Source organism: Streptomyces sp. NPDC058650, from assembly GCF_042717315.1.
GTDB lineage: Bacteria > Actinomycetota > Actinomycetes > Streptomycetales > Streptomycetaceae > Streptomyces.
In genome coordinates this window covers 1-110414 of the sequence record NZ_JBHXRL010000010.1, presented here as the reverse complement: position 1 = coordinate 110414, position 110414 = coordinate 1, and the positions used below count along the sequence as shown (strand labels likewise).

The 110414-nt window shown below is 72.5% G+C and carries 108 protein-coding genes, 1 pseudogene and 1 riboswitch (1 of these 110 running past the window's edge); of the genes and pseudogenes, 42 read left to right on the top strand and 67 right to left on the bottom strand.

Translation table 11 applies throughout. The features are described 5' to 3' along the window. The 3 genes in view from ACFWWU_RS19825 to ACFWWU_RS19815 are tightly spaced (each overlapping or abutting the next) and all read right to left on the bottom strand, a layout consistent with a single transcriptional unit that may run on beyond the window. A protein-coding gene (locus tag ACFWWU_RS19825; protein ID WP_384147014.1) for a dipeptide/oligopeptide/nickel ABC transporter permease/ATP-binding protein crosses the window boundary here: on the bottom strand, positions 1-22 show its 5' end (the start). It extends 1877 nt beyond the left edge of the window; only the first 22 of its 1899 coding nucleotides appear in the window; its start codon is at positions 20-22; the stop codon falls past the left edge of the window. Next, a complete protein-coding gene (locus ACFWWU_RS19820) occupies positions 22-1017 on the bottom strand; it encodes an ABC transporter permease (protein WP_384147012.1) in 996 nt (331 codons plus the stop codon). The genes ACFWWU_RS19825 and ACFWWU_RS19820 overlap by 1 nt, the downstream gene beginning before the upstream one ends. Then, a complete protein-coding gene (locus ACFWWU_RS19815) occupies positions 1017-2585 on the bottom strand; it encodes an ABC transporter substrate-binding protein (RefSeq protein WP_384147010.1) in 1569 nt (522 codons plus the stop codon). The genes ACFWWU_RS19820 and ACFWWU_RS19815 overlap by 1 nt, the downstream gene beginning before the upstream one ends. Positions 2586-2715: 130 nt before the next feature. Here ACFWWU_RS19815 and ACFWWU_RS19810 point away from each other — a divergent pair, with 130 nt between their 5' ends. Beyond that, positions 2716-3780, top strand: a complete 1065-nt coding sequence (locus ACFWWU_RS19810) for an Lrp/AsnC family transcriptional regulator (protein ID WP_384147008.1) — start codon at positions 2716-2718, stop codon at positions 3778-3780. A gap of 153 nt (positions 3781-3933) precedes the next feature. Next, positions 3934-5385, top strand: a complete 1452-nt coding sequence (locus tag ACFWWU_RS19805) for an amidase (RefSeq protein ID WP_384147006.1) — start codon at positions 3934-3936, stop codon at positions 5383-5385. 84 nt (positions 5386-5469) lie between these two features. Here the strand turns inward: ACFWWU_RS19805 and ACFWWU_RS19800 are convergent, their stop codons facing one another. Further along, positions 5470-5907 (bottom strand): PPOX class F420-dependent oxidoreductase, encoded by a 438-nt coding sequence (locus ACFWWU_RS19800; RefSeq protein ID WP_384147004.1) that lies wholly within the window; start codon positions 5905-5907, stop codon positions 5470-5472. An 83-nt stretch (positions 5908-5990) separates the two neighbouring features. On the opposite strand from ACFWWU_RS19800, the gene ACFWWU_RS19795 reads away from it, so the two are divergent. Together ACFWWU_RS19795 and ACFWWU_RS19790 are read left to right on the top strand one after the other, a co-directional pair. After that, positions 5991-6482, top strand: coding sequence for a hypothetical protein (locus tag ACFWWU_RS19795; RefSeq protein WP_384147002.1), 492 nt, complete (start codon positions 5991-5993; stop codon positions 6480-6482). Between the two features lie 66 nt (positions 6483-6548). Continuing rightward, the gene (locus tag ACFWWU_RS19790) at positions 6549-7115 is read left to right on the top strand and encodes a TetR family transcriptional regulator (protein WP_384147000.1); all 567 of its coding nucleotides are present in this window, start codon (positions 6549-6551) and stop codon (positions 7113-7115) included. Between the two features lie 27 nt (positions 7116-7142). Here the strand turns inward: ACFWWU_RS19790 and ACFWWU_RS19785 are convergent, their stop codons facing one another. Both ACFWWU_RS19785 and ACFWWU_RS19780 read right to left on the bottom strand, forming a co-directional pair. After that, positions 7143-8066 (bottom strand): hypothetical protein, encoded by a 924-nt coding sequence (locus ACFWWU_RS19785; protein ID WP_384146998.1) that lies wholly within the window; start codon positions 8064-8066, stop codon positions 7143-7145. A 425-nt stretch (positions 8067-8491) separates the two neighbouring features. Next, positions 8492-9460 (bottom strand): LysR family transcriptional regulator, encoded by a 969-nt coding sequence (locus tag ACFWWU_RS19780; RefSeq protein ID WP_384147243.1) that lies wholly within the window; start codon positions 9458-9460, stop codon positions 8492-8494. A 39-nt stretch (positions 9461-9499) separates the two neighbouring features. On the opposite strand from ACFWWU_RS19780, the gene ACFWWU_RS19775 reads away from it, so the two are divergent. Together ACFWWU_RS19775 and ACFWWU_RS19770 are read left to right on the top strand one after the other, a co-directional pair. Further along, positions 9500-10393 (top strand): serine hydrolase, encoded by an 894-nt coding sequence (locus ACFWWU_RS19775; protein WP_384146996.1) that lies wholly within the window; start codon positions 9500-9502, stop codon positions 10391-10393. An 83-nt stretch (positions 10394-10476) separates the two neighbouring features. Beyond that, complete coding sequence (locus tag ACFWWU_RS19770; RefSeq protein ID WP_384146994.1) at positions 10477-11493, top strand: MBL fold metallo-hydrolase; 1017 nt, start codon at positions 10477-10479, stop codon at positions 11491-11493. Positions 11494-11550: 57 nt separating this feature from the next. Here ACFWWU_RS19770 and ACFWWU_RS19765 read toward each other — a convergent pair whose 3' ends face one another. After that, on the bottom strand, positions 11551-12756 hold the full coding sequence (locus tag ACFWWU_RS19765; protein WP_384146992.1) for an MBL fold metallo-hydrolase: 1206 nt from the start codon (positions 12754-12756) through the stop codon (positions 11551-11553). Between the two features lie 116 nt (positions 12757-12872). Here ACFWWU_RS19765 and ACFWWU_RS19760 point away from each other — a divergent pair, with 116 nt between their 5' ends. Then, on the top strand, positions 12873-14051 hold the full coding sequence (locus ACFWWU_RS19760; protein ID WP_384146990.1) for a Glu/Leu/Phe/Val dehydrogenase dimerization domain-containing protein: 1179 nt from the start codon (positions 12873-12875) through the stop codon (positions 14049-14051). A 104-nt stretch (positions 14052-14155) separates the two neighbouring features. Continuing rightward, positions 14156-14743 (top strand): annotated as a pseudogene (locus ACFWWU_RS19755) (TetR/AcrR family transcriptional regulator); the annotation flags it as partial. Positions 14744-15073: 330 nt separating this feature from the next. Here ACFWWU_RS19755 and ACFWWU_RS19750 read toward each other — a convergent pair. The 3 genes from ACFWWU_RS19750 to ACFWWU_RS19740 all read right to left on the bottom strand — a co-directional run bounded on the left by ACFWWU_RS19750 (position 15074) and on the right by ACFWWU_RS19740 (position 17466). Next, positions 15074-15907 (bottom strand): SIMPL domain-containing protein, encoded by an 834-nt coding sequence (locus ACFWWU_RS19750; protein ID WP_384146988.1) that lies wholly within the window; start codon positions 15905-15907, stop codon positions 15074-15076. 140 nt (positions 15908-16047) lie between these two features. Next, a complete protein-coding gene (locus tag ACFWWU_RS19745; protein ID WP_384146986.1) occupies positions 16048-17112 on the bottom strand; it encodes a DUF6745 domain-containing protein in 1065 nt (354 codons plus the stop codon). Positions 17113-17139: 27 nt separating this feature from the next. Further along, a complete protein-coding gene (locus tag ACFWWU_RS19740) occupies positions 17140-17466 on the bottom strand; it encodes a hypothetical protein (RefSeq protein WP_329620221.1) in 327 nt (108 codons plus the stop codon). A 188-nt stretch (positions 17467-17654) separates the two neighbouring features. Between ACFWWU_RS19740 and ACFWWU_RS19735 the strand changes: the two genes are divergently transcribed. From ACFWWU_RS19735 to ACFWWU_RS19715, 5 genes are read left to right on the top strand one after another with little or no spacing between them, the layout of a single operon-like run. Then, positions 17655-18623, top strand: a complete 969-nt coding sequence (locus tag ACFWWU_RS19735; protein WP_384146984.1) for an STM4015 family protein — start codon at positions 17655-17657, stop codon at positions 18621-18623. Continuing rightward, the gene (locus ACFWWU_RS19730) at positions 18620-19933 is read left to right on the top strand and encodes an STM4014 family protein (RefSeq protein WP_384146982.1); all 1314 of its coding nucleotides are present in this window, start codon (positions 18620-18622) and stop codon (positions 19931-19933) included. The genes ACFWWU_RS19735 and ACFWWU_RS19730 overlap by 4 nt, the downstream gene beginning before the upstream one ends. Positions 19934-19944: 11 nt before the next feature. After that, entirely contained in the window at positions 19945-20766 is an 822-nt protein-coding gene (locus ACFWWU_RS19725; protein ID WP_384147242.1) for an STM4013/SEN3800 family hydrolase, read from the top strand. Continuing rightward, a complete protein-coding gene (locus tag ACFWWU_RS19720) occupies positions 20763-22109 on the top strand; it encodes an STM4012 family radical SAM protein (RefSeq protein ID WP_384146980.1) in 1347 nt (448 codons plus the stop codon). The genes ACFWWU_RS19725 and ACFWWU_RS19720 overlap by 4 nt, the downstream gene beginning before the upstream one ends. Positions 22110-22117: 8 nt before the next feature. After that, on the top strand, positions 22118-22990 hold the full coding sequence (locus ACFWWU_RS19715) for an STM4011 family radical SAM protein (RefSeq protein WP_384146978.1): 873 nt from the start codon (positions 22118-22120) through the stop codon (positions 22988-22990). Here the strand turns inward: ACFWWU_RS19715 and ACFWWU_RS19710 are convergent. Both ACFWWU_RS19710 and ACFWWU_RS19705 read right to left on the bottom strand, forming a co-directional pair. Beyond that, positions 22977-23771, bottom strand: a complete 795-nt coding sequence (locus ACFWWU_RS19710; protein ID WP_384146976.1) for an SGNH/GDSL hydrolase family protein — start codon at positions 23769-23771, stop codon at positions 22977-22979. The genes ACFWWU_RS19715 and ACFWWU_RS19710 overlap by 14 nt on opposite strands. Before the next feature lie 149 nt (positions 23772-23920). Continuing rightward, entirely contained in the window at positions 23921-24961 is a 1041-nt protein-coding gene (locus tag ACFWWU_RS19705; protein WP_384146974.1) for a peptidoglycan DD-metalloendopeptidase family protein, read from the bottom strand. Between the two features lie 4 nt (positions 24962-24965). Next, a riboswitch (cyclic di-AMP (ydaO/yuaA leader) is annotated at positions 24966-25122 on the bottom strand. A gap of 393 nt (positions 25123-25515) precedes the next feature. Between ACFWWU_RS19705 and ACFWWU_RS19700 the strand changes: the two genes are divergently transcribed. Next, positions 25516-26337 (top strand): tyrosine-protein phosphatase, encoded by an 822-nt coding sequence (locus ACFWWU_RS19700; RefSeq protein WP_384146972.1) that lies wholly within the window; start codon positions 25516-25518, stop codon positions 26335-26337. A 19-nt stretch (positions 26338-26356) separates the two neighbouring features. Here ACFWWU_RS19700 and ACFWWU_RS19695 read toward each other — a convergent pair whose 3' ends face one another. The 18 genes from ACFWWU_RS19695 to ACFWWU_RS19610 form a co-directional block, all read right to left on the bottom strand. Continuing rightward, positions 26357-26512, bottom strand: coding sequence for a DUF6126 family protein (locus ACFWWU_RS19695; RefSeq protein ID WP_015037637.1), 156 nt, complete (start codon positions 26510-26512; stop codon positions 26357-26359). Between the two features lie 53 nt (positions 26513-26565). Continuing rightward, positions 26566-27195: a helix-turn-helix domain-containing protein gene (locus ACFWWU_RS19690; protein WP_384146969.1), complete on the bottom strand. Its 630-nt coding sequence runs from the start codon at positions 27193-27195 to the stop codon at positions 26566-26568. 75 nt (positions 27196-27270) lie between these two features. Further along, positions 27271-28656 carry an aspartate aminotransferase family protein gene (locus ACFWWU_RS19685; protein ID WP_384146967.1) on the bottom strand — a complete coding sequence of 462 codons (1386 nt, stop codon included), beginning with the start codon at positions 28654-28656 and terminating at the stop codon, positions 27271-27273. A 22-nt stretch (positions 28657-28678) separates the two neighbouring features. Next, a complete protein-coding gene (gene hpnH / locus ACFWWU_RS19680) occupies positions 28679-29701 on the bottom strand; it encodes an adenosyl-hopene transferase HpnH (RefSeq protein ID WP_384146964.1) in 1023 nt (340 codons plus the stop codon). Between the two features lie 7 nt (positions 29702-29708). Continuing rightward, positions 29709-30398, bottom strand: a complete 690-nt coding sequence (locus tag ACFWWU_RS19675) for a 1-hydroxy-2-methyl-2-butenyl 4-diphosphate reductase (protein WP_384146961.1) — start codon at positions 30396-30398, stop codon at positions 29709-29711. Further along, entirely contained in the window at positions 30398-32434 is a 2037-nt protein-coding gene (gene shc, locus ACFWWU_RS19670; protein WP_384146958.1) for a squalene--hopene cyclase, read from the bottom strand. Before shc ends, ACFWWU_RS19675 begins: the two co-directional genes overlap by 1 nt. A gap of 108 nt (positions 32435-32542) precedes the next feature. Beyond that, the gene (locus ACFWWU_RS19665) at positions 32543-33643 is read right to left on the bottom strand and encodes a polyprenyl synthetase family protein (protein ID WP_384146955.1); all 1101 of its coding nucleotides are present in this window, start codon (positions 33641-33643) and stop codon (positions 32543-32545) included. Further along, positions 33640-35040, bottom strand: coding sequence for a hydroxysqualene dehydroxylase HpnE (gene hpnE / locus ACFWWU_RS19660; protein ID WP_384146953.1), 1401 nt, complete (start codon positions 35038-35040; stop codon positions 33640-33642). The genes ACFWWU_RS19665 and hpnE overlap by 4 nt, the downstream gene beginning before the upstream one ends. Positions 35041-35170: 130 nt before the next feature. Then, positions 35171-36121, bottom strand: a complete 951-nt coding sequence (hpnD, locus tag ACFWWU_RS19655; RefSeq protein WP_384146950.1) for a presqualene diphosphate synthase HpnD — start codon at positions 36119-36121, stop codon at positions 35171-35173. Further along, positions 36118-37029: a squalene synthase HpnC gene (gene hpnC, locus ACFWWU_RS19650; protein WP_384146948.1), complete on the bottom strand. Its 912-nt coding sequence runs from the start codon at positions 37027-37029 to the stop codon at positions 36118-36120. The genes hpnD and hpnC overlap by 4 nt, the downstream gene beginning before the upstream one ends. Before the next feature lie 313 nt (positions 37030-37342). Further along, positions 37343-37990: a TetR/AcrR family transcriptional regulator gene (locus ACFWWU_RS19645; protein ID WP_384146945.1), complete on the bottom strand. Its 648-nt coding sequence runs from the start codon at positions 37988-37990 to the stop codon at positions 37343-37345. 177 nt (positions 37991-38167) lie between these two features. Then, positions 38168-38953 (bottom strand): ABC transporter ATP-binding protein, encoded by a 786-nt coding sequence (locus tag ACFWWU_RS19640; RefSeq protein ID WP_329620239.1) that lies wholly within the window; start codon positions 38951-38953, stop codon positions 38168-38170. After that, positions 38946-39875 (bottom strand): ABC transporter permease, encoded by a 930-nt coding sequence (locus tag ACFWWU_RS19635; RefSeq protein WP_317600873.1) that lies wholly within the window; start codon positions 39873-39875, stop codon positions 38946-38948. The genes ACFWWU_RS19640 and ACFWWU_RS19635 overlap by 8 nt, the downstream gene beginning before the upstream one ends. Before the next feature lie 48 nt (positions 39876-39923). Continuing rightward, positions 39924-40769 (bottom strand): glycosyltransferase family 2 protein, encoded by an 846-nt coding sequence (locus ACFWWU_RS19630; RefSeq protein WP_384147241.1) that lies wholly within the window; start codon positions 40767-40769, stop codon positions 39924-39926. 47 nt (positions 40770-40816) lie between these two features. Then, positions 40817-41596 (bottom strand): CDP-alcohol phosphatidyltransferase family protein, encoded by a 780-nt coding sequence (locus tag ACFWWU_RS19625; RefSeq protein WP_384146940.1) that lies wholly within the window; start codon positions 41594-41596, stop codon positions 40817-40819. Then, positions 41574-42635 (bottom strand): iron-containing alcohol dehydrogenase family protein, encoded by a 1062-nt coding sequence (locus tag ACFWWU_RS19620; RefSeq protein WP_384146937.1) that lies wholly within the window; start codon positions 42633-42635, stop codon positions 41574-41576. The genes ACFWWU_RS19625 and ACFWWU_RS19620 overlap by 23 nt, the downstream gene beginning before the upstream one ends. Continuing rightward, entirely contained in the window at positions 42623-43360 is a 738-nt protein-coding gene (locus ACFWWU_RS19615; RefSeq protein ID WP_056646974.1) for a sugar phosphate nucleotidyltransferase, read from the bottom strand. Before ACFWWU_RS19615 ends, ACFWWU_RS19620 begins: the two co-directional genes overlap by 13 nt. Then, on the bottom strand, positions 43357-45180 hold the full coding sequence (locus ACFWWU_RS19610) for a DUF5941 domain-containing protein (RefSeq protein WP_384147240.1): 1824 nt from the start codon (positions 45178-45180) through the stop codon (positions 43357-43359). The genes ACFWWU_RS19615 and ACFWWU_RS19610 overlap by 4 nt, the downstream gene beginning before the upstream one ends. A 411-nt stretch (positions 45181-45591) precedes the next feature. Here ACFWWU_RS19610 and ACFWWU_RS19605 point away from each other — a divergent pair, with 411 nt between their 5' ends. The 3 genes from ACFWWU_RS19605 (at position 45592) to idi (ending at position 48799) form a co-directional block, all read left to right on the top strand. Continuing rightward, positions 45592-46533, top strand: coding sequence for a cation diffusion facilitator family transporter (locus ACFWWU_RS19605; protein ID WP_329620243.1), 942 nt, complete (start codon positions 45592-45594; stop codon positions 46531-46533). Positions 46534-46731: 198 nt separating this feature from the next. Continuing rightward, entirely contained in the window at positions 46732-48027 is a 1296-nt protein-coding gene (locus ACFWWU_RS19600) for a bifunctional class I SAM-dependent methyltransferase/N-acetyltransferase (protein WP_384146932.1), read from the top strand. 151 nt (positions 48028-48178) lie between these two features. Continuing rightward, positions 48179-48799 carry an isopentenyl-diphosphate Delta-isomerase gene (gene idi / locus ACFWWU_RS19595; protein WP_384146929.1) on the top strand — a complete coding sequence of 207 codons (621 nt, stop codon included), beginning with the start codon at positions 48179-48181 and terminating at the stop codon, positions 48797-48799. Here idi and ACFWWU_RS19590 read toward each other — a convergent pair. Next, positions 48765-49286, bottom strand: a complete 522-nt coding sequence (locus ACFWWU_RS19590) for an ATP-binding protein (protein ID WP_384147239.1) — start codon at positions 49284-49286, stop codon at positions 48765-48767. The genes idi and ACFWWU_RS19590 overlap by 35 nt on opposite strands. Before the next feature lie 259 nt (positions 49287-49545). On the opposite strand from ACFWWU_RS19590, the gene ACFWWU_RS19585 reads away from it, so the two are divergent. Next, positions 49546-50289 carry an enoyl-CoA hydratase/isomerase family protein gene (locus ACFWWU_RS19585; RefSeq protein ID WP_384146926.1) on the top strand — a complete coding sequence of 248 codons (744 nt, stop codon included), beginning with the start codon at positions 49546-49548 and terminating at the stop codon, positions 50287-50289. A 37-nt stretch (positions 50290-50326) separates the two neighbouring features. Here ACFWWU_RS19585 and ACFWWU_RS19580 read toward each other — a convergent pair whose 3' ends face one another. Then, on the bottom strand, positions 50327-50965 hold the full coding sequence (locus ACFWWU_RS19580) for a DJ-1/PfpI family protein (RefSeq protein WP_384146923.1): 639 nt from the start codon (positions 50963-50965) through the stop codon (positions 50327-50329). Between the two features lie 23 nt (positions 50966-50988). Beyond that, on the bottom strand, positions 50989-51969 hold the full coding sequence (locus ACFWWU_RS19575; protein ID WP_384146920.1) for a GlxA family transcriptional regulator: 981 nt from the start codon (positions 51967-51969) through the stop codon (positions 50989-50991). 126 nt (positions 51970-52095) lie between these two features. Here ACFWWU_RS19575 and ACFWWU_RS19570 point away from each other — a divergent pair, with 126 nt between their 5' ends. Continuing rightward, positions 52096-52962 carry a hypothetical protein gene (locus ACFWWU_RS19570; RefSeq protein WP_384146917.1) on the top strand — a complete coding sequence of 289 codons (867 nt, stop codon included), beginning with the start codon at positions 52096-52098 and terminating at the stop codon, positions 52960-52962. 127 nt (positions 52963-53089) lie between these two features. Next, on the top strand, positions 53090-55522 hold the full coding sequence (locus ACFWWU_RS19565; RefSeq protein WP_384146915.1) for a Tex family protein: 2433 nt from the start codon (positions 53090-53092) through the stop codon (positions 55520-55522). A gap of 90 nt (positions 55523-55612) precedes the next feature. Here the strand turns inward: ACFWWU_RS19565 and ACFWWU_RS19560 are convergent, their stop codons facing one another. From ACFWWU_RS19560 to ACFWWU_RS19545, 4 genes are all read right to left on the bottom strand, one after another. Beyond that, a complete protein-coding gene (locus ACFWWU_RS19560; RefSeq protein WP_384146912.1) occupies positions 55613-56014 on the bottom strand; it encodes a hypothetical protein in 402 nt (133 codons plus the stop codon). Continuing rightward, positions 56011-56739 carry a 2-phosphosulfolactate phosphatase gene (locus tag ACFWWU_RS19555; RefSeq protein ID WP_384146909.1) on the bottom strand — a complete coding sequence of 243 codons (729 nt, stop codon included), beginning with the start codon at positions 56737-56739 and terminating at the stop codon, positions 56011-56013. The genes ACFWWU_RS19560 and ACFWWU_RS19555 overlap by 4 nt, the downstream gene beginning before the upstream one ends. A 100-nt stretch (positions 56740-56839) precedes the next feature. Then, the gene (locus ACFWWU_RS19550) at positions 56840-58477 is read right to left on the bottom strand and encodes an ABC-F family ATP-binding cassette domain-containing protein (RefSeq protein ID WP_384146906.1); all 1638 of its coding nucleotides are present in this window, start codon (positions 58475-58477) and stop codon (positions 56840-56842) included. Positions 58478-58626: 149 nt separating this feature from the next. Next, complete coding sequence (locus ACFWWU_RS19545) at positions 58627-59103, bottom strand: hypothetical protein (protein ID WP_384146903.1); 477 nt, start codon at positions 59101-59103, stop codon at positions 58627-58629. 82 nt (positions 59104-59185) lie between these two features. Between ACFWWU_RS19545 and ACFWWU_RS19540 the strand changes: the two genes are divergently transcribed. Then, positions 59186-60142 (top strand): NAD(P)/FAD-dependent oxidoreductase, encoded by a 957-nt coding sequence (locus ACFWWU_RS19540; protein WP_384146900.1) that lies wholly within the window; start codon positions 59186-59188, stop codon positions 60140-60142. 113 nt (positions 60143-60255) lie between these two features. On the opposite strand, the gene ACFWWU_RS19535 is transcribed toward ACFWWU_RS19540, so the two are convergent. The 3 genes from ACFWWU_RS19535 to ACFWWU_RS19525 all read right to left on the bottom strand — a co-directional run bounded on the left by ACFWWU_RS19535 (position 60256) and on the right by ACFWWU_RS19525 (position 64032). Beyond that, positions 60256-60558 carry a hypothetical protein gene (locus ACFWWU_RS19535; RefSeq protein WP_384146897.1) on the bottom strand — a complete coding sequence of 101 codons (303 nt, stop codon included), beginning with the start codon at positions 60556-60558 and terminating at the stop codon, positions 60256-60258. Positions 60559-60676: 118 nt separating this feature from the next. Continuing rightward, entirely contained in the window at positions 60677-61984 is a 1308-nt protein-coding gene (locus ACFWWU_RS19530; RefSeq protein WP_384146894.1) for a M14 family metallocarboxypeptidase, read from the bottom strand. Then, on the bottom strand, positions 61981-64032 hold the full coding sequence (locus tag ACFWWU_RS19525) for a Xaa-Pro dipeptidyl-peptidase (protein WP_384146891.1): 2052 nt from the start codon (positions 64030-64032) through the stop codon (positions 61981-61983). Before ACFWWU_RS19525 ends, ACFWWU_RS19530 begins: the two co-directional genes overlap by 4 nt. A gap of 224 nt (positions 64033-64256) precedes the next feature. Here ACFWWU_RS19525 and ACFWWU_RS19520 point away from each other — a divergent pair, with 224 nt between their 5' ends. Then, complete coding sequence (locus tag ACFWWU_RS19520) at positions 64257-65810, top strand: M1 family metallopeptidase (protein WP_384146888.1); 1554 nt, start codon at positions 64257-64259, stop codon at positions 65808-65810. A 34-nt stretch (positions 65811-65844) separates the two neighbouring features. Here ACFWWU_RS19520 and ACFWWU_RS19515 read toward each other — a convergent pair whose 3' ends face one another. Both ACFWWU_RS19515 and ACFWWU_RS19510 read right to left on the bottom strand, forming a co-directional pair. Next, positions 65845-66729 carry an oxygenase MpaB family protein gene (locus ACFWWU_RS19515; protein WP_384146885.1) on the bottom strand — a complete coding sequence of 295 codons (885 nt, stop codon included), beginning with the start codon at positions 66727-66729 and terminating at the stop codon, positions 65845-65847. A 174-nt stretch (positions 66730-66903) separates the two neighbouring features. Further along, on the bottom strand, positions 66904-67389 hold the full coding sequence (locus ACFWWU_RS19510) for a hypothetical protein (protein ID WP_384146882.1): 486 nt from the start codon (positions 67387-67389) through the stop codon (positions 66904-66906). 125 nt (positions 67390-67514) lie between these two features. Here ACFWWU_RS19510 and sph point away from each other — a divergent pair, with 125 nt between their 5' ends. Continuing rightward, positions 67515-68549: a sphingomyelin phosphodiesterase gene (gene sph, locus ACFWWU_RS19505; RefSeq protein WP_384146879.1), complete on the top strand. Its 1035-nt coding sequence runs from the start codon at positions 67515-67517 to the stop codon at positions 68547-68549. Positions 68550-68579: 30 nt separating this feature from the next. Here sph and ACFWWU_RS19500 read toward each other — a convergent pair whose 3' ends face one another. Next, on the bottom strand, positions 68580-69089 hold the full coding sequence (locus ACFWWU_RS19500; protein WP_384146876.1) for a hypothetical protein: 510 nt from the start codon (positions 69087-69089) through the stop codon (positions 68580-68582). 222 nt (positions 69090-69311) lie between these two features. Here ACFWWU_RS19500 and ACFWWU_RS19495 point away from each other — a divergent pair, with 222 nt between their 5' ends. After that, complete coding sequence (locus ACFWWU_RS19495; RefSeq protein WP_384146873.1) at positions 69312-70040, top strand: MerR family transcriptional regulator; 729 nt, start codon at positions 69312-69314, stop codon at positions 70038-70040. Here the strand turns inward: ACFWWU_RS19495 and ACFWWU_RS19490 are convergent. The 4 genes from ACFWWU_RS19490 to ACFWWU_RS19475 are packed head-to-tail and all read right to left on the bottom strand — an operon-like array spanning position 70027 to position 75809. After that, complete coding sequence (locus tag ACFWWU_RS19490; RefSeq protein ID WP_384146870.1) at positions 70027-72201, bottom strand: 3-hydroxyacyl-CoA dehydrogenase NAD-binding domain-containing protein; 2175 nt, start codon at positions 72199-72201, stop codon at positions 70027-70029. The genes ACFWWU_RS19495 and ACFWWU_RS19490 overlap by 14 nt on opposite strands. A 47-nt stretch (positions 72202-72248) precedes the next feature. Continuing rightward, entirely contained in the window at positions 72249-73463 is a 1215-nt protein-coding gene (locus ACFWWU_RS19485) for an acetyl-CoA C-acetyltransferase (RefSeq protein WP_384146867.1), read from the bottom strand. A gap of 46 nt (positions 73464-73509) precedes the next feature. Beyond that, the gene (locus ACFWWU_RS19480; protein ID WP_384146863.1) at positions 73510-74652 is read right to left on the bottom strand and encodes an acyl-CoA dehydrogenase family protein; all 1143 of its coding nucleotides are present in this window, start codon (positions 74650-74652) and stop codon (positions 73510-73512) included. After that, the gene (locus tag ACFWWU_RS19475) at positions 74649-75809 is read right to left on the bottom strand and encodes a CaiB/BaiF CoA transferase family protein (RefSeq protein WP_384146860.1); all 1161 of its coding nucleotides are present in this window, start codon (positions 75807-75809) and stop codon (positions 74649-74651) included. Before ACFWWU_RS19475 ends, ACFWWU_RS19480 begins: the two co-directional genes overlap by 4 nt. 183 nt (positions 75810-75992) lie before the next feature. Between ACFWWU_RS19475 and ACFWWU_RS19470 the strand changes: the two genes are divergently transcribed. Then, positions 75993-77300, top strand: a complete 1308-nt coding sequence (locus tag ACFWWU_RS19470; RefSeq protein ID WP_384146857.1) for a saccharopine dehydrogenase family protein — start codon at positions 75993-75995, stop codon at positions 77298-77300. A 58-nt stretch (positions 77301-77358) separates the two neighbouring features. Here the strand turns inward: ACFWWU_RS19470 and ACFWWU_RS19465 are convergent, their stop codons facing one another. After that, positions 77359-77730, bottom strand: coding sequence for a VOC family protein (locus ACFWWU_RS19465; RefSeq protein WP_384146854.1), 372 nt, complete (start codon positions 77728-77730; stop codon positions 77359-77361). Between the two features lie 126 nt (positions 77731-77856). Next, on the bottom strand, positions 77857-78552 hold the full coding sequence (locus ACFWWU_RS19460; RefSeq protein ID WP_384146851.1) for an endonuclease V: 696 nt from the start codon (positions 78550-78552) through the stop codon (positions 77857-77859). Positions 78553-78634: 82 nt separating this feature from the next. On the opposite strand from ACFWWU_RS19460, the gene ACFWWU_RS19455 reads away from it, so the two are divergent. Next, a complete protein-coding gene (locus ACFWWU_RS19455) occupies positions 78635-78934 on the top strand; it encodes a YciI family protein (RefSeq protein WP_317600813.1) in 300 nt (99 codons plus the stop codon). A gap of 13 nt (positions 78935-78947) precedes the next feature. Here ACFWWU_RS19455 and ACFWWU_RS19450 read toward each other — a convergent pair whose 3' ends face one another. Next, on the bottom strand, positions 78948-80030 hold the full coding sequence (locus ACFWWU_RS19450; RefSeq protein WP_384146847.1) for a WD40/YVTN/BNR-like repeat-containing protein: 1083 nt from the start codon (positions 80028-80030) through the stop codon (positions 78948-78950). Positions 80031-80117: 87 nt separating this feature from the next. Between ACFWWU_RS19450 and ACFWWU_RS19445 the strand changes: the two genes are divergently transcribed. From ACFWWU_RS19445 to ACFWWU_RS19435, 3 genes are all read left to right on the top strand, one after another. Next, the gene (locus ACFWWU_RS19445; RefSeq protein WP_384146844.1) at positions 80118-80594 is read left to right on the top strand and encodes a (4Fe-4S)-binding protein; all 477 of its coding nucleotides are present in this window, start codon (positions 80118-80120) and stop codon (positions 80592-80594) included. 141 nt (positions 80595-80735) lie between these two features. Continuing rightward, positions 80736-81152, top strand: a complete 417-nt coding sequence (locus ACFWWU_RS19440) for an SsgA family sporulation/cell division regulator (RefSeq protein ID WP_384146841.1) — start codon at positions 80736-80738, stop codon at positions 81150-81152. Between the two features lie 297 nt (positions 81153-81449). Then, a complete protein-coding gene (locus ACFWWU_RS19435) occupies positions 81450-83090 on the top strand; it encodes an ABC-F family ATP-binding cassette domain-containing protein (RefSeq protein WP_384146838.1) in 1641 nt (546 codons plus the stop codon). A 73-nt stretch (positions 83091-83163) separates the two neighbouring features. Here ACFWWU_RS19435 and ACFWWU_RS19430 read toward each other — a convergent pair whose 3' ends face one another. Further along, positions 83164-83625 (bottom strand): ATP-binding protein, encoded by a 462-nt coding sequence (locus ACFWWU_RS19430; RefSeq protein WP_384146835.1) that lies wholly within the window; start codon positions 83623-83625, stop codon positions 83164-83166. A gap of 194 nt (positions 83626-83819) precedes the next feature. On the opposite strand from ACFWWU_RS19430, the gene ACFWWU_RS19425 reads away from it, so the two are divergent. The 3 genes from ACFWWU_RS19425 to ACFWWU_RS19415 all read left to right on the top strand — a co-directional run bounded on the left by ACFWWU_RS19425 (position 83820) and on the right by ACFWWU_RS19415 (position 86189). Beyond that, positions 83820-84671 (top strand): helix-turn-helix domain-containing protein, encoded by an 852-nt coding sequence (locus ACFWWU_RS19425; RefSeq protein WP_384146832.1) that lies wholly within the window; start codon positions 83820-83822, stop codon positions 84669-84671. Between the two features lie 14 nt (positions 84672-84685). Then, entirely contained in the window at positions 84686-84952 is a 267-nt protein-coding gene (locus ACFWWU_RS19420) for a hypothetical protein (RefSeq protein ID WP_384146829.1), read from the top strand. A 262-nt stretch (positions 84953-85214) separates the two neighbouring features. Beyond that, a complete protein-coding gene (locus ACFWWU_RS19415) occupies positions 85215-86189 on the top strand; it encodes an acyl-ACP desaturase (RefSeq protein ID WP_384146826.1) in 975 nt (324 codons plus the stop codon). Between the two features lie 34 nt (positions 86190-86223). Here the strand turns inward: ACFWWU_RS19415 and ACFWWU_RS19410 are convergent, their stop codons facing one another. The 8 genes from ACFWWU_RS19410 to ACFWWU_RS19375 form a co-directional block, all read right to left on the bottom strand. Then, positions 86224-86487, bottom strand: a complete 264-nt coding sequence (locus ACFWWU_RS19410) for a WhiB family transcriptional regulator (RefSeq protein WP_384146823.1) — start codon at positions 86485-86487, stop codon at positions 86224-86226. A 46-nt stretch (positions 86488-86533) separates the two neighbouring features. After that, positions 86534-87661 (bottom strand): LLM class flavin-dependent oxidoreductase, encoded by a 1128-nt coding sequence (locus tag ACFWWU_RS19405; RefSeq protein ID WP_384146820.1) that lies wholly within the window; start codon positions 87659-87661, stop codon positions 86534-86536. A gap of 3 nt (positions 87662-87664) precedes the next feature. Further along, positions 87665-88528 (bottom strand): ABC transporter substrate-binding protein, encoded by an 864-nt coding sequence (locus ACFWWU_RS19400; protein WP_384146817.1) that lies wholly within the window; start codon positions 88526-88528, stop codon positions 87665-87667. Beyond that, entirely contained in the window at positions 88525-89370 is an 846-nt protein-coding gene (locus ACFWWU_RS19395) for an ABC transporter ATP-binding protein (RefSeq protein WP_384146814.1), read from the bottom strand. Before ACFWWU_RS19395 ends, ACFWWU_RS19400 begins: the two co-directional genes overlap by 4 nt. Further along, positions 89367-90290 carry an ABC transporter permease gene (locus tag ACFWWU_RS19390; protein ID WP_384146811.1) on the bottom strand — a complete coding sequence of 308 codons (924 nt, stop codon included), beginning with the start codon at positions 90288-90290 and terminating at the stop codon, positions 89367-89369. Before ACFWWU_RS19390 ends, ACFWWU_RS19395 begins: the two co-directional genes overlap by 4 nt. Further along, the gene (locus tag ACFWWU_RS19385) at positions 90287-91288 is read right to left on the bottom strand and encodes an ABC transporter substrate-binding protein (RefSeq protein WP_384146808.1); all 1002 of its coding nucleotides are present in this window, start codon (positions 91286-91288) and stop codon (positions 90287-90289) included. Before ACFWWU_RS19385 ends, ACFWWU_RS19390 begins: the two co-directional genes overlap by 4 nt. Before the next feature lie 66 nt (positions 91289-91354). Continuing rightward, entirely contained in the window at positions 91355-92377 is a 1023-nt protein-coding gene (locus tag ACFWWU_RS19380) for an ABC transporter substrate-binding protein (protein WP_384146805.1), read from the bottom strand. 227 nt (positions 92378-92604) lie between these two features. Further along, a complete protein-coding gene (locus ACFWWU_RS19375; RefSeq protein WP_384146802.1) occupies positions 92605-92718 on the bottom strand; it encodes a putative leader peptide in 114 nt (37 codons plus the stop codon). Between the two features lie 199 nt (positions 92719-92917). On the opposite strand from ACFWWU_RS19375, the gene ACFWWU_RS19370 reads away from it, so the two are divergent. Further along, positions 92918-93709 carry an IclR family transcriptional regulator gene (locus ACFWWU_RS19370; protein ID WP_384146799.1) on the top strand — a complete coding sequence of 264 codons (792 nt, stop codon included), beginning with the start codon at positions 92918-92920 and terminating at the stop codon, positions 93707-93709. A 267-nt stretch (positions 93710-93976) separates the two neighbouring features. Continuing rightward, positions 93977-94669: a TetR/AcrR family transcriptional regulator gene (locus ACFWWU_RS19365; RefSeq protein WP_384146796.1), complete on the top strand. Its 693-nt coding sequence runs from the start codon at positions 93977-93979 to the stop codon at positions 94667-94669. Between the two features lie 87 nt (positions 94670-94756). Here the strand turns inward: ACFWWU_RS19365 and ACFWWU_RS19360 are convergent, their stop codons facing one another. Both ACFWWU_RS19360 and ligD read right to left on the bottom strand, forming a co-directional pair. Continuing rightward, the gene (locus tag ACFWWU_RS19360) at positions 94757-95656 is read right to left on the bottom strand and encodes an alpha/beta hydrolase (RefSeq protein ID WP_384146793.1); all 900 of its coding nucleotides are present in this window, start codon (positions 95654-95656) and stop codon (positions 94757-94759) included. A 116-nt stretch (positions 95657-95772) separates the two neighbouring features. Continuing rightward, a complete protein-coding gene (gene ligD / locus ACFWWU_RS19355; protein WP_384146790.1) occupies positions 95773-96804 on the bottom strand; it encodes a non-homologous end-joining DNA ligase in 1032 nt (343 codons plus the stop codon). A 53-nt stretch (positions 96805-96857) separates the two neighbouring features. Between ligD and ACFWWU_RS19350 the strand changes: the two genes are divergently transcribed. The 3 genes from ACFWWU_RS19350 to ACFWWU_RS19340 all read left to right on the top strand — a co-directional run bounded on the left by ACFWWU_RS19350 (position 96858) and on the right by ACFWWU_RS19340 (position 100761). After that, positions 96858-97916 (top strand): ATP-dependent DNA ligase, encoded by a 1059-nt coding sequence (locus ACFWWU_RS19350; protein WP_384146787.1) that lies wholly within the window; start codon positions 96858-96860, stop codon positions 97914-97916. Between the two features lie 426 nt (positions 97917-98342). Further along, positions 98343-98594 carry a hypothetical protein gene (locus ACFWWU_RS19345; RefSeq protein ID WP_024761539.1) on the top strand — a complete coding sequence of 84 codons (252 nt, stop codon included), beginning with the start codon at positions 98343-98345 and terminating at the stop codon, positions 98592-98594. Between the two features lie 64 nt (positions 98595-98658). Next, positions 98659-100761 carry an MDR family MFS transporter gene (locus tag ACFWWU_RS19340; protein ID WP_384146784.1) on the top strand — a complete coding sequence of 701 codons (2103 nt, stop codon included), beginning with the start codon at positions 98659-98661 and terminating at the stop codon, positions 100759-100761. Positions 100762-100931: 170 nt separating this feature from the next. Here the strand turns inward: ACFWWU_RS19340 and ACFWWU_RS19335 are convergent, their stop codons facing one another. Next, positions 100932-101378: a YchJ family protein gene (locus tag ACFWWU_RS19335; protein WP_384146781.1), complete on the bottom strand. Its 447-nt coding sequence runs from the start codon at positions 101376-101378 to the stop codon at positions 100932-100934. Between the two features lie 113 nt (positions 101379-101491). On the opposite strand from ACFWWU_RS19335, the gene ACFWWU_RS19330 reads away from it, so the two are divergent. Further along, positions 101492-102835, top strand: a complete 1344-nt coding sequence (locus ACFWWU_RS19330) for a 6-phospho-beta-glucosidase (RefSeq protein WP_384146778.1) — start codon at positions 101492-101494, stop codon at positions 102833-102835. Positions 102836-103007: 172 nt separating this feature from the next. Continuing rightward, the gene (locus ACFWWU_RS19325) at positions 103008-104909 is read left to right on the top strand and encodes a M64 family metallopeptidase (RefSeq protein WP_384146775.1); all 1902 of its coding nucleotides are present in this window, start codon (positions 103008-103010) and stop codon (positions 104907-104909) included. 117 nt (positions 104910-105026) lie between these two features. Here the strand turns inward: ACFWWU_RS19325 and ACFWWU_RS19320 are convergent, their stop codons facing one another. From ACFWWU_RS19320 to ACFWWU_RS19310, 3 genes are all read right to left on the bottom strand, one after another. Further along, on the bottom strand, positions 105027-105833 hold the full coding sequence (locus ACFWWU_RS19320) for an SAM-dependent methyltransferase (protein ID WP_384146772.1): 807 nt from the start codon (positions 105831-105833) through the stop codon (positions 105027-105029). A gap of 73 nt (positions 105834-105906) precedes the next feature. After that, entirely contained in the window at positions 105907-106143 is a 237-nt protein-coding gene (locus ACFWWU_RS19315; protein ID WP_055640502.1) for a DUF397 domain-containing protein, read from the bottom strand. Further along, complete coding sequence (locus tag ACFWWU_RS19310; RefSeq protein ID WP_384146769.1) at positions 106144-107016, bottom strand: helix-turn-helix domain-containing protein; 873 nt, start codon at positions 107014-107016, stop codon at positions 106144-106146. A gap of 247 nt (positions 107017-107263) precedes the next feature. On the opposite strand from ACFWWU_RS19310, the gene ACFWWU_RS19305 reads away from it, so the two are divergent. Genes ACFWWU_RS19305 through ACFWWU_RS19295 form a run of 3 tightly spaced genes read left to right on the top strand, consistent with a single transcriptional unit; the run spans position 107264 to position 109000 of the window. Next, positions 107264-107728 (top strand): ATP-binding protein, encoded by a 465-nt coding sequence (locus ACFWWU_RS19305; RefSeq protein ID WP_384146766.1) that lies wholly within the window; start codon positions 107264-107266, stop codon positions 107726-107728. Further along, positions 107722-108255 carry a hypothetical protein gene (locus tag ACFWWU_RS19300; RefSeq protein WP_384146763.1) on the top strand — a complete coding sequence of 178 codons (534 nt, stop codon included), beginning with the start codon at positions 107722-107724 and terminating at the stop codon, positions 108253-108255. The genes ACFWWU_RS19305 and ACFWWU_RS19300 overlap by 7 nt, the downstream gene beginning before the upstream one ends. A 34-nt stretch (positions 108256-108289) precedes the next feature. Then, positions 108290-109000, top strand: coding sequence for a class I SAM-dependent methyltransferase (locus ACFWWU_RS19295; RefSeq protein ID WP_384146760.1), 711 nt, complete (start codon positions 108290-108292; stop codon positions 108998-109000). Between the two features lie 9 nt (positions 109001-109009). Here ACFWWU_RS19295 and ACFWWU_RS19290 read toward each other — a convergent pair whose 3' ends face one another. Both ACFWWU_RS19290 and ACFWWU_RS19285 read right to left on the bottom strand, forming a co-directional pair. Beyond that, complete coding sequence (locus ACFWWU_RS19290; RefSeq protein ID WP_384146757.1) at positions 109010-109387, bottom strand: DUF4352 domain-containing protein; 378 nt, start codon at positions 109385-109387, stop codon at positions 109010-109012. Between the two features lie 464 nt (positions 109388-109851). Further along, complete coding sequence (locus ACFWWU_RS19285) at positions 109852-110220, bottom strand: zinc ribbon domain-containing protein YjdM (protein ID WP_384146754.1); 369 nt, start codon at positions 110218-110220, stop codon at positions 109852-109854. Between the last annotated feature and the right edge of the window lie 194 nt (positions 110221-110414).

Here is a 110414-nt window from a genome sequence, read left to right as displayed (position 1 = left end):
TGTTCCACCGTATGCGTCGCATCAGCGGCCTCCCTTTCCGGCCAGGGTGCGCGGGTCGAGCAGAGCGAGGACGACATCGACGACCAGGTTGAGGAGGGCGGCGAGCAGCCCGAGGACCAGGACACAGCCCTGGATCACGGGGTAGTCGCGGACGAGGAGCGCCTCGACGACGCGCTGGCCGATGCCGGGCCACGCGAAGACGGCTTCGACGACGACCGTGCCGCCGAGCAGGCCCGCGAGGATCAGTCCGCCGAGGGTGAGCGTGGCGGTCAGCAGATTGGGCAGGGCGTGACGGGCGTACAGACGGAGCGGGGGCAGGCGGCGGCCCCGCGCGGTGCGCATGTAGTCCTGGGCGAGGACGTGTCCGGCCTCGCTGCGCACGATGCGGGCCATGACGCAGGTGCCGGGCAGGACGAGTGCGGCGATCGGGAGCACCATCGACGAGACGGTCTCGGCGCCCGCCGCCGGGAGCCAGCCCAGTCCGATGGCGAAGCCGAGGACGAGCAGCGTTCCGATGATGTACTCGGGTGTGGCGCCGAACAGGCCGGTGACGAAGGTGAACGCCCCGTCGGTGCGCCGGCTTCCGCGTGCGGCGACGGCGAGTCCGATCGGCACGGCGAGCAGCAGCACCGCCAGGACGGAGAGGAACGCGATCTCGGCGGTGAACGGCAGACGGCTGCCGATGATCTCGGCGACCGGTTCCTTCGTCTGGAAGGAGGTGCCCAGGTCGCCGCGGAGCAGACCGCTCGCGTACGTACCGAACTGCGTCGACAGCGGTTGGTCCAGGCCCAGCTCGTGGCGGGCCTGCTCCACGTCGGCAGGTGTCGCGTCGGCGCCCGCGACCACGCGCGCCGGGTCGCCCGGGATGAGCTGCACCATCAGGAACGTGCCGACGACGAGCGTGATCGCGACGGCGGCGAGCCCGACGAGACGCCGGACGAGGAAGGTGCCCCAGGGGCCGAGCGGCGCCGTGCGCCTCGCCCCCGCGGCCGTCTCGCTGGTCAGTGTCGTCGCCATCAGCCGGTGACCCGGAGCGTGGAGAGGGTCAGGGATCCGGCCGGCATCGCGAAGGAGACGCCCTTGCGGGCGACGTAGTGCACGTTCACCGTGGCGAGCGGGATCACGTCGTCGGCCTTGAGCAGGGCCTCCTGGGCCTTCTGCCAGGCGGCGCACTTGGCGTTCCGATCGGTGGTGGAGGTGGCCGCGAGGTAGTTCGCCGCGTACGCCGTGTTCTTCACCGCGCCGTAGTTCTGGCCGCCTTTGGCCGGTTCGGGGCCCAGGAAGTAGCTGCCCCCGCGCGCGAGGCTCCCGCTGATCAGCGGGAAGACGGTGGCGTCCCAGTCGCCCTGGTTGGCGGTGACGTCGGTGGCCCAGGTGGCGTTGTCGGCGTTGGTGAGCTTCACCTCGGCGCCGGCGGTGCGCAGGGCCTCGGCGACGTAGGAGTTGCCGGCGCCGCCGGCGACCGCGTTGGACCCCTCCAGCTTGATGGACACTCCGGTGAGGGCCTTCTTCGCCGCGGCCGGGTCGGTCGTGGTCAGCAGGGAGGTGTCGGTGGAGACGCAGGCGGACTTCTCGTCCACGTACGACGTCATGGGCCGGCCGGCGCCACCGAAGACCTTGTTGAAGGCGGTGGCGCTGACCGCCTGCGCGACCGCGTCGCGGATCTTCGGGTCGGCGCCCGGGTGTCCGGGGCGCTGGTTGAAGGCGATGAAGTTGCGGATGAACGGCGTCGACCTGATCGCGTACCCGGCGTTGCCGGTGAACCGCGTGACGTCCGTGCCGGTGAGGGGGACCAGGTCGAGGGCGCCGGTCCGCAGCTGGTTGGCGAGGGTCGACTCGTTCCTCGCGACCTGGATCCGCAGCGTGTCGGCCGGCTTCCCGGCGGGCGCCGAGGCGAACCGTGGATACGCGTCGAAGCCCTTGCGCAGCCTCAGCTCGTACGAGGCGCCGCGCCGCGCCGCCGCCATCTCGTAGGAGCCGGAGGCCGCGCCCTTGACGGCGCCCCGGGCGAGCGCGGCGTCGCCCGCGTGGAGACCGGCCTCGCAGATGATTCCGGCGCCGGTACCGGAAAGGCCGGCGAGGACCTCACCCCACGGGGTGGCGGTGGTGATGGAGAGGGTCCCGGCCGCGTCGTCGGCCGTGATCGTGGTCTTCTCGCCGGTGTTCGCGGCGCCGAAGGTGAGCAGGGCTCCGGCCGAGGTCGCCCGGTAGCGCTGGAGGGAGGCGACGACCTGCGAGGCGGTCAAGGAGGAGCCGTCGGAGCAGGTCAGGCCCTTCTTCAGGGTCAGGGTCGTCTTCGTGGGCGTGGACGTCCAGGTCTCGGCCAGACCGGCGACGAACACGCCGCCGTCGTCCTGGCCGATCAGCGGCTGGTACAGCAGCGACGTCACCATGTAGTCCGTGCCGCCCGCGCCCTTCGCCGGGTCGAACGAGGTGACGTCGGAGGTGACACCGATCTTGACGATGCCCCCGCTCGTGCCGCCGCTCGACGAAGGGCCGCCGGCGGAACCGGTGGTGCAGGCGGAGGCCAGGAGGGACGTGGCGGCGACCATGACGGCGCCGGAGAGGAATCGCGAACGGTGCATGGAGGACTCCCCGGGACGGAGGGCTGTGGGCTGGGGCGGGCGGCGGTGCCGCGGTGTGATGCGGCATACAGAACAGGCCACTTCCCGCCCCACCCCGAAATTGCAAGAATCCGCAGAGGGAGGCGTTCACATGCACGAATCCGCAGCACTCGTCGGCCCCGCCGCAGCCGACACCCCGCCCCGGGGAACACTCGATGAACTCGATCTCGCGCTCGTCAACGCCCTCCAGTTGGCGCCCCGCGCCCCCTGGGCACAGCTGGCCCGCCCGCTCGGCGTGGACGCGGCGACGCTCTCCCGACGCTGGGCCCGGCTGCGCGCCTCCGGTGAGGCGTGGATCACCTGCCACGCGGCTCCGTCCCAAGTCACGTACGGCTCCCTCGCCCTGATCGAGGTGTCGTGCAGGCCCCAGGCCCGACAGGCCCTCGCCCAGCGGCTCGCCCGCCATCCGCAGGCGGTGAGCGTGGAACTGGTGGCGGGAGCGTGCGACCTGCTCCTGACGGTGGCCACGGCGACCCCGTCGTTGATGACCGCGTACGTCCTCGCTCTCGGCCGCGACGAGGCGTTGACCGCCAGCCGCACGCACCTGGTGCAGCATCTGCACCGGGACGGCAGCGAGTGGCGCATGGACGCGCTCTCGCGCGACCAGCGGCGCGACCTGGCGGAGCCCGAGGACAGTGCCGCCCGCACCACCGCCGCGATCCTCACGCGCGAGGACCGTGCCCTGATGCTCGCCCTCGCCGAGGACGGCCGCCGCTCCGTCGCCTCGATCGCCGCCGAGCTGGACCGCCCCGAGTCGACGGTGCGACGGCTGCTGCACTCCCTCCTGCACGGCGGCAGAGCGGTACTGCGCTGCGACACCGCCCACCTGCACTCGGGCTGGCGCAGCTCGGCGACGCTCTGGATGTCCGTGCCGCCCGCGCAGCTCGCCGCGGCGGGCGATGAGTTGAGCCGCCTGCGGAACACCCGTATGGCGGCGTCGGTGTCCTCCGAAGCCAACCTGCTGAGCGTCGTGTGGCTGCACACCCTGGCCGACCTCGGCCGCTACGAGGCCCAGGCGGCCGTCAGGATCGCCTCCGCGCGCGTGCTCAACCGGGCGGTGAACCTGCGCTGGATCAAGCGCATGGGCCGTCTGCTCGCCGACGACGGCCGCAGCACCGGCTGTGTTCCGATCGACCTGTGGCACCCGATCACCTGATCACCCTCTTGAGGGTGCTGCGGATTCCCGCACATCGCCTGCGGTCTTGGCGGATCCGTGCAATCCGCAGGGCGGTCAGGACCGGTCCCTGAGGCTGACGTCACCGCCGGACGGCCGACCGGCCCGCCACGGCCCTGACCGAGAGGGACGCCCATGCCCAGCCACCCGCCCGCCGCCGACGAACTCGGCTACCTCAGCGCCACCGAGGCTCTTCGGCTCTTCACCCGCCGTGAGGTGTCACCTGTCGAGCTGATGCGAGCCGTCGTCGAACGTGCCGAGAAGGTCGAACCGCAGATCAACGCCTTCACCGAGCGGCTCTTCGACGAGGCCCTTGAGCAGGCCCGGCACGCCGAGGACCGCTACCTCGGAAAGAACGGCCTGGTCCCCCGCCCGCTGGAGGGCATCCCGGTCGCGGCGAAGGAGAAGCACGCCATCCTGGGCCGCACCCTGACCGAGGGCTCTCTCGTCCACGAGGGCCGGATCGCCGACGAGAACGCCCCCGTGATCGACCGCATCCTCGACGCCGGCGGCATCATCCACGCCCGCACCACCACCCCCGAGTTCTCCCTCTCCACCTACACCCACTCCCGCATGTGGGGCATCACCCGCAACCCGTGGAACCGCGACTTCACCCCCGGCGGCTCCTCCGGCGGCTCCGGCGCCTCCCTCGCCGCCGGCACGACCCTGCTCGCCTCCGCCTCCGACATCGGCGGCTCCACCCGCATCCCCGCCGCGTTCACCGGAACGGTCGGCTTCAAGGCCCCCTACGGACGCAATCCCGGCCTCGGCGTGCTCACAGCCGACCACTACCGCGGCGACGGCCCCATGGCCCGCACGGTGGACGACACCATCGCCCTCCAGAACGTCCTGGCCGGCCCCGACCCCCGCGACCACGCCTCGATCCGCCCCAAGCTGACCCTGCCCCCCTCGTACGAGGACGTCAGCGGCATGCGCATCGCCCTGTGTCTGCGGCTGGGCGAGTACGAGCTCCACCCGGAGATCGAGGCCAACACCCGCGCCGCCGCCCGGGCCCTCGCCGACGCCGGCGCGCACGTGGAGGAGATCCCCCTCCCCTGGACCCGTGCCGACCTGCTCACCGCGCTCGCCGGCCACTTCTCGACCGTCTTCGGCGGCCTCGTCATCGAGGCCGCCGAAACCCATCGCGACCTGCTGAGCCCGTACGCGGTCGCCTTCGCCGACACCATGACGTTCGCCCGCACCCAGGTGAGCTACCTCGACTCCCTGCGCGCCGAGCACCGGCTGCAACGCGAACTCGCCACCGCCATGGCCGGATTCGACGCCATGCTCTGCCCCACCACCGCCGTCCCCGGCTGGCACGCGGGCGACGACCTCTCGGGCGAGAAGGTCGTGGTGCACGGCGAGGAGGTGGCCGACACCCTGTGGAGCGCCATGACCAGCCCCTTCAACATCAACAACCGCTGCCCCGTCCTCAACGTCCCCTCCGGCATGTCGAGCTGGGGAATCCCCATCGGCCTCCAGATCGTCGGCCACCCCTACGACGACCCGGCCGTCTTCCGCGTCGGCAAGGCCCTGGAGACCCTCCGTCCCTGGTCGTACGCGCAGGTCGAAGACCGGCTGTCGTAGCCACGACGAGGACGCGGGCCGGCGCATCGTCCCTATGGTTCTTGGTCGATAAAACGCTCTATCGGCCATCAGGACCTCGACCCGCTACCGAGCCCCGGCACCCGGGCGTCCAGGTGCCCAGCCGTCCGACTGCCCGTCCAGCCGGATCCGGATGCCCACCGTGCGCCCGGAGCCGCCGCGCAGCCTGCTGCCGAGCAGTCCGACTCGGGCGGCCAGTCCGTACTTGCGTTTCATCAGGCCGGTGAAGTGCGCGCTCGCGTCCGGCGTCAGCACCTCGGCGAAGCCGGTCACCGGGGCGCCGAGCGGTGTGCCCCGCCAGTCGCAGGGGCCTACCGTCACCCGGCCGCTGTTGCGGATCCGCTTCACCTTGCCGGCGTCCGCGGTGCTCCACACGGCCAGCGCCCGGCCGTCCAACATCACCCAGACCGGGGTGGGCACTGCTCTGCCGTCTCGGCGAAAGGTGGTGAGGAGGAGGTACTTGCCGGCCGCCAACTCGGCCAGTGCCGCGTCGATGTGAGTCATCGGCTGAGAGTAACTGGTTAGTCAATTAAGCTGCCGCCAGTACGGCCAACCGATGCGAACGTTGCGGCTGAAAGGATTCCCGTATGGGGAGATTCGTCTGGGCCCTGCTCGCCGGCTTCGCGATCGGTACCCCCGCGGTCCCTGTCGGCCTCTCGCTCTCCCTGCCCGGCCCGGTCGCTCTGCTCGCGGTGCTCCTGGGCTCCGCCTGCTGCGTGGTCTTCGCGGTGTTCGCCATGGAACGCGCCCGGTCACGCTGGCAGTCCTGGCGCCGGAAGTCCTCTGCGGCACAGGCCGGTTCGGCGGCGGGCGCATCCTCCGACGGCGCGGCCGCGGACGACCGGCTCTCCGGCGCCGCGGGGCGGCGGGCGCGGCGAGTCCTCGACCGGTACGGCGTGGTGGGCTTCGGCATCGTAGGGCCCGCCCTCTTCGGGACCTGGGGCTCGTCCCTGCTCGGCGCCGCGCTGGGCATCCCTCGTTGGCGGCTGATCCGCTGGCTGATGGCCGGCGTCACCCTGTGGTGCACGGTCCTGCTGGTCGCAACGGATGCGGCCTTCGGCGCCTTCGGGATGGGGTGACCGGCCGATCGGCGGGGGCGTCCCCACGCCGCAACTAACCGGTTAGTCGCCGGTACGATGACCCGCATGTCCCGAGCCGACGCGACCAAGGCCCGCATTCTTCAGGCCGCCACCGACGAGTTCGCCACACACGGCATCGCTGGAGCCCGGGTGGACCGCATCGCCAACGCGGCGGCGGCCAACAAGAACCTCATCTACGTCTACTTCTGCAGTAAGGGCCGGCTCTTCGACGCGGTCTTCGACGCCCACGTCACCCACGGCCTGGACTCGGTCCCCTTCACCCCCGACGATCTCCCCGAGTACGCGGGACGGCTCTTCGACTACTGCCGGCAGCACCCCGAGGTCATCCGGCTCGCCACCTGGCACCGCCTGGAGCGCGGCGACAGCCACGACCGGGACCCGGCCGTCGCGGCGCCGACGCACCACGCCAAGCTGGAGGCGCTTGCCGCGGCGCAGAAGGAGCACGGCATCGGCGCCGACTTCTCCCCCGCCGCGCTGCTCACCTTCGTCCTGAGCATCGCCCTCGCGTGGAACCCGAGCAACGCCACCAGCGTGCCCGCCTCCACGATCGAGGCCGAGAGCACCGACGACCGCCGCCGCGCGATCGTCGCGGCCGTGCGCCGCCTCCTGTGAGCCACGCTGAACGCGAGACGACCTGATTCAGAATCTGTGCTCGATCTTCTTTTCCCGCATCAGCTTCTCCAGTTCCCTGTCCGACAGCAGGTGCAGAGTGTTCAGGAGATGGCGCAGGCCGCGTTCGTCGAGGGTCTGGCTGGTGACCTCGGCCTCCGCGTTCCGGTGCCGGCGGACGAGGGTGACGGCGCGGCCGCCTCCGGGGAAGTCGCGGACCGTGCGCATCTCGCCGTGCGCGTCCACCGTGCAGGTCACGCCCCTCTCCGCGAACTCGGGGCATCGTGGTGCCGGCGTGAGCGGCGGGCGCACCGTGAGGGCCACGTAGGCGAACTCGTCCTCCCGGGAACCGCGGTATTCGACGCCGAAGTAGCCGGGTCCGGCCTCGGCACGGGACACCTGCATACCGGGCGGCGCAGCGCCCAGGTACAGCAGTTCCGGACGTTCCCGGTACCGCGCGACCTCCGCCTCGTGTTGGCGTTGCTTCGACTGCGCCGGGCCGACGAAGCCCCCGTAGACCACGCCGGCGGCCAGTACGGCCACCGCCCCCAGCCGTACCCACCGGCCCGGTACGAAGAGCGCCGCGGCCACGGCGTACGGCGCCCCCGTCAGCGCGATCCGGGTACCGGCGCTCCCCAGGTCGACGTCTCCGCCGTAGGCAGCCAGCCCTGCCAGGACGCCCAGCGTGCCGAGGACGAAGACCAGCATCGCCCAGCCGAGCCGGCGCGGCACGGAGCCGCACAGCGGCACGACGGTTCGCGCCGGTATACCTGCCATGGCCAGCAGGCCCACGGCCAGCGGCACGCCCAACACGAGGAAGGGCGCACTCGAAGCCACCCCACCACTCCAGGCCGTCACCAGCACCCCGAAGCCGAGCGCGGGCACCGCGGCCGTCATCGTCGCCCAGACCAGGAGGAGATGCAGGGCGGTCAGCGCCCGTCTGTCACCCGTCATGGCGCGGATCCTGCCAGCCGGAATCCTTACGCACATGAGTAGCCGTACTCAACAGACACCACCCCGCCCGCCCGCCGGCGTCCCGGCGTCACCGCCGGCGTAGGACGCCTACTGGGGCTGTAGGCCGTGGGGGCTGTAGGCCGTGGGGCTGTAGGCCGTGGCACTCCCCGCGGAACCATCCGCGCCTCCAAGGGGCCCAGGCGGTCTCCGCCTTGATCCAGCCGCTGGTGTCCGCACACGCGCCGTCCCCACGGCAGTCCCCGTGTCCGCGCCCCGACCAGCGCGGGGCCGTACCCCGTGGTCGGACGCCGCGGGTGCGGTGGGAAGGTCCACGCCCACCATCCTGGCCGGACAGCAGGGCCGGCACAGGAATACGCGTACCCGCGGCCCCGCTCTCCTCCCACCGGCAGCCGGCCGCCTCGACGTCAGCTCGACTCGTCGTAGACCACCGACCAGGGGCGGGGTGGCCCGTCCGGTGAGCGGGGAGTGTCATCGCGGCGCAGGGTCGCCGTACGGTCGCGGGCGAGCACACCGGCCGCGAGCTGCGCGAAGTGAGGGGCTGCCGGGTGGGCGGACCGGCCGGCCGGCCAGGCCCCGGTGGTCCGCTGGGTGAGGGGGCGGCCCGCCAGCGGCCGCCAGACGACGCGGGGTTCCTTGCGTGCCACCGGGCCCCTGTCGAAGGCGACGCCGTGGCCCGCGTGGACGAGGGCCAGCAGGAACTCGGGGTTGGAGGCGTGCCGGAGCCGGCCCGGCACGAAGCCCTCGGCGCGGCAGGTGTCGAGGACCCGGTCGTACCAGCCGGGGGCCTGGGCGCGCGGGAAGAGCACCAGGTCGTGGCCGGACAGTTCGGCGAGCGCGACCTCGGGGAGCCGGGCCAGTGGTGAGGTGCGGGGCAGGACGACGCCGAGTTCCGCGCACACCTCCGGGCCGAGGCGGAGTTCGGTGGCGTCCACGGGCTGGTGGACGAGGCCGACGTCGAGGCCACCAGAGGCGAGCAGCCGCAGCTGTTCCTCGGTGGTGATCTCCTGGAGATCGACGGACAGGCCCGGGGAGTGCTCCGCGCAGGCCGAGAGCAGCGTGGAGAGCATGGAGACCGTGGTGTCGGGCGGGACGCCCGCACGGAGGGTGCCCAGGCCGCCGTCCCCGGCGCGGCGGGCCAGCGTCCGTAACCGCTCCTCGCGGGCCAGGAATTCGCGGGCCTCGTCCAGCAGCACCATGCCGGCGGCGGTCAGCCGGACCTGGCGGTGCGACCGGTCGAACAGTTCGGCGCCGAGGTCCTTCTCCAGTCTGCGTACCGCTTGGCTGAGGGGCGGCTGGGCCATGCCGAGCCGGTCGGCGGCCCGGCTGAAGTGCAGCTCGTCGGCGACGGCGACGAAGATACGCAGGTGGCGCAAGAGATCCACAACCAAGAACCTTACGTGAGGGGCGAACCGATGGTCGAGGAACGGATCCGCGAGGTCTTCGCGGGGGCGGGAGCCGAGGGGTTGCTGCATGCGGTCCCGGTCGACGGGGGGCCGGAGGTCGAGGAGGTGGCCGTCGGCGCGGACGAGCCCGTCGTGATCGCCTCGATCTTCAAGGTGCTGCTGGTACTGGAGTTCGCCCGGCAGGTGGCCGCCGGCCAGCTCGACCCCCGTGAGCGGGTGCGGGTCACGGCGGGCGACCGCCTCGGCGGCTGGGGCACCGCCGGGTGCGCGGACGACGTCGATCTGTCGCTGCGCGATCTGGCGTTCTTCGCGATCTCGGTGAGCGACAACTCGGCGGCGGATCTGCTGCTCGCCCGGGTCGGCCTGGACACGGTGCGGCTGCTCGCCGGGGAACTCGGGCTCGCCGGAACCCGGATCGTGGGTGGCCCCCGTGACGTACTGGAGTCGATGCTCGCCGAGGTCGGCGCACGGGACGAGGCGGAGTTCGCCCGCCGATACCCGGCTCTGCCGGACGATCGCAAGAGACGGATGAGCGTGCTGGATCCGCAGCGGACCAACGCCGCCACACCCCGTGACATCACCCGGCTGCTGCGCCTGGTCTGGCGTGACGAGGCGGGCCCGCCCGAAGCCTGCGCTCAGGTACGGGAGTTGATGGCCCGACAGGTGTTCCGGCACCGGCTGGTGTCGGGGTTCCCCGACGAGGTGACGGTCGCGGCGAAGACCGGAACGCTGCCCGGACTGCACATGGAGGCGGGGATCGTCCGGTACCCCGACGGCGGTCGCTACGCGGTCTCCGTCTTCGCCTCTACGCGGGAGCTGGCCGCCTCGCGTACGGCGGTGGACTCCGCGATCGGCGCCGCGGCCCGGATCGCCGTCGACTTCCTTCGCAGCAAAGGGCTCTGACGTGCACTCATATGCGTACGCATATGAGGACTCCCGGATTTTGATCTTGGACGACGGGGGCCGCGTCCTGATCTCCTGACGCCATGAACGACGACACAGACGCACAGCGCCCGAAGCGGCGCATCCAGGGATTCGGCCGACGTACGGTGCTGCGCGGCGCCGTACTCGGCGCGGCCGCCCCACTGCTTCCCACGACCGCCTCCGCGGCCTCCGCCTCCGATGCGGCCACCGGCGGGGCCCCGGCGGCCGGTTCGGCCACCTTCCGCTGGCTGGGCACCTCCGGCTGGCGCATCGACGTCGACGGCCGGACGGTGCTCTTCGACCCGTATCTCACCCGGTTCAAGACCGGCCTGTTCGACGGTGGCTTCAAGCCGGGTACGAAGCTGGAGTCCGACCCCGAGCTCGTACGGGAGCACATCGGCCACCCCGAGATCGTCCTGGTCAGCCACTCCCACTGGGACCACATCGCGGATGTGCCCCACATCGCCAAGTCCACGGGCGCCCGGGTCGTCGGTACGGAGACCACGTTCCATCTGCTGGTCGCGTTCGGCGTCGACCCGGGACAGATCTCGGTGGTGAAGGGCGGCGAGATACTGGACTTCGGCGGGATCACCGTCGAGGTCGTGTCGAGCCTGCACAGCCGGAACAAACGGCACTCCTACTTCGCCCCGGGCACGCTGAACGCGCCGCCCGCGGCGGCCCCGAGGACCATCTCCGACCTGCCGGAGGGCGACACGCTCGCCTTCCAGGTGACGGCGGGAAGCGGCGGCCCTTCGGCGTTCCTGATGGGCGCCAGCGACTTCTCCGAGCGGGCCGTGCAGGGGCTGAGCCCCGATCTCGCGATGATCGCGGTGCCGTCCAGCGCCGCCACCTCGCGATACGTGCCCCGACTCCTGCGGGCCCTGGGCCGGCCCGGCATCGTCGTACCCGTCCACTGGGACAACTTCGAGGAGCCGCTGAGCGAGCCCCCGCGCCGCGACCCGGTCATGGACCTGGACGGGTTCGTCGCCCAGGTCCACCAGGAGTCTCCGACGAGCCGGATCGTCGTCCCGGACTACCGCACCACCTACGGCGGAGACATGCGGCCGGGGAGACTCTGACCGCAGCGCCGGCGGTGGCGCACCGCTGTCAGCCGCAGCAATCGTCCCCTGCCCATGTCACCGCTCGCCCGCGAGGTCGAGATCGTCGCTGCGCTTCTCGGCCTCGGCCTCGACCTCGGCCCGCCGGGGGCGGCGCCACGGGCGCGCGACCGGATGGGCCAACGCCCACCACCACGACTCCCCGGGCAGCTTCCCCGCGGGCTCGAACGGCTCGCCGGGCCGAGGGAACGCCACCGCCTGGCCGGCCTCCTCGGCCGCATCCCTCGTCCACTCGCCCGGCTCGGCCCACGGGTGCGGGGCGAGGTTGAACGTGCCCCAGTGGATCGGCAGCATCACGCCGGCCGCCGCACCGCCCTGGAGGTCCAGGTGGGCCCGCATGCCCTCCTCGGGAGTCATGTGGATGTCGGTCCAGAACTCCGAGTAGGCGCCGATCTGGATCATGGTGGCGTCGAAGGGGCCGTGCGCCGCGCCGATCTCCTTGAAGCCGGAGAAGTAGCCGGTGTCCCCGCTGTGGAAGATCCGGTGCTCGGGGCCCTGGACGACCCAGGACGCCCAGAGCGTGTGCTGCCGGTTGCGGATGCCGCGCCCGCAGAAGTGGCGGGCCGGGGTGGCCGTGAGCCGCAGCGCGCCGATCTCGGTGGACTCGTTCCAGTCCAGCTCGCGGAGCCGGGAGGCGGCCACGCCCCAGCGCTCCAGGTGCGCGCCGACGCCGAGCGGCACCGCGAAGACGGTGTCGGTGGCGGCGAGCGCCTTGATCGTCGGCAGGTCGAGGTGGTCGTAGTGGTCGTGCGAGATCACGACGACGTCGACCGGGCCGAGCGCGGCGAGCGGTGCGGGCACCGGGTGGAGCCGCTTCGGGCCGACGAAGGGGAACGGCGAGCAGCGATCGCCCCAGACCGGGTCGAAGAGGACCCGGTGCCCGTCGATCTCCGCGAGCACGCCGGAGTGCCCCATCCAGGTGAGGCGCAGCCCGGTGACCGGCGCCTTGGCCAGGTCGGCGACGGTGGTGGGGTGGACGGGGATCGTGCCGGTGGGGGCTCGGCGCGCGCGTCCTTCCTTCTCGAAGTAGATCTTGGCCAACTCCAGGGTGGAGCCCGAGGGCCCGCGGCGGGCCGGTTCGGGGTTCTGGAAGATCCCGTCCGCGAAGTTCGGCGAACGGCGGATGCGGGCGAGGCGCTCGCCCGCGGGGTCCGCGCCGAAGGACTCGGGGCGCAGTGCGCGCAGCCGGGCCCGTGGCGAACGGTCGGAGCCGGTACCGGTCACAGGACCTCCTGATCTCTGGGGGTCGTTCCATTATGGGCGGCCCGCGCCCCGGACCGCCGGGGGGACCGTTCATACTGAATCGTTGTTCAGTAACACCCCTCCCGAGGAGACGCGCGATGAGCCCCACCCCCCTGCTGTCCGTCGACTGGACCGATCACGTCACCGGCCGCCGGGGCCATCTGGTCGTCGACCGGCTCGTGCGCGGGGTGGCCAGCGGCGGCCTGCGGATGCGCGAGGGGTGCACGGCGGCCGAGGTCGCGGGGCTCGCCCGCGGCATGACCATGAAGGAGGCCCTGCACTACGACCCCGAGGGCCGGTACGTGCCGCTGGGCGGCGCGAAGGGCGGCATCGACTGCGACCCCCGCTCCCCGGAGGCGTACGGCGTCCTCGTGCGCTACCTGCGGGCCATGCGGCCGTACATCGAGCGGTTCTGGACGACCGGGGAGGACCTGGGGCTCACCCAGGGCCTGGTGGACCGGGCGGCGGCCGAGGCCGGGCTCGTCTCCTCCGTACAGGCCGTGTACCCGCTCCTGGACGACGAGGCGACGGCCCGGAAGCGGCTCGCCGACGCGTTCGCGATCGAGGTGGACGGCATCGGGCTCGACGAACTGGTCGGCGGCCTCGGAGTGGCCGAGTCGGTGCTCGTCGCCCTCGACCGGGCCGGGCGGGCGTACGCCGGGACCCGGGTGTCGGTGCAGGGGCTCGGCACGATGGGCGGGGCTACCGCCCGGTTCCTGGCCCGGGCCGGGCTGCGGGTGGTGGCCGTCGCCGACGTCCGGGGCACGATCGTGAACCCCGACGGCCTCGACGTCGAGACGCTGCTCGCCGCCCGCGACGGCCACGGCACGGTCGACCGCGCGGCCCTGCGGCCCGGCGACCGGGAGGAGCCCCGGGACGCCTGGCTCGCGGTCGACGCGGAGGTCCTGGTCCCGGCGGCCGTCTCGTACGCGATCGACGCCGGGAACGAGGGCCGGATCACGGCCCGCTGGATCGCGGAGGCGGCCAACATGCCGGTCCTGCCGGAGGCCGAGGAGGCCCTCGCCGCGCGCGGGGTGACCGTGCTGCCCGACGTGGTCGTGAACTCGTGCACGAACGCCTGGTGGTGGTGGACGCTTTTCGGTGACATCGAGGCCGACGCCGAGCAGGCCTTCGACCGGGTACGCCGGTCGATGCGGGAGCTGGTGGGCGGCGTGCTCGACCGGGCCGCGGCGGACGGCACCGGCCCGCGCGCCGCGGCGCACGCGCTGGTCGCGGAGCGTCTGCCGGTGATCGCCGAGCGCTACGGCTGGTACTGAGACCGGGCGGCAGGGCCTGGGGTCCCGGCTCGGGCACGGCTCCGACCGGGCGGCCCGCTCGTAGACGATCATGCCCTTGTCATGTGCTGTGTAGGCTGCTCGGCGTGGCGAGAGTGCGGTTGAGTGTGGCGGAGCGGCGGGAGGAGCTGCTGCGGGCCGCCGTCGACCAGATCGAGGCCCGGGGCGTCACCGCCGTCCGGATCTCCGACGTGGCCTCGGCGCTCGGGGTGAGCAACGCCTTGGTGCTCTACCACTTCTCGACCAAGGAACAGCTGGTGGCCGCGGCTTTCTCGCACGCGGCCGAGAGCGACCTCGCCCGTCTGCGGCAGCTGCTCGGACGGCGTTCCACGGCGGTGCGGCGACTGCGCGCCGCCGTGCGCTGGTACGCGCCGACCGGGCAGGCCAAGGGCTGGCGGCTGTGGATCGAGGGGTGGGCCGCTTCGCTGCGCGACCCCGAGCTGCGCGAGGTCGCCGCATCGCTGGACCGGGAGTGGAAGGCGGCGCTGGCCCGGGTGATCGGGGAGGGGGTCGCGGCCGGCGAGTTCCGGTGTCCGGATCCGACCGCGGCGGCCTGGCGGCTCACCGCGTTCCTCGACGGGCTCGCGGTCCAGACGACGGCGTACTCCGGCTCCCTCTCGCGCGCCACGCTCCTGCGGTGGGCGGACGCCGCCCTCGCCCGGGAGCTGGGCCTGCCCGAGGAGACACGGGGCGGCCCTGAGGACGGCGCTCGGGAGGCCGGTGCGGACGGCGCGCGGGACGATGCCCGGGGCGGCATCCCCGAGGCCACGCCGGGCGCGGACGGTCCGCCCGGTGAAGACGGGACGGAGACACCGCCCGGCCCGTAGCTGTGCCGCACGGGTCGGACGGGGCGAACGGGCCGAACGGGCCCCGACAGGTCGGACGGGCCGGACAGGTCGGACGGGCCGGACAGGTCGGACGCGCCGGACAGGTCGGACGGATCGCACGGGTCGGAGGGCACCGGTCGGAGCGGACGGGGCCGGTCGGAGCGGCCCTCTTCGGCCTCAGAGCAGTTCGAAGACCGCCGAGACGGTGACCTGCTCCTCGATCTCACCGGGAGCCAGCGGGACCCCCGGCTCGTCCGCGGGCATCGAGGGGGCGGCGCCGTGGCCGGGGCGCGTGGAGTCGCCCTCGCTGAGGGAGACCAGTCGGCCGAGCCGGTGTCCGCTGAGCCGCGCGTGCTGCGAGGCCTTCTCGTACGCGTCCTGGAAGGCGGCCTCACGCGCCTTCACCCGCAGCGCCGACGGGTCGGCGACGTCGAAGACGACGCCGTTGATCCGGCCCTCGTCCCCCGTGGCGTCGTTGACGGCGCCGATGACCTGCCCGGTCCTGTCGAGGTCGCGGACCTTCACGGAGAAGGACTGCCCGGCCTGGTACCCGGTCACCTTGCTCTCCCCCTCGGGGCTCTGGGTGTAGACCGGAGAGAGCGAGAGGCTGTCGGTCCGGATGTCCCGGTCCTCGATCCCCTGCTGGTGCAGCACGCCCAGCAGGGCCTTGGCGGCGGTGCTCTGAGCGGCCATCGCCTCCTTCGCCGTCTTACGGGTCGCCTCGACCCCGACGGACAGGATCGCCAGGTCCGGTGCGGCGGCCGCCCGGCCGGTCCCGCTGACGCTGACCGTGGCGGGCGCGGCCGCCCGGGCGGCGGTGCGGAGGGCGGTCCGGTCGGGCGCGGCGGCCAGGGCGGGGGCTGCGGTGCCGACGAGCAGCCCGCCGAGCACCGCGGTGGCGGCGAGGAGACGGGCGGTGCGGGCGGTCGCGGAGGCACGAACGGTCGCCGCGATGCGGGCGGTCGTCGCGGGATGAGCGGTCGTCGCGGTCCGGGGCTGGCGGGTCGTCACGGGCGGTCCCTTCGGGGGTGGGTGCCGGGGCTCCGGCGGGCACATCCCAGCACCCGTCGCCGCCGCCTCCCGCACGCCACTCCTGTCCGGCGGCTCCCTTCACCTCTCCGTACCAGCCGGGCCCGTGCCCCGGGCCCCGCTCAGGTCTGGACGAGCGGCTCGTACGCCTCGGCGGAGAGCCCGAAGGTCCAGGCCACGCCCTCCCTCGCGGTCCGGGTCGAGGGCGGCACCCGCAGCCAGTACGTGCGGTGGCTGCCGTCCGGTTCGGGGGTGGAGTTGACCACCTCGACCATCACCACGTCCTCACCGTCGTCGTCGGCCGGTTCGACGCGCCACAGGACGCCCGTCTCGTCCCGGTGCTCGTGCCGGGCGCCCGACTCCGCGAGGTAGCGGTCGTAGCCGTAGTACTCCAGCATCACGCGCCGCAGTTCGGCGTTCTCCTCCGCGCGTATCAGCTCGGGGGTGAGGCCGGCGAGACCGGCCAGGAAGTCGGCGTCCACCGGCATGCCCCGCCAGGCGTGGAGGGCGAAGCCGTCGGGGTACGCGAGCGCCGGGCCGTCGCCCCGGTCGAGGCGCCCCGCCTCGTCCCGGTGGAGCTCCACGGGGCGCTCGCAGACCACGGCCACGTTCTCGTAGGGCCACCACCAGCCCGCGTGCCGGGCGACGGCGGCGAGCCCCGCGAGCCGCTCGCCCCGGCCGTCGAAGGCGGCGAGCCAGGCGGCGTCGTGCTGGCCGAGCACCGCGTCGAACAGCACGAGCCGCACGGCGGTCGCCTCCCGCGCGGTCCCGTCGGTGACCGTTTCCGCGGCGGCCTCCGTCACCCCGGCCCGGATCCGGTCGGCGAGCTCCCGCGTGAGGTCCCAGAGGCCCGCGCCGGTCGCCTGCCAGTGCGCCGCCCAGCCCGCCGGCCCGAGCGCGTCGTGGAGGCGTCGCCGCTCCTCGGCCCAGGGCCGGGTGCGCACCTCGTCCCGTACCGAACGGCCCGGATCCGTGAGCCCTCTGACGCGTGCGACGGCCGCGAGCGGCGAGTCGGCCCACAGCACGCGCGCGGGCTCGGCGAGCCCCGCCGTGCGGTAGGCGAGCCGGACGCCGGCCTCGGCGGCGGCGCGATCGCCCGGTCCGGTGGCCGCGGCGACGGCCCGCCACGTGTCCTGTGCGGTGGTGCGGTTCATGCCGGTGTTCCCCAAGTCCTCGTCCCTGACCATGTCGAGCCCCTCACGTCCGCCGGGCCGTCAGTCCGCGACGATCCGGTAGGCGCCGGGCACGTACTCCCGCTGCCGCACGACCCTGTACCAGCCCTTGGGCAGGGCTATCGGGGCATGCTCCTCGTGCACCACCCGGCCGCCCTCGGGCAGTTCGAGCAGGAGCGGGCCGAGGGGGCCCGGCTCCCGCACGAGCCGGCCGGGCCCGGGAATGGCGTGGGCGTGCCCGGTCACCTCCCCGAGGGCGAGGACGAGGCGGCCCCTGGCGTCCCTCGGCTCCCCCGCCGCGGCCTTCGCGCGGGCCGGTACGGCCGTCTCCTCGACCGGTGCGATCAGCACGTCTCCCTGCCGGTACATGGCTCTCCCCTCCCCGTTCGGCGCGCTTCGACCGAACACGAGAACGACGCTAGAGGGCGGGTCTGACAATCCATCCGGCCATCGCCCGGAGCCCGCCGGAGCGGCCCCGGCGAACGGCGTTGTCGGTGCCGCTTGGTAGAACTCTCGGCATCAGCCGATCAACGTCGTCCGTTGTCTGGAGCACCGTCATGACCATCGGGAAATACCAGCAGGATTTCCACGGCCTTCCCGTGTTCGACTTCCCGGGTGCCGGCGCGGACGGGACCGCGTCCGCCCCGCTGCCCGACGCCGCCGCGGTCGCCTGGCGGATCTCCGCCCCGACGTACAGCGAGCCCGAGGACGAGCTCTGGGAGCCGCTCTTCGAGCGGTTCCTCAAGACGGTCGACCCGAAGCGCGTGCGCGCGCTGGTCGTCGGCGGCTGGGACGAGGCGTACGAGACCTCGTCCGCCCCCGTCGTCGCGGCGCTGATCGCCGCCCGCGACCGGCTCACGGACCTGCGGGCGGTGTTCGTCGGGGACATGACCGGCGAGGACTGCGAGATCTCGTGGATCGTCCAGTCCGACGTGACGCCGCTGCTCGCCGCCTACCCCGCCCTGCGGGAGTTCGGGGTGCGCGGGGGCTCGGAGCTGAAGTTCCCGCCGATCCGGCACGAGGGCCTGGAGACCCTGGTGGTCGAGACGGGCGGTCTGCCCGCCGAGGTCGTGCGCGGGATCGCCGGCAGCGAGCTGCCCGCCCTGGAGAGCCTGGAGCTCTGGCTGGGCACCGACGAGTACGGCGGTGACAGCACCGTCGAGGACCTGGCACCCCTGCTCGCCGGGACGGGCTTCCCCGCCCTGCGCCACCTGAGCCTGTGCAACAGCGTCATCCAGGACGCGGTCGCCGCGGCCGTGGCCGGTGCCCCCGTCGTCGCCCGGATCGAGCGGCTCGACCTCTCCATGGGCGTCCTCACGGACGAGGGCGCTGCGGCCCTCCTCGACGGGCAGCCGCTGACCCACCTCGCCCACCTCGACCTCTCCCACCACTACCTGTCGGAGGCGATGATCGAGCGGGTCCGGGCGGCGCTCGTCCCGCACGGCGTCACGGTCGTCCTCGACGACCCGCAGGAGGCGGAGGACGACGGAGACAGGGTCTACCGGTACGTCGCGGTAGCCGAATGACCCTCGACCCGCGCCTCGTCGTCGTCGGTGATCCGGCGGGCCGCCGCGTCGCGTTCTTCCAGGACGCGCTGCGGACCGCCGGGCTGCCCGGGGCGCGGGTGGTGTCCTGGCCGGACGTGCTGCGCGGCCGGGCGCGGTTCGCCGCCGGCGAGACCGTACGGATCGACTCGCCCGGCGAGGATCCGGAGGCCGACCGGCTGCTGCGCGGGGTCGACGACCCGGCCCGGGTCGAGGGTTCGGGCCGCTGGTACGCCCGGTTCACCGCCGCCGTCTCGGAGCTCGCGGAGACCGTCGGGGACGCGGGAGGCGCGCTCGTCGACGACGCCGGTGAGCTCGCGGTCCTGTTCGACAAGCGGCTGAGCCACGGCCGGCTGCGGACAGCCGGTGTGCCGGTGCCCGATTCGCCGACCTCCGGGCCGGCCGCCCCGGCCGTGGGCGGCTGGGGGGACCTCCGTGCGCTGCTCGACGCGGCCGGGCTGCGGCGGGCGTTCGTGAAGCTCGCACACGGCTCGTCCGCGTCCGGGGTGCTCGCGGTGGAGACGAACGGCGCGGGCCGGATCCAGGCGACCACGTCGGTGGAGCGCGCACCGGACGGACACCTCTTCAACTCCCTGCGGGTACGGCGCTACACGAGCGAGCGGGAGATCGCCCCGATCGTGGACGCCCTCGCCCCCGACGGGCTGCATGTCGAGCGCTGGCTGCCGAAGGCCACCCAGGACGGCCGCGCCGCGGACCTGCGGGTGGTGGTGATCGACGGCCGGGCCACCCATGCCGTCGTGCGCACCAGCCGCTCCCCCATGACCAATCTGCATCTCGGCGGCGCCCGGGGCGACCTGGCCGCCGCCCGGGCCGCGATCGCCGCGGCCGGCGGGCGGTGGGAGGACGCGCTCGGGGTCTGCGAGCGGGCCGCCGCCGCCTTCCCCGGCACCCGGTGCGTGGGCGTCGACCTGCTGCCCGCCACCGGCTGGCGCCGCTTCGCGGTGGGCGAGGTCAACGCCTTCGGCGATCTCCTGCCCAGGCTCACGGGCCTGCCGGGCAGCGGCGCCGAGGGCCTCGACACGTACGCGGCGCAGGTCGCCGCCCAGTTCCCCGACGCACGCCGGACCCACGCCCGATCGACCGACACCGACCGGACCCACGCCCTCCCTACCGACACAGGCCGGACCCACGCCCTCCCTACCGACACAGGCCGGACCCACGCCCTCCCTACCGACACAGGCCGGACCCGCGCCCTCCCTACCGACACAGGCCGGACCCGCGCCCTCCCTACCGACGCAGCCCCCCGCACCACAGGAACGAGCACCACGTGAACCAGCCCGACATGAACGCGATCGTCGGCAGCCACGACCTGCTCCTGGTCACCCTCGACACGCTGCGGTACGACGTGGCGGCCGAGCTGGCGGCAGAGGGACGCATCCCGCACCTGGCCCGGCATCTGCCCGGCGGGGTCTGGGAGCGGCGACACGCGCCCGGGAGTTTCACGTACGCCTCCCACCAGGCGATCTTCGCCGGTTTCCTGCCGACCCCGGCCGCTCCCGGGCCGCACCCCCGGCTCTTCGCGGCCCGTTTCGCGGGCAGCGAGACGACCGCCGACGGCACCTACGTCCACGACACCCCGGACCTCGTCTCGGCCCTCGCCGGCGAGGGCTACCGGACGGTCTGCGTCGGCGGGGTGGGCTTCTTCAACAAGCAGCCGCCGCTCGGCTCCGTACTCCCCGGCCTGTTCCAGGAGAGCCACTGGGAGCCGTCCTTCGGCGTCGCGTCCCCGACCTCCTTCGCGTCCCAGGTGACCCGCGCCGAGGAGGTCGTCGCCGCGCTCCCCCGCGAGCGCCGGCTCTTCCTCTTCGTCAACGTGTCCGCGCTGCACCAGCCCAACTGGTTCCACCTGCCGGGGGCGACCCGCGAGGCCGGGGACTCCCGGGCCACGCACGCGGCGGCCCTCGAATACGTCGACCGGCACATCGGACGGCTCTTCGCCGCGATGAGCAGCCGCCGGCCCTGCTTCGCGATCGTCTGCTCGGACCACGGCACCGCGTACGGGGAGGACGGCCACACCGGACACCGGCTCGGCCACGAGGTCGTGTGGACCGTGCCGTACGCGCAGTTCGTCCTGGACGGCCCCGCGCAGGAGGCGACGGCATGAACGACACCGCCGCCCCGCGCCCGTACCGCAGCTACGTCTACGCCTATCCGCACAAGACGGCCTACCGCGCGCTCCCCGACCGGCCGCCCCTCGACGCCCTCTGGGCCGCTGAGCCGAAGGACGCGCTCTCCCTCTACGCGCACATACCGTTCTGCGAGGTCCGCTGCGGCTTCTGCAACCTCTTCACCCGCATCGGCGCCCCCGACGAGCTGACCACCCGCTACCTCGACGCCCTTGACCGCCAGGCCACAGCGGTCCGCGAGGCGCTCGGCGACACCCGAGGGGACAGCGCTCCCGTGCGGTTCGCCACGGCCGCGTTCGGCGGTGGCACGCCCACCTTCCTCACCGCCGCCGAGCTGGAGCGGCTTTGCGACATCGCAGAGAAGCGGATGGGGGTCGATCTGCGGGCGGTCCCGCTCTCCGTCGAGACGTCCCCCGCGACCGCGACCGCCGACCGGCTCGCGCTCCTCGCCGAGCGGGGCGCGACCCGCCTCAGCATCGGCGTGCAGAGCTTCGTGGAAGCGGAGGCGCGGGCGGCGGTCCGGCCGCAGCGGCGCGCGGACGTCGAGGCCGCGCTCGGCAGGATCCGGGACACCGGCGTGCCCGTCCTCAACATCGACCTCATCTACGGGATCGACGGCCAGACCGAGGAGTCCTGGCGCTCCTCGCTCGACGCGGCGCTCGCCTGGCACCCCGAGGAGCTGTACCTCTATCCGCTGTACGTCCGGCCGCTCACCGGCCTCGGCCGGCTCTCCCCCGGCGCCGACCGCGAGTGGGACGAGCGGCGGCTGCGCCTCTACCGGTACGGCCGGGACCACCTCCGCGCGCACGGCTACGAGCAGGTGTCGATGCGGATGTTCCGGCGGACGGACGCCGCGCCCCTCGGCCCGGACGACTACGCGTGCCAGACGGACGGGATGATCGGCCTGGGCTGCGGCGCCCGCTCGTACACCTCGGCGCTGCACTACTCCTTCGACTACGCCGTCGACATGCGCGAGATCCGCTCGATCATCGACGCGTACACGGAGACCGCGGACTTCTCCCGCGTCGAGGTGGGCCGGTGGGTCGATGCCGAGGAGGCCCGGCGCCGCCATCTGCTCCAGTCGCTGCTCCAGGCCGAGGGCATGCCGGTCGCCGTCTACGAGGAGCGGTTCGGCTCCTCCCCGTTCGTGGACTTCCCGGCGGAGCTGACCCGTTTCGAGGCCCTCGGCTGGCTCGACGCGGACGCCCCGGCGGGGCTGCTCCGGCTCTCGCCGGAGGGCCTCGCGTACTCGGACGGGCTCGGCCCGGAGCTGTTCTCGCCCGACGTGCGGGCCGCCATGGCCGCGTACGAGCCGAAGTAGGGCCGGCCGTGGATCTGACGCTGCTCTACCGCGGCCCGCTCGCCTCCTGCGACTTCGACTGCCCCTACTGCCCCTTCGCCAAGCGCCGGGACAGCCGCGAGCAGCTGCGCGCGGACCGGGCCGCGCTCGACCGGTTCACCGGGTGGGCCGCCGGACAGACCGGCGACCGGCTGCGGATCCTCTTCACCCCGTGGGGCGAGGGCCTGGTGCGCTCCTGGTACCGGCGGGCCCTTGTCGACCTGTCACGGCTGCCGCACGTGGAGCGGGTGGCGATCCAGACCAATCTCAGCTGCCGGACCGACTGGCTGGCGGAGGCGGACCCGGAGACCGTCGCCCTCTGGTGCACGTACCACCCGGGCCAGACGCCGTACGAGCGGTTCCTCGGCAAGTGCCGCGAGCTGGCGGACCGGGGCATCCGGTTCAGCGTCGGCGTGGTCGGCCTGCCCGAGCACCGGGACGACGCCCGCCGGCTGCGCGCCGCCCTGCCGCCGCACGTCTACCTCTGGGTGAACGCGGCCGAGGGGCACACGTACACGGACGCGGAGGCCGAGGAGTGGACGGGGATCGATCCGCTCTTCCCGTACAGCAGACGGCCGCACCGCTCGGCGGGGCTGCCGTGCCGTACCGGCGAGTCGGTGATCTCGGTGGACGGCGAGGGGACGGTGCGGCGCTGCCACTTCGTCAAGGCCGAGCTGGGGAACCTGTACGACGGTTCGTACCGCGCCGCGCTGCGCCCCCGGGCCTGCCCCCTCTCCGTCTGCGACTGTCACATCGGCTACGTCCATCTGGAGACGCTGCCGCTGTACGACGTGTTCGCCGGCGGGGTCCTGGAGCGGATCCCGGCCGGCGTCACCGTGCCCGGCGGTCCTACAGGGGCATGAGGTCGGGGCGCTTGGCCTCGACGTGGTCGCCCGAGCTCTCGCCGCGCAGCCTGCGCCCGATCCAGGGCACGAGGTACTCCTTGGCCCAGTTGAGGTCGTCGCGGCGCACCTCCAGCGCGCCGCGCGGGGGGCGCGGCGGCCACGACTGGTCCGGGTCGGCGGGCACCGGCAGACCGAGGACCTGGGCGGCGCGCAGGGCGACGCGGGTGTGTCCGTCGGGCGAGAGGTGCAGCCGGTCGTCGTCCCAGGCCCGCAGGTCCTGCACCGACTTGAGGGACCACAGGTCGAGGACCGGGCAGTCGTAGCGGTCCGCGATGGACCGGACGTGGGCGGTGTAGGTGGCGATCTTCCCGCGCAGGTGCCGGAGCACGGGGATGTCACGGGTGTCGAAGCCGGTGGTCACCATGACGGTGCCGACGGCGGAGGTCAGGTCCGCGACGGCCCGCTCGAAGCGCTCGGCCACGTCGTCGGGGTCGGTGCCGGGCCGGATGATGTCGTTGCCGCCGGCACAGAAGGTCACCAGGTCGGGGGCGAGTTCCTTCGCCCGGGGGACTTGTTCCGCCACGATCTGGTCGAGCAGGCGCCCGCGTACGGCCAGGTTGGCGTAGCGGAAGTCGTCGTGCTCCGGCAGCTGGTCGGCGAGCAGGACCGCGAAGCGGTCCGCCCAGCCGACGTACGTCCCGTCGGGTCCGGGGTCTCCGACGCCCTCGGTGAAGCTGTCACCGATCGCCGCGTACGACCCGAATGCGTTCTTGTCTCTTGATCTCGAATCGTCTGCCACGGGAGCACATCCTTCCCTTTCGGTGTGACCTACGCGACCGTAAGGAGGGGTTGACGCCTGGTGACATATGCCACCGATAAAGATTCTCCCAAGCCGGAATACGCCGACGGCCCGGCACACACGTGCCGGGCCGTCAGGAAGCGTCCGTGTCAGATGGAGACGCCGTGCTGGCGCAGGTAGGCCAGCGGGTCGACGTCGGAGCCGTAGCTCGGCGAGGTGCGGATCTCGAAGTGCAGGTGCGGGCCGGTGGAGTTGCCGGTCGAGCCGGACAGGCCGATCTGCTGGCCGCCGGTGACGGTCTGGCCGGACGAGACGGAGAGGGAGGAGAGGTGCGCGTACTGCGAGTAGTTGCCGTCCGCGTGCTGGATGACGACCTCGTTGCCGTAGGCGCCGCTCCAGCCGGCGGAGACGACCGTGCCGGCGCCGACGGCGCGGACGGTGGTGCCGGAGGAGGCGGTGAAGTCGACACCGGTGTGGTAGCCGGAGGACCACATGGAGCCGGAGGCGCGGTACGGGGTGGAGAAGCCGGCGTCGACGGGGGCGACCCAGCCGGACGCGGAGGTCGAGGCCCCCGACGACTGCGAGGTCCGCGACGACTGCGACGAGGAGGACTCGGCGGAGGCGGCGGCCGGGGCGGCGGAGCGCTGGCTGCTGCGCGAGGCGCGCGAGGTGTCGCCGTTCTTCTCGGAGGTCTGGGTGCTCTTGGGGGCGGCCTTCTCGGCGGCCTTCGGAGCGGCCTTCGGAGCCGCCTTCGGGGCGGCAGCCTTGGGCGCGGCGCTCTTCGGAGCAGCGGCGGCGGTGTTCTTGGCGCCGAGGGTGAGCTTCATGCCGGGCAGGATCAGCGAGGGGTTCTCGCCGACGACCTGGCGGTTGTCCGCGTAGAGCTTCTGCCAGCCGCCGGCGAGCCGGTACTCGGTGGCGATCTTGGACAGGTAGTCGCCGCTGACGACGGAGTACGTCTTCGGCGCGGCCTTCGCGGCGGCGGCGGGCGCGGCCTGGAGGGCGGCGGGCGCCTTCACCTGAGCGGCGGCGGCGACGGCCTGGGCGGGGACGGCGGCCTGCTCGGCGGCGTGGGCTCCGGTGGCGCCGAGGAGCGGAAGCGCGACGACGGCGCCTCCCGTACTGGCGACGACGAACCCACGCGTGATGGAATTGATCTTGGGACGGCGGTGCTTACCCTTCGCGGGCATGGCGAATTCCTCTCCGGCGCCTACGAGGTGAGCTGTCGGGTTCGGACTGGAGATGCCCGGCCGCGTTCTCACGCGGCTTCACCCCGAGCCGTCCTGTTGTCGCGGGACCGGCGTACTTCCTGGGTCCCCCGCTCCTGCCACGCATGGGATGAGTGCGGATTCCGGACGGTGGCAGGATTCGGCGGTCCGACCGGATTGACGGTGACGCTAGACGAGCGGGGTCGGAGCGAACAAGCCACAGATTTGCGCCGGCATTACCCGGGCCGCGTTCCGGACGGAATTCCGGTCACCCTCCGTCGATGACGGTCCTTCGATTTCCCTTTTGCGTACGGCAATTGCTTGGGGCCTTCGGCCACGATCCGTCACTTCTATGACCCTGCTCACGCGGCACCGCCCATCTCGCCTGTAAACAGGGCGCGTTCCACTTAACACCCCATTTCGGACAGATCCCCCATTCCCGTCCCGGGGGGTGCGCCGACCCCCTCTCACCTGGATGATTGTCCTAGGGACCGATCTCGCATCGGGCACCCGAACGACGACCCCCAGGAGCATCCGTGACGCAGCAGCTGCCGCAGGTCCCGCCCACCGAAGCGAACGAACCCGAGCTGGCCGAGGTCCGCAACTTCCGGGACGTGGGCGGCCTGCCGACGACGGACGGGCGCGCCGTGCGACCCGGACGCCTCTTCCGCAGCGGCCACCTCGCCCACGCCACCGAGACCGACGCCGCCTTCCTCGCCTCGCTGGGCCTGCACACCGTCTTCGACTTCCGCAACGAGGCCGACCGCAAGGTCGAGGGCGCGGACGTCGAGCTCCCCGGCGTGCGGAACGTGAACATACCCCTCAACGACCCGGCCGACGGCAAGGAGTTCTGGAAGCTGGTACGCGACGGCGACGTCGAGCAGCTGCGGGACATCCTGGGCGACGGCAAGGCGGCGGCCCGAATGTCCGACTCGTACCGGAAGATGGTGATCGAGCGGACTCCGGAGCACAGCAGGATCCTGCACTCCATGGCCGAGGAGAGCGTCCCGGCGCTGATGCACTGCGCGGCGGGCAAGGACCGCGCCGGACTCTCCATCGCGATCACGCTGCTCGCCCTCGACGTCGAGCGCGAGGCGATCGAGGCGGACTACGTGAAGTCGAACGACCCGCACCGCCGCTACAAGGTGCGCCGCAGCTCCACCGCCGCGGACGCGATGTCGCCCGAGGTGATGGAGCTGCTGAGCCCGCTCTTCGACGCGCGGCTGGAGTACCTGCGGGGCGCCTTCGAGACGATCGAGGCGACGTGGGGCTCGGTGGAGACCTACCTCACGGAGGGGCTGAAGCTGGCCCCCGAGACCCGCGAGCGGCTGCGGGAGCGCTTCCTCACGGAGGCGTGAGCCCGCCCGGAGCGCCGCTCTACTGGTTCTGCCCGCCGAGCATGAAGAGCAGGTAGAGGAAGCCGGCGAAGAGGTGCCCGGCGATCAGGTACGCGAAGAGGCGGAGGACCAGGCCCTTGGGGAACTTGCCTTCCCCGCGCTCCTCGCCGGTGACAGGTCGTGACTTCTCGGACATCTCGGTCCTTTTCTGACGAAGGGGGCACGTTCCCGCGAAGGGACACGCGGGGATCAGCGCCGGTGCGGGGTTCCGTCACCGAGGCACAGCTCGGCGACGGGACTCTGCATCAGGGTGTGGACGAAGAGCAGCTCGGCCCCGCCGGGGGTGGCGGCGCCGATGCGGTGCGGGGTCAGCGAGTCGAAGTGCGCGCTGTCCCCGGGATCGAGGACGTGGACGGCGTCGCCGAGCGCGAGCCGCACCCGCCCCTCCAGGACGTGGATCCACTCCTCGCCGGGGTGGACGCGCACGATGTCGGCCCGGGTGGCGTAGGGCACGTGGACGCGCAGGCACTGGAGCGCCCGCCCGGCGCCTCCGGCCTGCCGGTAGATCCAGCCGTCGGCCTCGACGGGCTCGGAGCGGCCGGCCCGGACGACGGGGTCACGCTCGGGCGGAGCCTCGCCGAGGAGCTCGGAGACCGTCGTACCGTAGATACGGGCGAGGCCGAGGAGCATCGGCAGCGAGGGTTGCCGGTTCCCCGTCTCCAGCCGGGAGAGGTGGGCCGGCGAGAGGCCGGCCCGCTGGGCGGCGGCCTCCAGGGTGAGTCCCCGGCGGCGGCGCAGGGCCCGCAGCTGCGGGGCGACGTCGGGCAGGACGTCGGGGGTGGCGGGGTCCGGGGAGGTGTCCCCGGGGACGTGGTCCATGCGTCCATTGCGCCAGGATCATGCCTCTGAGGCAAGTTTCTTGCCTCAGAGGCAAAGACGCCCGGGTCGCACGGGTCAGCGCTGCGCGACCGCCTGCTTCACCAGGGTCCTCCCGAAGTCCCACATCAGCCCGCCGCCGCCGTGGGCCTCGTCCATGACCGCCGTGAAGGCGGTGACGAACCGGTCCACGTCCGCCTCGTCGATGATCAGCGGCGGGATCAGCTTGATCACCTCCAGGTGGTCCCCGGAGACCTGGGTGAGGATGTGGTGCCGCTGGAGCAGCGGCACCACGACCATCTGCGCGAAGAGACCCTTGCGGGCCGCCTGGAGCATGGCCCAGCGGCCGCGCAGCCCCAGCGACGTCGGCCGGCCGAACTCGATCCCGATCATCAGCCCGCGCCCGCGGACCTCGTGCAGCAGCTCGTACCGGGGCACGAGCTCCTCCAGCCGGGAGCGGAGCAGCCCGCCGATCCGCCGGACGCGGGCGACCGTGCCCTCGGTCTCCATGACCGAGAGGACGGCGAGCCCGGCAGCCATGGCCTGCGCGTTCGATCCGAAGCTCGCCGAGTGGACGAGGACCCGGTCCATCGACGAGTAGACCTTCTTGAAGATCCAGTCCTTGCCGAGGGTGGCGCCGACCGGCACGTAGCCGCCGGAGAGCGCCTTGGCGACGCAGACCAGGTCCGGTTCCACTCCCGGCTCGTGCTGGTACGCGTAGAAGTCGCCGGTCCTGCCGAGGCCGGTCTGCACCTCGTCCACGATCAGCAGCGCGCCGTGCCGGTGCAGCAGCTCCTGGGCGGCGAGCAGGAAGCCGGGCGGCGCCTCGTGGACGCCCTTGCCCTGGATCGGCTCCACGACGAAGGCCGCCACGTCGCCACGGCGCAGCTCCCGCTCCAGGGCTTCGAGGTCACCGAGGGCGATCGCGGTGTCCGGCAGGAGGGGGTCGAAGCCCTCCCGGAAGCCCTGCTCGCCGTTGACGGAGAGCGAGCCGGTGGTGAGCCCGTGGAAGGCGTGGGCACAGTAGAGGACCCTGGGCCGCCCGGTGGCGTACCGGGCGAACTTGAGGGCGGTCTCGACGGCCTCGGTGCCGCTGTTGCCGAAGAAGACCCGGTCGAGGTGGGGGGTGTGGGCGAGGAGGCGTTCGGCGAGCAGTCCCGGCAGGGGCTGGCAGTCGAAGCGGGTGAGGTCGGCCAGCTGGGCGTCCAGGACGTCGTGGAGGGCCTTGCGGACGACGGGGTGGTGCCGTCCGAGACCCATCACGCCGAAGCCGGCGAGCATGTCGAGGTGGTCGACGCCGTCGGCGTCCCAGAAGTGGGCGCCCTCGGCCCGCTCGTACACCTTGTCGAAGCCGATGGTGTGGAGCATGCGCGGCAGCTGGTGGTTGAGGTACTTGGCGTGCAGCTCGTACCGCTCGCCGCCGCGCGCGGCGAGCAGGGCCCCCAGGTCGAACTCCCCGCTCATCGCCCGGTCACCTCCCCCACCCTCACGCGCTGTTCCCGGAGACGGTCTCCCTGATCGCGCGCAGGGACTCCTTGAGGGAACCCATGGTGGCGAGGACGGCGGTGGGCTCGTAGCCGCAGTGCGCCATGCAGTTGGCACAGCGCGGGTCCTTTCCGCGGCCGTACTTGTCCCAGTCGGTGTCCTCGACGAGTTCGCGGTACGTGGGGACGTAGCCGTCGCTCATCAGATAGCAGGGGCGCTGCCAACCGAAGAGCGAGTAGTTGGGAATGGCCCAGGCCGTGCAGGGGAAATCGGCCTTTCCTTCGAGGAAGTCCAGGAAGAGCGGCGAGTGATTGAGACGCCAGCGGCGCCGGTTTCCGCCCGCGAAGGCCTTTTTGAAGAGCTCGCGGGTCTGCTCGACGCCGAGGAAGTGCTCCTGGTCGGGGGCCTTCTCGTAGGCGTAGGCGGGCGAGATCATCATTTCGTCGACCTGGAGGTCGTCGTTGAGGAAATTGAGCACCTCGATGATGGTCTGCGGGGTGTCCGTGTTGAAGAAGGTCGAATTGGTGGTGACGCGGAAGCCGCGCCGCTTGGCCTCCTTGATGGCCGCCACCGCCTCGTCGAACACACCTTCCTTGGCGACGGATTCGTCGTGCCGCTCGCGCAGGCCGTCGATGTGCACGGCGAAGGCGAAGTACGGGGACGGAGTGAAGTCCGCCAGCTTCTTGCGGAGCAGCATCGCGTTGGTGCAGAGGAAGACGTACTTCCTACGGGCCACCAACTGGCGCACGATCTCGTGGATCTGAGGGTGCATCAAGGGCTCGCCGCCCGCGATGGACACCATGGGCGCACCGGACTCCAGGACCGCGCCGACCGCCTGCGCGACCGGCATGCGCTGCTTGAGGACACCCGCCGGGTGCTGGATCTTTCCGCAACCCTCGCACTTGAGGTTGCAGGCGTAGAGCGGCTCCAGCTCGACGATCAGCGGGAACTTGTCCCGCTTGCGGAGCTTCTGTTCGAAGAGGTAGGTCCCGACCCTGATGGACTGACGGAGCGGCATGGCCATAACTCGCTCACCTCCTGGGGAGCAGCAAAGAACGGTGCCATTCGAAGAATGCGGGAAGGACGGCACGGAGAACACGGAAGGCCGATATTCCCCCGCGTACCGTGCCGATCCGGACCAGTTCATGTTCTGGAGCGTCCACGACCACCCGTACGGCCGCAACCGGGCGGGCGTCCGGGCCGCCCCCGAGCCGGCCGGCCTCCCGGGCGGTACGCAGGGTCGCCGCGGACTCCATGTCGACGGCGATCGCGCCGGTGGCCCGCAGCGCGACCCGCTCGGGGCCGCGCACCACGTGGTCGGAGCCGCTCAGCGGGCCGGTGTGGACGGTCCGTCCGGGCACCGCCCTGACCAGCGCCTTCACGAGGAGCTCGGTGCCGACGCAGGGGGTCGTGCCCTCGGGGTCGCGGGTCTCCTCGGCGACGATCAGGTCCCCCGGGTGCATGCCCGGGGCGAGCCCCGCGCAGAAGCCGGAGGCGATGACGGCGGCGTCCGCCCACCGCTCCTCGCCGAGCACCCGGGACACGGTCCTGCGGGCGTGGGCGGGTCCCATGCCCGTACGCACCACGGTCACCGGGCCCGGGGCGCCCGCGTGGTCCCCGCCCCGCAGGGCGAACCGCTCGATGCCGAGCGCGCAGGCGATCAGCAGCGGCGGTGCCGCGCCGGGGCGGGAGGCCGGGCCCTGTCCCGGCTCGTGGCCCATCAGCGCCCCTTGCCGGGCGAGGGCTCCCCGTACACGTAGCGCCCGAGCGCCGTGAGCGGGAACACCTGCCGGTAGAGGTGGTAGTTGATGGAGAAGTCCCAGGGGAAACCGGTGCCCGTGAAGTACGGCTCGTCCCAGGAGCCGTCCTCGCGCTGCGTCTCCGTGAGCCAGGCGACGCCCCGCCGGACGGGCTCGGAGTCGCGCTCGCCCGCCGCGAGGAGGGCAAGGAGCGCCCAGGCGGTCTGGGAGGCGGTGGAGGCGCCGCGACCGATCCACTGCTCGTCCTCGTACGAGCGGAGGTCCTCGCCCCAGCCCCCGTCCTCGTTCTGTACGGAGCCCAGCCAGGCGACGGCCCGGCGGATCGCCGGGTGGGAGCCGGGCAGCCCCGCGGCGGCGAGGGCCGGGAGCACCGAGCCCGTCCCGTACACGTGGTTGACGCCCCAGCGGCCGAACCAGGCGCCGTTCGGCTCCTGTTCGGCGAGGAGCCATTCGATTCCCCGGCGCGTGCGGGGGTTTCGGGCCTGACCCTCGTAGGCGAGCATCTCCACCACGTGGGCGGTGACGTCGGCGGACGGCGGGTCGATCACCTCGCCGAAGTCGCAGAACGGCAGCTTGTTGGGGAACACGCTGGTGTTGTCGGCGTCGAAGGCTCCCCAAGCGCCGTTGCGCGACTGCATGCCGAGCGTCCAGCGGGCGCCCCGGGCGATGGCCGCCTCGACCCGCGCGGGGTCGGGGTGGTCGACCCGGCGCAGGGCGAGGAGGACCTCGGCGGTGTCGTCGATGTCGGGGTAGTTGTCGTTGTGGAACTCGAACGCCCAGCCGCCCGGCGGGAGTCCGGGGCGGCGCACCGCCCAGTCGCCCACCTTGGTGATCTCCTCGTCCAGCATCCAGTCGACGGCCTTCACCAGCGCCGGGTGGTCGGGGCGGAGCCCGGCGTCGGCGAGCGCGATGGTGGCGAGACAGGTGTCCCAGACGGGGGACTGGCAGGCCTCGATCATGCGGGTGGGGGCACCTCCCTGGCCGTCAGGCCCAGGGGGACCGTCCTCGCGCCAGACCGCGAACCGGTCGAGGGACTCCAGGCCGGCGCGCATGACCGGGTGCCCGAGGTCGTAGCCGAGGAGGTGGAGGGCGATGACCGAGTAGACGGCCGGAGGCTGGATGCCGCCCCAGCAGCCGTCGTTCTCCTGGCGCTCGACGATCCACCGCGCGGCCGCGTTCATGGCGGTCCCGCGCAGCGCGCGCGGAGCGACCCGGTGGTAGACGTGCAGGGCTTTGTCGAGCCGCTGGAAGATCCCGTCCCAGCCGGTGGCCGGGGCGAGGGGCCGCGGCGGGTTGGGCCGGGCGGGATCGGTGTGCAGCTCGTCGAGCGGGAAGGGCGCGGGGCGGACCGGGCGCTTCGCGGAGACCACGGTGAGCGGCACGATCGTCTGCCGGGCCCAGCAGCCGAAGTCGTAGATGTTGAGCGGGAACCACTTCGGCAGGAAGATCAGCTCCGGGGGCAGCTCGGGCAGGTCCTCCCAGCGCCACCAGCCGAAGAGGGCCAGCCAGATCCGGGTGAAGACCCGGGCGGCGGCGATCCCGCCCCGGGCGCGGACCCAGGCGGAGGCGGAGGCCATGTGCGGGGCGTCCGGCGGGTCACCGGCGAGCCGCAGGGCCACATAGGCCTCGACCGTCGTGGAGAGGTCGCCGGCGCCGCCGTAGAAGGTGGCCCAGGCACCGTCCTCCCGCTGTTCGCGGCGGATGTGGCGGGCCGCCGCCCCGAGGGTGTCGACGTCGAGGATGCCCAGGAACTGGCGGAGGAGCAGGTCCTCGGCGTCCATGGTGACGTTGGTCTCCAGGTCGCCCTTCCACCAGCCCTCCGGGTCCTGGCGGGCGAGCAGGTGCTCGACGGCGCGCTCCGCGGCCCGTGCGGCGCTCTCGTCGAGCTCGTCCCACGCGGCGGAGGGTCCCTCCGGCGCGGCGGTGTCGTGCGTCGTGCTGGCCGCGGCCGCCCGGGGGCCCACGGCCCCGGAGCTTCCGTCGGTCGTCGCTGTCATGGCTTCCCCTTTGATGCAGTCGGTTACTTCTGCTCCTGCGGGTCTGCCGTCGGCCGGCACCGGATGGCACCGGCCGGCGACCGCGAACTCATATGAGGGTGATGGTGATCATCTCTTCCGTACGACCACGAAATCGGCCAGCGCGGTCAGCTGTTCCCGCACGCGGGCGGGCATGTCCACCTCGTGCAGGGCCTCGATCGCGATGGCGTGCTGGCGGCGGGCCTCCTGCGAGGTCCACTCGCGTCCTCCGGCCTCCTCGATGAGGGCGGCGCGGAAGGCGAACTCCTCCTCGGAGAAGGTGTCGAAGTCGTTGGACTTGGCGTCCTCGGCGAGCAGCTCCCCGAGCCGCTCGGAGGCGGATCCGCCCGCGGCGAGGGCCGCGACGACCGGCAGCGACTTCTTGCGCTGGCGCAGGTCGCTCCAGGTCTGCTTGCCGGTGGCCTCCGGGTCGCCCCAGATGCCGAGGAGGTCGTCGACGGCCTGGAAGGCGAGGCCGAGGTGGTAGCCGTACTCCTCCAGCTTGTCGGCGGTGCGGTCGTCGGCCCCGCCGAGGACGGCGCCGATGGAGACGGCGCAGGCGAGCAGGGCGCCCGTCTTGTTGCCCTCCATCTCCAGGCACTCCTCGACGGTGACCCGCTCGCGGTGCTCGTACGAGATGTCCTGGGCCTGCCCGTCGATGAGCTTGCGGGTGGCCGTGGTGAGCCGGCGGGTGGCCCGGCCGGCCTCGACGGTGCCGAGTTCGAGCAGGAGCTCGTTGGCGAGGGCGAAGAGGGCGTCGCCGACGAGGATGGCCTGGGCGGGGCCGTGCACCTTCCACACGGTGTCGCGGTGGCGGCGCTGCTCGTCGCCGTCCATCAGGTCGTCGTGGAGCAGCGAGAAGTTGTGGACGAGTTCCACGGCGACGGCGCCGGGGACGCCGACCTCGGGCGCGGCGCCCGCGGCCTCGGCCGACAGCAGGGCGAGCGCGGGGCGGATCGCCTTGCCGCCGTCGCCGTCGGCGGGGTTGCCGTGGGCGTCGATCCAGCCGAAGTGGTAGGCGGCCACGGTGTCCATGGGCGCTGCGAGGCGGTCGACGGCCGCCCGCAGTACGGGGGTGGACAGGGTCCGCCCCCGCTCCAGCAGTGCGGACACGTCCGCGGTGTCGACGGCCGGATTACCCGGCGGCACAGTCGGCACGGTCTCTCCTCTGGTTCCGGTACTCACAGTCATGCCGCCTCCTGCAGCGGATGGTCATGACGGCGGCCGAGGGTGGAGAGCGCCGCGCCCGCTGCGCTGAAGCCGCTGCGGACGGCGCCCTCCATGGTCGCGGGCCAGCCGGTGGCGGTCCAGGATCCGGCCAGGTAGAGGCCGGGGACCCGGGTGCGGGCGCCGGGGCGGAGCCGGCCGACGCCCGGGGAGGGGGCGAACGTGGCCGTCCGCTCCCTGGTGACGAAGAAGTCGCGGATCCCGGCGCCGCGGGCGGCGGGCAGCAGCCGCTCCAGTTCCGGGAGGTAGCGCTCGCGCAGGACGGCGACGGGCTCGTCGATCTCGTCCCGGGCGGCGGACTGGGAGACGGCGAGGTACTGGCCGCCGCCCTTGAGTCCCGAGGAGTCGGTGCGGTCGAAGACCCACTGGACCGGGGAGCCGAGCGCCGTGAAGAAGGGCCGCTTGAGCACCTTGCGGTCGTAGACCACGTGCAGGTTGAGGATGGGCGCGGTGTCGATGTCGAGGAGCCGGTCGGGATCGTCGAGGGCGCCTTCGGGCAGCAGGGCGTGTGTCTCGTGCTGCGGGACGGCGAGGACGACGGTGTCGGCGTCGATGGTCTCCCCCGGCACCTCGACGGCCCAACGGCCGTCGTCCGTACGGGAGATCCGCTCGGCCTTGGTGCGCAGCAGGGTGCGGACGCCGAGGGCGTCGAGCTCCTTCGCGGGCCTGGTGTCGTGGAGTTCGCCGAGCGGGACGTGGGCCCAGCCGATGTCGGCGGCGCCGGGCTCGGAGAGGAGGCCGGTCTTGAAGACCATCGCGGCGAGCGCCATGGAGGCCTGCGGGGCGGGGGCGTTGAGGGTGGGGATGCCGACGAGGTCCCAGAGGGCCTCGACCGTCCGCGGGGACTGCCCGTGGCGGCCGAGCCAGGTGGCGAAGTCGATGCCGTCGAGGGCCGGGTCGGCGGGGTCGAGCTTCTTCAGGGCGAGCGCGGCCCGGCCGACGGAGGCACGCTCGGCGAGGGAGAGGTGCGGGTACGTGGCGAGGCTGCGCGCGAGGTGCAGCGGTACGGGGAGGGCGTCGCGGCTGATCCGGCCGAGCCGGGGGCCGCGCGGGTGCCCGACGTCCAGGACGGGCACGTCGAGCCGGTCCTGGAGGGGGGCGAGCCGAGCGCCGTCGATCCGGTCGAGGAACCAGCGGTAGGCGGTGCAGCAGCGGAGGTACACGTGCTGGCCGTTGTCGACGGTGAGGTCGCCGCGGCGGAAGGAGAAGGCGAGGCCGCCGAGGCGGGGCCGGCCTTCGAGCAGCGTGACGCGGACGCCGGCGTCGGCGAGCTGGAGCGCGGCCGTGATCCCGGCGAGCCCGCCGCCGACGACGACGGCGTGGGGCTGCGGGGAGTTCCGCTCGGTTCCGTCGGTCGTCACACGGCCTCCGTTCGGGTCGAGGCGGTCGGCAGGGATACCTCGGGCCGGGCTGCCCCGGGCAGGGGTGCCGCAGGCAGGGACGCCGGGGCGGCGCTCCGGGTTGCCCGGCGGGTGGGGGCGTACGGGCGCATCAGGCACGCCTCCTGACGGTACGTCGCGCGATGTGGCGGGTGTCGAGCCCGGAGAGGCCGCGCACGGCGACGTACGCCTTCTCCCGGCCCGGCAGCGAGACCCGGCCGCGCAGGACGGCCTCGGGGTCGCGCTCGATGCGGTCGAGCAGGCGCCGGTAGATGCCCGCCATGGCCGCGACGCACGCGCCGCTGCGCCGGTCGAGCATCGGCAGCAGCCGGTAGCCCTCGGCGAACAGGGCGCGGGCGCGCCGGACTTCGAAGTGGACGAGGCCGGCGAAGTCGGCGCCGGGCGGCGGGGTCTCGCTCCCGAAGCCGTCCCCGCAGCCGAACTTGGCGAGGTCGTCGGCGGGCAGGTAGGTGCGCCCGTTCCCGGCGTCCTCACGGACGTCCCTGAGGATGTTGGTGAGTTGGAGCGCGAGGCCGAGGGTGTCGGCGTACTCGGGGGCGCGGTCGGCGCCCGGGGCGCCGGGCTGGGTGCCGAAGACGCCGAGCGAGATCCGGCCGATCGCGCCGGCGACGCAGCGGCAGTAGACCTTGAGGTCGTCCCAGCTCTCGTAGGTCGCGCCGCGCACGTCCATGAGGACGCCGTCGATGAGTTCGTCGAGACCGCCGAGCGGGATCGGGAAGCGGCGGGCCGAGTCGGCGAGGGCGACGGCGACGGGGTCGGTGTCGTCCTCGTCGACCTCGCCCGTGCGGACCCGGTCGAGCAGCGCGCGGGTGGCTTCGAGCCGCTCCCGCTTGGCCTCGACCGGGAGCGTGCCGTCGCCGATGTCGTCGACGCGGCGCGAGAAGGCGTACAGCGCGGACATCGCCTGGCGCTTCTCGGTCGGCAGCAGCCGGATCCCGTACGCGAAGTTGCGGGCCTGCTGCCCGGTGACCGCCTCGCAGTAGCTGTAGGCGGCCTGGACCGGTGCGGACGGCTGGAGCTGTTCCTCCACGGTGGCGCTCACCCCTCTCTCCGCGCCCGGAGCAGAACCGCTCCAGCCTGGCGCATCAGGCTCGGCTTGGTGGGCCCCGGCGGGCCGGGCAGGACGTCGAATCCGGCGGCGGTGATCGCGTCGAGCGCCGCGAGGCCTCCGGCGGTGAATCCGGTGAGGAGGAGGCGGAGCCGGCCGTGGACGCTGCCGACGAGCGGGATGCCCGCGTACAGCAGCTCGCGGGCCCGCTCGGCCTCGAAGGCGATCAGGGCGCGCACGGAGGCGCCCGCGGTGGGCCGGGCGAGGTCGTCCTCGGTGACGTGGAAGCGCTTGAGGTCCTCGGCGGGCAGGTAGATCCGGTCGTTGCCGAGGTCCTCGGCGACGTCCTGGAGGTGCTCGACGATCTGCAGGGCGGTGCAGATCTCGTCGGAGCGCCGGATCCGCTCCGGGGTGTCGGTGCCGGTGATGGCGAGGACGAGGCGGCCGACGGGGTTGGCGGAGAGCTCGCAGTACGCGACGAGGTCGTCGTACGTCTCGTAGCGGCGCACCAGCTGGTCCTGGCGGTTGGCCGCGATCAGCCCGAGGAAGGGCTCGGGGGTGAGGCCGCACCGCCGGACGGTCGGCTGGAGCGCGCGCAGCAGGGGGTGACGGGGGGTGCCGTCGAAGACGCGCCGGAGGTCGGCCTCGAAGGCGTCGAGGAGGGCGACCCGGTCCTCCCCCTGCTCGGGGGTGAGGCCGAGGTGCCGGGCGTCGGCGCCGCCGGGGGCGAGGTCGCCGTCGCCGATGTCGTCGACGAGGCGGGCGTAGCCGTAGACGGCCATGAGGTCGTCGCGCCAGGCACGGGGCAGGAAGAAGGGGGCCACGGGGAAGTTCTCGTCCGCGGCCTTGCCGAGTGTGGTGCGCGAAGAGGCGTCGGGGCGCACCTGCCGGGTACCCGTCACTGGGCGCTGCCCGACAAGGGGACGGCGACACCCTCGTGGAGCTGGAGATTCTGCGTCATGGCCGTCACGACTCCCGTTCTACACTGCCGATCCAATCCATCCTATTTCGGACACGCCGCCTACTCCTGCCCGCCGGGCCGCCACCTGGCGACCCGATGGCCGTGGGGTATCGCCCTACTTGCCTCGAAACAGACCGGTCCAGCTTACGTTGTACGACGGCAGTCGTCGTTCCGGGGTGGCGGGGATCCGGGACTTCATCCGTACGGGTCGCCAATCCTCCTGAACGGAAAGGGAGTTCGAGGCCGGACCGGGGTCAGGTGACGCGCGCGCCGGAGACGACCATGGCCAGGGTGGATTCGACGACGTCGTTCCTGCGCTGCGCGGGCAGGCGCCGCAGCGGACCGTCGAGCAGCAGGAGTGACAGTCCGTGTACGGCAGACCATGCCGCGGCGCCGGCGGCGGGCCGGACGCCGGGGCGGGGTCCGGCGGCCTTGGCGAGGCCCTCGAGGGCCTCCCTGAGCAGGGTGAAGGCGCGGATCTCGGGCTCGGGAGACTGCCGGCCGGAGACCGGCTCGTCGGCTTCGGCGGGACGGAGGACGCAGAACGCGGCGCGGTAGAGGCCGGGCTGCTCCACGGCGAAGCCGACGTATCCCCGGCAGAGGGCGACGAGCCTGCGCTCGGCGGCCAGGGCGGGGTCGTCGGCACCGGGCTCGCGGGCGGCGGCCCGGTCCATGGAGTCGGCGAGCAGGCGCTGGGCGTGGAGCTTGACGGTACGGAGCAGTTCGCCCCGCCCGTCGAAGTGCCGGTAGGCGGCGGTGGGCGAGACGCCGACCCGGCGGGCGGCCTCGCGCAGGACGACCCGCTCGGGCCCGCCGCCGGTGGCCAGGTCGACGGCGGCGCAGATCAGCGCGTTGCGCAGATCGCCGTGGTGGTAGGTCTTTCCCCCCGAGATCGCTGCCATGCGCTCATCCTGCCCGATGTTTACCGCATGAACATTCCAGGTGGCGCAGCGACGCGCGGAGAAGAAGGGGGCTGGTGCGCAGCACCTTCCGGCAAGGGTGGTGGTGGGCGACGGGAGGGCGGAGGAACCCCTACCGGGTGACTCCGGTAGGGGTTCCTCCACAGGGTCGGGATGCCGCTAGCGAGCGGTCTCCCGCTCGTACGCCTTGAGGACCTCGTCCGTGGGGCCGTCCATCAGGAGCTGCCCCTTCTCCAGCCAGAGCACCCGGTCGCAGGTGTCCCGGATGGACTTGTTGCTGTGGCTGACCAGGAAGACCGTGCCGGCCTCCTTGCGCAGCTCGCGGATGCGCTCCTCGGAGCGGATCTGGAACTTGCGGTCGCCCGTCGCGAGCGCCTCGTCGATGAGGAGGACGTCGTGGTTCTTGGCCGCCGCGATGGCGAAGCGGAGCCGGGCGCCCATGCCGGAGGAGTACGTGCGCATCGGCAGGCTGATGAAGTCGCCCTTCTCGTTGATGCCGGAGAAGTCGACGATGCCGTCGTACCGGGCGCGCACCTCCTCGCGGCTCATGCCCATGGCGAGGCCGCCGAGGATGACGTTGCGCTCGCCCGTCAGGTCGTTCATGAGGGCCGCGTTGACGCCCAGGAGGGACGGCTGGCCGTCGGTGTAGACCTTGCCGCTCTCGGTGGGGAGCAGTCCGGCGACGGCGCGCAGCAGCGTGGACTTGCCGGAGCCGTTGGAACCGATGAGGCCGATGGCCTCGCCCCGGTACGCGGTGAAGGTGACGCCGCGGACGGCGTGGACCTTGCGGACGCCGCGGGTGACCTCGGCCTTGCCGCGGCCGACGATCCGGCTGAGCGCCGCGGTGGCGCTGCCCTTGCCTCCGCCGCCGGTGTTGACCCGGTAGACGATGTGGACGTCGTCGCAGATGACGGTGGGGACGTTGCTCGGGTTCGGGTCAGCCACGGCCGTACCTCTCCTCGGCCTTCCAGAAGTAGACGAAACCGCCGGCACCGACGGCCAGGGCCCAGCCGAGGGCGGTCATCCAGACGTGGTCCGGAAGGTTCTGCGCGCCGTAGCCGTCGATGAGGGCGAAGCGGATCAGGTCCATGTAGACCGCCGCCGGGTTGTACATGAGGATGTCGGCGATCCAGGCCGGCTTGTCGGCGAGCATCACCGGGATCGAGAACATGACGCCGGAGGCGTACATCCAGGTCCGCATGATGAACGGCATCAGCTGGGCGAGGTCGGGGGTCTTGGAGCCCATCCTGGCCACGATCATGGCGAGTCCCACGTTGAACACGAAGTGCAGGAAGAGCGCCGGGATCACCAGCAGCCACCGGAGGGAGGGGTAGCTGCCGAAGGAGAGCACGATCGCCACGAGGACGATCATCGAGAACAGCAGCTGCTGGAGCTGCTGGAGCGAGAAGGAGATCGGGAGGCTGGCCCGCGGGAAGTGCAGGGCCCGGACGAGGCCGAGGTTCCCCGAGATCGCCCGGACGCCGGCCATGACCGAGCTCTGGGTGAAGGTGAACACGAAGATGCCGGTGACCAGGAAGGGGATGTAGACCTCCTTGGTCATCCCCTGTCCGGCGCCCAGGATCAGCCCGAAGATCAGGTAGTAGACCAGGGCGTTGAGCAGCGGGGTCGCCACCTGCCACACCTGGCCCAGCTTGGCCTGGCTGTACTGGGCGGTCAGCTTGGCCGAGGAGAAGGCCAGGATGAAGTGGCGGCGGCTCCACAGCTCGCGTACGTACTCGAACAGCCCGGGCCGGGCGCCGCTGACCGCGAGACCGTACTTCGCGGCCAGCTCGGCCGGGGCCAGGCCCTCGTCGACGGACGGGGGCGCGCTCGTCGCGACCGCCCCGCCCTGGTGTGTGTCACTCACAGTCGAAACTTTCGTGTTCAAGATGCGCGGCACGTCGGTACCACGATGTCAGACGACCGGGGGGCGACCCAGCCGGGTCAGCCGCCACACCGTACGCCACCTCATCGGGCGGCGCGGCCCGCAGGGAGTCGTCCACCCTTCGCGGAAACCGCCGAACCACGCCTTGAGCGCGGAGGGCGAGGGCCGACGTGCCAGGGTGAGCAGCAGCCAGACGCCGAGATACACCGGCACCAGGGGCGCGGGCAGATTGCGACGTGCCAACCACACTCGGTTACGGGCCACGTTGAAGTGGTACGAGGCGTGGCGGGAAGGTGCGGTAGTGGGGTGCAACAGCACCATGTCGGAACGGTAGTCGATCATCCAGTCGGCGTCGAGCGCGCGCCAGGCGAGATCGGTCTCCTCGTGCGCGTAGAAGAACTCCCCCGGGAGAGCGCCCACTTCGGCGAAGACCTTGGTCCGGACGGCGTTGGCGCCGCCGAGGAAGGTCGTCACCCGCGAGGAGCGCATCGGGTCGGCGGAGCGCAGCCGCGGCACGTGCCGGCGCTGGGTGATCCCGGTCTCGGGGTCGGCGATGCGGAAGCTGATGATGCCGAGCCGCGGGTCGGCCGTGAAGGCCTGCCGGACCAGCTCCGCGGTGTCGGTGTGGGCGAGCAGCCCGTCGTCGTCGAGGAAGAGCAGGACGTCGACGTCGGTGCCGCCCGGCCCGAAGGCCTCGATGCCGACGTTACGGCCGGCGGGGATGCCGAGGTTCTCCGGCAGGTCGACGGTCCTGACCCAGCCGGGCACCCCGGTGACCGGGGTGCCCTGCCCGACGACGACGACCTCGACGGGGTCGCCCTCCTGCTTGGCGACCGAGTCGATCAGCGCGCGCAGGTCGTCGGGGCGGTTGCCCATCGTGATGACGACGGCACCCACCTTGAGCGGAGAACTCACGGCCGGCCTCACTTCAGCCTGCTGGAGACCAGGATCGACACCAGGTGCAGAACGGTCTGGAGCAGGGCGATGCCGCAGAGCACCGCGACGCCGAGCCGGGAGAAGAAGAGGTCGCCCCGGACCTGGTCCAGGATCGCGAGGGCCAGGATCAGGAAGGAGGCCTCGATGCCCAGGATCAGCCGGTGGAACTTGAGCGCGGCGGCGGCCTTGCGGGCCAGCGCCATGCCGGAGGAGCGCGGCTCGGAGGCCGTCTCCTTGACCGGCGGGAGTCCGCCCTGGTGCCGGGCGACGCCGACGAGGTCGGTCTCGGCCTTGATCAGGATCGCGCCGAGGGCGGCGAGGGTCCCGAGGAAGGCCCACAGCCAGTCGATCCGGCCCTCGCCCCACAGGTCGGCGGCGCGCAGGCCGAAGCCGACGAGGACCGCCGCGTCGCACAGGTACGCGCCGACCCGGTCCAGCCAGACGCCTTGAAGCGAGAACTGCTTCTTCCAGCGGGCCACCTCGCCGTCGACGCAGTCGAGCAGCAGGTACATCTGGACCATCACGACGCCGAGGACGGCGCCCGTGATGCCCGGCACGAGGAGGGCCGGGGCGGCGAGCACGCCGAAGACGGTCATCAGGTAGGTCAGCTGGTTGGGCGTGACCTTCGTGGTCACCAGCCGCCGGGTGATCCGCAGCGAGATCTCTCGCATGTACAGGCGGCCGCCCCAGTGCTCACCGCTCCGCCGGTCCTTCACACCCGGAGGGTGGACGACCGGTCGGAGCTCAGCTACCGATGGCTTTTGCATAGTCGGCGTACGCGTCCCTGATCTCGTCGTCGGACAGGTCGAGGTGTTCCAGGATGGTGAAGCGTCCCGGCCGGGTCTGCGGGGCGAAGGACACCGCCTGGACGAACTCGTCCACGCTGAAGCCCATCTCCTCCGGCAGCACGGGCAGCCCGTGCCGGCGCAGGGTCTCGACCATCAGCGCGGAGCCCTCCTGGGCACCGCGCAGGTGCATGGCGAAGGCCGCGCCGAGACCGCACTGCTCGCCGTGGCTCGCGGCCCGCGTCGGGAAGAGCAGGTCGAAGGCGTGGCTGATCTCGTGGCAGGCGCCCGAGGAGGGGCGCGTGTCGCCGCTGATGGACATGGCGATGCCGGACATCACCAGGCCCTCGGAGAGCGTGACGAGGAAGTCGTCGTCGCCGACCCCGCCGGGGTGGCGGAGCACGGCCTCGCCGGCGCTGCGCGCCATGGCGGCCGCGAGACCGTCGACGGGCTCGCCCGTCTGCTCGTGCGACAGCTCCCAGTCCGCGATGGCGGAGAGGTTCGAGATCGCGTCGCCGATGCCGGAGCGGACGAAGCGCACCGGGGCGTCCCGGATCACGTCGAGGTCGATGACCAGCGCGATCGGGGTCGGCACACCGTACGAGCCGCGTCCGTTGTCGTTGTCCAGCGTGGACACCGGCGAGCAGATGCCGTCGTGCGACAGGTTGGTGGCGATGGCCACCAGCGGCAGGCCGACCCGGGCCGCCGCGTACTTCGTCACGTCGATGATCTTGCCGCCACCGAGAGCGACGACGGCGTCGTACCGCTTGCCGCGCATGGCGTCGGCGAGCTTCACGGCCTCGTCGATGGTGCCGCCGGAGACCGGGTACCAGTCCGCGCCCGGGAGCTCGGGCGCGAACTGGTCACGCAGTTTCAGGCCCGAGCCGCCGCTGATGGCGACGGCGATCTTGCCGTTGCTGGAGATCCGCTGGTCCGCGAGGAGCGCGGACAGGTCGTCCAGCGCTCCTCGGCGGATGTCGACGACGACCGGCGACGGGATCAGCCGGGTCAGTACTGGCACGCGATCTCACGGCCCTTCGCGAGGTCGTCGTGGTTGTCGATCTCGACCCACTTGACGTCGCCGATGGGGGCCACGTCGACGGTGAAGCCGCGGTTGACGAGCTCCTGGTAGCCGTCCTCGTAGTAGAGGTCGGGGTCGCGCTCGAAGGTGGCCTTGAGGGCGTCGGCGAGCTCCTCGGCGGCCTCGGCCTCGATCAGCGTGACGCCGATGTACTCGCCGGTGGCGGTGGCCGGGTCCATCAGCTTGGTGATGCGCTGGACGCCCTTGCCCTCGGCGGTGATGACCTTCATCTCCTCGTCGGCGAGGCTCTTCACCGTGTCGAGGGCGAGGATGATCTTCTGGCCGTTGCCGCGGGCGGCGAGGAGGGTCTCCTCGACGGAGACCGGGTGGACCGTGTCGCCGTTGGCGAGGATCACACCGCGCTTGAGGACCTCACGGGCGCACCACAGGGAGTAGGCGTTGTTCCACTCCTCGGCCTTGTCGTTGTCGACGAGGGTGATGGTGAGGCCGTACTTCGCCTCCAGGGCCTCCTTGCGGGCGTAGACGGCCTCCTTGCGGTAGCCGACGACGATCGCGACCTCGGTGAGGCCGATCTCCGCGAAGTTCTTCAGCGTCCCGTCGAGGATGGTGGTCTCGCCGTCGACAGGCACGAGGGCCTTCGGAAGGGTGTCGGTGTAGGGGCGCAGACGGCGTCCGGCACCGGCTGCCAGTACGAGGCCGATCATGCTGTTTCTCCTTCGTCGTGAACGGCGGGTGCTCCGGAGGAGACCCAGAAACGGATGGACTCCACGAGCACCACGAGCGCGACGGCGACCGCGAGGGCGGCCAGTGCCAGGGTGAAGTCGTCACCGCGGTCCGCCAGGAGGGCGGCGAGGGCGACCACGAGGAGCGTGCGCCCCTCGTGTCCGCCGGTGACGCGCACCAGCCACGTGGGCGGCGCGCCGGTGCCACCGCGTATGCGGTAGACCGTGTCGTAGTGATGGTAGGCGACCGCCGCGACCAGCCCGAACGCCGCCGGAAGGGCGTGCGCGGAGTCGGAGCGGGCGGCGAGCACGAGGACGGTGGTGTACTCGGCGGCACGGAAGAGCGGGGGGACGAGCCAGTCCAGGGCGCCCTTGAGGGGGCGGTTGACGGCCGCGCCGGCGAACATCACGTACAGGGCCGCGGCGACGACGGTCTGCGCGTCCCCGAAGGGACGGCCGAGGACGGAGGCGAGCAGCGTTCCCGTGGCGAGCAGCGCGAGGACGAAGCCGGGGGGCAGCCCGGATCCGAAGCCGCCGAAGATCCGGCCCGCGATCCGGGCGAGCGGGCCGGAGTCCGCGAGGTCGGCGAGGGCCTGGGCGGCCCGGTCCGTCCTGTTCGCCTTACGGGTCACGGAGCGCAGGACGCGGCCCGCGGTGGTGTAGCAGGCGGCGAACGCACAGCCGGCGATCAGCGCCCAGAAGACGATCCGGGGGCTGGTGACGGCGGTGAGGACGGCGATCATCGCCCAGCGCTCACCGATCGGCAGGATGATTATCCGCCGGGCCCAGACGGTCCAGCCGACGCTGTCGAGCCGGCCGGAGAGGGCGGCGGAGGGGCTCTTGCTCGCCGTGGCGTCGTAGGTGGCCTCGTAGAACGAGAAGTCCACGACGTGCCGGCAGGTCATGAGGACCATGGCGCCGAGCGCGAGGGCCCAGACGTCATCGCCGTCGCGGGCGGCGCCGAGGGCGAGGCCCGCGTAGAAGGCGTACTCCTTGGCGCGGTCGAAGGTCGCGTCGAGCCAGGCGCCCAGCGTCGAGTACCGCAGCGCGTAGCGGGCGATCTGCCCGTCGGTGCAGTCGAGGACGAAGGAGACGAGGAGGAGGATTCCGGCGGCGACGTAGCCGCCGCGCTCGCCGGTCGCCGCGCAGCCGGCCGCGATCAGCGCGGTGAGCAGCGACGCGGTGGTGACCTGGTTGGGGGTCAGGCCGCGGCGCGCGCACCAGCGGGCGATGTAGCGCGAGTACGGGCTGACGAAGAAGGTGGTGAAGAAGCCGTCCTGGGCCTTGACCGCCGAGCGGAGGCGTACGGCTTCCTCGTCGACGGCGGCGACGGCGGCGCGCGCCTCGTGGCGGGCCTCGGCGTCGGCGGGCACGGTGGCGACGAGGGTGCCGAGCTGGGGCCGGTGCACGGCGACGCCGTCGGCGTCGAGCGCGTCGGCGAGGGTGCCGGTGAGGTCGTCGGCGGGGCGGTCAGCGTCGGAGGACCCCGCGGGCACGGTCACGGCGGTCGCGGCGGTCAGGGCGCGGCTGAGCGCGGGGCGGGCCTCGCTCTGCGCGGAGAGCGCGCCGGTCGTGGCCGCGGCCGGGAACCGGGGGTCGGTGAGGGCGAGACGCAGGGCGTGCACATGACCGACGAACCGGGGGTCGACGAGCGCGACGCGCTCGTCCGCCGGGACGGCTGCCAGCACGGCGCCGGTCTCCTCGGCGCCGGTGGCGATCCGGACGTCGAAGCCGAGCGACCGCAGATCAGCGTCGAGCGAGGATCCGGGTGCCGGCGGGCCGGTGAGGATGGCGGTCGACAGACGAACTCACTCCTTGGAGCTGACGAGGGGCCTGCGGGCCGTGGCGGCCCGGGGCGCGGCGGCGCGGCCCGGCGCCGGGCGGCGGCACGTCGGCTGAGGCTATCGGATGAACGGAGCGTGAGTTCACCGAGGCTTCGCGGGCCGGACTCCCCCGGGCCCACCCGTGGCCGCACGGGTGCGAGAGGCCCTGGGGAGATCGGCCCGGACGAGTGGTGGTCCGGCCCGGGGGTCCTGGCGGCGCCCGCCGTGCGGGGCCACTGCCGACCAGTTCCCGCCATGGCCGGTCGTGCTGGCATCACCGCAGGTCAGAGCATATGACAACGGTGTTCAGTACCGTGTTGCACATACCCCCCACCCGTAGTTCACTTGCCACTTGGGGCAGACGGAACGACTCGATCGGGAGGCCATCTCATGGGGGCTGGACACGACCACGGGCACAGTCACGGCGGAGCGCCGCCCACGGGCACCGCTGGGGCCGCGTACAAGAACCGACTGCGGATCGCGCTCGGCATCACGCTCTCCGTGATGGTGATCGAGATCATCGGCGGTGTGGTCGCGGACTCGCTCGCGCTGATCGCCGACGCGGCCCACATGGCGACGGACGCCGTCGGCCTCGCGATGGCGCTGCTCGCGATCCACTTCGCCAACCGGCCGCCCTCCGGGAACCGCACCTTCGGATTCGCCCGGGCCGAGATCCTGGCGGCGCTCGCCAACTGTCTGCTGCTGCTCGTCGTCGGCGGTTACGTGCTGTACGAGGCGATCCAGCGGTTCGTCGAGCCCGCCGAGACCAAGGGCGGTCTGGCGATCGCCTTCGCCGTGGTCGGCCTGGTGGCCAACATGATCTCCCTCTCCCTGCTCGCCCGGGGCCAGAAGGACAGCCTCAACGTGCGCGGGGCGTATCTGGAGGTGCTCGCGGACGCCCTCGGCTCGGTGACGGTGATCGTCGCGGCCGGCATCATCATCGCCACGGGCTGGCAGTACGCCGACCCGATCGCCTCCATCGTGATCGGCCTGATGATCGTGCCCCGCACGGTCAAGCTGCTGCGCGAGACGCTGGACGTGCTCCTGGAGGCGGCGCCCAAGGGCGTCGACATGGCGGAGGTACGGGCCCACATACTGGCGCTGCCGGGCGTCGAGGACGTCCACGACCTGCACGCCTGGACGATCACCTCGGGCATGCCGGTGCTCTCGGCCCACGTCGTGGTGGACCAGGGCGCGCTGGACTCGGTCGGGCACGAGAAGATGCTGCACGACCTCCAGGGGTGCCTGGGCTCCCACTTCGACGTGGAGCACTGCACCTTCCAGCTGGAGCCGGCCGGGCACGCACAGCACGAGGCGAAGCTCTGCCTCTGAGATCAGGGGACTGTTAGGCTCCACGTACGTACACGTGTGGAGAGGGGCTGAGGTTGATGACCGTCGCGATGGAGGCTGCCCAGTGCGGCAGCGCCCGGTCCAGCTTCAGCTCCCGGGTCACCGGCTGACCTGATCCCGGTCTTCCCACCGGTACGTCACGTCGTCGGCCGGGGCCCTCTCACACAAGGGCTTCCCACGTTGTCCGACAACGCTTTGTACGACTCCTTCTTCGCCCTGCACCACGGTCTTCCGCGGCAGGGCCCCGGCTCCGACACCACCACCCGTCGGCTCCTCGCGCTCGCGTGGGGGTCCTCCCACTCCCCCCAGGGGCGTAGGGGGAGGTTTCCGGAGCGTCCGCGCGTGCTCGACCTGGGCTGCGGCCCGGGCCGTTCCGCGCTGCTCCTGGCCGCCGAGGCGGGAGCCGAGGTGACCGCCGTCGACACCCACGAGCCGTTCCTCGCCGAGCTGCGGGACTCAGCGGCCGCGCGCGGGCTCGACGGTTCGATCCGCACCGTCCGCGCCGACATGGGCGCACTGCCCTTCCCCGACGGCTCCTTCGACCTGGTCTGGGCCGAGAGCTCGGTCTTCGTGCTCGGCTTCGACCGGGCCCTGGCCGAGTGGCGCAGGCTGCTCGCACCGGGCGGCGCGCTCGTGCTCACCGAGTGCGTGTGGACCACCGAGGAGCCGGGCCTTGTGGCCCGCGCCTTCTGGGAGGAGCACTACCCGCTCCGTACCGTCGCCGGGAACGCGGCGGCGGCGGTCGAGGCCGGCTATCACGTCGTCGGCACCGTCCCGCAGCCGGAGAGCGACTGGGACGAGTACTACGTCCCGCTCTCCGCGCGCGCCGAGGCGGCCGACACCACCGTGCCGGGCATGGCCGAGGCCGTGGCCGGGGCGCGCACCGAGATCTCCCTGCGGCGCGTGCACGGCGGTGACTACGGCTACGCCGGTTTCGTCCTGCGGCCGGCCGATCCGCGCTGGCGCGTCCGCGAGGAGACCGCCGCGGACGCCCCGGCGGTCCGGCGGGTCGTGTCGGCGGCCTTCGGGTCGGCGGACCTGCCGTCGGGGGGAGAGGCCGATCTGGTCGACGCCCTCCGGCTGGACGCCGACGCCTGGCTGCCCGGTCTGTCGTACGTGGCGGAGGCCCCGGACGGCTCGATCGCGGCGCACGCCCTGATCACCCGCTGCCGGGTGGGCGGCGCCCCCGCGGCGGCGCTCGCGCCGGTCTCGGTGGCTCCGGAGTACCAGCGGAGGGGGGCCGGGCAGGCCGTCGTCCGGGCGGTGCTCGACGCGGCGCGGCTGCGCGGAGAGCGGCTCGTCCTCGTCCTGGGCCATCCGGAGTACTACCCACGGTTCGGGTTCGTACAGGCGTCCGCGTATGGAATCAAGCCAGGTTTCGAGGTTCCGGACGAGGCCATGATGGCGCTCGTCCTGGACGGATCCGAGCCCGCCTTGTCGGGCACGCTCGTCTATCCGGCTGCTTTCGGGGTGTGACGGCCTCCTGAGGTCCCTCCGCTCCCGCCGCGCCGGTGCACTCCGGCGCGGCGGGAGCGGCGACGTCCGGCCGACGAAGTGCGGACAAGCCGCTTTTGTACGGCAGACTGGGGTTGCCCCACCGGGCCGAGGACCGAAGCGAAGGACGGGTATGCCGACCACACCAGCCACAGCGGCTCAGATCTCGCCGGAGATCACGTCGAACGGCGTCCAGCCGTCCGGAGCACCGGCGCCGATCATGCTCGAACTGGTCGACGAGGACGGGACGACCATCGGCACGGCGGAGAAGCTCGCCGCCCACCAGGCGCCGGGTCAGTTGCACCGCGCCTTCTCCGTCTTCCTCTTCGACGAGTCCGGCCGGCTGCTGCTCCAGCGGCGGGCGCTCGGCAAGTACCACTCCCCCGGCGTCTGGTCCAACACCTGCTGCGGGCATCCCTACCCGGGCGAGGCGCCGTTCGCGGCGGCCGCCCGGCGGACCTTCGAGGAGCTCGGCGTCTCGCCGACGCTGCTCGCCGAGGCGGGCACCGTCCGCTACAACCACCCGGACCCGGCCTCGGGCCTGGTGGAGCAGGAGTTCAACCACCTCTTCGTCGGCCTCGTGCAGGCCGAACCGCGGCCGGACCCGGAGGAGATCGGGGAGACCGCGTTCGTGACGGCCGCCGAGCTGGCCGAGCGGCACGCCGCCGCGCCGTTCTCCGCCTGGTTCATGACGGTGCTCGACGCGGCGCGTCCGGCCGTCAGGGAGCTGACGGGTCCGTCCGGGGGCTGGTGACCATCGGCTCGTGGGACGCGCCCCCCGGCCCCGGTGCCATCGGGGCCAGGGGCAGCGCCGCCCAGATGATCTTGCCGCCGCTCGCCGTGTGCTCGACGTCGCAGGCTCCGCCGGCCTCCTGGGCGACCTCCCGGACCAGGAGCAGTCCGCGGCCCCCGGTCTGCCCGTAGTCCGCCACCAGCGCCTTGGGGCGGTACGGGTGGTTGTCCTCGACGGACACCCGGATCCACTCGGGGCCGATCGCGACCTCCACCGCTATCTCCGGCGACAGCAGCGCCGCGTGCCGCACGGCGTTGGTGACCAGCTCGGAGACGATCAGCAGCAGGCCGTCCATGATCTCCTCATGGACAGGGACTCCCTGGCGGACCAACAGGTCGCGTACGGCGTGCCGGGCCTGCGGGACGGAGACGTCGACCGCGGGTGCGGTGAAGCGCCAGACTCCTTCGTAGGACGGTGACCGGGTGGGTACACCTCCGTGGGTCTCCACGGTCCGGTTCCCACCCTCGTGCTCGATTCTCGCCACGGATCGAGTCTTGGCAATGCGCGCGGGCGGACCGGCCTACTGACCAGAAGTCGACACTTATCGGCCACCTTCTGATCGGGTGGGTATGCCAACGTCAGTTGTGCGACAGATCCTGCGCGCTTTCTGAAGGCCCCCGACGGTGGGCGCCCTCCGCCCCGTGGCGTCTCCCTCGGGGCACCCCTTCCTGATCGCGCCTCCGGGCGCGGCGGATAGCATCCGGCGCATGGAGCCGCAGCTGAAGGCCAGCGTCACGGACGGGGTCGCCACCGTCGTCATCGCCAACCCCGCCAAGCGCAACGCGATGAGCGCCGCCATGTGGCGCGCGCTGCCCGGTGTGCTGGACCGGCTGGCCACCGACCGCGCGGTGCGGGCCCTGGTCCTGACCGGCGAGGGCGACACCTTCTGCGCCGGGGCGGACATCTCGGCGCTGCGGGAGCCCGGTGACGAGCAGCGGAGTCTCGCGGTACGGGCCGAGGAGGCGCTCGCGGCGTTCCCCAAGCCGACGCTCGCGGCCGTCCGGGGCTTCTGTGTCGGGGGCGGCAGCCAGCTCGCCGCCGCGTGCGATCTGCGCTTCGCCGAGGAGGGCGCCCGCTTCGGGATCACCCCCTCGAAGCTCGGCATCGTCTACCCGTCCTCGTCGACCCGCAGGCTGACCGCCCTCGTGGGCCCCTCGACCGCCAAGTACCTGCTGTTCTCCGGCGAGTTGATGGACACCGAGCGGGCTCTGCGGACCGGGTTCGTGGACGAGGTGCACCCGGCGGGCGAACTGGACAAGCGGGTGGCCGAGTTCGTCCGGGTCCTCGCCTCGCGCTCGCTGCTGACCCAGGCCGCGGCCAAGGAGTTCGCCGACGGGCGGACGGACCGGGACGACCACTGGACGGAGCAGGCGCGCGGCAGCGGCGACACCGCGGAGGGAGTCGCCGCCTTCCTGGAGCGCCGCGCGCCCCGCTTCACGTACGGGACCTGAACCTGGGGACGACCCAGGCCCCGGCCCCGACCCGGCCCTACCGGCCGAGGGTCTCCACCCTCTCGCCCCGCCAGCGCGCCACGATCTCGGCCGGCGCCTTCTCCGGCGATCCCGCGTCGTACGGCGGCTGCGGGTCGTACTCGGTGAGCAGCTGGATCGTCTGGGCGGTCTCGTCGCCGGCGATCCGGCCCAGCAGGTGCAGCGCCATGTCGATGCCGGACGAGACCCCGGCCGCGGTGACGTACTTGCCGTCGAAGACGACCCGCTCGCCGGTGGGCTCGACGCCGAGGGCCCGCAGCTCGTCGAAGGCGAGCCAGTGCGTCGTCGCACGGCGGTCCTTGAGCAGGCCCGCCGAGGCGAGGATCAGCGAGCCGGTGCAGACCGAGGTGGTCCAGGTGCTGGTCTCGTCGGCGGTGCGGAGCCAGTCCCGGATCTCCGGGTCGTTCATGACCTCCCGGGAGTCGGGGCCGCCGGGGACCAGGACGATGTCCGGGCGCGGGACCTCGGCGAGCGTCTTGTCGGCGACGAGGGCGAGGCTGCCCTGGTCGTTGCGGACGGGACCGGTCTCCTTGGCCACGAAGACGGTCTCGGCGCCGGGGAGGCGGGCGAGGAGCTCGTACGGGCCGACGGCGTCGAGCGTGGTGAAGCCTGCGTAGAGCAGGACGGCGATCTGCATGGTGGTCCCTTTCGGTCGATGGGTCAGTCGATGCGGTGGGCTGGTGCGTGGAAGCGGCGGCGGTAGTCGGCGGGCGCGGTGCCGAGGGCCTTGGTGAAGGCGCGGCGCATCGCCTCGGACGTGCCGTAGCCCGAGGCGCGGGAGACCTCCTCGACTCCGCGGGTGGTCTCCTCCAGGAGGCGGCGGGCGTGTTCGAGCCGTACGCGGTCGACGTAGCGGCCGGGGGTCGTGCCGGTCTCCGCCCGGAAGGCCCGGGCGAAGTGGCGGGGCGAGAGCCGGGCGCGGGCGGCGAGCGCCTCCACCGAGAGGTCCCCGCCGGGATGCTCGGTGATCCACTGCTGGAGGTCGCGCAGCGGCTCCCGGCGGGCGGTCTGGGCGGCCAGCTGGGCGCTGAACTGGGCCTGGTTGCCGGGGCGGCGCAGAAAGACGACCAGGTGGCGGGCGACGGTGAGGGCCACGTCCCGGCCGAGGTCCTCCTCCACCAGGGCGAGCGCGAGGTCGATGCCCGCGGTGACACCGGCGGAGGTGGAGAGCCGTCCGTCCCGGACGAAGATGGGGTCCGGGTCCACCTCGACCTCGGGGTAGCGGCGCGCGAGGTGGTCGCAGGCGATCCAGTGGGTCGTCGCCCGGTGTCCGTCGAGGAGTCCGGCCTCGGCGAGGAGCAGCGCCCCCGTGCAGACGGAGACCAGGCGTCCGGCGTCCGGGGCGTGCGTGCGCAGCCAGTCGATCAGGGCGGGGTCGGGTTCCCGTGTGCCCTCGCCGCCGGGGACGACCAGGGTGTGCGGGACGCCGTCGGCGACCGCCTCGGCGAGGGTCGTGTCGGGGAGCAGCCGCAGTCCGCTGTGCGTACGGACCGGACCGCCGTCGAGGGACGCGGTGCGGATCGTGTACGCGGAGGGGTCCCCGGCGGCCCAGCCGGCACCGGCGAACACCTCGAAGGGGCCGGTGACGTCGAGGCTCTGCACGCCGTCGAAGAGGACGACGAGTACATGTCGCTGCGTCATGTCCTCCATCCTCGGCGGCTCGGGCGGCGTCCGCAACGACGCGTACCCCACCTTTCCTGCCATCGGGCGGAACGTGTCCGGTCGTCCCCTTTCCCGTCGTACCGACCAGTCGGTAACCTTCGGTCCATGACGACTGCCCTGCCGCCGCGCGCCGGACGCCGCTGCCACAACGCCCTCAACCCGCTGCACTCCACGCTCTACTTCTCGCCCGACCTGGACCGCGAGTTCAGCGCGCTCGGCTTCACCGACCAGAGCGCGATGCGGCTCGCCGCGCGGAGCGCCGCGCTCGGCGCGGTGGGCGCGGGCACGGTCGCCGCGACCTTCTACAACTACAACCACGAGCTGCTCGCCCGGCACCTCCCCGCCGTCTGGGACATCGCCTCCCCCGCCGACGTCCTGGACGCGCGGCTGCGCACCGCCGACGCGACCCTGCGCCGGCTCCTGGGCGAGGACACCGTCTCCTCCCCGGAGATGGCCGAGGCGGCGGTGCTCGCCCTGCGCGCCACGGAGGCCTGCACCCGGCACGCCCGGCCGCTCTACTCGGCCCACGCGGACCTGCCGGTGCCGGAGGCCCCGCACCTCGCCTACTGGTACGCCGCCACGCTGCTGCGCGAGCACCGGGGCGACGGCCACCTCGCGGCCCTCCTCACCGTCGGACTCGACCCCGTCGAGGCCCTCGTCTCCCACACCGCCACCGGCAAGGGCATGGCCCCGCGCTGGGTGCTCGGCTCGCGCGGCTGGAAGCGCGCCGACTGGGAGGCGGCGACCGAGCGGCTGCGCGGGCGCGGGCTCCTCGACGCCGACGGCGAGCTCACCGAGGCGGGTACGGCCCTCCGCGGCGAGCTGGAGGAGCGGACCGACCGGCTGGACTCCGCCCCGTACGAGCACCTCGGCGCTGCGGGCGTCGAGCGGCTCACCGAGCTGGGGCGCGGCTTCCTGGTCACGGCGGCGGTCGCGGGCGCCTTCCCCGCGGACCTCGTCGGCAAGGACTGAGCGGGGCCGGTCAGGGCTGACGCGGGCGCGGGGACGCGCGCGGGACGGGTCGGTTGCCGCATCCGGGTGACCGACCCGGCACAATGCACTCGCAAGCTTGAGGCACGAGAAGGCGAGTCGGGACACCGTGACGACGTCCATCGAAGCAAGGATCGCCGAGGAACTCGGCGTACGCGAGCGACAGGTGAAGGCGGCCGTCGAGCTGCTCGACGGCGGTTCGACCGTGCCGTTCATCGCGCGCTACCGCAAGGAAGCGACGGAGATGCTCGACGACGCGCAGCTCCGCACCCTGGAGGAGCGGCTGCGCTATCTGCGCGAGCTGGAGGACCGCCGGTCGGCGGTCCTCGACTCGGTACGCGAGCAGGGCAAGCTGACGGAGGACCTCGAGGCCCGGATCCGGGCCGCCGACACCAAGGCGCGCCTGGAGGACATCTACCTGCCCTTCAAGCCGAAGCGCAGGACGAAGGCCCAGATCGCCCGCGAGGCAGGGCTGACCCCGCTGGCGGAGGGGCTGCTCGGCGACCCCTCGGTGGAGCCGACGGCCGCCGCGGCCGCCTTCGTGGACGCGGACAAGGGTGTGGCGGACACCGCCGCGGCCCTGGAGGGCGCGCGGGCGATCCTCACCGAGAAGTTCTCCGAGGACGCCGACCTGATCGGCGAGCTGCGCGAGCGCATGTGGGGCCGGGGCCGGCTGGCCGCGAAGGTCAGGCAGGGGCAGGAGGAAGCGGGAGCGAAGTTCGCCGACTACTTCGACTTCGCCGAGCCGTTCACGGCGCTGCCCTCGCACCGGGTGCTCGCCATGCTACGCGGTGAGAAGGAGGACGTCCTCAGCCTGGATCTGGAGCCGGAGGAGCCGTCCGAGACGCCCGGCCCTTCCTCGTACGAGGCGATCGTCGCGCACCGCTTCGGCGTGGCCGACCGGGGGCGCCCCGGCGACAAGTGGCTCCAGGACACCGTCCGCTGGGCCTGGCGGACCCGCATCCTGGTGCACCTCGGGATCGACCTGCGGCTGCGGCTGCGGACCGCCGCCGAGGACGAGGCGGTCCGGGTCTTCGCGGCCAACCTGCGCGACCTGCTGCTCGCCGCGCCGGCCGGCACCCGGGCGACGCTCGGCCTCGACCCCGGTTTCCGTACGGGCGTGAAGGTCGCCGTCGTCGACGCGACCGGCAAGGTCGTGGCCACCGACACGATCTACCCGCACGTCCCCGCCAACAAGTGGGACCAGGCGCTCGACAGGCTGGCGCGCCTCGCGAAGCAGCACGCGGTCGAGCTGGTCGCGATCGGCAACGGCACGGCCTCTCGGGAGACCGACAAGCTGGCGGCCGAACTGCTCGCCAAGCACCCGGAGTTGAACCTGACCAAGGTGATGGTCTCGGAGGCCGGCGCCTCGGTCTACTCGGCCTCCGCCTTCGGCTCGCAGGAACTCCCGGATCTCGACGTGTCGTTGCGCGGCGCCGTGTCGATCGCGCGGCGGCTCCAGGACCCGCTGGCGGAGCTCGTGAAGATCGACCCGAAGTCGATCGGCGTCGGCCAGTACCAGCACGACCTGGCCGAGGTGAAGCTCTCGCGCTCGCTGGACGCCGTGGTCGAGGACTGCGTGAACGGCGTCGGCGTCGACGTCAACACCGCCTCTACGCCGCTGCTTTCGCGGGTCTCCGGAATCAGCTCCGGTCTCGCGGAGAACATCGTCGCGCACCGGGACGCCAACGGCCCGTTCCGTTCCCGCAAGGCACTGAAGGACGTGGCCCGGCTCGGCCCGAAGGCGTACGAGCAGTGCGCGGGCTTCCTGCGCATCCGGGGCGGCGACGACCCGCTGGACTCCTCGGCGGTGCACCCGGAGGCGTACCCGGTGGTGCGCCGGATGGCGAAGACGACGGGCGGCCAGGTCGCGGCGCTGATCGGTGACACGGGCACGCTGCGCTCGCTGCGCGCCGACGACTTCGTCGACGAGACCTTCGGTCTCCCGACGGTGACGGACATCCTGCGCGAGCTGGAGAAGCCGGGCCGCGACCCGCGACCGGCGTTCAAGACGGCCACCTTCAAGGAGGGCGTCGAGAAGATCGGCGACCTGGCGTCGGGGATGGTCCTGGAGGGGGTCGTCACGAACGTGGCCGCCTTCGGGGCGTTCGTCGACATCGGCGTGCACCAGGACGGTCTGGTGCACGTGTCGGCGATGTCGAAGACCTTCGTCAAGGACCCGCGTGACGTCGTGAAGCCCGGCGACGTGGTCAAGGTCAAGGTCATGGACGTCGACATCCCGCGCAAGCGGATCTCGCTGACCCTGCGCCTGGACGACGAGGCGGGCACGGACGCGCCGGGCGGTGCTCCCCAGCGCGGCGAGCGCGGGGAGCGGACCGACCGGGGTGGCCGTCCGCCGCAGCAGCGCCAGGGCGGCGGCAGTAACGGCGGGACCGGCGGTGGCCGGCGGAACGACCGAGGCGGCCGGGACGAGAGGGGCGGCCGTGACCGCGCGTCGGCCCCGGCTCCGGGCAACAGCGCGATGGCGGACGCCCTGCGCAAGGCCGGTCTCCTGGGCGAGGGCGGCGGCAGGCGCAAGTAGAAGGCAGGGGGCCGATCCGCATCGGCCCCCTGAGGGAACGACCGAGGCCGCGACCCCACCGGGTCGCGGCCTCGTCGCGCGTGGTTGCCTTTACGGCACGAAGCGCAGCGCCCACTCGGCGCGGTTGGCGACGGAGAGGTCGTCGTCCTCCGTCAGGGGCCGGAGAGCACGGCCGGCGGCGTTCGGGTCCGACTGGACCAGGTCGACGATCTCGGCGGCCAGGCCGTCCTGGTCGTCGCCGAGGTCGACGGCCGAGGCGCGGATCAGGGCCGGGAGGGCGTCCGGGCCGCCGATGGCTGCGAGGACTCCGCCGAGGAGTTCACGGGCGTAGGCGTTCCGGTCGGTGAGGGCGCGGTCCAGCTCCGCCTGGAGGCGGGGCAGGAGACCGGCGTCGCCCGAGGCGGCGATCTCGTCGGCGAGGTCGATCGTCTCGTCGACGTCCGCGTCGAGATCGTCCAGCATCTCGGTCAGCCGGGTCAGTAGGTCGGTCATGGTGCTGCCTCCTGGAATGCACCGTCCACGAGGACGGGGACGGTCGTCGAGCTGTCGATCTCGGCGGCCACGGCCACGTCCTGCGGAAAGCCGTACTCGTACAGTTCACGGCCCGAGTCGCAGCCGTGCAAGGCGGCGACCGGGTCCCGCGTCGCCGCCCACAGCGTGGCCGCCGCGCTCGCCTCCGGGCTCGGGGTGCCGCCCGTACCCGTACGGGCGAGGGCGGAGAGCACCGCTCCCGCGCCCAGCAGGTCTTCGAGCGCCGGGCGCAGCGAGCCGTCGGGCCAGCGCTCGCCGGCGGCGATCACGGCGAGCGGGCGGTCCACGGAGCCGTATCCCCGGTCCGCGAGCCAGCGGGCGACGGCCGTGCGGTTGCGCAGGGAGGCGGCGACGACGGTCGCGCCCCCGGCCTCCGCCGCGATCGTGGAGCCGTTCGGGGACGGAAGGACCAGGCGCGACGGCATCGGGGCGGCGCGCAGGGCGGCCGGGGAGAGCGTCCACGGGTGGTCGGGGGTCGCCTCGCTGCGGCCGACCGCGAGGGCCGCGCCGACGCGCTCCGCGTACGCGACGGCGGTCGCGTCCCGCCACCGGTACGGGTGGACGGCCGCGCCGGCCTCGACCGCGACGCCGACGGACGTGGTGAAGGAGAGCAAGTCGACCACGACGACGCAGGCGGCCGCCGGGGCGAGGGGGTGTCTTGCCGAGCGGGCCGGCCCGCTCGGCAAGACAGCCCCTAGGGCCCGTGCCTCGACGGGCCCCCAGCCGAAGGAGATCGTCATGGGGTCGCCATCGGGGCTCGGTCCGCCGTCAGAGGTCCGTCCCCCATCAGAGCTCGGTCACCTTGCCGTCGGCGACCTCGATGCGGCGGGTGGTGCGGACGGCGTCGAGCATGCGCCGGTCGTGGGTGACCAGGAGCAGGGTGCCGGTGTACGAGTCGAGGGCGGACTCCAGCTGCTCGATCGCCGGCAGGTCCAGGTGGTTGGTCGGCTCGTCGAGCACGAGCAGGTTCACGCCCCGGCCCTGGAGCAGCGCGAGCGCGGCACGCGTCCGCTCGCCCGGGGAGAGCGTGGTCGCGGGCCGCAGGACGTGCTCCGCCTTCAGGCCGAACTTGGCGAGCAGGGTGCGGACCTCGGCGGGCTCGGTGTCGGGCACGGCCGCGCAGAACGCCTCCAGGAGCTTCTCGGTGCCGTGGAAGAGCTTGCGAGCCTGGTCGACCTCGCCGACGACGACGCCCGAGCCAACCACGGTGTCGCCGGAGTCCAGCGGGAGGCGGCCGAGGAGGGCGGCGAGCAGCGTGGACTTCCCGGCTCCGTTGGCGCCGGTGACGGCGACCCGGTCGGCCCAGTCGATCTGGAGCGTGACGGGGCCGAAGGCGAAGTCGCCGCGGCGCACCTCGGCCTCGCGCAGGGTCGCCACGACCGAGCCGGAGCGCGGGGCGGTGGCGATCTCCATGCGCAGCTCCCACTCCTTGCGGGGCTCGTCGACGGCGTCGAGGCGTTCGATCATGCGCTGGGTCTGCCGGGCCTTGGCGGCCTGCTTCTCGCTGGCCTCGCTGCGGGCGTTGCGGCCGAGCTTGTCGCCGTCGGTGGCCTTGCGGCGGGCGTTCTTGACGCCCTTGTCCATCCAGGACCGCTGCATGTGACCGCGCGCTTCCAGGGCGGCCTTCTTGCCCGCGTACTCCTCGAAGTCCTCGCGCGCGTGCCGCCGGGCGGTGTCGCGCTCGTCGAGGTACGCGTCGTAACCGCCGCCGTACAGGGTGATCTGCTGCTGGGCGAGGTCGAGTTCGAGGACCTTGGTGACGGTGCGGGTGAGGAACTCGCGGTCGTGGCTGATGACGACCGTCCCGGCGCGCAGACCCTTCACGAAGGTCTCCAGACGCTCCAGACCGTCGAGGTCCAGGTCGTTGGTGGGCTCGTCGAGGAGGAAGACGTCGTAGCGGGAGAGGAGGAGCGAGGCGAGACCGGCGCGGGCGGCCTGGCCGCCGGAGAGCGAGGTCATCGGCTGGTCGAGGCCGACGGTGAGGCCGAGGGAGTCGGCGACCTCCTCGGCGCGCTCGTCGAGGTCGGCGCCGCCGAGGTTCAGCCAGCGGTCCAGCGTCTCGGCGTAAGCGTCGTCGGCGCCGGGCGTGCCGTCGACGAGGCCCTGGGTGGCCTCGTCCATGGCGGTCTGGGCGGCGGTGACGCCGGTGCGCCGGGCGAGGAACTCGCGCACGGTCTCCCCGGCGCGGCGCTCGGGCTCCTGCGGGAGGTGGCCGACGCTCGCGGTGGGCGGGGAGAGGCGCAGCTCGCCCTCCTCCGGGGTGTCGAGCCCGGCGAGCAGCCGCAGCAGGGTGGACTTTCCGGCGCCGTTCACGCCGACGAGGCCGATGACGTCACCGGGGGCGACGACGAGGTCGAGCCCGGCGAAGAGGGTGCGTTCGCCGTGGCCGGCGGCGAGGTCCTTGGCGACGAGGGTTGCAGTCATGAGGGTACGAATCCTAGGCGACGGCGGGAGCACGGCTCCGCCCGGCCGGACGTGCTCCGGTCGGGCGGGCTCGTTAGGTGGGTGTGCCCCGGTCGGGCGGGCTCCGGTCAGGCGGACGTGCCCCGGTCAGGCGGGCGGGCTCCGGTCAGTCAGGCGGCGGCGAGCCGTACGCCGTGGGGCTCGGGCTCGGGCGGCTCGGCCGTCGCGTCGTCGCCGAGGAGGCGGCGCAGGACCGCCCGGTAGGTGTCGCCGCGGAAGCGGTACGGGCCGACGCCCGGGTAGCCGTCGCGGTCCAGGTCGACGGGATCGTCGAGGCCGCGGGTCTGCCAGGCGAAGTCGCGCCAGACGACGTCCTCGCCGTCGCGCTCGACGACGGCGGTGACCGCGCCACAGCCGGGGTCCTCGCACGCGGGGCAGGAGTAGACGATCCGGCGGCCGGTGGCGCCGAGCAGCGTGCGGAGGGACTCGGCGCGGAGGGTGGGCGGGAGGTCCGAGGCCAGGGGCGAGACGGTGTCGACACCCTCGACGTCGTCGAGCACGTGGAGCAGGGGCCTGCCGTCGACCACGAGATCGGAGGTGTCGCGGTGAGGGCCGGTGAGGTCGAAGGTCGTGTACGCGGACGGCATGCCTGAAGTATTTCCCCGGCCCCGGTCCCGTTCCATGGCTGTGGAGTCCCGGAAATGTCCCGGTCCCGGTACGGTCCCCGCCATGGACAGCGACGTGATCGTGGTGGGTGGCGGGGTCGTGGGGCTGACGACGGCGGTGACCCTGGCGGAGCGCGGACTGCGCGTACGGATCTGGTCACGGGACGAGGTGGCGGCGACGACCTCGGCCGTGGCGGGTGCCCTGTGGTGGCCGTACCGGATCGAGCCGGCGGCGGAGGCCGGGGCGTGGGCGCTCGCCTCGCTCCGGGTGTACGGGGAGCTGGCCGCCGATCCGGAGCGGACGGGGGTGCGGTGGGTGGCCGGGGTCCACGCGGACGTCGTCCTGGACGGCCTGGGCGCGTGGGCGAAGGAGGTGCCGGGGCTGCGGCAGCTGGCTCCCGAGGAGGTCCCGGGACCGTACGGCGTGGGTCTCGCGGCGCGGCTGCCGCTCATCGACATGCCGGTCCATCTGGCGTGGCTGCGGGGCCGGTTCGAGGCGGCGGGCGGGGTCTTCGAGCGGCGTGCGGTCACCGGCTTCGCGGAGGCGGCGGCGCGGGCGGGGGTGGTCGTCGACTGCGCGGGGCTCGGCGCGCGGGAGCTCGTACCGGACGCCGGGCTGCTGCCGGTGCGGGGGCAGTTGGTGCTGGTGGAGAATCCGGGCGTCGAGGAATGGTTCACGGCGGCGGACGACGGGGCGGGCGAGACGACGTATTTCTTCCCGCAGCCGGGGCGTCTTGTGCTCGGCGGGACGGCCGAGGAGGGCGCGGAGCGGCTCGACGCCGACCCGGTGACGGCCGCGGCGATCGTCGCGCGGTGCGCGCGGGTGCGGCCGGAGATCGCGGGGGCGCGGGTCCTCGGGCACCGGGTGGGCCTGCGGCCCGCTCGGGCGGGCGGTGTCCGGATCGAGACGGTGCCGCTGCCGGGCGGCGGCCGGCTGGTGCACCACTACGGGCACGGCGGCGCGGGGGTGACGGTGGCCTGGGGCTGCGCGGAGCGAGCGGCGGAGCTGGTCGGCGGATGACGCACGGCCGACGCGCGGCCGACAGCGGCCGAGCGCCGGGAAGCGCCTGAGGGCCGGGTACGGCCGCGGGGCGGGTACAGCCTTTTCGGACCGTACTCGCCCCGCGCGAGCCGCTACTTCCAGAGCGGCGGGCGGTTGTTGTTCTCCGCGTCGTGGCACTGCTGGGCGCGGCGCTCAAGGGCGTCGGCGCGGGCGGCGGCCTTGCGGGCCTCCGCCATAGCGCCGAGGCCGCGGAGCTGGGCGGCGCGGACGCGCTCCTTGTGGGCGTCGGACCGCAGCTTGTCGATGTTGCAGGTGATCTTGGCGGCGGCCGCGGGCTCGGCAGTGACGGTCTGTCCGAGCAGCACGCCCCCGGCGAGCAGCGTCGTGGTGAGCACGGCCGTCAGGGTGCGGCGCAGAGGCAGCGTGTGGCGCATGGTGGTTCTCCAACTTCCCGGCGGTGGCCGCCGGTTTGAGGCATGGTCAATACCGGCCAGTAACATTACCCGCCCGGAAGTCGGTTTCACGCCAATGCGCGGCCTTGGTACCGGACCGTCAACATTCCTTCACGGGACTCCCACTGACGAGGTGATAGGTCGCGCGCCCGTCGAGGAGGAGGGGGACGAGCGTGCGCTGCGACTGGCGCAGCGGCACGAACACCCCTGCACCCGTCGGCCGGACGGTGACCCCGTGCAGGTCGAGTTCGTCGCCCACTTCGGCGTACTGCGCGGCGTCCAGGCGGTAGCCGCAGGGCGGGTCGGCGAGGATCTCCCCGGGCTCCGGCGGGTCGTTGTCGGCGCCGCCGAGGAAGACCGGGCCCCGGTCGGCGAACCCCCGGTGCCGGGCGACGGCGGTGACCGCCGTGAGCGGCCCTCGGCGCTCCTCGACATAGGCGAACGCGCCTTCCAGAGCGGCCCGTTGGGTGGCGACGCGACGCCGGTGGTTGCGCGCCGGGTCGTCCTGCTCGGCCTCGTCGAGCGCGTCCACGCGGGTCTCGACGAGCAGGCCCGCCGCGTGCTTGATGCCCGCGGTGTTGCGCAGGATCCGCTCCTGGCCGTCGCCCGCGACCTGCTTGACCGGCTTGCCGGTGAGGGGGTCGGTCCAGATGCCGTAGATGCCGGTGCTGTAGCCGGCGAGGCCGGCGGCGGGCCGGACGTAGGACTCCGAGAGCGTCCGGGACTCGTCGTGGACGTGGGGGTCGGCGTCGAGGCTGCGGGGCCAGAGGGCGAGCAGGTCCTTGTCGTAGTAGCGGGGGGTGGCCCCGTACTCGTGGAGGTCGTAGACGACTTCGGGGTGCCGGTCGCGGATGACGGCGGCCACGGCCCGGGCCTCGGCGGTGCGCAGGGCGATGTGGTCGCGGTTGACGTCGATGCCGTCGCCGTTGCCCCGGGTGTCGGCCTCCCGTCCGTCGGGGTTGGCGGTGGGGACGACGAGGAGGGTGGTCCGGGCGAGGAAGCGCAGGGTCTCCGTGTCCTGGGCGGAGGAGAGGTCGCGGAGCGTGCTCAGGCACGCCTCGCGGCCCGCGGGCTCGTCGCCGTGCTGGCTGCAGACGAGGAGCACGGTGGTGCGCCCGGAGCCGAGGGTGGCGAGCCGCAGCGGTCGGCCCTGCGACGTGGTGCCGATCGTGCGCAGCGACACCCGGTCGCTCCCCCGGTCGACGGCCGCGAGGAACTCCCGCTCCTCGGCCTCCGATGTCCACCGGGCACCGTGGCTCGTCTCGAATCCGGTGCGCGGGAGGGGCCGCGGGGACGCGCTGTCCGCCGCCTTGGCGGGGACGGTGACGAGCGGCAGGGCGAGGGCGGCTGCGCCCGCCGCGAGGGCGAGCACGCGGCGCGAACTCCGGTGCGCGGTACGGAGTCTCATCGGGCGGCTCCTGTCGCGGGAAGGCGCGGTCCGGTGACGGCGGCCGGGGGCACGTCGCCGCTCAGGGAGGGCCGGGCGGCGGGCGAGGGCAGAACGGGGGCCGGTCCCGACGTGGCCCTGGCGAACGCGTCCGGGCCGCCGAGCAGGGGCAGCTTCGCCCATGTACGGCTGAGGTCGAGAGTCACGGTCGGCGTGGTCGACGGAGGGTCGATCAGGTCCTTGTCGGTGCCGCCGACGATCAGGGCGAGGCGGTGGCCCGCCGGGACGACGTGGTCGGTGGCGGCGAGGTCCAGGGTGAGGGTGTACGCCCTGCCGGGGGTCAGCGGCCGCTCCTTGCGGGGGTCCGCCCAGGTCCCGAGGTCGGCCCAGCCGCGGCTGACGACCGTGTACCCGACGTCCGTCGTGCGGGCCCGGGTCTCCTTGAAGCAGGCGCTGTCGCCGGGGGTGCTCCGACCCCAGCAGGTGCGGTCGGTCAGCGTGGTGATGCCCTCGCCCGCCGCCGCGTAGTCGCGGATCGTGTCGGGGCCGAGGTCGACGAGGACGGCGGAGAGGTGTGCGGTGGCGGTGGTCGGGGTGGCCGTGACCGTCACCTTCGAGGAGCCGGAGATCCGCAGGGCGCGGGAGAGCGGGCGGGTGACGAACCCGGCCTTCTCGGGGGTCGCGGAGTCGACGCGGGCGGCCCAGTCCAGCTCGCCGAGACCCGGGTCGTCGGTGAAGGTCGCGGTGGAGCCGGGGGCGGCGGGCGTCCGGCCGAGGATGCCGGCGCCGGACTCGGCGCCCGGCGCGGGGCGCAGGGTGGTGGCCGCGGTGCCGCGCGGCGGCCAGTGCCGGTCGGTGGTCCAGCGGTCCGGGGCGCGCTCGATGTCGGCGACCGGCTCGCGGTCGATGCCGTTGTCGTATCCGAGCAGGTAGTGGTCGAACCAGCGGTGCAGGGTGCGGACCCAGTCGGCGCGCCGGAAGTCGAAGGGGTCGACGTGGCCGGTCTGGGAGAGCCAGATCTTTCGCTCGACGCCGTGCGCGGCGAGTGCGTCCCACCACTTCCCGAAGTGGTCGGCCCGGACGTTCAGGTCCTGCTGTCCGTGGACGACGAAGACGCTGGCCTTCACCTTCGAGGCGTTCCGCACGTGGTCCCGCTCGCTCCAGGCGGGGGTCCAGTCGCCGCTGTACGGGGTGGCCGCGGCGATCCGATCCTGGACGGCGCCGCAGCGGGCCCTCGCGTCGGGGCTGCTCACGTAGTCGGAGAGCCAGCTCGGGTTGGCGTTGTAGAGCGGGGCGCCCTGGGAGTGGAAGTAGTCGTACCAGGACGAGATGGCACTGATCGGAACGATCGTTTTCAGCCCTTCCACGCCGGTGGCGGCCACGCCGTTGGCGATGGTGCCGTCCCAGCTCTTGCCGATCATGCCGACGTTGCCGGTGCTCCAGCCGGTGGCACCGGCCCTGGCCGTGCCCGTGCGGGTGGTGTAGCCGCGGGCGCGGCCGTTCAGCCAGTCGACGACGGCCTTGGCGGACCGGACGTCGGAGCGTCCACCGACGTCGTCGCAGCCGTCGGAGCGGTTGGTGCCGGCGAGGTCGACGCCGACGAAGGCGTAGCCGCGCGGGACGAAGTAGTTGTCGTAGAAGAGCGGGAACTGCACGGGGTTGCCGTCGGCGTCGTACGTCTTCTTCTGGCTCTCGTTGCCGCGTCCGCAACAGGCGTAGTACGGGCTGGCGTCCATGATGACCGGGATCTTCCGGCCCGCCGCGGCCGGCTCCCGGGGCCTGATGATGTCGACGGCGACCCGGTCGCCGCGCCCGTCCCCGTCGCCGTCGAGTCCGGTGTCGACCCAGACGGACTCGCGGATGGCGTCGGCGTAGGAGTGGACGGGGCGGGACTCGCGTACGGAACTCACGGAAGACGCGGCAGGCACGGCGGACGCCGGGGGCACCGAGGGCTCGGGCCCCGCGCCCGCCGGGGTGACCAGGGTCGCGAGCAGGGCGGCCGTGGCCGCGGCCACGAGGGTTCCGTACGGCAGTCGGGCTCCGCGGGTTCTCCGCATTCGCATCGGCATGGGCGGGAACGTACCCCGGTCAACTCCCGCGCAAAAGAGTGCAGGAGGCAATCAGGGGTGATTCAGGGGCATCCCCGAGACGGAGGGGTTCATGTCGGCCGAATGGCGATCGTGTGACAGGGGGTCCTCTGGACGTGACGGTGCGTCGGGGGCTGAATAGGCTCCGGACTAAGGACCGACGACCACCCGCGCGTCTTACGTTTCTTATGACTTGGGGAGCACCTGTGCACCGCAGAATCATCGTTCCGAGCGCCCTCGCGGCCTCCCTGCTGCTGGCGATCCCGGCATCGGCGGCCGACTTCGTACCTGGGGCCCCGGGCATCGGCGACTCCTACTACCCCGCCAGCGGCAACGGCGGCTACGACGTCTCCCATTACGACCTGCGGCTGAAGTACCAGCCGGAGACCGATCTGCTCGAAGGTACGGCGACGATCCTCGCCACGACGAAGCAGAACCTGTCCCGGTTCAACCTGGACCTCGGGCTGAAGGTCAGCGAGGTCCGGGTCAACGGCCGCCTCGCGAAGTTCTCCACCTCGGGCGACCACGAGCTGGAGGTGACCCCGGCCGCCCCGCTGGAGAAGAACAAGGCGATCTCGGTGGTCGTCCGCTACGCGGGCAAGCCCTCCGAGTTCAAGGTCGACGGCTGGTCGGCCTGGGCCCGCACCCCGGACGGCGGCGTCGCCGCGCAGGAGCCGGACTCGGCCGTCTGGTGGTTCCCGTCGAACGACCACCCGCTGGACAAGGCCACCTTCGACGTCTCCGTCTCCGTGCCGGACGGCACGCAGGCCATCAGCAACGGTGTGCTCCAGTCGCAGTCCTCGCGGCTGGGCTGGACGCGCTTCAACTGGCGTTCGAACAAGCCGCAGGCGACCTATCTGGCCACACTCGCCGTCGGCAAGTTCGACATCACCACGGACAAGACGGCGAACGGGCTGCCGGTCCTCAACGCGTACAGCAAGGACCTCGGCGACAACGCGGGTGCGGCGCGCGCCTCGATCGAGCGCACGACCGAGGTCGCGGAGTGGCTGGAGGGGGTCTTCGGGCCGTACCCCTTCAACTCCCTCGGCGGGTATGTGCCGAACGTGACCAGCGGATTCGCCCTGGAGACGCAGACACGCCCGTTCTACAGTCCGCGGCAGTTCGCCAACGGCGCGAACGTGTCGGTCGTCGTCCACGAGCTGGCGCACCAGTGGTACGGCGACAGCGTGTCCGTCCAGGACTGGAAGGACATCTGGGTCAACGAGGGCTTCGCCCGCTACAGCCAGTGGCTGTGGTCGGAGAAGGAGGGCGAGGGCACGGCCCAGGAGCTGGCGGACTACGTGTACGCCACGCGGACGGCCGAGGACCCGTTCTGGACGGTCAAGCCGGGTGACCCGGGCGCGGAGAACCAGTTCCACATCGCCGTCTACGACCGGGGCGCGCTGGCGCTCCAGGCCTTGCGCAACGAGATCGGCGACGAGGACTTCTTCGCGATCCTGAAGGGCTGGCCGCAGGAGTTCGCCTACGGGAACGCGCGCGTCGGCGACTTCGTGCGGTACGCGGAGCGGGTCTCCGGCAAGCCGCTGGCCGGGCTCTTCGACACCTGGCTGTACCAGCCGTCGAAGCCGGCCGCGTCGACGGCGGACGCGGCCGGCCTGTCCGCCCCCGCGGCGGCCGCGCCCGCGACCGGGCCCGCCGCGCGGTCGGCGGCGCGGTCGGCCGCTCCGAAGCCCGCGCAGCCGAAGTCGTGGAAGAAGATCGCGGCGACGAACACGGTCCACGACCACGACGAGCACTGACCGCACGGCGTTCGTACGGTGAGCGGGCCGTCCGTCAGCGCTTCGCGCGGCGGGCGGCCCCGCGGGCCTTACGGGCCATGGGCAGGTAGCGCAGCCGCTCGGGCAGGACGGGGACCACGGCCCGGACGATCAGGGCGAACCGGCGCAGCGCGCGCTCCTGCGCGTCCGTCCACTCCAGGCCGATGGCCTCGCGGGCGTCCGGGGGCATCAGGCCCACGGTGAGGAAGGCCCGCAGCCGCAGGAACGGGCGGCGCAGTGCGGGCCAGAGCAGCCGCAGCGCGAGCCGGACGGGCAGGGGGCCCCGGTCCGGGGCGGGCACCGGCAGGTCCGGGTCGAGCAGCTCCCGGACGACGACGGTCGCCTCCAGCTCCTCGGCGAGGACCTTCCGGTAGTGCGGCCAGAACTCCTCGACCGTCTGCGGCATGTCCCGGTCGTGGATGCCGAGGACGCGGCCGACCCGGAGCCACTCGGCGTACAGCTGCCGCTCCTGGGCGTCGGTGAGGGGGCGGGCGAGGAGGCCGAGGCCGTACCGGTAGACGGGGAAGCCGGTCGCGTGCACCCACGAGTAGTAGGCGGGGGTGAGGGCGTGGTACGCGCGGCCGTGGGCGTCGGCGCCCTGGATGTCGCGGTGCAGCCGCCGGAGGCGGCGGCCCTCCTCGGCGGCCTCGTCGCCCCCGTACACCCAGAGCTGGAGCGAGCGCAGGGAGCGCTCGCCGCGGCCCCAGGGGTCGGTGCGGAAGACGGAGTGCTCGTCGACCCCGGCGCCGATCGCGGGGTGGGCGACCTGCATGGCGAGGGCGGCGGGCAGCATCAGGAGTGCCCGGACGTCGCCGGCGACGCTCCACAGCACGCCGCCGACGGGCGGGGGTGCGGGATCGCCGGCCGGGGCTCGGGCGGCGGACTCCTGCGGGCGGTTCATACGGTCGCTCTCCTCACACATCCGGCCGTACGCGACCGGTCACGCATCCGGTCACGCGTCCGTCACACATCCGGTCAGGCATCCGGTCACACGTCCAGACTGCACCCACGACGAAGGGGCCGTCACCCGGGCGTTCTGCTGCCCGGGGACGGCCCCCTCATGGAGAACCAAGGGTCAGGAGCGGTCGGCCCCGACCGGCTCCCCGACGATACGGGCGGCGAGGGCGTGGGCCCAGGCGTCGACGTCCGCGGTGAGCTCGCGCTCGGCGGCGGCACGCTCGGCGGCGATCTTCTCGGCACCGGCGGCGAGGATGGCCTCACGCTCGGCGTTGCCCTCGGCACGGGCGGCGGCGATGGCGGCCGAGCCCTCCTCGGTGGCCTTGGAGCGGATGCGCGCGGCCTCGTGGCGGGCCTCGGCGAGCTCCGCCTCGTACTGCTCGCGGATCTGCGTGGCCTCGGAGCGCAGGTCGTCGGCGCGCTCGGTGCCGCCGTCGATGGCGTCCTCACGCTCGTCGAGGGTGCGGCGGATCTTCGGGAGGATCCCCTTCGCCAGGATGAGGAAGGTGAGTGCAAACAACACCACGCCGAGGATGAGCTCGGCCCAGACGGGGTTGAGCGGACCGAGGTCCATCTTGAAGACTTGGGAGTTCGCGAGGGTCATGCGCGCATTCTACCTGGTTCAAATAAGGACAATTCAGACACCGGGACGAGAGTTGGCGCGGTTGTGCGAGTTCGGCAAGATTCCCGGCATCCAAAGGCTACCGGAAGGTAACCACGGCTGATTGTATGTGCGGCGCCAGGCCAACCCCCCACGCCTCCTTGGGAGTTCCCTTGTCCTTCGCCGCGCTCCGCCGCGCCCCCGGCGCCGCCCTTTCCCTCGCGCTCGCCGCCGCCACCCTGGCGGCGACCGCCCCGGCCGCCGGCGCCGCCGGCGCCGCGACCGCCGAGGCCCCGCGCCTGAAGGTGCTCACGTACAACGCGTTCCTCTTCTCCAAGACCCTGTACCCGAACTGGGGCCAGGACCACCGGGCCAAGGCTATCCCCGCCGCCTCCTTCTTCCGGGGGCAGGACGTCGTCGTGATCCAGGAGGCCTTCGACAACTCCTCCTCCGACGCGCTCAAGGCGAACGCCGCCGCGCAGTACCCGCACCAGACCCCGGTCATGGGCCGCAGCAAGACGGGCTGGGACGCCACCGGTGGGGCCTACTCCGCGACCACGCCCGAGGACGGCGGGGTGACGATCTTCAGCAAGTGGCCGATCGTCCGCAAGGAGCAGTACGTCTACAAGGACGCCTGCGGCGCCGACTGGTACTCGAACAAGGGCTTCGTCTACACCGTCCTGGACGTGAACGGAAGCCGGGTCCACGTCGTCGGCACCCACGCCCAGTCCACCGACCCGGGCTGCTCGGCGGGCGAGGCGGCGCAGATGCGCAGCCGCCAGTTCAAGGCGATGGACGCCTTCCTGGACGCCAAGAACATCCCGGCGAACGAGCAGGTCATCGTCGCCGGCGACATGAACGTCGACTCGCACACGTCCGAGTACGGCACGATGCTCGCCGACGCGGGCCTGGCGGGGGCCGACTCGCGCACCGGCCACCCGTACTCCTTCGACACCGAGCTGAACTCGATCGCCTCCGAGCGCTACCCGGACGACCCGCGCGAGGACCTCGACTACGTCCTGTACCGGGCCGGGAACGCCCGCCCCGCCGGCTGGACCAACCACGTGGTCCTGGAGAAGAGCGCCCCGTGGACGGTCTCCAGCTGGGGCACGCAGTACACGTACACCAACCTCTCCGACCACTACCCCGTCACCGGCTTCTGACCGACCGGTCCGCGAGCCGGTGACCGGTGTCTAGTACCCGGGCCGGCCGAAGACGCCGTACAGCCAGACGCCGAGGACCCCGGCGACGCAGAGCAGGACGAACCAGGAGCCGAGGCTCGTGTGCCGCGACGTGCGGGGTCCGCCGGGGCGGGCGGCACGCGCCGCTCGCTCCGGCTTCGCCCGCTTCACGGGCTTGCCCGCCTTCCCCTCCGCCCGTCCCGCGCGGGACGGCCCCTGGGCCGTGTCGGCGCCGGCGGCGACATCGGCGAGCAGCCGCCGGCAGATCGTCGCCAGCTCCGCCGTCCCGGCCGTCAGGTCGACGACTATCTCGCTCCGGGCCGGGGCGGTGGTCCCCCCGTCGAGGATCCGCCCGGCGCGCAGCAGCGCCCGGTCCTTGCCCCCGGTCGGGGCGAGGCTGATCCAGCGGCGCACGTGCTCGCCCCGGATGACCACACCACCGCCCCGCTCCCGGTAGACGGTGTGCTCCCGCCACAGGATTCCGGCCAACTCGTCAGCCGTCTCCCTGAGTTGCGCGTACATCTGACTCCCCTGTTGCCGTTCCCCCGATTCGAACAGCCGCCGACTCTAGCTCCCGCCACCCACAGCGCCCGCCATGCCCCGCCCCCGTGCCCCTTACGCGCCGAAGTCGTACACGCTGACCGGTATCCCCCGGTCCGATCGTTCCTGTCGATCACGCTACGGGCAGCCACTGACAGTGTGCGTGGTCTTTTACACCGGTGGTGAGACAGCAATACTGTCCAAGTGAGCGACGAGGAACACGAGCCGAGCTATACGGTCGACGAGCTGGCCGCGCGGGCCGGGGTCACGGTGCGGACCGTGCGGTTCTACGGGACGCGGGGGCTGCTGCCGCCGCCCGTCATCGGGGCCCGGCGGGTCGGTCACTACGGGCCCGGGCACCTGGCGCGGCTCGCGCTCATCGAGGAGCTCCAGCGGCAGGGCATGACCCTGGCCGCGATCGAGCGGTACCTGGAGCAGCTGCCGGCCGATCTCAGCGAGCAGGACCTGGCCATCCACCGGGCCCTCGTGGCCTCCTGGGCGCCCGAGTCCGCCGACGAGATCACCCCGCGCGAGCTGGAGCGGCGTGCCGGGCGGCCGCTCGCCGAGCGGGACGTGGAGCGGCTCGCCGCGATGGGGGTGCTGGAGCGGATCCCTGGGAGTGACGCCTTCCGGCTCGACGGGGCGCTGCTGCGGCTGGGGGTCGAGCTCCTCGACGTGCCGATCGAGCACGAGACGATCCTCGCCTCCCGGACGGTCCTCGTGGAGCACGCGCGCGCCGCCGCCCAGGAGCTCTCCCGGCTCTTCCGGGACGAGGTGTGGAACCCGTACCGGGAGAGCGCCGAGGACCCGGACCACCTGAACGCCATGCGGTCGCTCTCGGCCCATATGCAGCCGATGGTGGTCCAGGCCCTGGTCACGGCCTTCCAGCGCTCGCTCCGCGAGGAGCTGCGCGCCGCGTTCAGGAGTCGGTGAAGACCTCGCCGCGCTCGGCCTTCTCGACGAGGAGCGCCGGGGGCTCGAAGCGCTCGCCGTACGTCTCCGCCAGCTCGCGCGCGCGGGCCGCGAAGCCGGCGACACCACCCTCGTAGCCGTTGATGTACTGGAGCACGCCGCCGGTCCAGGCCGGGAAGCCGATGCCCATGATGGAGCCGATGTTGGCGTCGGCGACGGAGGTCAGGACGCCCTCCTCCAGGAGCCGGACGGTGTCAAGGGCTTCGGAGAACAGCATCCGCTCCTGCATGTCGCGGAAGGGGATCTCGTATCCGGGCTTCGTGAAGTGCTCGCGCAGGCCGGGCCAGAGCTTGCCGCGCTTGCCGTCCTCCGCGTACGCGTAGAAGCCCGCGCCGCCGCTGCGGCCGGGGCGGCCGAACTCGTCGACCATGCGGTCGATCACGGCCTCGCCGGGGTGGGTGGCCCACTCCCCGCCGGCCTCCTCGATCGCGCGCCGGGTCTCGTTCCGGATCTTGCGGGGCAGCGTCAGGGTCAGCTCGTCCATGAGGGAGAGGACCTTCGCCGGGTAGCCGGCCTGGGCGGCCGCCTGCTCGATCGAGGCGGGCTCGATGCCCTCGCCGACCATGGCCACGCCCTCATTGATGAAGTGGCCGATCACGCGGGAGGTGAAGAAGCCGCGGGAGTCGTTGACGACGATCGGCGTCTTGTTGATCTGCCGGACCAGGTCGAAGGCGCGGGCGAGGGCCTCGTCGCCGGTCCGCTCGCCCTTGATGATCTCGACGAGCGGCATCTTGTCGACGGGCGAGAAGAAGTGCAGGCCGATGAAGTCGGCCTGGCGCTCGACGCCCTCGGCGAGGACGGAGATCGGCAGGGTCGAGGTGTTGGAGCAGAGCAGCGCGTCGGGGGCGACGAGGCCCTGGATCTCCTGGAAGACCTTGTGCTTGAGGGACGTGTCCTCGAAGACCGCCTCGATCACGGCGTCGCAGCCGGCCAGGGCCTGGACGTCGGAGGTCGCGGTGATGCGGGCGAGGAGCGCGTCGGCCTTCTCCTGCGTGGTGCGGCCCCGGGTGACGGCCTTGGCGCAGAGCTTCTCGGAGTAGGCCTTGCCCTTGGCGGCGGACTCGGCGGAGACGTCCTTGAGGACGACTTCGATGCCGGCGCGGGCGCAGGAGTACGCGATGCCGGCGCCCATCATGCCGGCGCCGAGGACGGCGACCTTGCGGACCGGGCGCGGTGCGATGCCCTTCGGCCGGCTGGCACCGGAGTTGACGGCCTGGAGGTCGAAGAAGAACGCCTGGATCATGTTCTTCGCGGTCTGCCCGATGACCAGTTCGGTGAAGTACCGGCTCTCGATCGTGCTCGCGGTCTCGAAGTCGACCTGGGAGCCCTCGACGGCGGCGGCCATGATGGCGCGGGGCGCCGGGTAGGGCGCGCCGTTCAGCTGCTTGCGCAGGTTGGCGGGGAAGGCCGGCAGGTTGGCGGCGAACTTCGGGTTCGACGGGGTGCCGCCGGGGATCCGGTGGCCGGGGACGTCCCAGGGCTGGCGGGACTCGGGGTGCGCGTCGATGAAGCCGATGGCCTTGGCCATCATCTCCTCGGGGGTGGCGGCCACCTCGTGGACGAGGCCGTTGTCGAGGGCGCGCTTCGGCGTGTACTGGGTGCCCTGGAGCAGCACCTTGAGCAGGGCGTCGGTGATGCCCATGAGCCGTACGGTACGGGCGATGCCGCCGCCGCCCGGCAGCAGGCCGAGGGTGACCTCGGGCAGGCCGATCTTGGAGCCGGGGGCGTCGAGGGCGACGCGGTGGTGGGAGGCGAGGGCGATCTCGTAGCCGCCACCGAGTGCCGCGCCGTTGATCGCGGCGACGACGGGCTTGCCGAGGGTCTCGATGCGGCGCAGCGCGTTCTTGATCTCAAGGGCGGCGTCGAAGATGTCCCGGGCGTGCTCGGGGCCCGCCTGGACCATGTCCTTGAGGTCGCCGCCGGCGAAGAAGGTCTTCTTCGCGGAGGTGTAGATGATGCCCCGGATGGTGTCCTGCTCGGCCTCCACGCGGTCGGCGATCGCGGTGATCGAGGCCCGGAAGGCCTGGTTCATGGTGTTGGCGGACTGGTTCGGGTCGTCGAGGACGAGGGTGACGATCCCGGTCGCGTCCTGCTCCCAGCGGATGGTGGTGCTCTCGCTCATGTCTCTGCTTCTCCGTGGATCCGTGAAGAGGGGTTCGGACGGGACCGTCAGACGCGCTCGACGATGGTGGCGATGCCCATGCCGCCGCCGACGCAGAGCGTGGCGAGGCCGTAGCGCTTGTCCTGGCGCTCCAGCTCGTCGACGAGGGTGCCGAGGATCATCGCGCCGGTGGCGCCGAGCGGGTGGCCGAGCGCGATGGCGCCGCCGTTGACGTTGACCTTGTCCAGGGAGACGCCCATGTCCTTGACGAAGCGGAGGACGACGGCCGCGAAGGCCTCGTTGATCTCGATGAGGTCGATGTCGTCGATGGTGAGACCGGCCTTGGCGAGGGCCTTGCGGGCGGCCGGTGCGGGGCCGGTGAGCATGATGGTCGGCTCGGAGCCGGAGACGGCGGCCGCGACGATCCGGGCGCGCGGGGTCAGTCCGTACCGTTCGCCGACCTCCTTCGAGCCGATGGCGACGAGGGAGGCGCCGTCGACGATGCCGGAGGAGTTGCCCGCGTGGTGGACGTGGTCGATCTCCTCGACCCAGTGGTACTTCTGCAGGGCCACGGCGTCGAAGCCGCCCAGTTCGCCGATGTCGGCGAAGGAGGGCTTGAGGCGGGCGAGCGAGTCGGCGGTGGTGCCGGGACGCATGTGCTCGTCGTGGTCGAGGACGACGAGGCCGCCCCGGTCCACGACGGGGACGACGGAGCGGGCGAAGCGCCCGTCCTTCCAGGCCTCGGCGGCCCGCTCCTGGGAGAGCTCGGCGTACTCGTCGACGTCGCGGCGGGTGAAGCCCTCGATGGTGGCGATGAGGTCGGCACCGATGCCCTGCGGGACGAAGTTGGTCTCCAGGTTGGTCATCGGGTCGGCGAACCATGCGCCGCCGTCGGAGGCCATCGGCACGCGGGACATGGACTCGACGCCGCCGGCGAGGACGAGGTCCTCCCAGCCGGAGCGCACCTTCATCGCGGCCATGTTGACCGCTTCGAGGCCGGAGGCACAGAAGCGGTTCTCCTGGACGCCGGCGACGGTGTCGGGGAGTCCGGCGGCGATGGCGGCGATCCGGGCGATGTCGGAGCCCTGGTCGCCGACGGGGCCGACGACGCCGAGGACGATGTCGTCGATGGCGGCCGGGTCCAGTCCCGGCTGGCGGGCCTGGATCTCCCGGATGAGGCCGACGACCAGGTCGATGGGCTTGGTGCCGTGCAGGGAGCCGTTGGCCTTGCCGCGTCCGCGCGGGGTGCGGATCGCGTCGTACACGTACGCTTCGGTGCTCACGTAAAGCCTTTCGCGATGAGGGTGGGAGAAGACGGGCGGCAGGAGGTCAGCCGAGGAGGGACCGGCCGATGATCTCCTTCATGATCTCGGTGGTGCCGCCGTAGATGGTCTGGATCCGGCCGTCGGTGTAGGCGCGGGCGACCGGGAATTCGCTCATGTAGCCGTATCCGCCGTGCAGTTGCAGACAGCGGTCGGCGACGCGCTTCTGGAGTTCGGTCGCCCACCACTTGGCCATGGAGGCGTGGACGGCGTCGAGTCCGCCCTCCGTGTGCTCGGCGATGCAGCGGTCGACGAAGGTCCGGGTGACGGCGCACTCGGTGGCCATCTCGGCGATCTCGAAGCGGACGTGCTGGAGCTTGGCGAGCGGGCGGCCGAAGGCCTCGCGCTCCTTGACGTACCTGCTGGTGATCTCCAGGAGGTACTCGGCCCCGGCGATGCCGGCGACGGCGATGGCCAGGCGCTCCTGGGCGAGGTTGGTCATCAGGTGCAGGAAGGCGCCGTTGAGTTCGCCGAGGAGGTTCTCCTTGGGGACGCGGACGTCGTGGAAGAAGAGCTCGGCGGTGTCCTGGGACTTCTGGCCGATCTTGTCGAGGTTCCGGCCGCGCTCGAAGCCCGCGGCGCCGCGCTCGACCACGAGGAGGGAGAGGCCGTGCGCGCCGCCCTCCGGGGTGGTGCGGGCGACGACGATCACGAGGTCGGCGAGGATGCCGTTGGAGATGAAGGTCTTGGAGCCGTTGAGGATCCAGTGGTCGCCGTGGTCCTCGGCCGTCGTACGGATGCCCTGGAGGTCGGAGCCCGCGCCGGGTTCCGTCATGGCGATGGCGGTGACGGTCTCGCCGGAGCAGAAGCCGGGCAGCCAGCGCCGCTTCTGCTCGTCGGTGGCCAGCGAGGTGAGGTACGGGCCGATGATGTCGTTGTGCAGGCCGATGGCGAGTCCGGGGGCGCCGGCCCGGGTGAACTCCTCGGCGAGGACGGCTCCGTAGCGGAAGTCGGGGTTGCCCCCGCCGCCGTACTCCTCGTCGACGGCGAGCCCGAGCAGCCCCTGCCGGCCGGCGGCCCGCCAGGCCTCGCGGGCGACGATGCCGTCCCGCTCCCACTGCTCGTAGTAGGGGAGCACCTCCTTGGCCAGGAAGGTGCGGACGGTCGCCCGGAAGGCCTCGTGGTCGGCGGTGTAGAGCTGGCGCTTCATGCTTCGGTCTCCTGGATCTCCGGGGTCTTCAGGGCGGGGACGGCCCAGTCGCGGGCGACGGCGGCGGTGTCGGCACCGGGCAGGGCGGGGCCCGAGCGGAGGGTGCCGGGGGTGACGGAGAAGCGGGGTGCGGGGGCGGGCTGGGTGAGGCCGGCGTGCTCGGCGAAGGTGGCGCGGGCCACGAGGTGCGGGTGAGCCGGGGCCTCACGCAAGGAGAGGACAGGAGCGACGCAAGCGTCGGTGCCTTCGAAGACGGACCTCCACTCCTCGCGGGTACGGCTCCGGAAGCGGTCGGCGACGGCCGCGCGGAGTTCGGGCCAGCGGGCGAGGTCGCCGCGCAGGGCTGTGGCCTCCTCGACGCCGATGCCGAGGAGGCGGACGAACTCCGAGTAGAACTGTCCTTCCAGGGCGCCGACCGCCATGTGTCCGCCGTCGGCGGTCGCGTAGACGCCGTAGAAGGGACAGCCGCCGTCGAGGAGGTTGACGCCCCTGCGGTCCTGCCAGCCGCCGGCCGCGAGCATGCCGTGGATCATGGTCGTGAGGTGGGCGGTGCCGTCGACGATGGCGGCGTCGACGACCTGGCCCTCGCCGTGCGCCCGCGCGTGCTGGAGGGCGGCGAGGACGCCGATGACGAGGTAGAGGGAGCCGCCCGCGTAGTCGCCGACGAGGTTGGCGGGGACGGTGGGCGGCCCGTCCGGGTCGGGGCCGATCATGCCGAGGGCGCCGGTGATCGCGATGTAGCCGATGTCGTGGCCCGCGGTCGTGGAGAGGGGTCCGTCCTGACCCCAGCCGGTCATCCGGCCGTAGACGAGCCGGGGGTTGCGGGCGAGGCAGGGCTCGGGGCCGACGCCGAGGCGTTCGGCGACGCCGGGGCGGTAGCCCTCGATCAGGACGTCGGCGCGCGCGACGAGGTCGAGCACGGTGGCGGGGCCGTCCTCGGCCTTGAGGTCGACGAGGACGGAGCGCTTGTTGCGGTTGGTGAGGTCGCGGGCCGGGTCGATGCCGAGGCCGGCGCCGCCGGGACGGTCGACGCGGACGACGTCCGCGCCGAGGTCGGCCAGGAGCATGGCGGCGAAGGGGCCGGGGCCGATGCCGGCCAGTTCGACCACGCGCACCCCGGCGAGCGGGCCGTTCCGGGCGGTGTGCGTCGTGCTCATCGAGCCCCCAGGAATGTGTGTGACACCAATGATGTAACACCGGAGATGCTAGGAACGTGTTCCACTCGGCACAAGCCCCCCGGCCGAGCAAGCGCTTGGAAATCGCCTCGGTGCGGAGTTCCGCTATTCTCCGCCGACGACAACCGCGCGCGGCGGCGCGGTACGGCCGAAATGAGGGGCTGGATGGAGACAGGGGCGGGGACCGGACGCGGGGCCGGAGCGGGAGCGGAGGACGCGGCGGGCGACGCGCGATCCGAAGACGCGGCGGGCGGCGTGCGACCCGAGGACGCGGCGGGCGACGCGCGACCCGAGGACGGCACCCGGCGGCCGTACGACGTCGTGCTCTTCGGGGCGACCGGTTTCGTGGGCGGGCTCACCGCGGAGTACCTGGCCGAGCACGCCCCCGCGGAGTGCCGCTGGGCGCTCGCGGGGCGCAACCGCGCCGGCCTCGCGGCCCTGCGCGAGCGGCTCGCCGCCCGGTGGCCGCACTGCGCGGAGCTGCCGCTGGTCGTCGCCGACGCCGACGATCCGGACTCGCTGCGCGCGCTCGCCGAGTCCGCGCGGGTCGTGGCGACCACCGTCGGCCCGTACGTCTGGTACGGGGAGGGCCTGGTCGCCGCCTGCGCGGAGGCCGGGACGGACTGTGTGGACCTCACCGGCGAGGCCGAGTTCGTGGACCTGATGTACGTACGGCACGACGCGCGCGCCCGCGAGACCGGGGCCCGGATCGTGCACGCCTGCGGCTTCGACTCCGTCCCGCACGACCTGGGCGCGCACTTCACCGTGCGGCAGCTCCCGGAGGGCGTACCGCTCCGCGTCGACGGCTTCGTGCGGGTCGGGGCCACCTTCTCCGGCGGCACCTTCGCCTCGGCGCTGACCGCGCTCGGCCGGGGCCGGCAGGTCCTGGCGGCGGCCCGTGAACGGCGCCTGCACGCACCGAGGCTGGTGGGGCGGCGGGCCCGCGCGCCGCTGGGCAGCCCCCGGTTCAGCCGGGAGACGGGCACCTGGGCCCTGCCGCTGCCGACGCTCGACCCGCAGGTGGTGGCCCGCTCGGCCGCCGCCCTCGACCGGTACGGGCCGGACTTCCGCTACCGCCACTACGCCTCCGTGAAGACGCTCCCGATGGCCCTGGGCGGCACGGCGGCCGTCGGCGCCGGCGCGGCGGCGGCTCAACTCCCTTCGGTGCGGCGTTGGCTGATGGAGCGTTACCAGCCGGGCCAGGGCCCGTCGGCGGAACGGCGTGCCCGTAGCTGGTTCTCGGTGCGGTTCGTCGGCGAGGGCGGTGGGCGCCGGGTGTTCACCGAGGTGTCGGGCGGCGACCCGGGGTACGACGAGACGGCCAAGATGCTCGCCGAGTCGGCGCTCTGCCTGGCCTTCGACGCGCTGCCGAAGACGGCGGGCCAGGTGACGACGGCGGTCGCGATGGGCGACGCGCTGATCGAGCGGCTCCGCGCGGCGGGCATCGCCTTCCGGGTGGCGCACCGAGGCTGATATACGCGGCGCGTCGGCTCGGGCCGGGCCCGACGGATCGGAGCAGGCGGGCCCGGCCTCAGAACCGTACGAGGCGGAAGGGGTGTCCGGCCGGGTCGGCGTAGACGCGCCAGGCCGGGTCGCCGCCCCCGCCGTCGAGCGGTGTGGCCCCGAGTTGGAGGACGGCCTCGTCCGCGGCGGCCAGGTCGTCGACCCGTACGTCGAGGTGGAACTGCTGCTCGGGGGCGCCCCAGACGGGCGGCCGGTGGTCGGCCACGTCCTGGAAGGCGAGGACCGGGCCGGCGGCACCGCGCAGGATGGCGGATCCCTCGCCGACGGCCAACCGGGGGTCGGGGCTCTCGACCTCGCCGCCGATCAACCGCTGGTAGAACAGGGCGAGTTCTTTCGCGTCGGGGCAGTCGAGGACGACGCAGCGCAGCCGCCCGATCATGCCAGGACCCAGTCGGCGACGACGTACGGCATGCCGTGCTCCGTGGAACGAGGCGGAACGGAAAGGGGTGTTGTCATGGAGACCACTGTGCCGGGCGGGAAAGCGGTGCGGTATCCGTACAGGTACTCAGGTAGCCGCGAGTGCTTCCTTGAGTGCCTTGCGGCAGAGGGAGTCGGCGTGGCGCGTGGTCTCGGGGATGCGGTAGCGCGGGGCGAGGTGGAGCGTGTGGGCGCAAGCGTGGTCGAGGTCGACCCGGTGGCCGACGGAGACGAAGACGGGCTTCACCCCGGCCTGGGTCCGCAGGGCCCGCCCCACCTCCTCCCCTTCGGCGAGCAGGGAGCTGAACTCACCGCGTTCCGAACCGGGTTGCTCGTAGGTGAAGGTGAAGGGGTTCTTGGCGACGCCGATGGACGGCCGCCCGGTCAGCACCCCGAGATGGCTCGCGAGCCCGAAGCGGCGGGGATGGGCGAGGCCGTAGCCGTCGCAGACGAGCAGGCCGGGGTCCGCGGTCAGGGCGTCGACCGCGGCGAGCACGGTCGGGATCTCACGGAAGGCGAGGAGCCCGGGGACGTAGGGGAAGGAGACGCGGCCGACGGCCGTGGCCTCCTCGACCACGTCGAGGGTCCGGGCGTCGAGGACGACGGCCGCGGCGGCGACGAGATCGCGCTCGTCGTCGTAGGCCACGTCGAGCCCCGTGACGTGGCCCTCGCCGACGGCCGGCCCCGGCTCGTCGAGCACGATCCGCCCGCGCAGCTCCCGCTGGACGTCCCGTGCGGAGTCCTCGTCGGCGGGCCAGCCCGCCGGAATACCGATGATCGTCATAGTGCGAGCCACCCTACGACCCCGGTTCCGAGGACTGGAACGCCTCGTCGGCGTCCGCCGGGTGCCCGGTAGCCTGGCGATCATGTTCGTACTGGAATTGACCTACACCGCGCCCGTCGAGCGGGCGGACGCCCTGCTCGACGCGCACGTCGAGTGGCTGGACGCGCAGTACGCCGCCGGCGTGTTCCTCGCCTCGGGTCGGAAGAACCCGCGCGACGGCGGGGTGATCCTGGCCGCCGGGGTCGGCCGCGCGGAGATCGAGGCGATCGCGGCGGCCGACCCGTTCAGCGCCGAGGGCGTGTGCGCGTACCGGATCACGGAGTTCTACGCGACCAAGACGGTCGAGGGACTCGCCCCGTACCGGGAGCAGCTGCCCTCCTGAGCATCGCCATCGCTCAGTCGCGCCCGAGGCGGGCGATCCGGCCCTTCTCGCCGGAGGCCCAGCACGACCCGTCGTCCGTGCAGTCCACCGTGTCGTACGAGCCGGTGTCGATCGTGCGCCAGGTGCGGCCCGCGTCGGTCGTCAGGTCCGTGCCGGTCGGACCGACGGCGAGCGCGGCCGCCCTGCTGTGCGGGAGCCAGGCGACGCCGGAGCGGTAGGCCGGCGGCGGCGCGTCCGAGGCGTGCCAGGTACGGCCCCCGTCCCTGGTGACCGCGGCGGCCCGCGGGGACGGCTGGTCCTTGCGGTAGTCACCGCCGACGGCGATGCCGTGCGTACGGTCGCGGAAGGCGAGGCCGAAGACACCCCGGGCGGGGTCCCCGGCCGGGATCGGCGTGGCGGTCGCGGTCCAGGTCAGCCCGCGGTCGGCGGAGTGGAGCACGCGGGCCGTGGCGCCGCCGCCCGTCGCGAGCCACACGTCCCGGGGGCCGGAGGACACCAGGCACTGGCCGCTCGCCGCGAAGCCGGCCTCGCCGGGGAGCGCGTCCGGCATGCCGGCGGTCGGCAGCACCCGCCAGGTCCGGCCGCCGTCACCGGTGGAGAGGATGCGGTACTTCCCGTCGACGGGGTCGCTCATGGCGAGTCCGTGCCGCCGGTCGAAGAAGGTGACGCAGTCGTAGAAGGCGCGCGGGTCGGTGTTCCGGAAGGACTCGGTCCAGGTGGCGCCGCCGTCCTCGGTGCGCAGCAGGCGCGAGGCTTCGCCCTCCCCGATGGCGAGGACGACGGCCCGGCGGGCGTCGAAGGCCTCCACGTCGCGGAGTTCGAGCTCTCCCGCGCCGGGCGGCGAGACGTCCCGCCAGCTCCGGCCGCCGTCCGTGGTGCGCAGCACCGTGCCCTTGGAGCCCGCGGCCCAGGCGGTCCTGCGGTCGACCGCCGCGAGCCCGCGGAAGCGGGCGTCGGTGCCGGTCGGTGTCAGTTGCCAGCCGGCCGCGGCCGTGGGGGTCTCCCCGGCACGCGCCGGGGCCGCCAGGCTCAGCGCGAGCGCCGCCCCGATCAGCCCCACCGACATCATTCGTCTCGTCTTCCCCATGGACGTCATGGCGCCGGAAGCTAGCGCCCCCGGGTGGTTCCCGTCCAGGGTGCGTCCCGGGTGCGTCCCGCGCCGGGCGTTCCTAGGCTGGGGGGCATGAGCGACCGTCCGGGCGAGCGTGCGCCGACCGAAGAGATGCCGAAGCCCAAGGAGTACGAGGGCGAGGGCATCACCGTCACTTTCGAGCCACGATGCTGTCTGCACGCGGCCGAGTGCGTGCACGGCCTGCCCGAGGTCTTCGACCTGTCCCGGCGCCCGTGGGTGCTGCCCGACGCCGCCGAGCCCGGCCTGGTCGCCGAGGTGATCCGCCGCTGCCCCTCGGGGGCGCTCCAGTACCACCACCACCCGGCGGAGGCCGCGGTCGCCGAGCCCCCCGACTCCCCCACCACCGTGCGCCGCACCCCCTCCGGCCAGCTCGTTCTGCGCGGGGACCTGCTCGTGACCGGCCCGCACGGGGACCGGCATGAGACCCGGGTGGTGCTGTGCGGCTGCGGTGCCTCCGCGAACCAGCCGTACTGCGACCACTCCGGCCCCTGCGCCGAGCCGGACGACGACGTCGCCGATCGGCGCTGACCTCGAACGCGTCCGCCCGGTGACGCAGGTCACGTGGTCCCCGAGTGCACGTTCCGGCCGTGCCGCTCGTCTTGCATGGTGTGAGGTGCCCTGGTGTCGGGGAGACGCACAGGATCCGAAACCGCGCGAGAGGAGCCGGTCTTGTCCGCCGTCATCGAGCAATCCGTCCAGGCCCGTCTGGTCGCTTCCATGCCCCGGATGGAGACGGTCCCCGCCACCCTGCGGTATGACCGCGAGGACCCGTACGCCGTCAGCATGGCCTTCCCGCCACCGGCGACCCTGGAGGGCGTCGAGGTCTCCTGGGCCTTCGCCCGCGAGCTGCTCGTCCAGGGCGTCGAGCGCCCGGCGGGGGTCGGCGACGTCCGTCTGCGCCCGTACGGGTACGACCGCACGGTGGTCGAGTTCCACGCCCCGGAGGGGGTCGCGATGGTGCACGTCCGGACCTCGGAGCTGCGCCTCTTCCTGGAGCGCTCGGAGCACCTGGTGCCGGCCGGGCGCGAGCACCAGTACCTGAACTGGGACCAGGACCTCACGGAACTGCTGCGCGAGCACCCGTGAACCGAGCGCCGTAAACCCGAGCACCCTTGAACCGAGCGCCGTAGCCCGAGCACCCGGCGCCCGTAAATCGGTTGCCCCTGCCCGATCGAGGTCGTACGGTCGTACCTGACCTTGTCGTCACTTGATCGGAGAAGGACGTTGCTCGTCTGAGGTTGCGAGACACCGCGCCGCGCGTGCCCCCTGTGCCGCGTGTGCCGTTCTCGACCTCGGCGTACGAGCCGTTCTTTCCACAGCCCGCGCCCCGGTGTCTCTCGCGTCGCCCATTCACGCCCGCGCTAGCGCAACCGGGAGGCCTCCATGGCGCATCACCCCACGTTCATCACCTGTTCCTCGCTCTCCTTCTCCTGGCCTGACGGCACCGAGGTCCTCGACGACTTCCGCCTCACGGTCGGCCCCGGCCGCACCGGGCTCGTCGGGCTCAACGGCTCCGGGAAGTCGACACTCCTGAAACTCCTCGCGGGAGAGCTCACCCCGGCCTCCGGCACGATCCGGGTCACGGGCGAGCTCGGCTACCTGCCGCAGAACCTCGTCCTGGACACCTCGCGGCGGGTCGACGAGATCCTCGGCATCGCGGGGAAGCGCGCCGCGCTGCACGCCATCGAGGCGGGTGACCCCGCCGAAGAGCACTTCACCGCCCTCGCCGACGACTGGGACGTCGAGGAGCGGGCCCGCGCCACCCTCGATCAGCTGGGGCTCACCGCCGTCGGCCTCGACCGGACCGTCGGCGAGGTCTCGGGCGGCGAGTCCGTCCTGCTGCGCCTCGCGGCGCTGCTGCTCGCCCGGCCCGACGTGCTGCTGCTCGACGAGCCGACGAACAATCTGGACCTGCACGCCCGCGCCCGCCTGTACGAGGCGGTGGAGGGCTGGTCCGGGGTCCTGGTCGTGGTCAGCCACGACCAGGAACTCCTGGAACGCGTCGACCAGATCGCCGATCTCCGGGACGGCGAGGTCACCTGGTACGGCGGCCCGTGGTCCGCGTACGAGACGGCACTCGCCGCGGAACAGGAGACCGCGGAGCGGATGGTGCGGGTCGCCGAAGCCGACGTGCAGCGCCAGAAGCGTGAACTCGGCGAAGCACAGACGAAGTTGGCGCGGCGCAAGCGGTTCGCACAGAAGAGTTACGAGAACAAGGTCGTACCGAAGATCGTGGCGAACGGCCGCAAGAGCGATGCCCAGGTCGCGGCCGGGAAGCACCGCACCCTGCACACGGAGCGGCTCTCCGAGGCCAGGGAGCGGCTCGACGCGGCGGTGGAGGCGGTACGGGACGACGACGAGATCCGCGTCGAACTGCCCCGCACCTCGGTGCCGCCGGGCCGCGAGGTCCTGTTCCTGCGCGACCTGGAGCTGCGGTACGGGGCCAGGGTCGACGGCGAGTTCGCGCTGCGCGGCCCGGAGCGGATCGCGCTGGTCGGCCGGAACGGCGCCGGCAAGACGACACTGCTCCGGACGATCGCCGGGGAGGTGGAGCCGCTGTCGGGTGAGGCGGACGCGCGGGTACCGCTCCGCTTCCTGCCGCAACGGCTCGACGTCCTCGACGACGGGCTGAGCGTGGTGGAGAACGTGGCCCGCTTCGCGCCCACGGCGACGGGGAACGCGATCAGGGCGCGGCTGGCGAGGTTTCTGTTCCGGGGGGCGCGGGCGGATCAGCCCGTGGGCACCCTCTCGGGCGGGGAGCGGTTCCGGGCGACGCTCGCGGCGCTGCTCCTGGCGGAGCCGGCTCCGCAGCTGCTGATGCTGGACGAGCCGACGAACAACCTGGACATGGGGTCGGTCCGGAAGCTGACGGCGGCCCTCGACGCGTACGAGGGGGCGCTGGTCGTGGCGAGCCACGACGTGACGTTCCTGGAGTCGCTCGGCATCACGCGCTGGCTGCTGCTCGACGGTGAGCTGCGGCCGACAACGGCGGAAGAGGTCCGGGGTGTGACGTCGAGGAACTAGCGGGGCATCGCGTCGCGGGGGTGGGGCTTCGAGCCCGTGGGACGGGGTGGCGAGGCATCAGGCCGTCAAGGTGTCAGCGATGAAGTAAGGCCCAGGACTTGGTGCCGCCACCCGGCGTCAGTACGGGGGCGAGGCCCCAGTCCCCACCGTGTGCGTCGACCGCCGCGGCCAGCAGCCACATGCTGCTGCTGCGGCGGTCGCGGCATTCCTCGGCGGCGGTCGGCGAGGCGTGGACCGGGTGCTGGTCGTAGAGCACGATCCGCAGCGCCTCGTACTGCCAGCGGACGCGCAGGATCATCTCGCGGTCGGGTGTGAAGCGGTATGCCGCGGCGACGAGTTCCGAGGTGGCAAGGGCGGCGGTCTCGCAGAGGTCCGAGAGGCCGTGCCGGGTGAGGAGCGTGCCGACCGACTCACGGGCGAGTCCGGCACAGTAGGCGCCTCCGGGGAGGAGCATCGAGTAGCTGAGGTTCTCCGTGGCGGGAGGTATGGGCCCGGCCGTGACGGCGGACGGGAGGCAACGCAGTGCGCCCTTCATCGGGTTGCTCACATTTCTTGCGCATTGGGGGGGTACGCACACACGGTCACAGTCGCCCCGTGTGAGACTTGCGCTACCGACCGTAGCGCACCAGCGGAGCACAGTGCTACTACTTGCGGGTAGTCGTGCCATTCCGACCGAAATGGCGATCCGCGACGGTCGTCGTCGTCACGCAACGAAAGGGGAGACCGAGCGTGCCACCCAGGAGCAGCCCGACCGCACGACAGCAGCGCCTCGGGAGCGAACTGCGCAAACTGCGCGAACAGTCGGGCATGTCGGCTCAGCAGGCCGCCGCCCTCCTGGGCGTCGACCGCACCCGTATCCCCAACATCGAGTCGGGCCGCTTCGGCATCAGCGCCGAGCGCGTCCGCACCCTCGCCTTCAACTACGGCTGCCCCGACACGGCCCTCGTCGACCTGCTCGCCGACATCGCCCAGGAGCGGGACCGCGGCTGGTGGGAGGAGCATCGCGGACTACTGCCGCCCGCGCTCATCGACATCGCCGAACTGGAGTTCCACTCCTCGGAGTTGCAGAGCGCCGTCACCACCCACATCCCGGGTCTCCTGCAGACCGAGGAGCACGCGCGGGCCGTCTTCGACACCGCCGTCCCGCTCCTGCCGGGACCCGACCTGGAGGCCCGCCTCGCGCTGCGGCTGCGCCGCCAGGAGGTCCTGGACCGGGACCGGCCCGTGCTCTACGAGGCCGTGATCCACGAGGCGGCGCTGCGCATGCAGTTCGGCGGACCGAAGGTCGCGCGGGACCAGCTGGAGCACATCCTCGCGTACGCCGAGCGGGACACCGTGACCGTCCGCGTCATCCCCTTCGCCGCGGGGGGTTTCCCCGGCGCGGGCCAGTCGTTCACCTATGTGGCCGCGCCCGTGCCGCAGCTCGACACCGTGCAGCTCGACTCCTCCCACGGATCGATCCTCCTCGACGCGGACATGAAGCTCCGCCGCTACCGGGGGCTCCTGGAGCGACTGCGCGGGCTCGCCCTGTCCACGACCGAATCACGCGCGTTCATACGCGCCATCGCCCAGGATCTGTGAAGGACCGCCCCACCATGAACGTCACGACCCACGCCCCTCTCGCGGCCGCCCCTCTCGACGCCGCCACCCCTCTCGGTGCCGCCCCCGTCGCCGCCGCCATCGACTGGAACGAAGCCTTCTGCAGCGAGGGCGCGAACTGTTTCCGGTTCGGCCTCGACGACTCCGGCCGGGCCTACATCGGCTCGACCCTCGCCCCCGGCGAGTACGTCAGCGACTCGGTGGAGGCGCTCCGCGCCCTGATCTCCGCGGTGAAGGCCGGCGCGGCGGACCATCTGCTCTGACCCGCCCGCCCTGAACCGTCGACCCTGAACCGTCCGCTCCGAACCGTCTGCTCTGCGTAGTCGACCGGTCGGCCGACGGCGCGCGAAGAGGACGTGACCTGCATCTCCAGCACCCGGCCGGAGCAGCGCACATAACGGAACGTAACCGGACATCGTCCAGACGAGCTTGGCCGACGCCTTACGGAGCCTTAACCTACGGTCTCGTAACCTACGAATCCGTAGGTAATCCCGTAGGCCCTTCTCTCCGTCCCCAGGAGTCCCCGTGACACTCACCTCTCCCCACCTCGGCAGCTCGGCGGAGTGGACCGACGCGCGCCTGCTCTACGCGCTGGAAGAGGTCGTGGAGAAGGAGCTCAACCGGCACCTGAAGGTCACCAAGGACTGGATGCCGCACGAGTACGTGCCGTGGTCCGACGGCCGGAACTTCCCCGGCTTCTTCGAGGACGGCGAGGCCTGGGACCCCAAGCAGTCCAAGGTCACCGAGATCGGCAAGATCGCCCTCGTGGTCAATCTGCTCACCGAGGACAACCTCCCGAGCTACCACCACGAGATCGCCAGCCTCTTCGGCCGTGACGGCGCCTGGGGCACCTGGGTGCACCGCTGGACCGCCGAGGAGGGCCGCCACGGCATCGTGATGCGCGACTACCTCCTCGCCTCGCGCGCCGTCGACCCGGACAAGCTGGAGCAGTTCCGGATGGCGCACATGAGCGAGGGCTTCGAGTCCGACAACCGGCACTCGATGCTGCACTCCGTGGCGTACGTCGCCTTCCAGGAGCTCGCGACCCGCATCTCGCACCGGAACACCGGCCACCAGTCGGGCGACCCGGTCTGCGACCGGATGCTCTCCCGGATCGCCACCGACGAGAACCTGCACATGGTCTTCTACCGGAACCTGCTGGGCGCGGCCTTCGAGCTCGCCCCCGACCTGACCATGATGGCCGTGCGGGACGTGGTCGTGAACTTCCGGATGCCCGGACACGGCATGCCGGGCTTCGAGCGGGCGGCCGCGCAGATGGCGATCGGCGAGATCTACAACATGCGCATCCACCACGACGACGTCCTCCAGCCGGTCCTGCGCTTCCTCAAGGTCCTCCAGATCGAGGGGCTCGGCCCGGAGGGCCTCCAGGCCCAGGACGAGCTGGGTCTGTACATGAACGGCCTGGACAGCGAGGCCAGCAAGTTCGACGCGAAGCTCGCGGCCCGCAAGGCCCGCGTGGCGGCCCGAGCGGCCGGCTGATCCTCCCGTTCGCCTGAGGAGGAGCCCGTGCGGCTCAGCGGCGGCCCTGCTGCCGCTTGAGCCGCACGCGCTCCTTCTCGGAGAGCCCGCCCCACACCCCGAACCGCTCGTCGTGGGCCAGCGCGTACTCCAGGCACGCCACACGCCCCTCGCACGCCCCGCACAGCTGCTTGGCCTCGCGCGTCGACGAGCCGGGGGCCGGGAAGAAGAACTCCGGGCCCGCCTGGGCGCACAGGGCGTTCTCACGCCAGGAGAAGTCGGGAGCGGGAGCGGTCAGCACGTCGGTCATCGTCTGCATGACCCACACGTTGCCTGCCTGGCGTAAACAGGCCATCAACGTTCGATCAATGGCGGATACCCAGGGCCGGGAGGACCGTCTCGGCCACCCGGTAGGCCTCCTCCAGGAGCGGGTTCCCGGACAGGATGAACGTGTCCACGCCCAGCTCCCGGTACTCCTGGAGGCGCTCCACGACCTGGGCCGTCGAGCCGACGACCGCTGTTCCCGGGCCGGGCCGGAACAGCCCCATGCCGGGCCAGAGGTTGGGGTACGCCTCCAGTTCGCGCGCCCGCGCGGGGACCCGGCCGCCGTGCTGCCGGAACTGGCGCTGCCAGCCGACGCCGTCCTCGCCCGCCCGCTCGCCGAGCTGTCGGGCGTACGTCGCCTCGCTGGTGACGTCGAGCAGCCGGTCGGCCGCCGCCCAGGCCGCGTCCTCGGTGTCGCGGACGATGAGGTGGAGCCGGAGACCGATCCGGAGGGTACGGCCGTGGGCCGCGGCCCGGGCCCGTACGTGGTCGAGCTTCTCCTTCAGCAGGTGCGGAGGCTCGCCCCAGGTCAGGTAGACGTCGACGTGCTCCGCGGCCATCTCGATGCCCGGCGCCGACGAACCGCCGAACCACAGCGGGACGTGCGGCTCCTGGACGGGCCTGAGGTCCCGGAAGGAGGCGCCCGCGTCCTTGAGGTCGTAGAAGCGGCCCTGGTGGTCGAAGACCTCCCCCGCCGTGAGCCGCTTGACGATCGACCAGTACTCGGCGCTGAGTGCGTAGCGCTCGTCGTGCTCGACGTGGAGGCCGTACTCGCGCAGGGCGGAGGTGGAGCCGTTGACCACGTTGAAGCGGAGGCGGCCGCCGAAGAGGTTGTCGAAGCTGAGCGCCATCTTGGCGAGCAGGGTCGGGGCGATCAGGCCCGGATGGACGGCGAGCAGCGGCTTGAAGCGGGTGCTGGTGGAGGCCGCGAGCGCGGAGCCGAGCGGCCAGACGTCGTAGAGGTCGGTGGCGAGCAACGCCCCTGTGTAGCCGAGGCGTTCGACGGTGCCGGCGAGCTGCCGGAGATAGCCGAGGTCGACGGGGCGACGGCCGGCCGGCTCCCACGGGTAGGCGCCTTCGCGCGGGATGATGTACCAGAGGACTTCGGGTGCGAGGCCTGTGGTGCTTGTGGTGGTTGCGGGGCTTGTGGTGGTTGCGGGGCGTGCCATGGGTCAGGCCTTCCCAGGCAGCGCGTCGGCGACGGTGATCGCGCGGTCGATGAATCCGGTGCGGTGGAAGATGTCCGCCGCCTGCTGCTGCTCGGCGATGAACTCCTCGGTGACTGGTTCGATCGTCCAGGGGAGGGCGCGCAGCGCGGTCTCCCAGTCGTCCGCGGTGCCGCCCTGGTCGGCTGCGGCGATCTCGGCGGCCTCGCGCGGATGCGCGGCGGCCCAGTCGTCGGCCCGCCGGAGGGCACGGGTGAGCGCCTCGACGACCTCGGGCCGCTCCTCGGCCAGATCGCGGCGGGCGAAGAAGACGGACCGGTCGGTGATGACCTCGCCGGTGCGGACCACGGTGCGCAGCCCTCCGGTGCGGCGGGCGGCGGCGAGCTCGGCGCCCTGGGCGACCCAGGCGGTGATCTCACCGGAGCGGAGCTTCGCCTCGCTGCCGGAGTCGCCGCGTACGGGGGTGATGTCGGTGGCGTACGAGAGGCCGGCGTCGTCCAGGGCCTTGGCGACGAGATGCGTCTGCCAGGAGCCGACGGCGAGGTGGACGGTGCCGCCCTTGAGGTCGACGATGGTACGGATCGGGCTGTCGTCGGTGACGAGGAGGGCGCCGTGGTCGGGCCGGGGCGCCGAGACGGCGGTGTAGACGATGTCGTGGCCGGCCGCCTGCGCGGTGACGGGCGGAGTGGAGCCGGTGCCGCCGAAGTCGATGGTGCCATCGGCCAGGAAGGCCCCGGTACGGACGCCGTCGGTGTACGGGTGCCAGGTCACGGTCTCGCCGAGGGCGGCGAGCTCCTCCTCCGCGTAGCCGAGGCGGGAGAGGTGGTAGAGGGAGGGGTTGCTGCGGTGGACACCGATGGTGACGGTCATGCGAGGGCTCCTTCGAGAGGGACGGGGGCGGCGGTGGGTGCTTCCTGGGGCGCGTGGACGCCGAGGTCGGCGAGGAGGCGGCGGCGCAGGGCGACGAAGTCCGGGTCGCCGGGGTCGCGGGGTCGGGCGACGGTGACGGGTACGTCGGTGACGAGCCGCCCGTCGCGCAGGACGGCGACCCGGTCGGCGAGGCGTACGGCCTCGTCGACGTCGTGGGTGACGAGCAGGACCGCGGGGTGGTGGACGCGGCGCAGCTCGCCGACGAGGTCCTGCATGCGGAGCCGGGTCAGCGCGTCGAGCGCGGCGAACGGCTCGTCGAGGAGCAGGAGTTCGGGCTGCCGAACCAACGCCCTGGCCAGCGCGACGCGTTGGGCCTCGCCGCCGGACAGGGTGGCCGGCCAGGCGTCGGCGTGACGGTCGAGGCCGACCTCGGCGAGGGCCCGCAGGCCGGTCGCCCTGGTCGCCGCCCCGCGCGGCAGCCCGACGGTCACGTTGCCGAGGACCTTCGTGGAGGGGATGAGGCGGGGCTCCTGGAAGACGATCGTGCGGGCGGCGGGGACGAGGGCCTCTCCCCCGTCGGCGCCGTCGAGGCCGCCGAGGATGCGCAGCAGGGTCGTCTTGCCGCTGCCGCTCGCCCCGAGCAGGGCGAGGAACTCGCCGCGCGCGAGGGTGAGGTCCAGGCCGTCGAGGACGGGGCGGGTGCCGAAGACACGGCGCAGGCCCCGTACCCGTACGGCCGTGGCTGTGGCTGTGGCTGTGGCTGCGGCTGCGGCTGCGGCTGCGGCTGCGGCTGTGGCCGTGACTGTGGCCGTGACTGTAGCTGTGGACGTGGACGTGCTCATCGGGTTCCTCCTCCGGGGCCCGCCGTGCGCCAAGGCATGAGGATCCGCTCCAGGCCGCGGACGAGGACGTCGGCGGTGAGGCCGAGCAGTCCGTACACGAGGATGCAGACGGCGAGGATGTCGGTGCGGGCGTAGCTCTGGGCCTGGGACATCAAGTAGCCGATGCCTTCGGTGGCGTTGATCTCCTCGGCGGCGATGAGCGCGATCACGCTCAGCGTCATGGAGAGCCGGAGTCCGGCGAGGAGCGAGGGAAGCGCGCCGGGCAGGACGACCTGGCGGACGATCGCGAGGCGGCCGAGGCCGAAGCTGCGCATGGCCTCGACGAGCTTGCGGTCGGTGTCGCGGACGCCGCCGGAGGTGGAGACGTACATGGGGAAGGTGGTGGCGACGGCGATGAGCAGGATCTTCGCGGTCTCGTTGATGCCGAACCACACCATGAAGAGCGGGACGAGGGAGAGGAAGGGGATGGTCCGCAGGGTCTGGAGGGAGGAGTCGAGGAGCTCGTCGCCGAGCCGGGTGAAGCCGGTGGTGATGCCGAGGGTGAGCCCGGCGGCGAGGCCGATGACGAGTCCGATGCCCGAGCGGGTGAGGGAGGTGGCGAGCGCGTCCGGAAGCTGCCCGTTGCCCCACAACTCGCCTACGGCTTGGATGACTTGGGGCGGAGAAGCAAGCACGTCGGGGGTGAGGAGGCCGGTGGCGGAGGAGATCCACCACAGGGCGAGGAGGGCGACCGGCCCGAGGGCGCGGACGGTGAGGGAGCGGGCGCGGGAGTGGGGACGACGGAGGGGCGGGCGGGGCGCGACGAGTCCGGTGGCCGTCGCTGTCGCCGTGGCCTCCCCGGCCGTCGCGGTCGCCGTGGCCGTCGTGGCCTCCTCGGCCGTCGCGGCCACGTCGGTCGCCGTGGTCGTCACGCTCGTCATGACAGCTTCTCGATGTCGAGGAGATGGGCGGCGATGTCGACCTTGTTCGGCGTGACCTTCTGGTCGGCGTAGAACCGGGCGACGGTCTCGAAGCGCTTGATGTCCTCGGCGCCGATCGGGTCGACGGTGCCTCCCTTGCGGGTGAAGCCGATCTGGACCTCCTTGGCCTTGCCGTTGACGGCCGTGGGGCCGGCGTCGGTGAAGACGTTGAGGTAGGCGGCCGGGTCGCTCTTCTCCTTGGCGCTGTTCTCGTGGAGGTAGCGGTAGAGCGCCTTCACGACCTCGGGGTGCTGCGCGGCGAACTCCGAACGGACCGCGTTGAGGCTGTAGTTGTCGGAACCGATCGCGGTGCCGTCGGCGACGAAGTGCGCCTTGCCGGAGCCGATCTCGGCGACGGCGTAGGTGGACCAGACGGCCCAGGCGTCGACCTGGCCCGCGTTGAAGACGGCGGCCGTCTGGTCCGGGCGCAGGTAGACCCGCTCGACCTTGTCGGCGGGGACGTCTGCCCGGGCGAGTGCCTTGAGCAGCAGGTACTCGCCGGTGCCGCCCTTGTTGACGGCGACCTTGCGGCCGACGAGGTCCTTGACGGAGGCGATGTCCGAACCCTCGCGGACGAGGATGCCCTCGCCGACGGGGTCGGGGTCGGTGGCCGTGAAGAAGGCGAAGCCGGGGCTCTGGGAGAGAGACGTGATGCCGGAGGTGATGGAGCCGGTCGCGATGTCGAGCTGGTCGGCGTTCATGGCCTGGGCGGCGGGGGCGAAGGGGCCGGCGCTGCCGGTCCAGGCCACCTTGGCGTCGACGGCGGCGAGCGCCTTGTCGAGGCTGCCGTCCTTCTTGCCGCGGGCGAGGACGCCCGCGTTGCCGGGGTCGGGGATGCGGACGGTGACGGTGCCGCTCGTTCCCTTCGACCCCTCCGTGCCCGTGGCGCCGCCGCAGGCGGTGACGGTGGAGAGGGCGGAGAGGGCCGCCAGAGCGGCGAGCAGGGTGAGTGGGCGCATGGCGGTCGTCCTTCTCGGAGGCGGGTCGGGGGCGGGTGGATCGGGTGAGGCGGCGGCGCTTCGCGGTTACGGGAGGGGATACGGGGACTGCCGTCCGGCGGCGGGGGCGAGGAGGCGGGCGAGGCGCAGGGGCTCCGGGTCGGCCCAGGCCCGTACGTCCACGGCCTCGGGCAGGAAGCCGTGCGCGCGGAGTGCCTCCTCCTGGCGGGCGAGCAGGTCGAGCCGGGTGGCCGACAGGTCCGGGTGGAGGGTGCGGTGGGTGCCGGGCCGGTAGGCGCCGGCGACACCCTCGGCACCCGCGCCGGTCTCGGCGCCGAGGATGCGGGCGACCTCGGTGGGCTCGTCGGCGGCCCAGTCGGCGGCGCGGAGCAGGACGGCGAGGAAGCGCGCCACCAGCTGGGGATGCTCGTCCAGGAGGTCCTGGTGCACGGTGAGGGGGCGCGGGGTGCCGTTGTTGACGCGGTGCGCGGGGTCGGGGAGCTCGTCGAGTTCCACGGCGACCTCGGCTCCGGCGCGGCGGGCCGCCTCGACGGCGAGGGCGCCCTTCACGTACACGGCGTCGACCTCGCCCCGGCGCAGTGCGGCCAGCTCGGCGGCCCACTGTCCGGAGTGCCCGTCGGCCGGTACGTCGACGAGGACGGCGTCCGTGAGTCCGTACCCCGCCGAGGCGAGGACGCCATCGAAACCGCGCAGGGCCATGGCCCGCCAGAAGTCGATCGGCACGGAGTGGCGGGGCACGGCGAGGCGGAGGCCGCGCAGGGCGGCGGCTCCGCGGACCCGGGAGCCGGGGGCGACGAGTACGGTCTGGCGCTCCTCGATCCAGGTGAGGCCGATGAGCCGGGTGCGCTCGCCGCGCGAACGGGCCCACAGCGCGGGCACGTTGCCGCCCTCGCGGAAGAGCCCGGGAAGGGCGTGGGTGAAGTGGGCGGCACGGTCGGCGCCGGGTTCGGCGTCCTGGAGGGAGCGGACGGCGATCCCGTCCGGGGCGAACTCCCCGGCCAGCCAGCCGCGGTCGGCGGCGACACCGGTGGCGGTGGGGACCGGGCAACGGGTGAACCAGAGCGTGTCGGGGACGCGGGCAGGGGTCATGGAGGGATTCCCGGGGTGTGGTGGGGCCGGCGCACAGGGGGCCGGGGCGCTCGATGGCGTGGTGGAGGTGAGGACGCGGGTCGGAAGCGCGGCGCGAGAAACGAGCGGGACCGTACGCAGGTCACAGGTCACACCGGATGGGACCCGTGTCAGCGGGAGTCAGGGGCGGCGCGGTGAGCGCGTCCCGGTGTGCGCGGGGCGGCGACGTGCGACGACGTGCGGACGGCTCAGCGACAGGTCGCGGCGGCGACGCGCGCCAGGTCGATGTGGCGGCGCCGGGTGAGCGCGGGAACCTCGGGAGAGGCGGCGGGCGTGGAGCGTGCGGTACGTCGTTCGTTCATTGCGGGCCTGCTCCCTTCGCGTCGTCGCCGCTGTGGTGTGTTGGCCGGAACCCTGCCACGGGAGTTCGACCCCTCACAACTCGACTCCCACGATGTGGGATTGCGTATGAACAGAGTGTTTCCGACCCCGTCCCCCGCCTGAATCGGCTCCCGCCATGTGGGAGCGTGGGAGCCCGATCACCCACGGGGAGCGAACCCTATGACGACCGAGGCCGGCATCGCCCGACCCCCGGCGGGCGCCCAGGCGGTCCGCCGCGCCCTGGACGTGCTGCACTGTTTCCACGACAACGGGCCCGATCTGAGCGCCTCCGACCTCGCACGCCGGCTCGGACTCTCCACCTCCACGGCGCACCGGCTGGCGCGGACCCTGCTCGGTGCGGGCTTCCTGGAGCAGGACGCCCGCACCGCCCGCTACCGGCTCGGCCCGGCGATGACGGAGCTCGGCCGTCTCTCGTACCACCAGCGAGGGCTGCACCTGGCCACGCCCGAGCTCGCCGATCTGGCCGAACGGACGGGCGCGACAGCCGACTTGGCGCTGCGCAGCGGCCCGCACGTGGTGATCGTGGCGGGCGGTTCGGTGACCCCGAAGGTCGGCCTGCGCCGGCCCCTGCACTCCACGGCGCTCGGGAAGGTGCTGCTCGCCTGGCCCCGAGCGGGCGAGGGCGGCCCCCGTTCCCTGCCGCCGCTGCCCGCGTTCACCGAGCGGACCATCGTCGAACCTCCGGCCCTGGCAGCCGAGTTGGCCCGGGTACGGGAGGCGGGGTACGCCCTCAACGACGGCGAGTCGGCCCACGGGGTGCGGACCGTGGCCGTACCGGTTCTGGAGCGGGCGGGGCACGCGCGGTTCGCGCTCGCGGTCCGCGCGACGCCGGAACTGATCACCGACGCGCGGCTCGATTGGTACCTGGCGCAGGCGCGGGAGTGCGCCAGGGCGCTGGAAGTCCTGCTCCTGGCCCCGACGGAACGGCAGGACCCCGGAGACCGCGCCTGACGGGCCTCTGGCACCCGCTGCCGGCCCTGTAGTCCCCTGTCAAGCAGGGAGGATCCGTCCTACTTCGCGCCTACCGTTCGTTGCGTGGGGCGGCGCGGACGAAGCCTCGCCGCCCCGCACGGACGAGGAGTGAGCGACGTGACGATTCTCGTGACCGTCACGCGGGACGGCGGCCCACGCCGCCGCCTTCCGCGCCTGACCCCGAAGGGTGCGCCACGCGCGTGCGCGGAGATTTCCGCACGGTCGTGCGTTCAGTACGATGGGGGCATGAGTGGAAGCACCACGGGCGCGGGCGCGGCCACAAGCGCGGGCACGGGCACCAGGACGGACGGACGTGTCGAGCGCGGCAACCAGACGCGACGCCTCGTACTGGGCCGGACCATGGACATCGCGTCCGTCGAGGGGCTCGAAGGCCTGTCCCTCGGCCGGATCGCGACCGAGCTGGAGCTGAGCAAGAGCGGCGTCTTCGCGCTCTTCGGCTCCAAGGAGGAACTCCAGCTCGCCACCATCAGGGCCGCCGTCGCCGTCTTCGCCGAGCAGGTCGTCGCACCCCTGAAGGACGTGCCGCCGGGGGCACCGCGCGTGCGCGCACTGTGCCGGAACTGGCTCACGTACTCCTCGGGGCGGGTCTTCTCGGGCGGCTGCTTCTTCTACGCGGTCTCGGCCGAGTTCGATGCCCGTACGGGTCCGGTGCACGACGCCGTGGCCCGGGCCCGCGTCGACTGGAACGCGTACATGGAGCGGACGCTGTCGGAAGCCCGTGCGGTGGGCGACTTCACCGAGGACCTGGACGTGGAGCAGCTGGCCTTCGAGGTGATCGCCCTCATGGAGGCGGCCAACGCGCAGTCCGTGCTGCTCGGCGACACCCGCGCGTACGGCCGCGCCGAGCGGGGCGTCACGGCCCGGCTGCTCTCCTCGGCCACGGACCGGGGCCGCGCGGCGCTCGCCGATCCGGCCTGAGGGCCCCGGGCGACGACACGACCACGAGCGCCACGCCGGTGACGGCCCAGGGCCGGCTCAGCCCGTCGTGACTCAGCCCGTCGTGACTCAGCCCGTCGCGACCCTGCCCTCGGGCGCCGTGGCCGCCGGCTCCGGCACGGCCCCGGCGGTGACGAACTCCACAGCCTCGGCCACGACTTCCGGGTCCGTCAGGATGCGGCGGTGGCCGAGCCCCCGGGTGACGACGAGCCGGGCCCGGTCGCCGTGGGCGCGGTCCAGTCGGCGCGCCTGGACGACCGGGACCATGTCGTCACCCTCGTCGTGGAACAGCAGGACGGGGAGGGCGAGTTCGGCGGCTGCCCGATCGGCGTCGAGCCGGTCCCAGATGCCGGGCTCGCCGGGCGCGACCCGCCGCTCGACGTAGGCGCGCATACGCCGGATCACCAGCTCGTCGACGCCGAAGCCGGCCCGGAAGCCCGCCAGCAGCATGGTGAAGGAGCCGACGCCGCCGAGCCCCACGAAGCGACCGGCGCGGACGCCGTCGCGGAGGGCCAGATGGGTGGCGAGGACGCCGAAGGAGTGGGCGACGACGGCGTCGAAGTCGCCGTGCCGGGAGTGCAACTCCTTGATGATGGCACGGTATTCGATGATGTTGCTCGCTCTGCCCGAGGACTCGCCGTGGCCCGGAGCGTCGAAGGCGACCGGGCTGTAGCCGCGTTCGAGCAGGGCCTCGGCGAAGGCGGTGAGCCGTGAGGCGCGCGAGGACCAGCCGTGGACGAGCAGGACCGGTCGATGCCCGTCGCCCCAGGCGTACGTGACGACGTCCTTGCCCCGGACGCGGAGGCGTTCCGTATGGGCGGCAGCGAAGAGCGTCTCCTCCTCGGGCCGCTGCCGGGCGCGGCCCAGCGGGCGGACGAAGAGGTGGAAGGCCAAGCGTCCGGCCGGTCCTGGGGCGACGCGGGCGGCGGTGTTCAGGACGGTGCGTACGAGCGGAGCCATCGGATACATGCCGGATCTCCTCGGTCGGCCAGGTGGCAAAAATACTAGCACGACCGTTCGTGTTGTTTTAAGATCGGAGGCACGCAGTGGGCCGGCCCCCACCCGGAACGGGCCGGCCCGCCCTGTCACGCCTCTTCGGACGCCTCCTTCTTCGCGCGGCTCGGCTGGACCCGCTTCGGTTCGCCCGGCATCTTCGGATACTCCGGCGGATACGGCAGGTCTCCGAGCCCGTGCTCCGCCTCGTCCCGCCGGGCCAGTTCGAGCAGGGACTCCAGACTGAACCGCTCGCCGTCCATGTCGGCGTGGACGTCGCCGAGCTCGGCGTAGCGGACCTGCATCGTCCTGATGTCGAAGTCGCGCGGTACGGCGTCGTCGATCTCGTCCCATCGCAGCGGCGCCGAGACGGGCGCGTGCGGGCGCGGACGTACCGAGTAGGCGGAGGCGATGGTCCGGTCCCGGGCGGTCTGGTTGTAGTCGACGAAGATCCGCTCCCCGCGCTCCTCCTTCCACCACTTCGTGGTGACCTGCTCCGGCATGCGTCGCTCCAGCTCCCGGCCGCAGGCGATGGCCGCCCTTCTGACCTGCGTGAAGGTCCAGTCGGGCGCGATCGGCACGAAGACGTGGATCCCGCGGCCACCCGAGGTCTTCGGCCAGCCGCGCAGTCCGTGCTCGTCGAGGACGGAGCGCAGCTCGTGGGCGGCGCGGACGGCGTCGGCGTAATCCGTGCCGGGCTGTGGGTCGAGGTCGATGCGGAGCTCGTCGGGGTGGTCGGTGTCCTCCCGCCGTACCGGCCAGGGGTGGAAGGTGACGGCGCCGAGGTTGGCGGCCCAGAGGACGGCGGCCGGCTCGGTGGGGCACATCTCGTCGGCGGACCGGCCGCTGGGGAAGGTGATGTGGGCGGTGGGGATCCAGTCGGGCAGGTACTTGGGGGCCCGCTTCTGGAAGAAGGACTCGCCGGTCACCCCGTCGGGGTAACGCTCCAGGGTGGTGGGCCGGTTCCGCAGGGCGCGGGTGATGCCGTCACCGACGGTGAGGTAGTAGGTGACCATGTCGAGCTTGGTGTAGCCGGGTTCGGGGAAGTACACCTTGTCCGGGTTCGAGACCCGCACGGTCCGGCCGCCGACTTCCAGTTCCATCGCTGCTGCCTTGCCTGCCATGCCGGTCAGCCTAGGGTTCGCCGACAAGTCCCGCATACCGGACAATCGGCTCCATGGATCTGCCGGTGATGCCGCCCGTGAAACCGATGCTCGCCAAGTCCGTGAAGCGGATTCCGCCCGGGATGCAGTACGAGGCGAAGTGGGACGGCTTCCGCGCGATCGTCCATCGCGACGGGCCGGAGCTCGTCATCGGCAGCCGTACCGGCAAGCCGCTGACCCGGTACTTCCCCGAGCTGGTCGAGGCGCTCGCGAGCCGGCTGCCGGAGCGCTGCGTGGTCGACGGCGAGATCGTGATCGAGCACGACGGGCACCTCGACTTCGACCGGCTCAGCGAGCGGATCCATCCGGCCGACTCCCGGGTCCGCATGCTCGCGGAGACCACTCCGGCGCGCTTCGTCGCCTTCGACCTGCTCGCGCTCGGGGACGAATCACTGCTGGACGTGGGGATGAGTGAGCGGCGGGCGACCCTGGAGCGCGTCCTCGACGGGGTCGACGCCCCGGTCCATCTGGCACCCGCGACCCACGACGTCGAGGTCGCCGCCCGCTGGTTCGAGCAGTACGAAGGCGCGGGGCTCGACGGGGTGATCGCCAAGCCGCTCGACCTGCCGTACCGGCCTGACGCCCGTCTCATGTACAAGATCAAGCACGAACGGACGGCCGACGTGGTCGTGGCCGGTTACCGCTTCCACAAGAGCGGTCCCGTGGTCGGTTCGCTGCTGCTCGGCCTGTACGACGACGGGCGCGTCCTCCAGCACGTCGGCGTGTGCGCGGCCTTCACCGCCGCCCGGCGCGCCGAGCTCGTCGAGGAGCTGGAACCGCTGCGCATGGATCCACCGGACGGGCACCCGTGGGCGGCGTGGACGGACGAGTCCGCGCACGAGGGTGCCCGGCTGCCGGGTGCGCCGAGCCGCTGGTCGGGCAAGAAGGATCTGTCGTGGGTGGCGCTGCGGCCGGAGCGGGTGTGCGAGGTCGGGTACGACCACATGGAGGGCGACCGCTTCCGCCACACGGCCCAGTTCAAGCGCTGGCGCCCGGACCGGACGCCGGAGTCCTGCGGCTACGGGCAGCTGGACGAGCCCGTCTCGTACGACCTGACGGAGATCCTCTCGTAACGCACGCCGAACACGGCGAGCACGACGAACACATCGAGCACATCGAGCACATCGAGCACGGCGACCACGCACGGAATCGCCGTGGGTGGAAGCCGTCGGACCGCGAGTGAGATGGTTCACATTCTGCGGACCACCCCCTCCCCCCAACCCCCCATTATCGAGAAGACGTTCGACGAACGTCTTCTCGACGGGCGGGGGTCGCCACACCGCGCAAGAGCAATCGACCACCCCCGCACCTGCGGGAACGCGTCCAGTGGTGCCGGTCGCCGGCACGCCTGCCGCTCCCCCGTCGGGGGCCTTCCCCGCCCGCGCGGCGTCCCGCCGTCACGCCGTCGCGACAGCCCCGTGCCGGAACCCGAACCGCGATCCGGTACGTATGGAGGTGGAGACACTCCGCACCCTCCCCGGACTCACAAGGACTGACCCGTGATCGCCTCTCCCTCGCCCCTCGTCCCCGTACCGATTCCCGACAGCGTGGCCGCACTGATCGGCGCCTGTCTCCCGCTGCACGTCCTCCAGGCCGAGGTCGACGCGGACTGCGCGGCCCGCGAGGTGTACCGGTTCCGGGGTCCGCTCTGCGCGGAGGACCGGGCGGACCGCGAGCACGCCCTCGCGGCGCTGGCGCGGGCGAACAAGATCCTCGCCAAGCACCATCCCCAACTGCCCGTCACCCCCTGATCCAGTCCACCTGTTCGGCCGTCCCCCGCATGCACGAGGCCGGTGGCGGTGTGACGCTGCGAAGGTGACCACGACCAGCGACGCAGTGCCCGCGCCCCCGGCCGCCACCACCGAGCCACCCGTGCTCGACAAGCGCCGCCGCAACATCGTGTTCGGCACGATCATGCTGGGCGTCCTCCTCGCCGCCCTCGACCAGACGATCGTCGGCACCGCCCTGCCCACGATCGTCTCGGATCTCGGCGGCGCGGCCCACATGTCGTGGGTGGTCACCGCCTATCTGCTCGCCGAGACGGTCGCGACCGTCCTCGTCGGCAAGTTCGGCGACCTGTTCGGCCGCAAGGTGATCTTCCAGATCTCGGCGATCATCTTCATCACCGGCTCCTTCCTCTGCGGCCTCGCCACGAACATGACGCTGCTGATCGTCTGGCGTGGTCTCCAGGGCATCGGCGCCGGCGGCCTCATGGTCACCTCGATGGCGCTCATCGCCGATGTGATCCCGCTGCGCGAACGCGGCAAGTACCAGGGCGCGATCGGGGCCGTGTTCGGTGTCTCCACCGTCATCGGCCCGCTCCTCGGCGGACTGTTCACCGACCATCTGAGCTGGCGCTGGGCGTTCTACGTCAATGTCCCCATCGCGATCCTGGTCGTCATCGCCGCCGCTCGCACGATCCCCTCCGTACGCTCCGCGAGCCGCCCCGTCATCGACTACGCCGGCATCGCGTTCGTCGCCGCCGGCTCCAGCGCCCTGATCCTCGCGACCAGTTGGGGCGGCAACGAGTACGCGTGGACCTCCGGCGTCATCATCGGGCTCTTCGTCGGCGGCTTCCTCTCGCTCGCCCTGTTCTGCTGGGTGGAGACCCGGGCGGCCGAACCCATGCTGCCCATGCGGCTGTTCGCCAACCCCGTCTTCACCGTCTGCTCGGTGCTGAGCTTCGTCGTGGGCTTCGCCATGCTCGGCGCCATGACCTTCCTGCCGACCTATCTCCAGTACGTCGACGGGGACTCGGCGACCGTCTCCGGCATCCGTACGCTCCCCATGGTCGTCGGACTGCTCATCGCCTCGATCTTCAGCGGCAACGTCGTCAGCAAGACGGGCCACTACCGGATCTTCCCGATCGTCGGCTGTCTGGTGATGGGCGTCGGCCTCTATCTCCTCTCGCTCATGGGGCCGGAGACCGGCACCTGGCTGGAGTCGCTCTACATGTTCGTGCTCGGCGTCGGCATCGGCCTGTGCATGCAGGTCCTGACCATCGCCGTGCAGAACACCGTCGAGTACGCCGATCTCGGCACCGCGACCTCGGGCGTCACCTTCTTCCGTACGCTCGGCAGCGCCTTCGGCACGGCCGTCTTCGGCACGATCTACGTCAACGCCCTCACGCCCAACCTCACGGCGGGGGTCGCCGAGGCGGCGGCGATCGCCGGGAGCCTCGGCATCGACCCGGCCGGCCTGGAACGGGCCGCGCAGAGCCCCGCCGGGGTGCACGGCCTGCCCGACGAGATCGCGGAACCGATCGTGCGCGCCTACGCGGACACGCTCCACACCGTCTTCCTGTGGACGGTGCCGGTCGCCGCGATCGGCTTCGTCGTGGCGCTCTTCCTCAAGCAGGTGACGCTCCGCGACTCGGCCCGCGCCGCCGCGCCGGACATGGGCGAGGGCTTCGCCTCCCCCACCATGTCCGGCGACTCGGCGAAGCTCCTCGAACTGTCCGTCGGCCGGATCCTGCGCCGCATCGACCTGGACACCGCCCGGCGGATCGTCGGCTCGTCCGACACCCGGCTCGACACGGCGGGAGCCTGGGCGGTGATGCAGGTCGAGCTCTTCACCCGGACGGTCGGGCACGCCAGCCTCGGCCTGATCGCGGCCGGGCGGCGGGTGCCGCCCGAGGTGCTCCTGCCGGTCTTCGACCGGATGGTCGACGAGGGCTTCCTCACCCGGGACGGGAACCTGCTCTCGCACACACCGGCGGGCGAGCGCGAGGCGGGGGTGATCACCCGGGCCTGGGGCGACTGGCTCTCCGACCGGATCGAGCAGGAACGCGGCCGGCCGAGCGGGCCCGAGCTGCGGGTGGCGACGGACGCCATCGCGAAGAAGGTCGTCGCCGAGGACCTGGCGAGCGGGCTCCCGTCGGGCCGGACGGAGGACCGGGCCGTATCCGTGACACGGTGACGTCGCCGTCCCCGCTCCGTTACATGGCCGTCCCCGCCCGGTGACGTCGCCGTCCCTGCCCGGGCTCGGTGAAGGCGCCGAGCGTTGGGCGACGTCGCCGCCCCCACTCGCCGAAACCGCCGAGCGCTATCGGTGACGTCACCGCCCCTACTCGCCGAAGCCGCCGAGCGTCATTCGGTGACGTCGCCGTCCACGTACACCCAGGCGCCCTCGTGGCGGGCGAAGCGGCTCCGCTCGCGCAGCGCGCCGGGCTCGCCGCCGTGGACGTAGCCCGCCGCGAAGGTGACGGTGCCGTGCTGGTGGAAGGCGGTGCCGTCGGTGGTCTCCTGGATCTCCAGGCCGGTCCAGCGCAGCGCCGGGTCGAAGTCGACCTCGCCGGGGCGGGTCTCCGGCGCCCAGGTGCGCAGCAGGTACGCCTCGTCGCGGACGACGAAGGCGCTGTAGCGGGAGCGCATGAGCAGCTCCGCCGTCGGCGCCGTGCCCGCCGCGCCGCTGTGGAAACGGCTGCAGCACGCGCCGTACGCGGCATCGAGGCCGCAGGGGCAGGGGGAGTCCGCGGTGACGGCCGGGGCGGCGGCCGCCGGGGACGTACGGGGACGGGTCTTGCGTCGGGACATGCCGCCATTCTCCCCCAGGGGCGCACGGGCCCGGCGCCCGGCATGCGGACAGCTCCGTGGACGCCCGCCCGTCGTCCCGCTGCGGGCCCGGTGCGCCCGAGTAGCGTACGGGCATGAAACTGACGATTCTCGGAGGCGGCGGATTCCGGGTGCCGCTGGTGTACGGCGCCCTCCTCGGCGACCACGGCCAGGGGCGGGTCACCCACGTCACCCTGTACGACCTCGACGAGGGCCGTCTCTCGGCCATCGCCAGGGTTCTCGTGGAGCAGGGCGAAGGGGTGCCGGACGCGCCCGTGGTGACCGCGACGACCGACCTCGACGAGGCGCTGCGCGGGGCCGACTTCGTGTTCTCCGCGATCCGGGTCGGCGGCCTGGAAGGCAGGGCGGCGGACGAACGGATCGCCCTCGCGGAAGGGGTGCTCGGCCAGGAGACCGTCGGGGCGGGCGGCATCGCGTACGGCCTGCGGACCGTACCCGTCGCGGAACACATCGCCCGCAGGGTCGCCGAACTCGCCCCGGACGCCTGGGTCATCAACTTCACCAACCCCGCCGGGCTCGTGACGGAGGCCATGTCCAGGATCCTCGGCGACCGGGTCGTCGGCATCTGCGACTCCCCCGTGGGCCTGGCCCGCCGCGTCGCCCGCGTCCTCGGCGCGGACCCCGACGAGGCGTGGATCGACTACGTGGGCCTCAACCACCTTGGCTGGCTGCGCGGTCTACGGATCGGCGGCCGCGACGAACTCCCCCGTCTCCTCGCCGACGAGGAGGCGCTCGGCTCCTTCGAGGAGGGCAGGCTGTTCGGACCGGAGTGGCTGCGCTCGCTCGGCGCCGTTCCCAACGAGTACCTGCACTACTACTACTTCAACCGCGAGGCCGTGCACGCCTACCGGACCGCCGAGCGCACCCGCGGCGCCTATCTGCGCGACCAACAAGCCGGTTTCTACGAGGAGATGGGCAAGCCCGACACGCCCGCCCTGGACACCTGGCACCGGACGCTCGCCGACCGCGAGGCCACCTACATGGCAGCCAACCGTGAGGCCGCCGGCATCGGCGAACGCGACGAGGAGGACCTGGAGTCGGGCGGCTACGAGAAGGTGGCGCTCGCCCTCATGAGGGCGGTCGCGCGCGACGAGCGGACCACACTGATCCTCAACGTGCGCAACGGCTCCACGCTGGCCGCGCTCGACGCGGACGCCGTCATCGAGGTCCCCTGCTTCGTGGACGCGAACGGCGCCCATCCGGTGTCGGTGGCCCCGCTGCCGTTCCACGCCGTCGGTCTCGTGACCGCCGTGAAGGCGGTGGAACGGGAGGTGCTCGCCGCGGTGGAGAGCGGCTCGCGGGCGACGGCGGTCAAGGCGTTCGCGCTGCATCCCCTGGTCGACTCGGTGTCGGTGGCCCGGCGCCTGGTGGAGAACTACACGGCGGAGCACGCGGGTCTGGCCTATCTGCGGCACTGAGCCACTGAGTGCGTCGAGCCGCCGAACGGCGCTGAGCCACTGAACGGCGTTGAACCACTGAGCGGCGTTGTGCGGCGCTGAACCGACGCGGAGGATTCACGGACTCGTCGTGGAGCGGTACGGCTGACGGACATCTTTACGGGATCGGGGGCGCGGCCTAGGCTCGCGCCCCATGACCTCACAGCGTCGCAAGGGAGCACGGAGAGGCCTGGCCCGCCTCGTCGCGGTCTGTCTGCTGGCCGTCGGACTCGTGGGAACGGCACCGGCGGCCGCCGAGACCCCGACGACGGCCGACGGCCCGGTCGTCGTCCCCGTCCAGACGACCGGGCCCGCGGACCGGCGGTTCAACCTGGTGTTCATGGGCGACGGCTACACGGCCGCGGAGATGCCGGCCTTCCGGGCCGACCTCGAACGGCATCTGAACACGCTGTGGAGCATCGAGCCCTTCGCCTCGTACCGCTCCTACGTCAACGTGTGGGCGGTGGAGGCCCCTTCGGCCGAGTCCGGCGTGGACTGCGACCCGGGCCTGGCGGCCCCCGCCCGCGACACCGCGCTCGACATGGGCTTCTGGGGCGGCTGCAACCCGGACAGTGTGCAGCGACTGCTCACCGTCGACAGCGGGAAGGCCGGCGCGCTCGCCGATCTCGTCCCGGGCACGAGCCGCGCCAATCGGCAGATCGTCGCCCTCGCCCACAGCTCCACCTACGGTGGCGCGGGTGGGAGTTACGCCACGGCGTCCGGTGGCAACGCCCTCTCCTCCCTCATCACCCCGCACGAGATAGGCCACTCGCTCGGCGGACTCCAGGACGAGTACGACTACTACGGGCGCGGTGTTCCGGGCGAGACCTATTCGGGACCGGAGCCCGGCTCCACGCACCACACCCTCCTGACGGAACGTCAGATGCGGGAGCAGCGGGCCAAGTGGTGGCGCTGGCTCGGCGAGGAGAGCGAGTCGGGCGGAGTCATCGGCCGTCACGAGGGCGGCCTGTACAGCACGAAGGGCGTCTGGCGGCCCAGCCGGCACTCCCTGATGAAGACCCTCGGCTACGCCTTCGACCAGGTGGAGCGCGAGGTGATGGTCCGGGCGATCTCCGCGAAGGTCAACCTGATCCAGGACCACACGCCCGACACCGCGCCGATCGGCGCGGACCGGACCGTGTGGGTGGACACCCTCCACCCGGTCGGCGGTGAACTCGCCGTGACCTGGCGGCTGGACGGCCGCGACCTCACCACCCGCGGCGCGCGCACGATCGACCTGCGGCGGCTGAGCCTCTCCCCCGGCACGCACACGCTCACGGCGACCGTGACCGACCCAACGCCCTTCGTGCGCGATCCGGCGGTCCGCGCTTCCGCGGCGCTGACCCGCACGGTCGACTGGACGGTGGACACCTCGCTCACCACCCCGAAGACACCGGTGGAGGCCGCGTTCACCGGTCACACCCCCACCGGGGACCCGGTCGGCGCCCGGACGGTCGTCCACGCGGACACCACGCACCCGACGGACCGCGCCCCCGCCGTGCAGTGGCGCCTGGACGGCCGCCCCGTCCACCCGAACGGCAGCAGAAGCCGCAACGACCGCGACGTGGACCTGGGTTCGCTGGACCTCACGCCCGGTACGCACCGGCTGACGGCCCGTATCCCGGGCACGGACGAGGAGTTGAGCTGGACGGTCGACGCCCGTCCGGCCACGTCCTCGTACGAACTGTCCACGCCGCTGCGTACCGTGCGGCGACCGGGACTCCCCGTGGAGTACGTCTACGACGGGCCGTTCACGATGCGGCTGACCGCGCGCGACGACCAGGAAGGCGCCGTGGTGAGCCAGTTCCGGGTCGACGGCGACGGCTGGTACACGTACTACGGCTGGCCGACGGACGCCGACGCGCCCTTCCGCTTCTCGCCGAGCGGCACGGTGATCGACGATCTCGTGTACGGGAAGCTGGGCCGAAGTCGGGCGGTCCCCTGGGACGACGCCACCCCGGACTACGGCACGCACACGGTCGAGTACCGCACGATCGACGCGGCCGGGAACGTGAGCCGGGCCCGGAGCTTCCGCGTCACGCTGGTCGCCCCCTAGCCTCCGAGCCCCTGGTCTTCAGTCCCCTCGCCCCGGTCGTCCCGCCCTGGCGGCGCGAGGGAAGGCCCGCGGACCCTCGGTCCGCGGGCCTTCACGCCGCACTGTTCAGAGATCTCGTCAGGGCTTGCGGGCCACGGCGGCCCACCCCGGGATCGGGTCGTCGCCCTGGACCGGGACGGGCTCGCCCAGCTCCGGGTGCCACTCGGCGGTGAGCGAGACGCCCGGCTCGACGAACTCCAGGCCCTCGAAGAACGCGGCGAGTTCGTCGCGCGAGCGCGGCCGCAGAGTCAGTCCGCGCGCCTTGTACATGGCGCTCGCCTTCGCCGCGCCCTCCGGGTCGAAGTCCCCGGTGACGTGCGAGAGGACGAGATAGCTGCCCGGCGCGAGCTTCTCGACGATCTTGGCGACCAGGTCGTAGGCCCCGTCCTCGTCCCCGACGAAGTGCAGCAGGGCGAGCATCGACAGCGCGATGGGCTGGTCGAAATCAAGGACCTTTCCGGCCCTTTCGAGGATGACCTCGGGCTCGCGGGCGTCCGCCTGGATGTACTCGGTGGCCCCTTCCGGGGTCGAGCGCAGCAGGGCGGCCGCGTGCGCGAGCACGATCGGGTCGTAGTCGCAGTAGACGATGCGGGACTCCGGCGCGGCCCCCTGCGCGATCTGGTGCAGGTTGGGCTCGGTCGGGATGCCCGTACCGACGTCCAGGTACTGCCGGACGCCGTGGGCGCTGAGCCAGCGGATGGCGCGGTGCATGAAGGCCCGGTTGACGCGGGCCATGTCCCGGCCCCGGGCGTCGACGGTGAGCAGCTGCTTCGCCATCGCCTCGTCGACCGGGTAATTGTCCTTGCCGCCCAGGAACCAGTCGTACATGCGCGCCGGATGCGGCTTGCTGGTGTCGATCCGTACGGATGCGGGGTCCTGGGTCATCGGCTCTCCTGGTCGGGACGAACGAGTGGCACTTCAGCAAGAGTTACGCGACGGAGCGGGCGAGGCGGAAGGGTCAGGTGAGCAGAAAGTCAGCCTGACCGGATTTGGCCCCCTGGATGAAAGCGGCGATCTCCCCGTGGGTGTAGATGAGCGCGGGTCCTTCAGGGTCTGCGGACTGTCGCACGGCGACTCTGCCGTCGGCCAGCTTCATGGCCTCCACGCAGTTGCCCCCGTTCCCGCCGCTCCAGGGCTTGTGCCAGCCATCGGCACCGAGCTCAGCGGCGGGCATGCCGTTGTATATGCGATCCATTCACAGCTCCTTGCGGAGATCCCGGAGAATCTCCTTCGTGCGTTGTGCAGTCGCGGCCTGAGCCGCCATGCGGTCCATGACCTCCAGGTGGGATGCCACCTCGGGGCGCGCGTCGAGATAGACGGCGCCGGTCAGGTACTCGCTGTAGACCATGTCCGGGAGTTCGGGCATGGCGAAGCGGAAGAGGACGAACGGTCCGTAGGTGCCGGGGTGGTGGCCGGACGCGAACTCCGCGATCTGCAGGGTGACGTTCGGCAACTCGGACGCTTCGAGCAGCCGGTCGAGCTGGTCGCGCATCACTTCGGGCCCGTCACCGACCGGTCGGCGGAACACCGTCTCGTCCATGATCACCCAGAACTTCGGGGCGTCCCCCCGCGTCAGCAGGGACTGGCGCTCCATCCGTAGGGCTACATGACGCTCGGCGTCCTCGTCCTTGCCGGCATCGCTGCCGCCGACCGCCCCGCTGCGCAGAATGGCTCGGGCGTAGGCCTCGGTCTGCAGGAGACCGGGGATGAACTGGGGTTCGTACGCCCGGATCAGGCTGGCCGCCCCCTCCAGGCTCACGTACATGGAGAACCAGCCGGGCAGCACGTCGTGGAACCGCTGCCACCAGCCCGGGAGGTTGGCCTCCTCCGTGAGGGCGACGAAGCCCTCGGCCTCGGCGTCCGTGACCCCGTACTCCTTCAGCAGGAGTTGTACGTACGGGACCTTCAGTGCGACCTCGGCCGTCTCCATGCGCCGGACGGTGGCCGGGGCCACCCGGAGGATCTTGGCCGCCTCTTCCCTCTTCAGGCCGGCGCGCTCCCGCAGATCCTGCAGACGCCGGCCGAGAACGACCTGTCCCACCGTGGGGGCGGACCGCGGCTCGCTCACTCTCAGACCTCCCCGACGCACTGTTTCGACGAGTGTGACACGAAGCCGGGCCAGAGAGAACACAGCACTCTGCAATTTTCAGAGTGCCACTTGCCAAGTGTCCGAGTCAGGAGGACAGTGTTCCGGTGAACCAGTACACGCTGCCGCCGTGCGCCACCGCGCCACGGAGGCAGCGCCGTACGGCAGTCCTGCCCACTGTTGTGAGGAACCGGTCGTGGCTTCTGGTAACGCGCAGCCTTCAGGTCTCATGAGCCCTCGAGCCGTGGCCCAGCGCCCAGAACCCCTGACCGATACCGGCACCCGTACCGATGGCGTACGCCGCTTCGCGTTCGAGCTCCCTGCCCTGACCGCCTCGGTGGCGCGGGCCCGCCGGCTCGCGGAGGAGCGGCTCATCCTCTGGGGGTGCGGCCCCGGCATACGCGACACGGTCGCCCTGGTCGTCTCCGAACTCGTCACCAACGCCGTGGTCCACACCGCGAGCGGCCGGGTGGTCTGCGAACTCCGCGAGGGCGAGGACACCTTGCGCATAGCGGTACGCGACGAGGGCGGCCCGGCGGGACCGCGGATACGCGACTGCGGCGAGGAGGAACGCGGCCGCGGACTCCTCATAGTCGACGCGCTGTGCACCGCCTGGGGCGCCGACCGCACCGGGCACGGCACGGCGCAGGTCGTCTGGGCGGAGCTCGCCCACGGCATGGGGGAACCGTGCTGAGGTCGGTGGCCACCCTCCTGATCCCCCGGTCGGCCCGCAGGCCCGCGGAGAGCCAGACCGTCCCGCGCCAGCGCGGCGCCTCGGACCCCAGGGGACCGCACGGCAGGACGCTCGGCTCCACGTCGCCCGGCTCCGGCGCCCTCGACACCCCGGACCTCGGAGCGACCCGCCTGACCGTCCCCGCCGGCCTGCACACGGGCCTCGGCTGCGACGCCGTCGGCGTCCCGGCCCGCTTCGGCTTCAAGATCCTCTCGCGCCTCCCTGCCAAGGGCTGTGTCTACGCCGACACCGACTGGTGGTGGTGGCTCGTCCCGGCCGGCTCCGACCTGGACCTGACCTGGCCGCTGCCCGCCTGTTACGCACCGGGCGCCGAGGTCCCGGACCGCGGCCCCCGCCTCGTCCACCACCCCGACGGCACCTCCCCCTACACGCCGCCGATCCCCCTGTACCTGCTCGCCTGCCAGCTGACGGGAATCGCCCCCGCCTGGTCCACACCCCCGGCGCCCCCCGTACGCAGTGCGCTCTGACGCTCAGGGGCGATGACCGCATAGGCTCGGAACCATGTTCACCCCGCAGGGCCCCAGCCTCCGCGAGCTGACCGTCCAGGCCCTCTCCTCGGTCGAGCACGGTTACGACCTGCTCGCGAAGAAGTTCGACGCGACCCCGTTCCGCACCTCCGACCGCCTCCTGAGCGCGGTGGCCGACACCCTGGAGGAACTCGGCCCCTTCGACTCGGGGCTCGACGTCTGCTGCGGCACCGGCGCCGGACTCGACGTCCTCCGCTCCGTGTGCGCGGGCCGCGTCACGGGCGTCGACTTCAGTACGGGCATGCTGACCCGGGCCCGCCGCGCCCACCCCGCGGCCACCCTGGTCCGCGCGGACGCCCTGGCCCTGCCGTTCGCCCCGGTCTTCGACCTGGCCGTCAGCTTCGGTGCCTTCGGCCACTTCGTCCCGGACGCCCAGCGCACCCTCTTCACCCAGGTCCACGCCTCACTCCGCCCCGGCGGCACCTTCGCCTTCCCCCTCCCGGCCCCGCCCCGGGTCGGCTCGCGCCTCTACTGGACGCTGTGGGGCTTCGACGCCGCGATGCGCGTCCGGAACAGCCTGTGGCGCCCGCGGTTCGTGATGTACTACCGCACCTTCCGCCTCGCAGACGTCCGCACCCGCCTGGAAGACGCGGGCTTCGAGGTCTCCCTGACCCCGATCGCCTCCCTGGGCAGACGAGAGGACGGCAGCCCCCAGTGCCGACTGGTGGTGGCCCGGAAGCGGTAGCGGTAGCGGTCACGGGATCGGCCCACCCCAGAAAGCGGAGGGGCGCTCGAAGTCGATCTTCACCTCGACGTCGAGAACGGCGCCCTTCCCTGGCGGCACATCGAATCCGTAGACCGCCACGGCCTTCCGACCGGGCAGCAGGGTGCCCGTGAGCCCGGACCCGAGCTCGGGCTCGACGTCGAAGACCCTGGTCGCCTCCCGCCCGTCGCCATCCCTGGCGGACACCTGCACGAGCGCGAGTTCGAGCCGCTCATCGGTCCCGTTGCGCACGGTGATCTGCACGGTCACGGCCGTGTTCCCCGCCTTGTGCCCGGCTGCGGCCTGCGACGGCGTGAACCTGACGGGCGGGGAGACGCTGACCTCGGCACCGTCCTCGTACCGCTGCACCGCGCCGAAGGCATGCGCTCCGACGGTGGAGGGATCCGAGGCCGCGGTGGGACTCCGGCTTGAGGAGGTGGGGGTGGGACGAGGGGTGGCGGTGGTCGTGGAAGCCGGTGCCTGGGGGACGGACGACGTGGGCGATTCCGTGGCGACACCCCGCCCGCCCCGTTCGAAGGCACCCGCCCCGGCGAGCATGCCGACGACGCCGACGACGAGGACGATTCCGCCGATGAGAACGAAGAGGAGTACCCGTTTCCGATGTGGCGGGCGGTCCGGTGGAGTGGGATCTTTCAGGGGCCCGGAGGGCGGCCCGGCCGGCGGCTCGCCACGACCTCGGGAGCCCCGTCCGGGAGCGCTTTCATCCGCCATGACGTGCCTCCGCCGCTCGACCCGCGACGTGCGATCACATCAGCCTAGAGCTGGTGGCGGGCCCCCGCATGCCGAGCCGACGGCGTCGCGGCGGTCTCGTGTCAGGCCTTCTTGACCACGCTGGACTTGAGCTGCATCGCGCCGAAGCCGTCGATCTTGCAGTCGATGTCATGGCCGTCGACGCCGTCGACCAGACGGATGTTGCGTACCTTGGTGCCCGCCTTGATGCCGGACGGGTTGCCCTTCACCTTGAGGGCCTTCACGACGGTCACCGTGTCGCCGTCGGTGAGCACGTTGCCGACGGCGTCCTTGATCACGCGTTCGCCGGCCGAGGCCGTACCGTCACCGTCCGTCGCGCCGTCGGCGACCGGAACCCACTCGTGGCCGCACTCCGGGCACACCACCAGGTTGTTCATCTCGTACGTGTACTCGCTGGCGCACTGGGGGCACGGAGGAAGGTTCTCGATCACTCCCTCAGGATAGGCGCCGACCGCCATCGTCATCCCGGCCGCTCGCCCGCCCTGGGGAAAACGAGAAGTGGGGGGGGGGGGGGGGTTGACCCCCCCATAGAGTGGGTTGGCGAGGGGGGGCGTGAAAACCCCCCCCCCACGAAACGGCCACGAACCCCAAAAAAGCGCGGGAGACCATACCCCCCCCCCCCAAA

Bases quoted from the DNA above. Each gene is read 5' to 3' on its own strand.
- ACFWWU_RS19770 (WP_384146994.1), top strand. From the start codon at position 10,477: ATGAACGACGACACAGACGCACAGCGCCCGAAGCGGCGCATCCAGGGA.
- ACFWWU_RS19535 (WP_384146897.1), bottom strand. From the start codon at position 60,558: ATGCGCCACACGCTGCCTCTGCGCCGCACCCTGACGGCCGTGCTCACC.
- ACFWWU_RS19760 (WP_384146990.1), top strand. From the start codon at position 12,873: ATGAGCCCCACCCCCCTGCTGTCCGTCGACTGGACCGATCACGTCACC.
- ACFWWU_RS19740 (WP_329620221.1), bottom strand. From the start codon at position 17,466: ATGTACCGGCAGGGAGACGTGCTGATCGCACCGGTCGAGGAGACGGCC.
- ACFWWU_RS19455 (WP_317600813.1), top strand. From the start codon at position 78,635: ATGTTCGTACTGGAATTGACCTACACCGCGCCCGTCGAGCGGGCGGAC.
- ACFWWU_RS19810 (WP_384147008.1), top strand. From the start codon at position 2,716: ATGCACGAATCCGCAGCACTCGTCGGCCCCGCCGCAGCCGACACCCCG.
- ACFWWU_RS19585 (WP_384146926.1), top strand. From the start codon at position 49,546: ATGGAGCCGCAGCTGAAGGCCAGCGTCACGGACGGGGTCGCCACCGTC.
- ACFWWU_RS19305 (WP_384146766.1), top strand. From the start codon at position 107,264: ATGAGCCCTCGAGCCGTGGCCCAGCGCCCAGAACCCCTGACCGATACC.
- ACFWWU_RS19525 (WP_384146891.1), bottom strand. From the start codon at position 64,032: ATGCCGATGCGAATGCGGAGAACCCGCGGAGCCCGACTGCCGTACGGA.
- ACFWWU_RS19705 (WP_384146974.1), bottom strand. From the start codon at position 24,961: ATGCCCGCGAAGGGTAAGCACCGCCGTCCCAAGATCAATTCCATCACG.
- ACFWWU_RS19365 (WP_384146796.1), top strand. From the start codon at position 93,977: ATGAGTGGAAGCACCACGGGCGCGGGCGCGGCCACAAGCGCGGGCACG.
- ACFWWU_RS19350 (WP_384146787.1), top strand. From the start codon at position 96,858: ATGGATCTGCCGGTGATGCCGCCCGTGAAACCGATGCTCGCCAAGTCC.
- ACFWWU_RS19360 (WP_384146793.1), bottom strand. From the start codon at position 95,656: ATGTATCCGATGGCTCCGCTCGTACGCACCGTCCTGAACACCGCCGCC.
- ACFWWU_RS19380 (WP_384146805.1), bottom strand. From the start codon at position 92,377: ATGACCCCTGCCCGCGTCCCCGACACGCTCTGGTTCACCCGTTGCCCG.
- ACFWWU_RS19560 (WP_384146912.1), bottom strand. From the start codon at position 56,014: ATGACCGACCTACTGACCCGGCTGACCGAGATGCTGGACGATCTCGAC.
- ACFWWU_RS19530 (WP_384146894.1), bottom strand. From the start codon at position 61,984: ATGAGACTCCGTACCGCGCACCGGAGTTCGCGCCGCGTGCTCGCCCTC.
- ACFWWU_RS19460 (WP_384146851.1), bottom strand. From the start codon at position 78,552: ATGACGATCATCGGTATTCCGGCGGGCTGGCCCGCCGACGAGGACTCC.
- ACFWWU_RS19815 (WP_384147010.1), bottom strand. From the start codon at position 2,585: ATGCACCGTTCGCGATTCCTCTCCGGCGCCGTCATGGTCGCCGCCACG.
- ACFWWU_RS19490 (WP_384146870.1), bottom strand. From the start codon at position 72,201: ATGAGCGAGAGCACCACCATCCGCTGGGAGCAGGACGCGACCGGGATC.
- ACFWWU_RS19330 (WP_384146778.1), top strand. From the start codon at position 101,492: ATGAAACTGACGATTCTCGGAGGCGGCGGATTCCGGGTGCCGCTGGTG.
- ACFWWU_RS19315 (WP_055640502.1), bottom strand. From the start codon at position 106,143: ATGGATCGCATATACAACGGCATGCCCGCCGCTGAGCTCGGTGCCGAT.
- ACFWWU_RS19510 (WP_384146882.1), bottom strand. From the start codon at position 67,389: ATGACCCTCGCGAACTCCCAAGTCTTCAAGATGGACCTCGGTCCGCTC.
- ACFWWU_RS19500 (WP_384146876.1), bottom strand. From the start codon at position 69,089: ATGTACGCGCAACTCAGGGAGACGGCTGACGAGTTGGCCGGAATCCTG.
- ACFWWU_RS19420 (WP_384146829.1), top strand. From the start codon at position 84,686: ATGAACGTCACGACCCACGCCCCTCTCGCGGCCGCCCCTCTCGACGCC.
- ACFWWU_RS19325 (WP_384146775.1), top strand. From the start codon at position 103,008: ATGACCTCACAGCGTCGCAAGGGAGCACGGAGAGGCCTGGCCCGCCTC.
- ACFWWU_RS19295 (WP_384146760.1), top strand. From the start codon at position 108,290: ATGTTCACCCCGCAGGGCCCCAGCCTCCGCGAGCTGACCGTCCAGGCC.
- idi (WP_384146929.1), top strand. From the start codon at position 48,179: ATGCCGACCACACCAGCCACAGCGGCTCAGATCTCGCCGGAGATCACG.
- ACFWWU_RS19645 (WP_384146945.1), bottom strand. From the start codon at position 37,990: ATGGCAGCGATCTCGGGGGGAAAGACCTACCACCACGGCGATCTGCGC.
- ACFWWU_RS19470 (WP_384146857.1), top strand. From the start codon at position 75,993: ATGGAGACAGGGGCGGGGACCGGACGCGGGGCCGGAGCGGGAGCGGAG.
- ACFWWU_RS19390 (WP_384146811.1), bottom strand. From the start codon at position 90,290: ATGACGAGCGTGACGACCACGGCGACCGACGTGGCCGCGACGGCCGAG.
- ACFWWU_RS19725 (WP_384147242.1), top strand. From the start codon at position 19,945: ATGAACGCGATCGTCGGCAGCCACGACCTGCTCCTGGTCACCCTCGAC.
- ACFWWU_RS19400 (WP_384146817.1), bottom strand. From the start codon at position 88,528: ATGACCGTCACCATCGGTGTCCACCGCAGCAACCCCTCCCTCTACCAC.
- ACFWWU_RS19690 (WP_384146969.1), bottom strand. From the start codon at position 27,195: ATGGACCACGTCCCCGGGGACACCTCCCCGGACCCCGCCACCCCCGAC.
- ACFWWU_RS19665 (WP_384146955.1), bottom strand. From the start codon at position 33,643: ATGACTGTGAGTACCGGAACCAGAGGAGAGACCGTGCCGACTGTGCCG.
- ACFWWU_RS19790 (WP_384147000.1), top strand. From the start codon at position 6,549: ATGTCCCGAGCCGACGCGACCAAGGCCCGCATTCTTCAGGCCGCCACC.
- ACFWWU_RS19405 (WP_384146820.1), bottom strand. From the start codon at position 87,661: ATGGCACGCCCCGCAACCACCACAAGCCCCGCAACCACCACAAGCACC.
- ACFWWU_RS19730 (WP_384146982.1), top strand. From the start codon at position 18,620: ATGACCCTCGACCCGCGCCTCGTCGTCGTCGGTGATCCGGCGGGCCGC.
- ACFWWU_RS19580 (WP_384146923.1), bottom strand. From the start codon at position 50,965: ATGCAGATCGCCGTCCTGCTCTACGCAGGCTTCACCACGCTCGACGCC.
- ACFWWU_RS19615 (WP_056646974.1), bottom strand. From the start codon at position 43,360: ATGATCGGCCTCGTACTGGCAGCCGGTGCCGGACGCCGTCTGCGCCCC.
- ACFWWU_RS19735 (WP_384146984.1), top strand. From the start codon at position 17,655: ATGACCATCGGGAAATACCAGCAGGATTTCCACGGCCTTCCCGTGTTC.
- ACFWWU_RS19605 (WP_329620243.1), top strand. From the start codon at position 45,592: ATGGGGGCTGGACACGACCACGGGCACAGTCACGGCGGAGCGCCGCCC.
- ACFWWU_RS19625 (WP_384146940.1), bottom strand. From the start codon at position 41,596: ATGCAAAAGCCATCGGTAGCTGAGCTCCGACCGGTCGTCCACCCTCCG.
- ACFWWU_RS19540 (WP_384146900.1), top strand. From the start codon at position 59,186: ATGGACAGCGACGTGATCGTGGTGGGTGGCGGGGTCGTGGGGCTGACG.
- ACFWWU_RS19375 (WP_384146802.1), bottom strand. From the start codon at position 92,718: ATGAACGAACGACGTACCGCACGCTCCACGCCCGCCGCCTCTCCCGAG.
- ACFWWU_RS19545 (WP_384146903.1), bottom strand. From the start codon at position 59,103: ATGCCGTCCGCGTACACGACCTTCGACCTCACCGGCCCTCACCGCGAC.
- ACFWWU_RS19480 (WP_384146863.1), bottom strand. From the start codon at position 74,652: ATGAAGCGCCAGCTCTACACCGCCGACCACGAGGCCTTCCGGGCGACC.
- ACFWWU_RS19820 (WP_384147012.1), bottom strand. From the start codon at position 1,017: ATGGCGACGACACTGACCAGCGAGACGGCCGCGGGGGCGAGGCGCACG.
- ACFWWU_RS19515 (WP_384146885.1), bottom strand. From the start codon at position 66,729: ATGAACCGCCCGCAGGAGTCCGCCGCCCGAGCCCCGGCCGGCGATCCC.
- ACFWWU_RS19450 (WP_384146847.1), bottom strand. From the start codon at position 80,030: ATGACGTCCATGGGGAAGACGAGACGAATGATGTCGGTGGGGCTGATC.
- ACFWWU_RS19465 (WP_384146854.1), bottom strand. From the start codon at position 77,730: ATGATCGGGCGGCTGCGCTGCGTCGTCCTCGACTGCCCCGACGCGAAA.
- ACFWWU_RS19435 (WP_384146838.1), top strand. From the start codon at position 81,450: ATGGCGCATCACCCCACGTTCATCACCTGTTCCTCGCTCTCCTTCTCC.
- ACFWWU_RS19320 (WP_384146772.1), bottom strand. From the start codon at position 105,833: ATGACCCAGGACCCCGCATCCGTACGGATCGACACCAGCAAGCCGCAT.
- ACFWWU_RS19370 (WP_384146799.1), top strand. From the start codon at position 92,918: ATGACGACCGAGGCCGGCATCGCCCGACCCCCGGCGGGCGCCCAGGCG.
- ACFWWU_RS19570 (WP_384146917.1), top strand. From the start codon at position 52,096: ATGACGACTGCCCTGCCGCCGCGCGCCGGACGCCGCTGCCACAACGCC.
- ACFWWU_RS19785 (WP_384146998.1), bottom strand. From the start codon at position 8,066: ATGACGGGTGACAGACGGGCGCTGACCGCCCTGCATCTCCTCCTGGTC.
- ACFWWU_RS19550 (WP_384146906.1), bottom strand. From the start codon at position 58,477: ATGACTGCAACCCTCGTCGCCAAGGACCTCGCCGCCGGCCACGGCGAA.
- ACFWWU_RS19720 (WP_384146980.1), top strand. From the start codon at position 20,763: ATGAACGACACCGCCGCCCCGCGCCCGTACCGCAGCTACGTCTACGCC.
- ACFWWU_RS19395 (WP_384146814.1), bottom strand. From the start codon at position 89,370: ATGAGCACGTCCACGTCCACAGCTACAGTCACGGCCACAGTCACGGCC.
- ACFWWU_RS19805 (WP_384147006.1), top strand. From the start codon at position 3,934: ATGCCCAGCCACCCGCCCGCCGCCGACGAACTCGGCTACCTCAGCGCC.
- ACFWWU_RS19685 (WP_384146967.1), bottom strand. From the start codon at position 28,656: ATGAGCGGGGAGTTCGACCTGGGGGCCCTGCTCGCCGCGCGCGGCGGC.
- ACFWWU_RS19475 (WP_384146860.1), bottom strand. From the start codon at position 75,809: ATGAGCACGACGCACACCGCCCGGAACGGCCCGCTCGCCGGGGTGCGC.
- ACFWWU_RS19775 (WP_384146996.1), top strand. From the start codon at position 9,500: ATGGTCGAGGAACGGATCCGCGAGGTCTTCGCGGGGGCGGGAGCCGAG.
- ACFWWU_RS19795 (WP_384147002.1), top strand. From the start codon at position 5,991: ATGGGGAGATTCGTCTGGGCCCTGCTCGCCGGCTTCGCGATCGGTACC.
- ACFWWU_RS19410 (WP_384146823.1), bottom strand. From the start codon at position 86,487: ATGCAGACGATGACCGACGTGCTGACCGCTCCCGCTCCCGACTTCTCC.
- sph (WP_384146879.1), top strand. From the start codon at position 67,515: ATGTGCGGCGCCAGGCCAACCCCCCACGCCTCCTTGGGAGTTCCCTTG.
- ACFWWU_RS19575 (WP_384146920.1), bottom strand. From the start codon at position 51,969: ATGACGCAGCGACATGTACTCGTCGTCCTCTTCGACGGCGTGCAGAGC.
- ACFWWU_RS19335 (WP_384146781.1), bottom strand. From the start codon at position 101,378: ATGTCCCGACGCAAGACCCGTCCCCGTACGTCCCCGGCGGCCGCCGCC.
- ACFWWU_RS19445 (WP_384146844.1), top strand. From the start codon at position 80,118: ATGAGCGACCGTCCGGGCGAGCGTGCGCCGACCGAAGAGATGCCGAAG.
- ligD (WP_384146790.1), bottom strand. From the start codon at position 96,804: ATGGCAGGCAAGGCAGCAGCGATGGAACTGGAAGTCGGCGGCCGGACC.
- shc (WP_384146958.1), bottom strand. From the start codon at position 32,434: ATGACAGCGACGACCGACGGAAGCTCCGGGGCCGTGGGCCCCCGGGCG.
- ACFWWU_RS19630 (WP_384147241.1), bottom strand. From the start codon at position 40,769: ATGGGCAACCGCCCCGACGACCTGCGCGCGCTGATCGACTCGGTCGCC.
- ACFWWU_RS19745 (WP_384146986.1), bottom strand. From the start codon at position 17,112: ATGGTCAGGGACGAGGACTTGGGGAACACCGGCATGAACCGCACCACC.
- hpnH (WP_384146964.1), bottom strand. From the start codon at position 29,701: ATGGCCATGCCGCTCCGTCAGTCCATCAGGGTCGGGACCTACCTCTTC.
- ACFWWU_RS19675 (WP_384146961.1), bottom strand. From the start codon at position 30,398: ATGGGCCACGAGCCGGGACAGGGCCCGGCCTCCCGCCCCGGCGCGGCA.
- ACFWWU_RS19695 (WP_015037637.1), bottom strand. From the start codon at position 26,512: ATGTCCGAGAAGTCACGACCTGTCACCGGCGAGGAGCGCGGGGAAGGC.
- ACFWWU_RS19800 (WP_384147004.1), bottom strand. From the start codon at position 5,907: ATGACTCACATCGACGCGGCACTGGCCGAGTTGGCGGCCGGCAAGTAC.
- ACFWWU_RS19385 (WP_384146808.1), bottom strand. From the start codon at position 91,288: ATGCGCCCACTCACCCTGCTCGCCGCTCTGGCGGCCCTCTCCGCCCTC.
- ACFWWU_RS19430 (WP_384146835.1), bottom strand. From the start codon at position 83,625: ATGAAGGGCGCACTGCGTTGCCTCCCGTCCGCCGTCACGGCCGGGCCC.